The following is a 106,496-nucleotide window of genomic DNA, read 5'->3' as shown; positions in this document are numbered from 1 at the left end:
ACTCTCGGCAGTACCGCCGAGCCGTCCTGCCAGCCCCCACACCCCAGATCATCCAGGTACGCGCAGCTCACGGCCAGGGATCAAAAACACCTACTCAGCCAGCGGGCAGCGGACACCGACCAGGACCGCGTCTTGAGGGACGAGCAGGTCGAGGAGGTCGAGCAGCCGCCACCGGCGGCTGAGCGGATAGTCGACGACGAGGTTGTTGCCGCCTGCGGCCATGCCGGCGACAGCACGATGGAAGCCCTTTGCGGTGCGGTCGATCTCAGCCTGGAGATCTTCGTCCTGTATCTCGCGATTGCAGCGCATGGCATGGAAAGCGTCCACCGGGACGTGGAACCACGTCCCGTCCAGGATGTCGACGAGCTCCCGGGCAATGCTGGTCTTGCCGGAGCTGGACGTGCCGTTGAGGAGGATGACCGTGCCGCCGGCTGCGGTGTCGGGGATACGCGCGTGGGCCGGGTCCGCCGTTCCCACGGCCGCCTCGGTTGCCATAGTGCCGTCCTTCCGCCGCGCGACCTGCCAGCGGCGACGCTGAGCTGGGTGTGCTGCCGCCGTGATCATCGCAGGCGGGCTGAAGGGGCGCCTCCCCTTTCCCGTGCCCCCTGGATTTACATGCAGAGAGCTTCCAAATCAGGTTCTCAGGGGAGACATCCGGGAAACGGACGGCGCAATGTGGCAGGACTTCCCAGCCGTCCGCACCCTTACTGCTCGGAGGAGCGGTCCTTGAGGGCAGAGCGGGCCCACAGAGTTCCGCCGCCGGTCCCGAGGAGGAGACCGGTAGGGAGACCGACAGCCCAGGCCCCGAACACATCGTCGGGGGCGTAGCTGTGCACGATGCGGGAGAACGTGAAGAGCCACGGTCCCAGGGGCAGCACTAGGAGCCCGACCACCCACGGGACGATGATGCCCGGATGGTTGGGCAGGCCCTGTTCCCTGCGCAGGCGGGTGACGTAGACCAGTGCGGCCGCCACCGGGAAGGCGATCCCGGCGGCGCCCACGGGGCTGAATACGAGCGTCTCCATGCCGTCCGTCTCCTTCTCCCGGCTGCGTGCTCGGGAGAAAGTGTGGACGCCCCCACTGACAACCGGTCCGGGTGCGGACGTCCTCCAGCAGGCCGCCCGGCTGCGAGACCTCAAGGCGATGCGGCTTCCTCGCCCGTGACTCGCGTACGTGGCCGCAGGAACCTTCCAGCGGCCACGTACGATCCCGCGATCGCAGAGACGGTTCGCTCCGCTGTCATGCCGCACGACGCGAGCTCCACTGTGGCAAGGTGGAAGTGGTGCTGGCCCGTCGCTTTCCCCCGTAGCGGCGGGCCAGACCTCGACCAAGGCAAGGTTCTCGGCGACCAGATGCAGGACGTGCCGCTGGTCGACCGCATCTGGTTCAGCAAGCAGTGCGGGCCGTTCACATGCGGCTGTGACCAGGACCAACTGACGCCGTAGGCCACGGGGGCGCGTGGATCAGCCGGGAGGCGTCGCCCCGGGCAGCTCTTCGGTGAAGTCCAGCCACTGCTGGATGGTCCACACGGCGACGCTGGAGCGGTCTGTGGACATCCGCAGCCGTACCTCTTCACCGCCGGGCATGAGCGCCACCTCCAGGTGCGGCTCCTCCCACGTCCCCAGCGGATACATCCACTCGATGCCGTCAGGCCAGGTGCGCATTGCCACCGTGCGCACGCTCAGAGCCGCAGCCAGGGCGTCCAGGGCCACGCGCGGTATCCGCACCTCCGCCGGCTCACGCTCGAACGCTGTCACCGCACCCCCATCCTGCGGTGAGACCCAGCAGCTGTTTTCCCACACCGTGCACGCAAACGACGCGAGCCACACCGCCCCCTCAGCCCATGCGGACGCCATTGTCACACGGCTCTGCCCGCCACTTGTCGAGGTGAAGAGCCGCACGCCGACGGCCTGTTGCCGCCAGCTGGCATCGGCGGCCCGCCGCGGGTCAGGCCAGGGCTTCGGCGTCGACGTCTCGGATGCCGCTCAGATGGAAGGTGCTCACTTCGTCATCGTCATCGGTCCAGGCGTACAGGTACGGCGGATCAAGTTCCAGGGAATGGATGGTGTGGGTGAGGGGCTGGCCTTTGCCGGGTGTGTAGGTGATGGCGGTTTGAAGGGCGTTGTCGATGGCGTGGGCGAGGCGGCGCAGGGCGGGCGGATCCAGGTGCTGGGCGTCGCGGGCGAGGACCTGTTCGGTGGGGGAGAGCCGGGGCACCGTCTGGTCAGTGGCGGGTGAGAGGAGGACCTCGGCTAGGTGGGCGAGGTCGGGGGCATCTGGCGCCGGTTCCGCGGTCCGTGGCGCGGGAAGGAGGGGGTGGCGGTCGGGGGCGGGGCGCTCGAGCCGGATCGCACCGTCGTCCTGTTCGTGGACGGGCGTGTACCCGGCGTGACGGAGCGCGGTGAGTACCGAGTCACCGGGGAGCGGGCTGGTCAGCACGGTCGGGGCGAGCACCCGCAGGCTCAGCGGGGCCAGCCGGCGGCTGGCCGCGATCTCGGCGATCAGGGCGGTGTCTGCGCTGTGAAGAAGGCTGGCCGGGGTGGTGAGACGGACTCGCCCGTGCGCATCGGCGGTGTCCCTGACGAGGTCCGTCAGCTGTTCGGGGAGGACCGTGGTGCCGGCGATGCCGCGCAGCGTGTCGAGGAGTTCGTCGGTGGTGTGCCCGGCGTCGAGGGCGCGGCGCAGCGACGCCGCGGTGATGTGCCACAGGGACGCGGGGTGCCGTACGGCGCGGTCGGCCAACTGGTCCAGGAGGGCGGCCAGCCGGGCAGAGCACACGCCGTCGACGATGGCGGTCACGTCCGGACCGGTCTGGAACCGCGCTGTCTCGGCCGGCGGCGGCAGCACCTGCTGGGCGCATGCGGCGAGTTCGGCCTCCTGCAGGGCCGGCTCCGCATGATGGTGGCGCAGGGCCGGGGCCAGCGGGCTGAGCGCGCCCTCTACCAGCACGCCGAGGAGTTCGGCCTCGCGCACCAGCGGCGCGAGGGCGGCCTTCTCGTGGTCGCGATCCCGTTCTCCGAAGTACGAGTACCTCTCCGTGCAGGCGCAGAACCGGGCACGGGGCCGGTGCCAGGCGAGCAGGTCGGCGAAGGCACCGAGGAGATCGTCCGTGGTGTCGAGGGCCTGCTGCGGGTCGAGCGCAGCCGCGCTGTCCAGGAGGGCGATACGTGTCGCCAGGCATCCGTCGCACTCGACCCGGGAGGCGAGAGCCGGGGTCGGGCCGTCCGGCGCGTCGCGGTCGGCGCCGTAGCGGGTCGCGATCGGGGTGGTCCGGGTGGGGGTGAAGCGCATCGTGCACCAGGCCAGGGCGAGTTGCGCGTACTGCCCGGCCGGCTCGCGCGCCGTCCATGCGTCGTACGCCGTCGTCGCCAGGATCTGCCGCTGACCGTCGTGCGCGAGGAGACCGGCTGCGTGGGCGCATTCGAGGATGAGGCGGACCGCGGCCGGCGTACAGCCGGAGGCCTTGGTGAACCGGGTCAGTTCGCGGGTGCCGATGCCACCGTCCTTCAGCAAGGCCGGCGGCTGCCGGACACACGCGAGCAGGACCGTTGCGGCCTGGGCAAGGAAGGTGACGGCGGCGGCCGCGGTGGCCTCGGAGAGCTGCTGGCCGGTGACGGCCGTGAGCGGGATCTGGGGCGGGCGGGGGTGGAAGGGCGCGGCGGGCTCCGGTCCGCGCAGCGCGATCAGCACCTCGGCCGGCAGCTGCGGATCCCGTTCCCCGAAGAAGCTGAACGTACCTGAAGAAACGGGCCGGTCCTTCGACGAGAGCAGGGCTCGCTCGGCCGCCCAGTCCTGGCCTTCCCGGCCGGCGGAGGACAGGGAGAGCGAGCTGTATGACGTGGAGTTGTACCGGTGCAACTGTTTCAGCAGTTGCTGGGCGGAGGAGGGAGCCTGGGCGACGAGGTCACGCACCCGTTGACCGTCACGGTGCCAGCCCGAGGACACTGTGCCGGGCAGCCAGCCGTGAGGCGGCAGTGGATCCTTCCGTGCGGCATGATCGCCGCCATGGTGGTGCTCACGCCCACCGTGCTCCACACCCGCAGTGCGCCATGGACCATGGGATGGGTCACCATCCTCCTCGGAGCCCTCGTCGTGCAGATGTTGCTCGTACTGGTGGAGCATCTCGCCCCCGCGGCAGACAGGCCCGAGCCGGACGACCTTCCGCAAGCCTGAACCGCTGCATCCTGTCCGGCGGCGACCGAGGCGAAGCCGAGCGCACCCGCTCTCGGCCACGCCTGTCAGTGCCGGGCAAGTCCCCATGTGCGTGACATGACAGCTGTGAGTGCGGAGGCCGCTTGGCTGCTCCTGGTAGGTCTGGCGGTGGTCGGTGCGATGGTGGTGCTCGCCGACGGACGCCTACGTTGGTATCCGACCGGTCTGCTGCAGTGGTTCATGGTTGTGGCGCTGGCACAGGGGCTGTACGGAATGCTTCTGGGCAGCGGGCTGATCCCGCAGGCCGAGGCTCCGGCCGTCCGCGTCGTGATGCTGCCGACGTGGATCGCCGTCCGCGTGACCGGTGAGGGGCCGCTGGATCAGCTCGTCCAGGTCTTGATCTGAGCGGCGACCTCGCGCACCGGGAGCCCGTCCCGAGCAGCGCGGGCCAGCGGGAGCACGGTGTCCAGGCCGGGGCTCACCGGAAGGCCGCACGCCGACAGGTAGGCCGCGGTCACGGTTGCCGCGAAAAGGAGGTTCCGCATCTCCAGGCTCGGGTTTCTCGCCAGCTCGCACAGCAGCGCCGCGGCCTTGTGATGGGGCTCGGGATAGACCTCGTGGTCAAGGATCTCGGCCCGATGACGTGCTTCCGCCGCGACGGGGACGCCGTAGTCGACGACCTGGGGATCCCCCGGGATCTGCTGCGCCACCGCCAAGATCCAGGCGAGATCGATGCGGAGATTCACGCGGCGTCCCTCGGCGCGCGCTCGGCCAGCCCTTCCGGGAGTCCGGGGTACCGGTCTTCACCGGCCTCCGCCTCGAACGCGTCCGCGTACTGGGCCAGGAACGTCGCGGCGCCGGCCATGAAGGCGGCACGTGCCTGATTCACATCGGCCTCGATCAAGTCAGCCACGTACCCCTGCAAGGTCAGACCGCGGCGCTTGGCCCGGTCCTCGGCCGCCGCCTTGACGGCGTCGTCCAGTCGGATATTCGTCTGCTTTGCCATACCCACCACCATAGCTAGCCACTGATACCGTCGGCTAGCAGCCAGGCCTCGCAGGTTCTCGTTACCCACGCGCGCGAAGATCGTCTGTCGGGCGACCTGGTAGACCACCGGACGCTGGGAAAGCCGCCCACCGGCATGGTCGCCCTGGAATGATGAATCACCACATCGCACCAGATCGGCAAGGGGACGAATGGGCCTACACATTTCGCGGATCGAGATACGCAACTTCCGCAACTTCCGGCATCTGGTCATCGACGACTTCCCCGCCCACGCCGTGATCGTCGGCGAGAACGGCGTCGGTAAGTCGAACCTGCTGGAAGCGATCCGCCTGGTCCTTGACCCGTCTCTCTCGGACGCACGGCGCATGCTGCGCGAAGAGGACATCTGGGAAGGGCATCCCGCCGGCCTGGCGGGCGGAGCAGAAGTATCCATCGTGGTCGAGCTACGCGGCTTCGACGACGACGCTGACGCCAAGAGCGTCCTGTCCAGCGCCGCGGTGGACTTCGACCCCTACGTAGCCCGGCTGACCTACCGCTTCGCCCCTCGCACAGAGGTAGCAACCGGCGACGGATCCCAGGTGCAGCCCACCAGCCGGCCGCTGACCGCGAAGGACTACGACGTCATCGTCTTCGCCGGCGAGCGCGAGACCAACGACGTCCGCGCCATCCGCCGCGAAGTGGCCCTGCGCGTCCTGCCGGCCCTGCGCGATGCCGAATCAGACCTGCACAACTGGCGACGCAGCCCCATGCGGGACCTCCTCGAACGGCTTCCCCTGGACCCGGTGAACCTGGAAGCCACCGCCTCCGCGATCGCCACCGCTGTGGACCAGCTCACCAAGGACGGCAACGTCGCCAAGCTGGAAGGACACCTCACAGACCGGCTGCAGGCCATGTTCGGGCCGCGCCTGGCTGTCCAGCCCACCCTCGGCTTCGCCTCCTCCAAGCCCGACGAACTCATCCGCGCCGTACGGCTGTTCTTCGACGAGGCCCGACGCAGAAGCATCTCCGACACCAGCCTGGGCAGCGCCAACGTCATCTACCTCGGCCTGCTGCTGGAAGCCCTCAGCCAGCAGCGACTGGACGAGGAATTCATCGCCACCCTGGTAGCAGTAGAAGAGCCCGAGGCCCACCTTCACGTCACACTCCAGCGGCACCTCTTCCGGTATCTGCTGCGCACCGGGCCGTCGCTCATCCTGACCACCCACAGCCCGCACATCGCCGCCGTCGCCCCGGTCCGCTCCTTCATCGTGCTGCGCGCCACCGAGAGCGGCACGACCGGGGCCACCACAGCCGCCCTCCCCGTCAGCAACGAGGAAGCCGCGGACCTGGAGCGCTACCTCGACGTCAGCCGCGCCGAGGTCCTCTTCGCCTCCGCCGTCGTGCTGGTCGAAGGACTGGCCGAGCTGTACATCCTCCCCGCCCTGGCCGAAGCCGCCGGATTCGACCTCGACGCCTACGGCACCGTGGTGGCCAGCGTCCACGGCACCGACTTCAAGCCCTACCGGGCACTCCTCGGTACGAAGGGCCTCGACACCCCCCACGTGGTCATCACCGACGGAGACGCCGCACGCGACAAGCGCGGCCGCCGGGAAGCCGGCCTCAAACGAGGCGCCAACCTTCACCCCGATGAAGCCCGCCGCACAGCCTTCCTGGATCAGATCCGTGCCCTGCCGGAAACCCAGGAAGCCGACTACCAGACGGCGCGCGATCCTCTCGCCGCAGAGCTCCAGAACATCGGCGTCTACGTCGGCGCCCAGACCCTGGAGACCGACCTGTGCTCCATGTTCGGCGACGAGATCATCCGGGCGTTCAAGGAACTGAACGGCAACACCGGCGCGATCGACGACGTGAGCCGCGGGGTCGCCAACGAGCTGAACCCGATCATCGACCCCGACGTCCGGAAGAAGATGCTCAAACGGATCGGCGACCTCGGCAAGGGCCGCTTCGCACAGCGCCTCGCCGCGCACATCGTCCAGGTCGACCTGGGCGTCCGGATCCGGTCCCAAGCGCAGATCGCGGACGACGTCCCGCTGGACGAGCAAGCCCTGCGCCGCCTGGGCACGGCTTCCTACCTCTTCCTGGCCATGGAACGCATCAGCCAAGCGGCCCGCGGAACGTCACTACTCGTCGGCCACGCGGCGCCACCCGCCAACGGGCAGGGCAGCGATGCAGGTCAGTGACACCCTCCTCGCGGAGCTCGACAGTCTGCACCCTAGGCAACGGACCGCCGTCCTCCACGACGGCAACGTCGTTCTGCGAGCCGGTCCCGGAAGCGGGAAGACGCGCACCCTCGTCGCCCGGATCGCCTACGTGCTCCAGACACAGATCTCGCCCTTCCGCGGCGTGGCCTGCATCACCTATACCAACGCGGCGGCCGAGGAGATTCGCCGTCGCGTCCTCAGCAGCGGCGTGCGCGCCGAAGGGCGGATCACCTGCTCCACCGTGCACGCCTTCTGCCTGAACGAGATTCTGCGGGCCTTCGCCCCCCTGACCGGGCAGCCGGCACCCCAAGCCGGACAGGTCCTCAACAAGGCGGCCACCGAATCTCTCCTGCAGCGCTGCTTCGACCAGGTCGGCATCTCCGAGGTCCTCGCCCAGCACCGCATGCCCCAGAGCACCCGGATCCGCCGGGCCCTGGCCTGCAACGAGAGCCTGGACAGCTTCGACCCGCGGGAAGTACAGGCGGCACGCCTGTACGAGGAACAGCTGATCCTCCGAGGCGAGATCGACTTCGAGGCCATGGTGACGCGGGCCGTACGCACCGTGCGGGAGCACGAGCACGTCCGCGACCTTCTGCGAGCCCGCTTCCCCCACCTCGTTGTCGACGAGTACCAGGATCTCGGCGGAGTCCTCCACGAACTCGTCCTCGCCCTGCGCGACCTGGCCGGCATCACCGTCTTCGCCGTCGGGGACACCGACCAGTCCGTCTACGGATTCACCGGAGCCGACGCCAAGTACCTGACCGAGCTGGCCGCTCGACCAGACTTCCGCGACTTGGAGCTCGAGGTCAACTACCGCAGCGGCCAGGACATCATCACCGCCGCCGAAGCCGCCCTCGGGCTGCCCCGAGGGCGCCTCGCACGCGAGGGCGCACCACCGGGCGACGTCAACCTCAGACGAGTCAAAGGAGGGCTCGAAGACCATGCCCGACTGGCCTGCGATCTTGTCGAGGAAGCGCAGAACAGGCACGTCAGCCCGGAACGGATCGCCATCCTCTACCCCGCACGCGGGCCCCTTCTCGACGCCGTACGCAGCGAGCTCACCCGACGTGAGCTGGACTTCCGGCACGAAGGCGACGACAAGCTGCCCGCCGGAAGCCTCTCCCGCTTCGTCCAGAGGTGCGCGAGCCGCGCCGTCACCAACTACCAGATCCACACCGCACCGGGCGCCCAACGCGCGGACATGCTGCGCCGCGCGCAAACACCGTCCCTCGCCGCCCTGACCCGCGCCCTCACCACTCTGCGCACCGAGGCCCAGCTCACCCCGCCGCCCTCGCGATTGCATCTGCTCAGAGCTCTGCAGCTGTGCCTCGATCCCGACGAGCTCTACCCCGCCCACGCCCCGGCCCTCGACTGGCTGGACCGGCTGCGCGCCGGCCTGGCCCTCGACGAGGTAGCCGCGGAGCACCCTGACCAGGACAACACGAGCAGCCTCGACAAAATGGCCGACCTGTGCAGGTCCAAGAATCTCCTCCTTCAGGACCTGGCACGCGGTGAGGAGATCATCGGGAAGGTCCTACTGGCTACCTACCACGCGGCCAAGGGCCGCGAGTTCGACACCGTGATTCTCCCGGGCCTCCTCAAGGGCATCATCCCGCGGGACATTCCCGACCGAGGGAAGTGGCGCGAACCCACAGGGACGGAGCTAGCGGAACAAAGACGCGCTTTCTACGTCGCCCTCACCCGTGCTGAGTCGACGGTGACCATGATCGTCGGCCCCGGGTACCGGACCAGCGGCGGGTACCCGATTTCCCGTGGGCCCTCAGACTTTGTGATCGAAATGGTGCGGCGGCTCTCTCCGAAAGAACAAGCCTGACCACAGTCAGCATCCGCTGCACTCTGCGGGTGCCCGCTGTTCTGACCCCTCGGCGTAAGACACCGCCGTGGCCAGACCGGCCAGGAGCCCGCTGGGTGCACGTACGTGTTGATTCCCTGATATGTGCGATAAGCGGGCAGGTGGCGCGGTACGTTGGCAAGCAGTCCTCCCGGGCGCCGCGTCCCCCCGTGCGCGGCGTCCGGGGGCACACCCGCCGGATCCTGCCTGACCATCGGCCTCCGCCAGTCTGGTCACGGCGACCCGCCCGCCACGCGGGCACCGACATTCGGGCGTAGCGCGCTACTTGCTCTTCGGTAGCAGCGCACGCAGGCGTGGGTAGCGGGCGAGCAGCCGGGCCAGGTGGGTGCTGAGGCGGCACGGCTTGAGGGCGGCAGCGACGTGGGCGAGCCAGAAGTCCTCCACGGTGCGCCTGGCGTGCGTCAGGGCGTCCTGGGACGGCGTGGCCTCGTCGTGGTCGGGAAGGTGTCGGCCGTAGACGGGAATCACCTCGATGCCGGCGGCACGCAGCGCGCACAGGCGGTGCTGGCCGTTGGTCAAATTCTGCTGTCCGGTGTCCCACCAGATGTGGCCCCCTCCGATGAGGGAGCGGAACCAGGCGCGGTCGCGCTCGCTCAGGTGCGTGGCGCGGTGGAGCCGGTCCTGTTCGTCGCTGTCGGGTTCGGCGCGGGCAAAGGCGAGCACGGCCGCGGTGATCGCCGTCCAGTCGTCGGCCTGGTGGTAGGGGCAGGCGGCGAAGTCCTGATCGCCGAGCTGGGTGAACAGCTCGGCGTGGGCGGTTTTGCTGTGACCCTTGGGGTAGGTGGCGGCCAAGGCCTTCGCCCGCTCACCGTAGGGACACTTGAACAGCCCATGTGGCCAGGGAAGCTGGGAGGCCGCGACGGGGCGGATGCCGGTGACGCCGTCCAGGTGCAGAGCTCGCTGGGCGGGGCTGCTGAACCTGCTGGGGTACAGAGCGGCCTCCGAACCAGGCGGCTCCGGCCGTATGTGGGCATCGGCGTGGAGCTGCTCGGTGAGGTCGGGTTCGGTGACACCGGCGAGTTCGTAGAAGGGACCTTCGTGCCAGGCTTCGTCCTCGTCGGAGCGCCGACGCTCCGGGTTGGGCTGGATCAGGACGGTCACCGGGGCCTCGGGCAGCACGAGGATGCCGGACAGGCCATGGACCGAGGCGAGGGTAAGTCGACCGCGCGCCCAGGCAGGATCGTTCAGCACTGCGTCGAGGGCGTCACCGGCGAGGTGGCCGATCCATTCGACGCGGTGGAATCCTTCGTCGATGCGCATGGCCCACTTCGGGTGGCGCAGAGCATGGATCTGCAGGTAGTCACCAACCATGACCAGGTGGGCCGGCTTGTCGAACACGGCTGCCCGCTGCCGCGGCGGCTGTGGTTCGGTCTCGGCTGTCGGTGCCACGAGGTCGGGGCCCTGGATGGTGTTGCGAAAGGGGTGCGGTCCGGCAGCCAAGCGGCTTCCGGTGAAAAGGGGTTCTGGGGTCTGTGGCCACCAGGGGTGGGCGGAATCCCAGCGGGCCCGGCCGCTGTCGACCTCGCCGAGGGTCCACTGATCACCCTCGCGCAACATGACGGGGCCCGGCATGCCGTGACAGAACACGGCCGCGATCTGCCGGGCTGCGCGGGTACGCATGTGGGTGGAGCCCGGAGCCAGGAATCCGATGTCGGTGATGACCTCCACCCGCTCGATCCGGGCGAACCCCTCGCCGTCCGGTACGCCGTCGACGGCCATCCGTTCCGAAGCGATCTGGAGGTAGTCCCCCGGCCGAAGCGCGGTACTCACGTGCGGAACGGTCATTCCCTACCCCCGGTGCGCCGCCTCACCGTGCGGCGGTCTGTGATCTCCTCGTGTATACCGCACCGGACCGACAGCTTCTGTCCGGCCTCGCGAGAGGGACGGCGCCGGACGGCCTGCACTGGGACGGGACCTAACGACCGTGCGGTCCAGCTGAGTTCGGGATTCTGTACACGGTTGTGGTCGGGGCCGGAGGGAGGTCGGGGCGGATTCGGGTGCGGGGGACGAACCGGCGCTCACGAGTGAAGGTCGTGCCCTCCACGGCGCCGTTCTTGTAGACCGGCCCGACAAGTCGTCCGTCGCTGTCGCGGATTCCGATCCGCACCCCGGGTTTCCAGTGCGCTCGCCGCCACGTTCCGAACGCGAGCGGCCCCCGTGCCCCTGCCGGTGCCGTGCGTGCCTCGGGCGGCTCTTCTGGCGGAGGGGTGAAGTCCAGGAGACGGACTCCATGGAAGCCGCCGGAGATGCCGGCCTCGCTCGTGGCGATCCGTCGCAGGGCGCTGCGCGAGGTGGGCCGCGGCTCCGGGGCCGGGAGCTCAGGCGGGGGCGTCCACCGGGCGAACGCGAGCTGAGCGGCATATCCGTAGAGCACGCGTCCGCCGGCGTGTTCGTCGCCGTAGGTTGCCGGCTGCAGCGTCCAGGTCCGCTTGCCCGTGGCGTCGAGGGCGGAGATGAGCAGGAAGCCGGACGTCGTGTCGAGCCGGCCATCGGGCTGGGCGGCGAGGAGACCGCCGAGGATGACGGGATACGGTCCGATGCACACCCCGGCCTCGACGAGCGCGGCGAGTTCATCGTCATCGGCTTCCGCCGCGCGCAGAGGGACGGCGTCGTGCGTGATGAGCGACCAGGGGGCCGGCAGCCGCAGTGCGGCCCTGGTCTGGTCGTCGAGGGGGGCGGTGGTGACCACGTCCAGGGCGAGCGGGGCGGGGACCATGTGCGCGGCGGCGAGATAGGCCGCCGTCCCGGACAGGGCGCGTACCCACCGCACCACCCGCTCGCGCTCGAACTGGTAGGTGCTGGTGCGGAAGTCACGCTCCTCCAGCAGACCGGACCGCAGCGCGCCGACGTCCGCGGGCACGAGGTCCGACAGGTCCGCGGGCAGGCGACGGTGGATCCGGGCGAAGCGCCTCTCGAGTTCCCACCGCTCCCGCAGGGTTGCCAGGGAGGCCGCGGCGACATCCACGACGACGTTGTCCGGCCCGGCCAGCGCGAGGACGGCCTTCGACTCGTGCGGAGCCTGGTCCCAGTCGACGTCGTGTTCGGTCGCGAGCTGCTGAGCGACTCCGCACTGCGAGACCACGCGCTTCCACAGCATCGCCATCTGCCGGTCCCAGGAGTCCGTTCTGCCCGGCCCCGCGCCGGGGCCGAAGAGGAACTCCTTCCACGCCCCCGATTCCAGAGGGACGAAGTCGGTCCCACCGGCGCGTGTGCCAGGGACCCGCGGCTGGGCGAAGGCCGTGTCGAGGAGGCTTCGGACGCTCATGCCGGTCCAACGACTGGACCGGCAGAACGTCCCTCTGAGGTGGATCGACGTCACCACCTACAGGTCGGAAAGGTGATCGAAAGACGTTCCGTTTGTCGGTGTGTGGGGCTACTGTCCAAAGACGCAAGATCGCAAGGGGGGCACATGACCATCACCCACGCTGGACCGGGCCGGCCTCCGGGCATCCGCCGGGGTCCCGACGGGCTCACCGACCGGCAGCTTTTCGCCTTGAAACTGGAGCGCCGACGGGTTCGTTCCGCTATCCCGTGCGGGAGTTGTGGCTGTTCATACAGGTCGGAGCCGCGGGCAGACGCTTCACTCGATCGTGTGGGGATCTGACGATTACTCGCAGATTCCAGGAGTTCTCTCCGTAATTTGCTTCCTTGTGACGGATTCTGGGACACGTCGCCTCTCCCTCATCACGGGCGGCGACGTAGCTGTGAAGGACCGGCCTGGCGAACAAGCGCGGCCGGAGCCGGGCCTGGCTGACGTCCTGACGCTCCAGCGACAAGCCGCAACTACCACATCCGTGGAAGCCGAGCGGGCGCTCTTCCAAGACTCCCTCGCCGAGTACGTATGGGCCCGGGACGTCGCGGGCCTGTCACCGCGCACGCTGGAGTCATTGGTCCAGCCGGTGCTGGAGATCTGCTCGTACTACGACGTCATGCCGTGGCACCTGACCTCGCGGCAACTGGACAGATACTTCGCCGGCCCGGGCAAGCGACCGCGGCACACGACGGTCAGGTCGAAGATCAACCGGATCGACCTCTACTACGCCTTCCTGGAACAGCGCTACGCCGGCGAGATCCACCGCCGGTTCGGCGCGGTAGTCGAGTCACCCGTTGACGCGTTCAACCGGCCAGTCCACCGTGGGGACTTCGGGCTCCGGATCCCACCGTCGGCCCGGGCGACGAAGGAGTTCTTCGCCGCCTGGCGTGAGGCGCTGCCGCGGGCCCGGAAGTACCCGGTGGCGGTCCGCAACTATGTGATGTCCAAGCTCACGTACATCTCCGGGGTCCGAGCGGCGGAGCTCTGCCAGGTGCAGCTCGGAGACGTGCACTGGGAGAACGGGCAGTGGGGACGGTTCCTGGTTCACGGCAAGGGCGCCGGCGGCTCAGGCCCCCGTGACCGTGAAGCCTTCCTCTTCGAAGAGGGCCGCGCGCTCCTGTGGTGGTACATCGAGGAGGTGCGGGGCGAGTTTCCCGATGACCCCTCCGACCCACGGGCGCCGCTGTTCCCCTCCGAACGGCTGCCGAAGTCGCTGGCCGGCATGGACGGGCTGCTCGCACCGCCGGTGGTGCCCGACACGTTCCGGCGCGCGCTGAAGATGGCGTCGCACGAGTATTTGAGGGGCCCGGTCAGCGAGCTCTTTCCGCATCTCCTGCGGCACGCCTGCGCGACCCACAACTATGAGGCGGGGATGCCGTTGTGGGACGTGCAGGTCTTGCTCGGCCATGTCTGGGCATCCACCACGGTCGGCTATCTCGCGACCGCGAAGGGCGACCCGGAGCGGGCGAGCCTGGAGTCTTCCCGGCGAGCGGTTCGCCGGCTGAGCACGGAGGCGTGATCCCTTGAAGTGGAACCTGCGCTGGGCCGCGGCCAAGCGCGACATCTGGCGCCCGACCCAGTTGCAGGCAGCCTTCCGGGAGGTGGGGTTCACCCCGTCCCTGAGCAAGGTGGCCGCGCTGTGGTCGGGCACGCCGGTCACGGTCCGCCTGGAGGACCTGGACAAGATCTGCGCCGCCCTCCAGTGCACGGTGGCGGACCTGATGGAAGCCGAGCCGGTGGCGGCAGCTGAGGGACGCCCGGAATCCGAGCTGCGTGCCGTCGGCGAGAGCGGACCCGCGCGCCCGATTCCCAGGCCGGGCAGCGGCGGAGCCCGGCGCTCGCTGCCGCCGAACTGACCCGGGTATCCAGTGACCAGGGGGTTTGGGCTGCTCGGCTCGTGCGAGAAGTGTGCGAGCTGGGGAGGAGTGAACGGGAAGGCCATGTGCCCGCGGTGCGCGTGGGCGTGGACCCGCGTGTCCTCGGGCAGGGACGGCTGGAGCGAGGCTCCGTGCCGGCGCTGCGCGCGGACCGTGCCGGTGCCGCGGGCCGGGGTGTGCGCGCCCTGCCTGCTGGCCGTCCGCCTTGGGGAAGACGACGACTGGGCCTGGGGCGAGCTCCACGACGAAGCCCTCGCGCCAGGCCGGCCGCGTCAGCTCGTCCTGGACATCGAGGGGATCGCCCTGCCCGAGACCAGGCCCGTGCGGATGCCCCAGGCCAAGTCCGGGCGGCGAGCGGCAATCCCCCCGTGGCTACGGGCCAGGATTCCCGACCCGGTGCGGGACGATCCCCGGATCTGCCCTGTCCATGTTCCCGGGCAGTTGGGACTCTTCCCGACTCCGGCCCGCCAGTTCGCCCGCACCCACGCGGCCCGCATCGCAGACCGGAGCATCCCCGGTTTCGAGGCCGTCGCCGAGCAACTGCAGCAGATGGCGGACGAGCGCCGGGTACGCGCCCGGACCATGTGGATCTGGCGGCTCGAAGGCTTCGCCCGCCTGGCACTGGCCGCCCGCGACCCCGACCAGCACCAGGTTGCCACCGAAGCTCTGAAAGACCTCCTCTACAACGGCCCGATCCTCGGACAGGCCCTGGACCGTGCCGGTTTCCTCGCACCGCCCCCACCACGCCGGGTGATCCCGCCGCGCGGAACCGGGCCCACCCGCCAGGGCGGGCAGCGAGACCCTGAACTGCGAGGACAGTGCACGCACTGCCTGGCCTGGGCGAACGACCGCCGGGTCATGTGCGCGGCGTGCACCAGCTGGTGCCACGAGATCCGCAAACGCGGCGGCACCGACGCCGAGTGCGACCGCTGCCACCGCACCCTGATGCTCAGCGACGGGATGTGCCGCATGTGCCGGATCGTCATCGCCGAAACAGAAGTAGACACCGCCCAAATCGCGATGAAGAACGGCGACCAGCTGTGGTTCGCCCGCCCCCACGCCGCCGGACTGGCCGTCGGACGCCTGCTGCCCGGCACAGCGGCGCTCCAAGGCCGCTTCGCCCTCAAACGCCGCCGTGCCCGGGCCCGGGCCGCGTCCGCACCGCGACCGTCCGAGCATCTCCTTGACCCTGCTCAGCTGGAACTCTTTCCGGCTCCACCACGGGACTGGTCCCGTCTGGACACCACCAGGCCGCCCGCCCCCACCTCAGCGGCAGCCGCTCTCGTCGCCGACTTCACCTCGTACATGCGCGGCCGCGGATGGAGCACCCACTCCTTCAACGGCAGCACCCGAACCCTGCGCATCGTGACCGGCCACCTCGGCGCCGACGTTCCCATCCAGGAGAGCGATATCCGAGCCCTGGCCTCCACATACCCGAACCTCCACGGCGCCCGAGTCATCAACTATCTCCGCCTGCGCGGCCTGCTCGAAGCCCGCCCGCCCAGCGATCCGTGCACCGCGCGCGCCCGGCACCACGCCACCGCCGTCACACACCCGGCCTTCTCCACCGCCGTGCACACCTTCATCGACGTGCTCCTCGGCCAGGGCAGCACCTCCAGCCGAGCCCGCAGCCCCAAGACGATCGAGAACTACGTGGTCGCCATCCTGGACACGCTCAAAGCCTGGATCGCCGACGGCCTCACCGATCCCCGCGAGATCACCAAGAAGCACATCGAGGACGCCCTGGACCCGCTCCGCGGCGACAAGGCCCGCCGCCTGCACACCGCGCTGCGCTCCTTCTTCAGAGCCCTCAAGCGCGAACGCCTCGTCTTCCGCGATCCCGCCCGAGCCATCTCCCTCACCAGCACTCGATCCGTGCCGACCGCGCTGCCCTCGGACCGCATCGCCGGCCTCCTCGACCACCTCGACGACCCCCGCGACCGTCTCATGGTTGCCCTCGTTGCCATCTACGCCCTCCTCCCCGGACAACTCGTCCACCTCCGGAGAAGCGATCTCGACCGCAGCAGGGGCCGACTGCGCCTGCGCCGGGCGGGACGACTGGATCACGTCATCTACCTCGACGCCTTCACCCTGCGGCTTGTCACCGCGTGGGAACTCCAGCGCCACCGGCGGTGGCCCGACAGCTCCAACCCCCACTTCTTCGTCACCCGCAACACCGCCGTCGACGACTCCGGCCCGTCCATCAGCGCGAGCGTGATCCAGCACCTCTTCCAGCGCGTCGGCCTGCCCGCTGGCCGCCTCCGCGTGGACCGAATCGTCGACGAGGCGCGTCACAGCGCCGACCCGGTCCGGCTGATGGAGCTCTTCGGTCTGTCCAACCTCTCCGCAACCCGCTACGTCTTGTCGGCACACCCAGACAAGAGGCACGACCCCATCACCCCGTGATGTCAGCCCACGGCTGGTCACGGGTAGCGCTGACCAAGGGCTCACGAAGCGCTTGAAGATCACTTCCCGGTTGAGCCGGTGATCATTTCCCGGCCGGGGGATGGATCAGTCCCACCAGAAGTCCCAGCTGTGGGCTCCGGTGATCCGCTCGGCGTACGCGGTCAGCGTGTACGGCCTTCTGCCCTGCCAGACGTTGTCCGGGCAGAAGGCGAAGTGCTCCGCCGCGACCAGGAGAGCGTCTTCCTTGTTCATCGGCGGCGTGGCGACGCTGAGGTGCAGGGTGGAGAAGCCGACCGCGACAACCCGGACGCCGAACCGGTGCTCCCAGTCGCGGATGACCGCGGAGAACTTGGCGGCGTCGTTGTCGTAGTTGAGAGGGCCGCACCAGCCTGCGACAGCGAGGGCCTCGGCGCCGGACGCGGCCGCGACCAGTCCCAGCCGGGTCTGCGGACGGCCGGTGAGAAACACCTGCGCGTACTCGGCTGCCAGTTCGTCGGCGTCGGTCTCGGCCGACCGAGCAGGAGCAATGCCGGGCCAGTCCTGCCCGAAGGGGGCCGTGACGGCGAGGCGCCTCTTGGCGTCGAGCATGTCGTCGTCTTCATCGACGGCGGTGTACGTCGCCCACCACTCCTTGAGAAGACGAGCCGGGTCGTGGCTTGCCGGAGAAGACATCCGCTCGGGCAAGAGCTCTCCCGATCCCCACGGCCGGAACTCATCATCGCCCGGATCCAGCGCGTCAAGCAGCAACGGCCACAAGCCGGAGCGAGTGTGCTCGGCACGGATCTGAGCCCACAGTCCGGCCGCGGCCGGACGATCGCTGAGCCACAGGGGCTGCATGTCCCCATCGCCTTCATCGGATGTGATCATCCGCCCGGGCGGGAGTGGGGCCTCAAGGCTCAATCGGGGTTCAGGGTGCACGGGTGGATGCTGGTGGTGTGGCTCGGCGGAACCGGACACGCGGTCGCGGAACTGCTGGAACGCATGCCAGCCCGACGTCTGCCCTGCAGTGATCAAGTCTCCTTCGGCACAGTCGAGGACCTTGCTACCCAAGGCTTCGGCGAGGCGGAAGACGGGTGTGAGCACGTCGTCGCCGGTGCCCCGGATGTGAAGCATGATCGAGTCCACTGGGTCGTCATCGCCGATGTTGAGTTCTATGGACCAGGTGGGTCCGAGGAGCTCTCCCCAGGTCGGGTCAGAGAGATCGGCGTCCGGAGCGGCCTGGGCGACGGTCGCGAGCACGTCGTGGAGGCGGCCGAGCGGGGGCGAGGTGTGATCGCCTGCGATCTCTTGGACCGAAGTCACGTTGTCGGGTAGGCGGAGGAGAAGTACATCCCAGCTCATGGCGGCCTTCCGGATGGAGTCAGGTAGTGGTTGCGGTGCGGTCAGATAAGGCTGAGCTGCTCTCCGGGCGGCTGCGGCAGGAGCACGCCCCGCAGGCGGCGGATAGTCGCGCGCCAGGGGCCGCCATCCGATTCCGCCCATAGGTCCATCAGCTCGGACGGGTCGGTCATGACGCGGTCAAGGGCCTGAAGGGCGAGATCGCGCAAGCCGGTGAGATCAGGAAGCGGCTCTTCCGGCCCATACACGGGATCGGCAGGTTCGCCGCCAGAGCATTGCGCGGCGACGAGGGCGGCCGCAGCAACGGCTTGCTCAGATTCGGGTGCTTCCAGATCGCCCGCGGTGTCGATCACACGGGTGAGGATGCCGCGGACGATGCCCTCACGTTCGCCTGCGGCTGCCTCGTCGAGGTCGTCACAGAAGTCCGCTGCGGTGTCGTTATCGAAGGGGCCGACATCCCAAGTGCCCATGGTCTCTCCAGATCAATCTTGGTCTTGACCGAGGCAGCCTGACAGAGGCCACTGACAGGAGCAGCCGCGCAGTCCAAGGGATGCCTGCGACCTTCTCCCGTGATGCCTCATGCAGAGAGGCAGAGCACCCACCCTTATGCGGATCGTCCGCCTCATGGAATGATCGCGGGACCGGTCTGGATTGGGGGGCGTGATGGCAGACGGGGGAGAGCAGTACGAAGCGTCGGCGTCCGCTTTGGGCTACCTGTTCCAGTTCGCCAAAGCTCTGCACATGTGCATTGAGCAGTGGATGAGCACTGGCCCCGACTGGAGCATTGCAGTTGAGGCCGCCGACGATATCGAACAGCACATCGGCTCCGTGACTGACCTTCTTCAGCTCAAACAGCGCGCCGATGGCGTGCGGTTGACCGATACGTCTAAGGATCTCTGGAAGACCCTCCGGATCTGGGCAGAGGCAGCTACGGCAGGACGCATCGACCTGGAGGAGACGAACCTCTACCTGCTCACCACCGCTGAGCTGCCTGCGGACAGCGTTGGCTACCTCCTTCAGCATCGCACCACGGGGCACCGCGATGAGGAGCGAGCCCTGAAGCAGCTCTGTGCCGCGGCCAAAGCCTCAAAGACCAAGAGCCAAGACCTCCTGAAGTCATTCGCTGCGCTGACCGGCATGGCCAAGCCGCTGCAGAGCGCACTGCTCGCGCGAATCCAGGTCGTCGGGGGTACCGAGGACATCGCCGACGTCCGTACCGCAATGCTCCGCCTCGCCGCAGTGGCCGCCGGCCACGACGCGGCGAAAGCCTTCTTGAACCGGCTGGAGGGCTGGTTCTACGACCGCGTGATTGAGCAGATGCGCACGCCAGGCGGCAGCCCGGTCACCGGTGTCGAGTTCGACGAGGTGTTCAGCAGCCTCCAGCGGCAGTTTCAGCACGACAACCTGCCAATCGACGGCGACATCACTCGTATGACCGGCGACCCCACGGAACAGGCAGAGAAGATCTTCGTCCGACAACTGGGGCTCATCGGAGTGGGCTCCACACGCATCGGCTTCGCTGTCCGGGACTACGTGCGCGCCTTCGCACAGCGCTCGCGATGGACCAACGAGAACCTGCTACGCCCTGGCGAGATCGGCGAGTACGAGCGCCGGCTGGTGGAGGAGTGGGAAGCTCGCTTCGCCGTGATGGAGGAAGAACTCGGCCCCGAGGCCACCGAGGAGCAGAAGAAGGCCGAGGCCAAGCTGATCTACCGATGGGTCGACCAAGAGGCCCGCTTCCAGATTCGCACCGGATGCGACGAGGTCTTCGTGACCAAGGGCTCGTACCACATGCTCGCCGACGAGCGCCGAGTCGGTTGGCACCCCGATTTCGCCGCCCGCCTGATGCAGCTCCTTGAGCCCGTCGAGGTCCTTGGATGAACCTGAGCCGCGAAGAGCGCGCCCTGTACAACCCCGCCTTCACCGCGCTCCTGTGCACCCGTGCCGTCCAAGGCCACGAGCAGCAGTACAACACCCCCTGTCCGCTGCCCGTGGCCGTCGTGGCAGGGATCATGGCCCTTCAGCCCGCGATCAGGGCGGTACTCCCCAGCACCCTGAACAGCGGCATGATGAAGTGGCTCGACACGAATGACGCCGTGCGCGTGGCCATGACCCGCAACGCGGCCTCCCTCGCCGCCGTGGTGCGTCCCGGCGTCCTGTTTGCCCTCCAGACCAGGACTCTGCGGGCCACAGAAGAGGGACTCACCCTGGCCCTGGGCCCCACCACCAAGGGGATCAAGGGAGCAACCGATCAGACCATTGCGATCCAGCAGGCCGCCCAGTTCCTCGGGCGCTGGCTACCCAGCACGGGCAGCCTCAGCACAGTCCTGACCCTTCTCGGAGTCAAACCGTGACGTTCCAAATTAAAGCGGTCACCATCTACGGCAAGAAGCCCGGCCAGATGCGTACCGTCCCCTTCCAGCTCGGTGCCCTCAACATCGTCACGGGTGACTCCCGACGTGGCAAGAGCGCGCTGCTGACGATCATCGACTACTGCCTCGCCAGCTCCGACTACCCCGTCAAAGCGGGCAAGGTCCGTACCTACGTCAGCACCTACGCCATCACCCTCGTCAAGGCCGGCGAGCAGCTCTTCGTAGCTCGTCAGGCGCCCAAGGACAACGCCAAGACCAGCACGACGATGTGTGTGCTCACTCAGGCTCCCGGCAGCCCGCCGCCAGCCTTGGAGGATCTTCGCTTCACAACGCCCGAGGACACCGCCAAGGCCTACTTGAGCGACTTCTGCGGTATCGACAACACCGTCCGCGTGCCGGCCGTCGGCAAGAACACGCTCATAGCCCCGTCCATCCGCCACGCCCTCTTTTTCTGTTTCCAAGCTCAGAACGAAGTCGCCAACCCTGATGTTCTCTTCCACTCGCAGGGCGAGGAGTGGAGACCGAACACCATTCGCGGAGTTGTCCCGTACTTCCTCGGCGCGGTCGATCCCGAGCAGGCACTCCTTCACAACAAGCTCCGCAACCTTCGCCGGGACCTGGCCGACAACGAAGCCAAGCTCGCCGTATCCGCAGACCGAACTCCCGCCAGCGGCCAAGCTCAGGCTCTCCTGACCGAAGCCGTCGAAGTCGGCCTGCTGCCCCCGCAGACCGGCACGCAGACCGCAGAAGATGTTCTCCAGCTCCTCCGTCGTCTCCGCAATGAACTGGCTCACGGCGGCGCGCTGCGGCCTCACGAGCCCGGCGGCAACGACCCCCTTGCGACCCTCCACGCCCGTCGAGCGGACCTGCGCCGAGATTTCGCGCTGGCTCGGGCCCGGATCGCCGACCTCAAGGGTGCCCTCGCGGAGAACGACGAATTTAGCGACCAGGCCATCGAACAGCGCGCCCGCCTTACCTCCCTCGGCCTCCTCCGGCAGGACGCAGAAGCCGGGGATCTCGACCACTGCCCCGTCTGCGACAGCACCATTCCCTCGGCGAACGACACTATTGCCAGCCTCACACGGGACCTCGCCCTCCTCGACGGCGACCTCGGGGTCATCCGAAACGACACCCCCGCTATCCGTCGGCTCATCGCCAACCAGGAAGACCGCCTGCAAGAGCTCCGGTCAGAACTTGCCCGCAACCAGGAGCAGGTTCAAGAACTCACCACGGGCCTGCGCACGACCCAGCAGGAGCCCGACGACCTGCGCCGGGCCGCCATCGTCCAGGGACGCATCAGCCTCTACGTCGACACGATCGCCCAGCAGGCCGCGGCGCCTCGTGTCCTGGACCGCCGTAACGAACTGCGCGACCAAATCGCGGGGCTGGAGGAACAGCTCAGCGGGAGCACCCAGGACGAGCGTCTTGCCAGCTTCCTCTCCCTGATTAACCAAGACATCAGGGAGAAGGCCAGAAGACTGGACCTGGACTTCGCGGCCTCGCCCATCCGACTCGACCTCAACCGGCTCACGGTTATCGCCGACACCACCGACGGACCTGTCCAGCTCAAGGACATGGGGAGCGCCGAGAATCATCTGGGCTACCACGTTTCCACTCTGCTCAGCCTCCATGAGTGGTTCACCAGGCACCAGAGCCCGGTTCCCCGCATTTTGGTCCTCGACCAACCGTCGCAGGTGTACTTCCCAGCAGAACCGACCGGCGAGGAAGTCCTGCAGACCAACGACCGCACGCATCTGCTGAACACGTACGAGGCCATTCACCGCACGTTGCAGCAACTCGCCGGCAAGATGCAGGTCATCGTCATGGAACACGCCGACCTCGACGACCCAGCTTTCAGCCAGCACGTTGTCGAGCGCTGGCGGTACGGCAACGACTCAGGACTCGTGCCCTCGACCTGGATGGAGCCAGATACCCCAGAGAGCTGATCACCACCTCGCCCGCCGCTGCCGCGGCGGCGGTCATGAAGTGAATTAAGTGGCCGCTGACACGGTGTTCTCGCGAAAGATCTGAGTCCCCACTGCTGGACCAGTGCACATACCCGGACACGCGAACCTACGCCAGGCCGCACGCGATCGGGCGTAGTCTGCCATCGGTTCCCTTCCTGAGCCCTCCAAGATTCGGCGAACCCGTCGGATTCCCATCTCCGGCGATTCCATGATCGACGCAGCCATCTGCGACGGCGACATCGTCACCGTCAAACGGCAGGACAGCGCCGACCACGGAGACATCGTCGCCGCGCTCCTGGACGACGAGGCCACGGTGAAAGTGCTGCGCCGGCAGGACGGCCAGGTCTGGCTCATGCCACGCAACCCTGCCTACGCCCCGATCCCCGGCGACGACGCGCGGATCCTCGGCAAGGTCGTCGGCGTCCTGCGCGTGCTGTAGGCATCCGGCATCGCTTGTAGCAAAGGAAGCCCTGCGCGGCCGGGTCCGCCAGGCCGAAACAGCCGCGGGTCGGTAGCACTCCTGCGCTCGACAGGCCCGACCCTCATAGGGCACCGCGTTCGAGGGGCGCCAGGGTGCGCCGGTCACGGCGCGTGTGCGGGGCGGGCTGGTCGGGGCCTGTGCCGCTAGGCGGACTGAATGCTGTCGTCACAATGAGCTGGTGACGTGGCCTACCGGGGTCTGGCGGCGATCTCGTGGTGGCACGGGGATCGTGTTGGGGCCGACGGGAAGGTTGAAATCTACGGGCTCTCTGTCGCGGTACGCCTGCAGTGGCCTTCGGCGGAGACCTCGGCTGCGGTGACCTTCCTGCCTGCGTGGTCGGTTACGCGTGTCTCGTGGGGCGGCGGCGGGCTCCGCGCCGTCGAGGATCATGCAGGATAGTCGCCAGCAGCGAGGTCGTCGATCAGGCTTGGGCGCGTGGGTTGCCAGCCAAACCGTTCCCGGGTCAGGGCGCTCGACGATGGCATGTCAAGAGCGAATACGCGACCGATGACGCCGAAGCGCTCAGGCGGGACCGACTCGACCGGCACCGCGAGGACACCGGCAATGGTCTCGGCGAGCGACCTCATGGTGTCGCCTTCGTCGGCTACCGGGTGAAGGACCGTGCCCGGCGTAGCGTCCTCGAGTGCGATACGGAACAGCACGGCGGCGTCACGCCGGTTGACCGCCGGCCATCGCTGGGCGCCGTCTCCTACGTACGCTGACACGCCTGTTCTCTGCGCGGAGGCAATGAGCACTGAACAGAAGCCGTACTGCGCCCCGCGCTGGTGCACGGAGCGTGGCAGCCGTACGACGGAGGACCGGACGTCCTGGGTTGCCAGCGCCAGCACCGCGTCGGCGGTGCGACCGCGGCCACCGACAGGACCGACTGTGGTGTTGGGGTCCTCCTCGGTGGAGATGTGGCCTGGCATCATCGGTGTGAGGCCGGCATGCACGAACGGCTTGCCGCTGCCTGCGAGTGCGGCCGCAAGCGTCTGGACGGCGCGCGCTTCCTCGTCGATGCCCTGCTCCAAGTTGTTCCAGTCGTTGCTAAAAGCGAGGTTGATGACACCATCGGCCTGTGTGGCGCCGGAGCGGAGGCTGTCCAGGTCGGTGAGGTCGCCGCGGAGCGGTGTCCCGCCGGCGGCGGCGACGTCCGCCGCTGCGGCGTCGGAACGGACGAGGCCGAGGACTTCGTGACCTGCAGCGATGAGTTCGGGAACTACAACTGAGCCGATGCTGCCGCTGGCTCCGGTGACGAACACGCGCATGGAAAGCTCCAGATGTCTGCTGGGAACGCTGGGTCGCAGGAAAAGAATTGACGGTCGGGCCGCTCGGGCCGGCGGCGCTCGCCTTTGAAATTCCCCGACAAGGAGACTGCATCTCATCGATGCTGATCAGTATTCTAACAATGAGCTTCTTCGGAACGGCCACCGATCGGGCGGCTGACGTCCAGGGTCGCAGTTCAGGCCAGTGCGGCGGAAGTCGCCCCGCTCGCCGCCATCGCCTGCACCCAGCGGTTGCTCACCCGCGGGAGGGGCGGCCGAAGAACCTCAATGTACACATTCCGTTATTTTGCATCGCCTGTTGTGCAGGTGCTGCTCCGATGAGCGTAGGCATGCGCCGCATAGGGCCTTGACCTCGGGAGTTCCGAAGTGCTTCAGGAAAGAAGGAAGGGTAGGCTGATACTGAGCTGTGGCTGATGGTAGCCAATCATCGTTCACCTGCTGACACGTGGCGACTTACGCCTTTTGTGCAATTAATTCGACGGGTACGCATTCCCGCAGATCGAGAATCCACCGCGAGAAGGAAATCGAGCTTACGTAGATGGGGCAGGGCAGATGAATGAATTCAAGCCGTCTTCCGAGGATCTGGCAATCCTGGAGCAGTTGAACAACGACTACGTCCAGTCGGATCAGCACAACGACGTCAAGCGGTTCAGTGAGTTCCTCGCCGAGGATTTTATTGTGCAGACTCCGGGCGTCACACGGAACCGTGCCGAGTTCCTGGAGTACATAGCGAAGCCACGTCCTTTCAAGGACCTTTCGGTAGATGACGTCAAGATCCGGATCCTAAGTGACGTTGCGCTCATACATGGCCGCAGCACGTACACCGTGCTCGCTGATGGATCCGAGCAGGAGGCCCTCTACACGGACACCTATCAGAAGCGTGGGGGGACCTGGGTCTGCGTCTCAGCGTGCGCGATCGCGCCGGGCATCTGATCTGCACGCGGGTGGCTGTGCTCGTGCGGGTGCAGTGGAGGGCGCCGCGCGACAGGAACCTGCTGAAATGCGTCGCGTGAGGGCGCTAGCTGCACATGACACGGATCGACGGCCCGTTGGCGTTGACGGTGCTCCGGGACTGCGGCTTCACTGCACGCGGATGATCGTCTTTCCGTTGGCCTTCTGGGACGGGTTGAAGGCGGCGACGGCGTCGTCGAGGCTCGCGACCTGGGCGATGTGTGTCCGCAGACGTCCCTCCCGCACCCGCCGGGCGATCTCGCCCAGCTGGGCGCGGTCCGGGACGACTACGAAGTCGACCGCCAGGCCGTCGACCGGCCGCACCTCCGGCGGGCCGGTGACGGTCACGAATGTCCCTCCACCTCGCACCAGCCGGGCCGAGCGGGCGCCGATGTCGCCGCCGAACACGTCGAGAACGAAGTCGACTCCGCCGACGTCTTCCAGCGTGTCGTTGTCCAGGTCCACGAACTCGTGCACGCCGAAGGCGAGTGCGCTCTCGCGGTGGGCGGCACGTCCGGTGCCGATCACGTACGCACCGGCCTCTCGGGCGAGCTGAGCCGCCATTGATCCGACCGCTCCCGCGGCGCCGTGCACGAGCACGCTCTGCCCTACCGCGAGGTGCCCGTGCTCGAACAGTCCCTGCCAGGCCGTCAGGCCCGTCATCGCGACGCTCGCGCCGACCGTGAAGTCGATGTCCCCGGGCAGCGGCGCGAGGTTGCGCGCCTCGACGACGACGTACTGTGCCAGGGTGCCGTCACGGGTCCAGTCCGTGAGGCCGAACACGCGCTGGCCGACCGACAGTCCTGCCGTTCCGTAGCCGAGAGAGCTGACCACGCCTGCCACCTCGTGTCCGGGGATCGACGGCGTCCGATCCCGGCCGAGGCGATCGACCCAGGTCGAGGGCCACTCCAGTTCGTCCCCGGTGAATCCCGACGCGTGTACTTCGACGACGACGTCGCCGTAGTTCGCGCCGTCAAGGCCGGCAAGGCGCGCCGTGTCCGGTCTGGGCCGTTCCGTCAGCGTCATCCCCGCGGTTCCGGCGGCGGGGTCCGTGACCACGATCGCTTTCATCTGTGTTTCCTCCTTCTCGGCAAGCTCTGTGCGCCCCCGCCCCGCTGCAGGCAGTGGTGGGCAGGCCGCTCGCCTCGCCGGTCCGATGCGGTCTCGCCGCCCGTGTCCCGTGCACACTGCGGCCAGGCACCGGGATCGGCCGGCGCCTGGGCGCGTCATGCCGGAATGAGCACGACCTTCCTGCCTCCGGCCCGTCCGGCAACCACCCGTTCGAACGCGGCCGGTCCCTCGCTGAGCGGCAGGAGTTCCGGTGCGAGCTGCAGGGTTCCCGCCGCGGCTTGCTCGGCCAGCTGCGCGAGCTGCTCGCCGTTGGGCTCGATGTAGAGGTCCCAACTCGTGATGCCTCGTTCCTCCGGCGGCGCGTCGGAGGTCAGGGAGCACAGCCGGCCGCCGTCACGCACCAGGGGCAGGGCCTGGACCGCCGTACCGGCGGCGATGACGAGGGCGGCGTCGAACCCGCCGCGTACCTCGGTCGACCAGTGCGGGTCGTGGTAGTCGACGACGTGTTTGGCTCCGAGCCCGAGAAGGCGCTCCGCGGCGGCGGGAGACGCGGTCGCGGTCACCTCGATGCCCCGGGCCGCGGCAAGCTGGACGGCCAGGGCGCCGGTGCCGCCTCCTCCGTTGGTGATCAGGAGCCGCTGTCCTCGGCCGAGGTCGAGCTTCTCCAGAGCCTGCAGCGCGGTGAGCCCGTTGACCGGCAGTGCTGCGGCGTGTGCGGCGTCAAGGGCTGGTGGGCAGGCCGCCGCGTGATCCGCGTTGACCAGGACCAGCTCGGCCCAGAAGCCGCTCCCTCCGGGCAGCGGGGCTTCATGCGCGAGCACCCGGTCGCCTACCGCGAACCGGCTGACACCCGCGCCGACGGCCAGCACCTTGCCTGCGCCCTCCACTCCCAGCGCCGCCGGGAGGCGTAGCCCCACGTCCCAGCGGGCGTCGATTTCCAGTTCGTCCCACGGTCCGACCCCGGCGGCCTCGACCGCGACCAGGATCTGGCCCGGCTGGGGAGATGACGGTTCGGGCAGTTCCAGCAGGGCGACTTCCGTCTCCGCCCCGGAGACACCGCACGCCTTCATAGTGGATCGTTGTCCTTTCACTCGGTCCGGCCGACCAGAAAGTGGCCGCCGGAAACCCACATCCGACACCTGTGTCAAATATGGATGTTCCGTACGTCTTCACAGTAGATCTTTGTCGTCGTGCTCGGTTCGACCGACCTGTTCCATGTCCGTGGCTGCCCGCGGGCGGCCTGACGCTCGTCGGCGCCTGGCACCGCCGGCCCCGCGGGGCGACGGCCGGTCAGACGAACGTGAACAACCGGTCGGTTTCGAAGCGGGAGATCGGACTGTTGTAGACCTTCGCGGGGTCGGGGTAGCCGAGGGCCAGCAGCACGGTCGTGGTGTGCCCGGTCTCGCGGATCTTGAATGCCTTGTCGACGCTGGTGGGGTCGAATCCTTCGAGGGGCATGGCTTCGACGCCGAGCTCAGCAGCCGCCATCATGGTCAGCCCCATCCCGAGGTAGGTCTGCTTCTCCATCCAGTGGTTCAGGTCCTTGTAGCCGTAGTTCCGCAGGCTGAGGAAGTCGCGGGTCATGGATTCCCACCGCGCCTGCTTCGCCGGGTCGGGGAACCGGCCGTCGGACCGCTCCTTGTCGAACACGGCCTGGAGGTGGTCTTCGGGAAGGTCCGCCCTGGTGGTGAGGATGACGGTGTGCGAGGCGTTCAGGATCTTCTCGCTGTTGTCCTGGAACCGTTCGCCGAGGTTGGCCGCCAGCCGCTCCTTCCCCTCGGTCGTGGCGAGGACGTAGAAGTGGTTGGGCTGCACGTTCGTCGAGGACGGCGTCGAGCGCAGGAACCCGAGCAGTTCCTGGAGCGTCGCGTCGGGGATCGTCTTGCTGGGGTCGAAGTACCTGGTCAGGTGCTTGTTCCTGAGCTTGCCGAGGTCCATGTCATTCTGCCTTCGTGTTGTGTGATCACGAGACGAAGAGTCCGTGATTCGTACTGATCGGGTCAGTTCTTGCTGCGGGCGAGCAGTTCGCCGACGCGGGCGAAGTTCATGCCTGTCGTTGCCGAGGCGAGGTCGCCCGTGAGAAGGGCCTTCGCGGCTTCCTCGGCCGCCCCCATCGCGTGGGTGTAGAGCGACGGACCCAAGCTGATGCGCTTGACCCCGGCCTGCTGCAGTTCCGCGACGGTGAGCACCTTGTCCGACGGAGACACCAGGACGTTGACCGGAGTCGGGGCGACCGCGGTGACGATCGCGACGAGCGCGTCGAGGTCGGGCGGGAACGGCGCGTAGACCACATCTGCGCCCACCTCGGCGAAGGCCGTCAGACGGCGGATGGTGTCGTCGAGATCGGAGCGCCCCTGGATGAAGTTGTCGGTGCGGCCGGTGACGACGATGCGTCCCTTCGACGCGGCAACGGCGCTGCGCACCCGACGGACCGCTTCGTCGAAGTAACGGATCGGCACGGCGGGGTCGCCCGAGGTGTCCTCCACACCGATGCCGGCCAGGCCGGACGCCACGGCGGCCTCGACGGTCACGGCGACGTCTTCGGGCGTGTCGCCGTATCCGTCCTCGAAGTCTCCGTTGACGGGCAGTCCTGTGAGGCTGCCGAGCAGCCGCGCATGCGCAAGGTGCTCCTCGCGGGTGACCTCGTGCCGCCCGTCGGGGCGGCCAAGCGTGGCGGCGATCGCCGCGGACGAGGTCGCGACCGCCTCGAACCCGGCATCGGCCAGCATCAGCGCCGAGAGGCCGTCCCAGGCGTTGGGCATGACGAGGCCACCGTCGCGGGTGTGCAGCGCCATGAACGTCTCGTAGAGTTCGGAGCCCGGCATGTCGAGCCTTCCTGAATGATCGTTGACTCAGTGGGGGCCGGCGGCCGCACGGCGCTATCTGACGCCGCGCCGACTTCGACCGGCGGGATGAAGCGCGCCGCGGACGACTTCCGCGCAGGACCGGCGGCTCGGGGCGCGGGTTCACTGGCGCACGGTCGTACCGGCCGAGTCGGCGGCGGGGATGTCGAGGTCGGTCCGGTTGACGTTGTTGATGAAGTTGGTGAGCAGGAACTGCACCGCCGCAGCGACGACGGCCAGGATCTGGGCGTCGGTGTATCCGGCGCCCCGTACCTCCGCGAGGTCGGCGTCGCTGACCTGTCCACGGCTCTCGACCACCCGCTGCGCGAAGCGGGCGGCCGCGGCACGCCGGGGATCGATCGAGCTCCCGACACGGCCGAGCTCGATGTCGTCGCGGGACATGCCGCCGAATTCGGTGGCGACGTAGGTGTGCATCGCAAGGCAGTAGCCGCAGTCGTTGGCCTGCGAAACGGCCAGGGCGATGCTGTGCCGCGTCCTCGCGTCGAGCACCCGGCTCAAAATGCCCTGCAGAGTCGTGACGGCCTCGAGAACCGCCGGGTTTGACGAGAGGGCCTTGAACATGTTCGGGACGAAGCCCAGCTGCGCACCAACGGCGCCGAGTATCTGCTGCGCACCGGCAGACACATCCTCTGGAGCGGGAGCGTTCAGTCGTGACACGGCGAATCCACCTCGATCAGGGTGAGTGAAAGTCGTCGAGCCCGAGCCGGGCTCGCTGTGCTTCGGAGCTCCACCGCAGGCTCTCCTGCGCCCGCCACGACCTCGACGGTCGCGTCGGTTGCGCCCGGTGGCCTCCATTGAGGGCGGTGACTCCTCCGGTGCCGGATTCCGGATCTCTCCACCACCACGAGCACCTCACAGAAAGGACTATACAGACCAGAATCTGGTACGCAACCCCTCGCCGGGAGGGGACGCATCCGCCAGGTCGCCCCCGTCCGGGTCGGGCTAGGGGCAGATTCTTAAATATGCAGGCCAAAGCCGCAGATGAACTCCTGCGGTGGGCAACTTCGCCGATCGGGGTGCGAGGGTCCGGACGGTCTCGCATCGGCCTCGCCCAGTCCGCTCCGACCTCGTTGGTGGACTATTTAGTCCATCTCTGGGTAAGACTCGACAGGAACGACGGCAAGGCCCGCCGGCTCCGCACGCGCATCGATCCCGCATCCGTCCACGAGGAAGTACGGCCCCGGGCGCCGGGGCGCCGCAGCGGGCGGCCCTTGCGCACAGGCCGCGACACGATCGCCACCCGCGTGAAGAATCACAAGGGTGCCATCTCTCACCGGTGGGTCTTTATGGTCCTATTGGTGTCACAACCGATGCACCTGGAGAACGACGGCGCCACGCGTGCCGAACGGCCGAGCAGTACGAGTGAGTAACGTGCCTGAGGGAGACACCGTGTCCGCAACCAGCGATATCCGCCGCACGCCACGCGGCCTGGAGACCCGCTCACGCATCGTTGATTCGGCAGCCAAGCTGTTCTACGTGAGGGGCGTCACCGCCACCACGCTCGATGACGTCCGGCTGGCGAGCGGAACGAGCAAGTCGCAGCTGTACAACCACTTCGAGGACAAACGCGCGCTGATCCACGCCGTGATCGACGTGCAGTCGAAGTTCGTCCTCGCCCGCGAGGAGCAGCACCTGCGCGGCGTGAGAACCCTCGCCGGCCTGCGCCGCTGGCGCGACTCCCTGGTCCAGGCCAACTCGTTGCAGGACGGCTCGTACGGGTGCGCGCTGGGTGCGATGTCGATCGAGCTGTCCGACAACGACGAGCAGTCCCGGCAGGCGCTCAACGCGTCGTTCGACGCCTGGCAGCGGATGCTCGTCGAGACGCTGACCCGGCTTTGCACCCTTGGCGTACTCTCCGAGAACGCCGACCCGCAGCGCTTGGGCACCGGTCTGCTCGCCGCCCTGCAAGGGGGTTATGTGCTGGCGCAGAACGCTCACACCTCCGAGCCGATGGCCGTCGCTCTGGACATGGCACTGGACCACATCGCGTCCTTCGCTCGCGCCTGAACCCACGTGCGCGGTTCGAGGCGCGCCCCGTCTCTCGAGCGGCTACTGGCACGGCCTTGCCCGGCGCCCGGACACGTCGAGTCCCGTGCGCGCCAAACAACCAGCACGAGCCCGTCGTCCAGGCGGTCCACCACGGCTCCGCGTCGAGCCACCTCCCACAAAAAAGGACCTTGAGGTCCCTTTATGATCCTGCTAGCGTACGCGGCGGTAATCTGGCCCATGTGGCGGAACAGGCGCGCGACAGGAACGACTCCCGGCTGACCGAGCGCGGGCGGGTAACTCGGGAGCGCATTCTGAAGGCTGCCGCCGACATGATGTACGTCAGGGGCGTGTCTGCCACGACCCTCGACGAGGTCAGGGCAGCCAGCGGAACGAGCAAATCCCAGCTCTACCGCCACTATCCCGACAAGGATGCACTGGTGCGGGACGTCGTCGCATTGCAGGCCACTGAACTGCTCAAACGCCAGCACCAGCTACTCCAGCGGCTCAACTCCCTGCGCGGGCTGGAGCGCTGGCGGGACGTACTGATCGAACACAACGCGCTCCGAAACGGGGCGTACGGCTGCCCGCTCGGATCCCTTGCCGGCGAGCTGGCCGATCAGGACGAAGAGGCACGCGAGGCGCTCGCCGGGCACTTCGCCACCTGGGAGGAACTGCTCAAGGCCGGGCTCGATCGAATGAAGGACTCGGGAGTCCTCAGGGCCGACGCGGACGCCGGGGAGCTGGCCACCGGCATCATGGCCGCCCTGCAGGGGGGCTACCTCCTCGCTCAGACGGTCCAGGACGTCAAGCCCATGCGGATCGCCCTGGACATGGCGATCGGCCACGTCAAGGCGTACGCCGCGGCCGTCGAGGGCACTTCGCCGACCCGGGACCCTTCAGGGCGCTGAGCCGTCCACGGCAGGTGCCGCACCGAGACGTCCCGGTGCCGCCCTGCGGGCGGTCGCGGCACCGTTTCACTCCCTGCGAGAGGACTATTTAGTCCCTAAAATGGGTCACCTTGCGATACGTTTGGAGAGGGCGGCCTCCGACATCGAGGCCGCCGTGCGGGCACCGCTGTCCTTGCGGCGAGGAGGAAGACGCCGCCTTCGCCCCGGCCGGCCGGTCAGGGGTACTCGACGAACGAGGAGCTGACCACCATGGACGGACAGGAGCTGCAGAAGATCGCGGGCGCCGGCACCGCGGACCTGCCCGGCACCGACCTGGAGCACCGCATCGGCCCCGACTGGGACCTCTACAAGGTCGGCGGCAAGGTATTCATGCTGATGACCGACATGCCGGGGCATCCTGTCGTGATCCTCAAGGCTGCTCCGGAGGACGCCGCGGCCCTGCGGGAGCGCCACAAGGACATCACCCCCGGCTATCACATGAACAAGAGGCACTGGATCACGGTGGAGGGCGGGGGCACCGTGGACGAGGAGCTGGTGAAGGAGCTCGTGATCGACTCCTACCGTCTCGTGGTCCGCGGCCTGCCCAAGTCCGAGCAACCCGTGGATCCGCAGACCTTCGGCTGCCGGGCCTGACCGTCGTCATGCCCGTCGACCCTCCTGATGCCCGCAGTGCCGCCGCGCCGCTGCGACAGGCCATCGTGAGTGATGTGATCCGAGCCGAGGGGGGTGTGCGCCGCGCGCTTGCCGCCGCCGTACGCGAAGCTGTCCGCGCCGGCCGCCTGACCCCCGGGACGCGTCTGCCCTCCTCCCGTCGGCTCGCCGACGACCTCGGGCTGGCCCGCAACACCGTGGCCAACGCCTACGGCGACCTCGTCGCCGAGGGATGGCTCACCGCCCGCGGAGGCTCGGGCACACTCGTGACGGACTCGATGATCACTCGGCCGGCCCCGGGCCGATCGGCTGCCGAACCGTCCGCGGAAACGTGCTACGACCTGATCCCGGGCAGCCCCGACCTCACCGCGTTTCCTCGTGCTGCCTGGCTGAAGGCCACACGCCGGGCCGTGGCCGCGGCTCCCGACGACGCGTTCGGCTACGGCGACCCCCGCGGTCGGCCGGAGCTACGGGCAGCGCTCGCAGACCATCTCGCACGAGCCAGGGGCGTCTACGCGAGTCCTGAGCACATACTGATCTGCGCTGGTGTCTCCCACGGCCTGCAGATCCTGAGCGTAGTCCTGGCCGGTCGGGCGGCAAGGAGTGTCGCCGTAGAGTCCTACGGCCTGGGCGGGTACCGCGACCTGCTGGCGGCTGCCGGGCTGAAGACCCTCCCGCTTCCCCTGGATACTCACGGGACCGATCCGGTCCCGCCCGACGGCACCGATGCGGTCCTGCTCACGCCAGCTCACCAGTTCCCTGTGGGAACGACGCTGCAACGCGATCGCCGCACCGCCGTCGTTGACTGGGCCAGACGGACGGGCGCGCTAGTCCTGGAGGATGACTACGACGGTGAGTTCCAGTTCGACCACCGGTCTGTCGGAGCGCTCCAGGCACTCGCTCCAGACCGCGTGGTCTACCTGGGTACCGCCAGCCAAACCCTTGCTCCTGGCCTGCGGCTGGCCTGGATGGTGCTGCCTCCCACGCTCACCGAGCAAGCTGTGACGGCCAAGGGACGGATCGACTCATGCGAGGTATCGAGCCAGCTGACGATGGCGGAATTCATCACCTCCGGCGCGTACAGCCGTCACATACGCTCTGCCCGGCGGCGCTACCGCGATCGACGGAACTCACTCGTCACAGCCCTCGCCCAGCAAGCCCCGAAAGTGCGCGTCACAGGGACAGCGGCGGGTCTACATACCGTTCTCAGCCTGCCGCCCGGGACCGAGCAGCGCGTTCTTCAGTCGGCGACCCGGCAGGGACTCAAAGTCGTCGGCCTGTCCCGGTACCGCCACGAACGATCTCGGCACGTCACCGCCGATGCCCTCGTCGTTGGCTACGGGGCGCCCTCCGACGCCATGTGGCCTCAAGCGCTCTCCGCACTCATGCAGATCCTTTCCTGACGCGCCCCAATTGACCGGACACGCCGCGTCGCCGCAGGTCGTCAACAAGACGACGCGACCGCCGGCCGTGTCCCTGGTCGTGGCGGGCCGATACCGCGCGTACGCGGACGCCGCCCTCACCTCGGCTGCCGGCCCGGCCTTCTGCCGAAGTCACGTCCTTTCCAGGGGCACTTCGCCTGCTGTGCCCGCAACACGGGCCCGGTGTTGCAACGTGGACTCAGGCGGGTCCGTCACTCCCCACGTGGTGGCGGACCCGCCTCTCTGCGCGACCGGGTCATCCGGAGGACGCCTTCCGGTCGCGGCTGCTCGACGACCGGCCGGTCCCCGGTGCTGGGCATCCCGGTACGGGAGTTGATGGCGAGGGCGGCGGGGTAGAGCATCTGGCGGCCGTACCGTGCGCGGGCCCGGTCGGCGACGCTTTCGATCGCGAGGGGTTTGTCGTCGCCCGCGTCGAGGGTGAGCTGCCGAGTGGCTCGGTCGTCGGGCCGAAGAGCATCGGCGCGCAGCGCGATACCGCGGACCCGAGCTCGTTGAAGCCCGAGGGACGTGTAGATCGCGTACGCGGTGCGGGCCAGGAGCACGGTGTGCTGGGTGGCCTCCGGCAGGGTGCGGCTACGCCGGGTCGCGCTGTGGTCGGCGTAGTGAATGGTGCAGGTCAGTCCCGTGGCGATCTGGCCGGAGGTGCGCAGCCGGGTGCCGAGGTCTTCGGCCAGGGCGAGCAGGGCGCGCCGGTGCGCGGCCGGGGCGAGTTCGTCGCGGACGAAGCGGTGTTCCGTGCTGATGGTCGCCGGTGTCGGGGTGGGGTCGACGGCTGCGGTGTCGCGGCCGTGGGCGTGCTCGTGGAGGGCGCGGCCGGCGCGTGCCCCGAGGATGCGTTGCAGGGTGAGCTGGGGGACGTCGGCGACGTCGCCGACGGTGTGTAGGCCGTACTCGGCGAGCGCCGAGGCGGTCTTCGTGCCCACGCCGGGCAGTTCCCGTACGGGCCGGCGTGACAGGAACGCGGTGATCGCCTCGGGGGAGTCGTCGATGATGGTGTGCCGGTCCGGTGCGGTGAGGGCGCAGGCCATGGCGGCGAGCATCCGGTTGCCCGCGCATCCCGCGGCGGTGTGCAGGCCCAGGTGGGCGAGTGCGCGCATCTGGACCACCTCGGTCAGGGCCCGGGCGTCGCGCTTCCAGTACAGAAGCGAACCGGTGAGGTCGAGGACGGCCACGTCCGGTTCGACCATCTGCACGCGGGGCGTGATGTCTTCGAGGAGTCGGCGCAGCCGCTCGGGCAGCTCGGCGTCCGGTTCGGCAGGAAGCTCGGCGCGCAGGTGGAGGATGCGGCGGCCGCTCATGGTGATCAGCCCGCACTTCCGGGGCTGCGGTGGCCGAGCCGGCGCAGGTCGGCCGAGCGGGTGCCGGCGGGCTGGAGGTCGGCGTAGGGGTGCAGGCGGGCGCCCGCGGTGCCGTCGGTAAGGGTGCGCGGCGAAGGGGACGGCTGTGCGGGGGTGGGGGCCGGGTGGGCGCGGCCGAGGAGGTCGAGAGCGGCCTGGGGACCGTGGTCGCGGCGTGCGTCGGCCACCTCCTCCAGGTCCCAGGCCATCTCGCCGACGACCGTGCGGCGCGGGCCGCGGGCTTCGACGGTGCCGCGCACCAGCAGCAGCCCGGAATGGAACACGGTGTGAGCGACGTGCTCGTGGGAGTCCTCGAAGAAGGCGATGTCGACGAGTCCGGACCCGTCTTCGAGCGTGGTGAAGATGACGCGCTTGCCGGACGGGATCGGCGGCGTCTGCGTGGAGGCCCGCACGCCGGCGACGAGGACCTTCTGCCCGGGCACCATGGCGCGCAGGTGGGCGGCGTCGGTCGCGCCGAGCTCGCGCAGCAGGCGGTGGTGGTGCTCCATCAGGTGCTGGCTCACGTCGATGGAGAGGGTGTCGAGTTCGGCGCCGAGCCTGTCCCGGCTGGTCATCTCCGGCAGTCCGCTCGGTTCGGCGGTCACCAGTTCGCCGTTCAGCGGCAGCTGTCCGTCGGTTGTGGTGCGGTTGCGGGACTGCCGGTGCAGTTCGGTGGCCTGCAGGAGGAGGTCGCGGCGGGTCAGGCCGGGGGAGAGGGCGTCGAGGGCGCCGATCCGGATCAGGCGCTGGGCGAGCGGCAGGGACGGGCGGGCGCGCAGCCACAGATCCTGCAGGCCGGCGTAGGGCTGGCTGGCCACCAGACGCGTGGTCTCGGCTTCGCTGATGCCCTTGACCGTGGAGAATGCCAGGCGCACCCCCCACCCCTGGCCGGCCGGCTCCACGCTGTGCTGCCCGCGGGAGTGGTTGACGTCGACGGGCAGCACCGGAACGCCGTGGCGGCGGGCGTCGGCGACCAGGACCCGGCGCGGCCACATGCCCGGATCGTGCTCCAGCAGCCCCGCGTACAGGTACGCGGGGAAGTGCGCCTTCAGATACGCGGACTGCAGCGCGGGGACGGCGAAGGCGACGGCGTGGGCGCGGCAGAAGCCGTACGCGCCGAAGGAGGCGACGGTCTCCCACACCTCGTCGAGGACGTCCTTGGCGTAGCCGCGCTGGCCGGCCGTACGACGGAACCACGCCTCGACCCCGGCCAGCCGCTCGGGGTCGGCCAGGGCGCGGCGGGCGACGTCGCCGGCAGCACGGTCGCAGCCGGTCATCCGGGACAGGATCGCGATGATCTGCTCGTGCCAGATCACCACGCCGTAGGTGTCGTTGAGCACCGGCTCCAGGTCCGGGTGCGGGTACCTGGGGGCGGCGCCGTGCCGGGCCGCGATGAACAGAGCCGGCATCCCTCCTGACACGGGGCCGGGGCGGAAAAGGCTGATGTCCGCGACGACGTCCTGCATGTGCCGCGGCTGCAGACGGCCCACCAGGTCCTGCTGGCCCGGGCTCTCCAGCTGGAACAGGCCGACGGTGTCCGAGGCCCGGATGAGTTCGAAGGCCTTCTCATCGTCGAGGGGGACGTGGTCGGGGTTGTCGAGATCGAGGGCGCGGCCGGTCGTGCGGCGGATCTCGGCGACCGCGTACGCCATCGCGGACTGCATCCGCACGCCCAGGACGTCGAGCTTGAGGAGGCCGAGGTCTTCGACGTCCTCCTTGTCGGCCTGGACCATCAGGTAGCCGGCCGGGGTCGGCTGGACCGGAAGCCGGTCCAGCAGCGACACGTTCGACAGGATCACTCCGCATGGGTGCATGGCGTAGCCGCGGGGCAGCGCGTCCAGCCCCTCGGCGAGCTCCCACAGCGGTCCGAACTTCTCTGCCTGAGCAGCAAGGTGCCGCAGCTCAGGCAGTTCGGCCAGGGCGCCGCGGATGTCCCGGGCCCGCAGGTGTGGAAAGGCCTTGGCGATCTCCCCGATGACCTGCGGCGGGATCCCGAGGGCGAGGCCGGTATCGCGCAGGGCGTGCCGCGCCCGATAGGTCTCGGGCATACCGGTGACCGCGGTCCGCTCCGGCCCGAACCGCCGGATGATCGCGTCGTACACCTCCAGGCGCCGCTCGGACTCCACATCGAGGTCGATGTCCGGCAGACTCGTGCGCCGCTCGCTGAGGAAGCGTTCGAACAGCAGCCGATGTTCGAGCGGATTGGCGGTGGCGACGAACAGCGCGTGATTGACCATGGAGCCGGCGCCGGAGCCGCGCGCGGCGACCCGGATCCCCAGCGCCCGGGTGTCCGCGACCACCTGGGCCACGGCCAGGAAGTACCCCTCGAAGCCGAGCCGTCCGATGACGTCCAGCTCGTATCCGAGCTGCCGTACAGCCTGCTGGTCTGCGTCCAGGCCGCGGGCGGCCATCCCGGTCTCGCACCGCTGCCGCAGCAGCCGCATCGCCGAGCCGGACTCCTCGCCGGCGCCCACGACGGCGGGTTCGGGGAAGTGCGGCTGGCCGAGACCGAGATCGGCCGGGGTGAGCGTGCAGGACTCGCCCGTGGCGTCGGTCTCGGCCAGCAGACGCACGGCCCGGGCAGGATCGTCGCCGACGGCCCGGGCGATCTGCTCGGCGGCCGTGGCCATGGCGGCCGGCGCCTTCAGCCAGCGTTCGCCGCCGTCCAGGAACCGGCGGTCGACGGGCCGCAGGAGGCGGGCCGCGTCCAGGACGTCGGCCACCCGGTGCTGGCCGGGATCGGCGTAGCGGACCGCGTTGGTCAACACCGTACGCACCCCGACCTGGTCGCCCAGGCCCACCGTGCGGGCGGCCAGCCGCAGCGATCCCGGCCCGGTGCCCTGCCGCCCCAGGTACACGGCGTCCAGCCGCAGCCGCTCCCCGGCCAGCTCCCGCCACGGCGCGAGCAGTTGCTCGGCGACGTCGGGGCGGCCGGCGGACAGCGCGCGCAGCGGCTCGGAGGAAGGGCCGAGCAGCACCACCAGGTCCTGGTCGGCGTAGGTGTGCAGAGCGGCCCAGGATGCGACCGGTGCCGCGCCGTCGGCCTCGGCGTGCGCGGCGGACACCAGGCGGCACAGCCGTGCCCACCCGGCCGGGCTCTGCGCGAGCAGGGTGATCCGCAGCGGCGGCTCGACCACGTGCGCACCGCCGCGCACGGGCGTACGAGGACGGCCGGCTGCTGGGTCCGGCGCAGTGAGCGGGGCGACGGCGACGTCGACCCCGAAGACGGGACGGATCCCCGCGGCCGCGGCGGCCTTGGCGAAGCGGACCGTGCCCGCGACGGTGTCCCGGTCGGTCAGCGCGAGCGTCGTCATCCCGCGCTCGACGGCGCGCTGCACGAGGGCGCCGGGGAGAGAGGCGCCGTAGCGGGCGCTGTAGCCGGAGGCGACGCGCAGATGAGTAAATCCACGGCCTGTACCTCCTGTCTGTCGCGCCCCTCCCTGACCTGCGTCCTCTCCAGGTATCCACCATAACTCTAAATCGCACAAGTGTGCGAACGACTGGGGTGATGGTGTCCCACGCCGTACGCGGACCGCTGTGACTGGGTGCTCCAGTTGGCCATTAAGCGCTCCAGTTGGCCCCTTTGGCGCTCAGCGTCGACCTGCTCGGGTGAGCCGGGACACGTTAGTTGGAACCTGGTCATGCATGATGGAACCGGAGGACATCGGTTCCGGTGTCGATCTCCTGGACGAGACGTTCGGCATGCTGGAGTAGAAGCTCGCGCAGTGCCGCGTAGTGGGGCATTGGATCTGAGCGGGTGAGTTTGGACCAGGTGCTGCTGCGGCGGCGGAGCCAGGTCTCGCGAACCTCCTCGGGCTGCTCGTCCTCGATCGGGCGTGGGGCGAACATGGGCTCGCCCTGAGTGACCTTTGCCCAGACGATTGCTGACGCCTCCTGCCGTTTCCGGTCGTCCAGGTTCGGCTGAAAGGGGCCGGGGACAGGCGGCAGGCGGTTGATGATTTCTTGCCAGGCGCTGGGGTCCAGCGCCCAACCTCGTAGTGCTTCACGGCGCCGCCTGTAGTTGACCGGACAGGTGGCGGCGTCGAGGTTCTGGGCCACGCCCTGCAGGGCGGCGGTGAAGCGAGCCAGGCCATCGTCGCTGAGCCATTGGTAAACCCCGCTTGTGGTGGCGTACTGGCCTCCTCCGGGGTTGATTCCCAGGAAGTCGGCTGCATCGCCCATTGAGCCGCCCGCAGCCCACTGGACCAGGAGGACGGCCCCGAGGCGGCGCATGGACTTGGTGTACGACCTGAGCTGAAGAGGAGCGAGGTGCTTTCGGTACCAGTCCTGTTCCAGGAAGGCGGGGATGTGCTCGGGGCGGTAGCCGTCGGCGCGGGCGGGTGCCTTGGTTCCGCGGAGGCCGGTGCGCCGGTAGGCGTGTGTGACGGGTGCGGCGGCCTGCCTCATGGCTTCTGAGCATGACGACTCGTGCCGGGCGAAGACCCGGGTCCAGGGTGCTCTGCTGGGGCGCCCTTCCCAGGTGGCTCGGGTGTGCTGGGCCAGGACGCTGTGGAGGTCAGGGGTATCGAGGAGAGTCGCGGCTGCGGTCAGCAACGCTGCCGTTGCGATCGAATCCCTCGGCGGCCGGTCGAGAAGCTGGCGGGCGCCTGACCCGAGTGTGCGGATGTGCTCGCCGACTGCGCCGCAGGTCTCGGGGGCGATCAGTTCCCGGCCGAGAGGCCAGGACGCGCAGAGCAGTGCGGTAACCACGCGGAGGTCGGTGAAGTAGGAGACGGACTCTTCGGCGGGTCGGCCGGGTTCGAGGAGGTCGAGCAGATGTTGCTGGGTCCTCAGCGTGCTCGTGCCCGGGCGGGGTGATTCGGCGCTCTCCGGTTGGTCCAGGCGGGCTCCGCAGGAGGGCCCTTTCCGTCCCTGGCCAGCGGGTTGGTCCGGGTCCGGGTGTCGGCATTGGGCCGGGTGCAACGTGTTGTCCGCAGGTTGAGTGATCAGTTCAGTGATCGTCCGCCCAGTCGGGTGGGGCAGGGGGCATCCGTGTTGCAGGAACACTCGGTGGTCCGTGCAGACGAAGGCAATCGGCAGGTGCCATGCCTTCTTCCAGGGGCCGCCGTACTGCTGCTGGATGGGGCTGCCATCGCCGGCGAGGCACTGCGGGCAGTAGCGAGGGAAATCGTTGAACAGCCAGTCCTCACGTGGTGAACGGGGAGCGGCATCGAGCTGCGATTGGGCGATCGGCGGATAGCGGTCCGCCCAGGGGATGAGCGTCAATGCGGTGGCTTCGGCCTGGCTCAGCCGTGCGGAGTGAGCGAAACGATGGACGTCGAGGTCGAGTAGAAGCCGGCGGCCGAGATGGGTGGTTGCGGGTCGCCTGGTGCAGCCGGTCAGGCGGGTCAGGTGGATGGGTGAGAGGTGGAGGCGGTGGGCGAGCCGCAGCAGGTAGCCGCCCAGGGATTCCCCGGCGAGCGGGTCCAGGCTTCGTGTCAGCGGCCGGAGTCCCGTGGTGGCGAGCGCTTCATCCATCGGCGGCCGGCCTGTCGCCGCGGTCGTCGAAGACCGTGTTTCGCGGCCTTTTGCTCTTCTTCTGCGGCTGCTGGGGAGGTTTGATGTCCTGCGGGATTTCCGGGATCTCGCCGGCATCCGGGTCGAGGTCGGCGAGGTTGCCCAGGCGGATGGAAGTCCGGGCCAGCAGTTCCGGCGTGAGCCGTTCCTCGCCGCTGGTGATCGCTTCCGTGCAGCCGTCCTCGACCAGCCGCCGCAGCAGGCCCACGATGCCGTGCGTGCGCCGGAACAGGTACTCGGGCATCTCGCCCGTGGTGAGCATGCCGTCGAAGGAGCGGAACAGCCGCAACTGTTCCTCGATCCCGGCGAGGTGGTCCAGAAAGGCGCTGATCCCCGCCGGGGTGGTGTAGCCGAACGGGTCGAGGTCGACCATGTCGAAGCGGCGTTCGGTCTGGGTGGAGGCCGCCTCGTTGTGGCTCTTGCCTCGTTTGACGTCGGGGAAGACCCACTGCTTGGTGCGCGGGTCGATGTAGGCGCCGCGCAGGAGTCCGGAGTGAGGGATGTCGACGCCGATCAGCACCAACGTCACGTTCAGGTCCATCAGTTCGCGGATCAGGTCCAAAGTGTCCTGGTCATCGCCACGATGGAGCCGGAGCCTGGTCACGTCGTCGATGAGCAAGGCGGTGGTCTCGTGGTCCCTGACCGCGTCCCGGACCGAGCGGATCAGACCGTCCAGGTTGTTGGGGTGGGGGTCTCCGTAGACGTCCAGGATGGTCTTGCACAACGCCTTCGGCGTCGCCCGTACTGGCAGTCGGCAGTAGGCGACCGGCACGAACACGTCACGGGTCCCCGGATCCTGCGGCTGCTCCGGGAGACGTTGCCGCTGGACCGCCCGCCACAGGTCTTCGAAGGCCGCGGCTGCAGAACACGCCGTCTCCGTCTTGCCCTGAAAGCCGCCACCGTTGACCATCAGGCCGTCACGGGTGCCGGGCTCGACCTTGAGCGCGTTGTTCTGCAGGCGCCCGCGCATCAGGCCGGAGACCCTCATGCTCATCGGCGTCTCCTGCAGCCGCATGTTCACATGCGTGGCGGTGCGGTGCAGGTCGTGCAGGCCGCGGCGCCGGGGACTGAGATCCGTGTATTGCCGCAGCGAGAGCCTCGGGGCGGGGATGAACGTGTCGCGGATGCGGCGCCATTGCTGCCAGCCCTCCCATCTGGTGCGGTCCGGTGGCGGCCCGATCCGCAGGAACGGGACGATCGGACCCTCATTCTCGGCCGGCTGGTCCGTCATCGTGCTCCGCTTCGTCGGTCGGGTCATCCTCGGGCAGGAGAAACACGTTGCGATCCCGGAAACTCGACCCCAGCGGGGGCGGGATCTTCGGGTTGCCGGGGACAGCGGCCTCCCGCCGTCGGCGGCGTTCGGCGTCGAGACTGCCCTGGGCCTGCCGTGCCCGCTGCGGCCACTGCAGCAAGGTCACCGCCGCCTCCTGTCCCTGCGCATCGTCGGACTCGGCGGCCGTCGTTGCCGGGCGGTCGGCCTCGGCCGCTTTGGCCTGGGCGACCTCCCGGGCGTGCTCGGTGCGCTGGGACTTGTTCATCTGGGTGGGCCACTGGCTGACCGGGATCTTGGAGCCGATCAACTCCAGCAGTACCGGCAGCAGTTCGGTGTCGGACTTCGGCTTCATCCCGCAGGATGCGGCCTTCTTCAGCAGGTCGCGGACGCGGGCGTCGCCGAAGGCCGGCATCTGTCCCACCGCCGGCAATCCCGTCCAGGCCAGGGGGTGCCAGGCGTGAGTGATCGGGTCCTGGAAGAAGGCCGTCCGCCGGTCGCGGGGGTCGCGCCGGATCAGCCACTGGCCCTTGTGCTTGCCACCGCGTGTCGAGCGCTGGCCTCGGTAGTCGCGCAGGATCTTCTCGTCGTCGTACCAAAGTCCGCGGATCTTCACTCCGCGCCGGGCATCGATGCGCACGTAGTGGGCCGGCAGCAGTTCGTAGAACAGTTCCGGGGAGGGGATCTCCATCGCGAGGCCGGCCTGCGCGAACGAGGCTGCGAACAGGGAGTTCGGGCTGTGGACCCCGTCCGGGTCCCAACTGGGGGCGTACTCGCCCAATTGGCGCGTTTGCCAGACCGAGACGATCCAGGTGGCGATCAGATGTTCCATCTCGTCCACGGTCAGCACGGCGTCGGCCGCCGGATCGGCCCCGCGGTCGGCGATGTCGACACCGGTGTAGCCCGTCAGCAGCTCGAACAGCAGCTGCCTGCAGGTGGCGAACGCCCGCTCGCAGGCGGCCTTGTCCTGCGGGCGAAGAACGCGGGAGGGAAGGATGTTGCAGCCGAGAACTCGCTGCACTTCGACCAAGTGGTGGTTCCGGTAGACGGACCCGTGGTCGGTGGTCACCGTCTCCGGGGTGAAGAACGGCAGGCCGGCGACCTTGTGCCCGGCGAACTCCGAGACGACGGCCGCGGGCAGGCCCGGGTAAGGCCATTCCAGCTCCTCGCCCCAGTCCGCGCGCATCGGCAACGGCATCATCACGTCCCGCAGCAGCATCGCGACGTCCACCGCCGTGTCGGAGACCAGCGTGAGCCGGAACGCGACCAGCGAATGCGTGTAGGTGTCGAGGGCGATCGTCAGATGCGGCTTGACCGGGTCGCCGAAGACGCCGTCGCGGACCATGACCGGCAGGACCGTGGTGTCCAGCGCGACGACCTGGCCCGGCCGGTGGACCACCACGTGCCCGTTCTTCACCGGCAGTTCGGCCGACCGCGCATAACGCTGACGTGCACCACCCGGACCGAACCATTCTCTCCAGACCCGGCAGAGCGTCCGATAACTCGGCACCTTCGTCGCAGGCTGAGGCGTCTCGTCGGACTCCGACTCCTTCGAGTCGAACGTCTCACGGACGTACTGCCGGACCATGCGGTCCTTCGTGCGCATCGACACCTTCGCCCCGTGCAGGGTTTCCTCACGAACCGCGAGGATCGCCTCCCGCACCTCCTCCGTCACCGTCGGGTGGCCGCCGCTCTCCCGCAGCCAACGGTCATCCGCGCAGCCGATCAACCCGAACTGCCGTCGCCCGGTCTCCCACCGGATCAGCGTGTGCAGGCTGACCGCGTCCAGTCCCAGCAGCTTCGCCTGCTGCCGGTCCATCGCCCGCAGTTCGGCCACCTTCGCCCGGCGGCGGCCCGTCAGCGTCGTGGCGTCCGGGTCGTATTCAGGCTTCGGCTCACCCGGCCCCGGCCGCAGCGGATCGCCGCTGCGGAACCCCGTCGCCACCTCCAGGAGGTGGGCCATCCTCAGCTCGACGAGTTCCCGTCGCCCCTTCTTCAAGTCCTCGACCGTCTTGGACTGGCGCCCCCGGTCAGCACCGGTTGACGCCGTTCGCGAGGACGGCCGACAGCCCGACTGGTTGGCCAGGAACCGGAAGCTGACCCGCTGGCGGACACCATCAGAGGCAACCAGCTGAACCCGCCCCAGATGCGGCTCCCGCCGCTCGACCGTCCACTGCGTGCCGTCCAGCACCACCCCTGCACCGGGCGACAGGTCCAGCACTGTCCCCGCCGACCTCATGCCACCACCACGGGTGAACGGTCACCCAGAGGCTCGGCGAGATCCACCCCGAGCCTGCGATGCCAGAGCAGGTGCAGCAACTGGGCCCGGGCCAGAGGCTCGTAGGCAGCCGTCGCGGCGAGCTCGCCGAACGTCAGACCCTGCCGCGCTGATGCCATAAGCCCCGGCCGCAGGCCCAGCGGATCGGACAACGGCCGCCGCCGCGAGGAGAGAGCATCCAAGACCGACAAGACGTGATCACGCCAGCGGGCCACCACCACGTAATGCCATCCGCAGGCAAGCGCGACCTCGGCCGCCGCGGCGAAGGACTCCCGGTCCTCCTCCTTGATCAACGGCTCCGGACGCACGTCGATCAGCCAGACTCCCGACCTCGTCACCGCGAGGAAGTCCGGTGTGTGGCTCCGGCGCTTCTCCGCAGTGCCGAACCGCAGCCTCAGCGGCTGCGAGACGACGTCGACCAGATCCCCGGCGAAGTCCAGGGCCAGCAGCAGCCGGGCCTCCTCCAGACTCTCGGCGCCATGGTGACGGCCGGTACTGACCAGGAACTGCAGCCCCGGGCGATGACCTTGCTCCCGCCGCCAGGAGAAATGGCGGATCGGGTCACCATCCACCATCGGCGTCCGGATGAGGTCCCGCACCGGACAGGACACCTGGCCACTGCCCGACTTCCACGTCACCGTCCACCGGCTGGGCCAGTCTTCGCCCAGGTCAAGGCCGGCCTTGCCCGCCTCGACGGACACCGGGACGAGGAATTCACCCCAGGCCGCACGGTGCGACCACACCTGCCCAGCCGGTACCCCTGCTGCCGTACGCCCCGCTGTACGCAGGCTCTCGACTGACTCCATGCTCTCCAGGAAAGCGCCCGCCGGCCCTCAGCGCGCCGGTTGCCCGGAACTGGTTCCAACAAGGATGACAATTCAGCGAAGGTTGCAAGAAGCGTGACCATTTGCTTCCAACATGCGTGTCCCGCGCGGGGTGAACCACCAGGTCATCGCGACCTCTCGGTTCCAACTACCGCGTCCCGGCACATCGGGTACATCGCTGGATTTGAGACCACTCGTCAGCAGCCGCGGACCGACCACAACTGATGATGCGCTGACGGACTGCCAGGCCCTCGTTGCCGAACAGGCGGGCCAGAGTCGCTGGACCATCCTTGGAGCTGGCATCGGCGACCACGTCGATCAGTTGGTCGTAGTCGGGTCCGATCTCGCCCTCGTACGCCTCGGTCGGCACCAGCGTCATCGTGCACGCCGGGCGCGGTGAGATCGCCGACGCAATCAGCACGCATCACTGCAACCCCGGCCGCTTCCCGGACCCCGAGCTGACCGCCCTGACCGCGACGACGGACCCGGCCACCGTGCTGGGCGGCGCGGGCTTCGTGATGCTGTCCATCCCCGCGCACAGACCGTGCGGACCAACCTCGCCACATGGGCGCCACACATCGGACCCGACACCGGCCGCACTGTCGATGTGATCTCCGCAGATGGCGGGTTTGTCCAGCTACCTGCCGCTGTCCCGCGCGGCACACCGGCCTACCTGCCCATCGGACAAGAGCTACCCACTGCCGGCCTTGGCCGTGGAGGACCGCGCCTTCGCTGATCGGGCTGGGCCGATACGGCAACTCTGATTCACACTGCAGCAATCATGACGTCTCGTCAGCTTCAAGAGTGCTTTGCCCGCATCCCTACCGCAGGCAAGTTGCCGGGAAAATGCGGTTTGCCCTTCGGCTGGAAAATGCCGCTACTCGACAGCTCTATCGCGCGGTCACACCCCTGTTCCGATGCGTTGAGGCAGCTCCTGCGGCTCAAAGCTCTGCCGTACGGTGATGCGATCAAGCCATTTACACAACCAGGAATACATTCACAGGGAAAGCGGTTGCCCTGGGGGGCTACATCAACTTAGGGTCATCGGCGTACTGCTGAGCGTATCTGTCAAAGGCAGGATGTTTCATGTCGCAGGTTGCCAAGTCCTATGCGTCGCCCATCGAGAACAATGATGGCGAGAGCACCGTCGCATTCTTAAGCCAGTCATGACGGGGCAGAACCAAGCGGATGCAGACGGGCCGGGCGCCAGCGAACTCCGGGGTGCCCGGGGGCGCTTAGGCGGGCTGTTGGCCGCGCTTCCGCCGCGCGGACCGCAGCGGCTTTTCGCCTGGGTGCTTCTGGTGAACTGGTTCGGTATTGCCCTCCTACTCACCTCCTCCGTCCTGTACTTCACGCGAGTTGCGCACCTGTCGGCCGCCCAGGTGGGTGTGGGTCTGACGGTGGCAGGGCTCATCGGAATGACCGCCGGCATCCCCGTGGGTGACTTGGCTGATCGGCGGGACCCGGGAACGGTGCTGCGGGCCACGATGTTGGTGCAGGCCGTCGCCACCTTCGCCTACCTGTTCGTGCACAACTTCATCGCGTTCATAGTGATCTCAGTGGTGGACTTGCTCGCGATGAGCGCATCGCTGGCAACCGCAGGGGCGCTGACGCGGCGGGTAGGCGGGCATGATCTCGCTGAGGCCACCCGATACCGCGCGATCACTCGGGTGATCATGAATGTCGCAGTCTCCTTCGGCTCGGTGGTCTCCGCGATCGCTATCGGCCTGGATACCCCGGACGCCTACCGGGCGCTGCTGCTCGGCAACGCGCTCAGTTATGTACTGGCTTTGGTGATCGCCAGGCGGCTCCCGCGCTACGCGCCGCTGCCCAAGCCAGCGAAGAGTAAGCGCTGGACAGCCATTCGTGACGTGCCGTTCCTCGCAGCCACCACCCTCAACGGTGCCATGACCCTGCAGATGTCGGTGCTGATGCTGCCTCTGCCGCTCTGGGTGGTCGACCATACGCACGCGCCTCGGTGGACCGCCTCCGTTGCGCTGGTGATCAACGCGATCATCGTCGCGTTGCTGCAGGTGCACATCGGCAAGAAGGTCCCGACTCTGCGTCAGGGCGGGCGCGCGCTGCGCCGGGCCGGACTGTACTTCCTGGTGAGCTGCTCTGCGATTGGGCTGGCGGCGGGGCTGCCGAAGTGGGCAGCATTCGCGGTGCTGTGCGGAGCCGTCATCGTGCACTCGGTCGGTGAGCTGTGGCACGCCTCCGCCACCTTCACCCTGGAGTTCGGCCTGCCCCCGGCGCATGCGCAGGGCCAATACCAGGGACTGGCCGGCATCGGCAGGGACGCGGCCCGAGCCGCAGCGCCAGCAATCCTGGTCGGCGCCGTACTGAGCGCGGGGCGCGGGGGTTGGATTTGGCTGGGCATCTTTCTCGCGCTCGCTGGCCTGCTGGGTCCGGCCGTCACGCGTTGGGGCGAGCGCACCCGGCCGCCCGATGCAGAAATGTCCAGTGCGGACGTGACCCCAGGGCGTGCGCCGGAAATGAAAAGCTAATCAGGGACAGAGCGGTCGCGAGGCGGTGTTCTCGCCGACGTTCGTTGTGCCCCACCCTTACCTACGGCTCGGCAAGCAACTGGTGCCGATATAAGACGACTTTGGTGTGCGCTGAGTTCCGGATTTGAGTCAACGCGCCCATCGTTGGACCTGCCGGAACCGGATCAACTACGAGGTGGGGTTGGCCAAGCCGACTCCGAACCCGGGATGCCTCGCTATCAACGCGTGCACACGATATCCCCGAATGCGATGGGGATGAACTCTATTTCCTTTTTAGGATACCTGCAGCCACCCCATCCTCCGATTCCGTCTGCGCGGTTCCCTTTCAAGTAAAGGAATGCATACACGTGTCCATAGAATGGCCCGACGTTCACCCGACGGGGTTCAGGGCGTCTACGAGCAGATAACCGACACTGCGGCGTGTCATTCCGCCGAACTCGCTGTCGTACACGGCGATATTGCGGTGACCTACGAGGAACTCATGGGCCGCGTCCGCGAGCTGCAACACCGCTTCGAGTCGCTCGATCTCCCGCCGAACTCGGCCATCGTCGTTCAGCTGCCGCGTGGCATCGAATACATCGTCGCGGTGCTTGCGACTCTGGCACACGACTGTCACTTCGTGCCGGTCGCGGAGGGCGAGCCGGAGGCGCGGGTCGCGGAGATCGTCGGTCGGGTTCATGCCGTGGCCCGCGTGAGGCTCTCGCCCTCGGGGCAGTCCGTCGTCTCGCGCCTGAGCGACGCGGGTCCGCTTCAGCGAGAAGCGCCGGGGTTCGCGTACATCCTGCACACGTCGGGAAGCACCGGCCGGCCCAAGGGGGCGGCCCTCTCGATGACCGCGCTCACCAATCTCCTGAGCTGGTACGGCGAGCAGCTGTCCCTCACTCCCGATGCCCGCTTCGCGCAGCTCTCGCGCCCGTCCTTCGACTTCTCCATCCCCGAGATCTTCCTGCCTCTCGTACACGGCGCTCGGATGATCATTCCTCAGCGCTCTATCGACAGCGGCCTGATTCAGGTCACGGAGTACCTGATCGAGCAGGGCGTGACGACGCTTCAGCTCGTGCCCACACTGCTGCGGCCGTTTGTGAACCTGCTGAACGCGGTTCCGCCCATGGCGGACCGACTGAAGTCCATCTCGACCATCGTCTGCAACGGCGAAGCCCTTCCTGATCCACTCCGGCAGGACGTGTCGCGGGTGCTCCCGACTGCGACCCTCGTGAACTCCTATGGGCCCACCGAGGCATGTGTCGCGGTCACCTGGCACCGCTGCTCCAAGCGGCAGGAGACTCTGCCGAACATCATCGGAGCCCCGATGCCCAACGTGGACTTGTACGTCGTGTCCGCAGACCTCGAACCGGTTCCCACCGGAACCATCGGCGAGCTGTGGATCGGGGGCGCCCAGGTCGCGGACGGCTACGTCGGCGCCCCGGCCGAGACGCAGCGTTCGTTCTACGTATGCCCAGGAGACGGAGGAAAGCAGCCCGCGGACCGTGTGTATCGCACCGGTGACCTCGTACGTGCGCTGGACGACGGGAACCTGGAGTTCATTGGGCGCCGCGATCGGCAGGTGCAATTGCGGGGCGTACGGGTCGAGATCGGCGAGATCGAGGCCGCGGTCAAGGCAACGGGTCTGTGTGACGAGTGCCGGGTCACCGCAGTCCCCGGGCTGGCAGATTCGACTGCGGACGCACTGGAATGTTTCGTCACCCCCGCCACGGTCGACACCGACGAGTTGGAGCGGCAGGTTCAGTCGCGCCTCCCGAAGGACCGATGGCCTCGTCGCTTCCATGCCTTAGCCACCCTGCCGGCCACCGCGAACGGAAAGGTCAACGAAGCGGCACTGCTGGCCTTGGCACAGCGCTCGGGGCCGGGAGCGGACCCGGCTGTCGGTGCTCACGAGCACGGCACGCGGGAGGCACATCACACAGCCGCAGCCGAAACTGCGGAGGACGTACTCAAGGGGACTCTCGCAGGGCTGATCGGCCGCCTGCCGGCCGCGGACGAGACCCTGGCGAGCCTCGGCCTCGACTCGCTGGGACGTCTCGAACTGCAGGTCGCCACGGCCGACCGTGGTTACGTCCTGCCCGCGGAGCTCTGCAGCATGGAGTCGGCCGCTATCGGTGAAGTCGCCGCCGCCATGAGGCGGACCGAGCGCACGCCTGGGGCTCCCGGGACAGTCGGCCGCACCGGCGCCGATCTGGTGGCGCTCAAAAGCGAGTTGAGGCAAGTCTTTGACCAGGCATGCGAAGGCGATACCGAGTTCCTCGTCGTACAGAGTTCGCTGCCGGACTTCAAGAACGTCTCTCCGCACGATGCGCTCTCCATGCTGTTGTCCGAGATCGACCGCGTATCCCAGCGGATCACCGTGGCCCTGCCGGCCTACACCCTGTCCTTCATCGGCACCCGGACGGTGGATCTCACCCGTGATCCCTCCGAATCCGGCATGGCCTCCACGCATGTGATGAAGGCCATCGGGGGCCGCCGGACCCGGCACCCGGTGTACTCGTTCGTGGTCGTCGGCCCTGACGCCCAGGCGATCGCGGACATCGACTGGAGCGAGCGGTCGACCTTCGGGGATGACTCGGTCTTCGGGTGGTTCTCGGCAAGAAATACGAAATACATCCTCCTCGCCACGCACGCGTACGCACAGGTGCACAGGTCCGAGCACATGGCCGAGGTCCCGTACCAGTCCCACGTGTACGTGGAGGGCACGATCACCGACGCCGCAGGCTCGAGGCAGGGCGGCGCCTACGTGTATGCGAGAGATGTTCCGAACAGCCGCGATGCCCAGGTCTTCGGGGTGAACACGGACAGCATCTTCGACCTGGGCGGCGCCGCGGTTTCCCGACGGAATCTGGGCATGTGCGAGGCCGCCGTCATCGACGTGCGGGCATTCGAGGAGACCGCCGTACCGGCGCTCCGGAGCAACCCATACGCGCTGCTGCAGCCAGAACTGCTCGTCCCCGCCCAGGCGCTGGTCGCGGAACGCGCACTCGAGGAGAAGACCGGTCGACAGGCCGGCCGCCACCAGGACGCAACCAAGGAGGAAGTATGAATCCGACATCCAACGGCGAATTCGACGTGCTGAACGGCGCGCCGTACGGGGTCGTTGACGCGTGTGTCTCCGGCAGCCTGCAGGGCAACCCGGCCGCGGTCGTACAACTGGACCGCGACCTGCCGGATTCGACCCTGCTGCGAATCGCGCAGCTGCTGGACGAGCCTGTCACCGCGTTCCTGACTCAGCGAGCCGACTTAGGTAGCTACGACCTCCGGTGGTTCACCCGGAACTGCGAATTACGCATCTGCGGCCACGCCACACTGGCTGCCAGTGCGTGGCTGCTGGGGCGGCTGGGCGACGGCCAGCCCGTGGAATGGCACACCAAGGCCGGCGTACTGACAGCCGATCAGGCCGAGGGCAAGGTGCGGGTGAGCCTCCCCGAGACGACGCTGCACTCCATGGACTCCGAGACGACGCAGCAGCTGGCGGCTGCCCTGGGGGCGGACCCCAAAGAGTGCTACGTCGCGGGGGACGACTATCTCGCCGTACTGGACGCGGGCGAGAAGGTGATGGAATTCAAGCCGGACATAGCCGCCATCGAGCGCCTGGCATGCCGCGGGGTGATCGTGACGGCGGAATACCCGTCGATGACTGGGGAGGAGCTGGACTACGACATCGTTTCCCGGATGTTTGCGCCGAGGATTGCGATACCCGAGGACGAGGTCTGCGTTTCGGCGCACTTGGCGTTATATCCGTTCTGGACCCATCGGTTAGGGCGTCAGAGGCTGAAGGCTCTGCAGCCCTCTCCTCGTGGCGGCGCGCTGGAGCTCGAATCTCGCACTCGGGGGCGCGTTTCCGTCACCAGCGAGTGCCGCGTGAACACGAATGAGATATGGGGCACCGAAGGGGGCCGCTCTGTACGGGCGACCGTCTGATCGAATCTCGAACCATGGAATAGACACCGATTCCAACACGACGCTTGACGCTCACGAGAGCGCACCCACTGCTTCAATCCACGTGGAGGTAGAAAACCCATGAAGATTCTCATGGTTGGCTGGTACTCGGAACTCGGCCGTGACCTGATGGAAGATCCCGAAGTGTCCGTCACGGTACTCGAAGAACCGAGCCTTCTTTCCGATATCCCCTCCACGGTCTCCCGCGTCGAGGCCAGGTACCAGCAGGACTCCGATTACCAGGAGGTAGTCTCCCGGCTTTGGGAGACCACCCCATTCGACCTGGTTATCGCTGGACGCGAATATGGGGCATCGCCAGCACAGTGGCTGTGCGACAAGTACGCGCTCCCTAGCGCAGGGAATCTCGCCACCCAGGCGAGCACCGACAAGTCAATCCTGCGTCGCGTACTCGAGGAGGGCGGACTTCCGACCGTTCGAAGCGAACTCGTCCACACTTCAGCCGACGTGAAGCGCTTCTGGAACGGCAACCCTGTCGTCCTCAAGCCTGCCAACCGCCACGCCTCCATCGGAGTGGTCCAGATCTCTCATCAGGAAGAAATCGACCACGCCTGGCATGCTGCCACGAGCGCAGGAGAAGGCAGCGGAAGCATCGATCGCAACCTTGACTGGACATACATAATAGAAGACTGGGTCCCGGGCAAGGAGTATTCCGTTGAGTCGGTCTTCTCAGACGGGGAAACATTCCACAACATCACCGAGAAGACCGTGGTGGGTGGCGGGCGATTCACCCCGGTACGCCACGTCGTGCCTGCCCCATTGTCAACCACGGAATCTCAGGAGTTGATTGAAGCCCAGGTACTCCTGGCGGAAGTAGTCGGCATCAAGCGCGGTCTGATGCACGCGGAGTGGAAGAAGGACAGCTCCCAGTGCTGGCCGATCGAGTTTGCCGTGCGGTATCCGGGAGACTCGATTTCTCTGCTCATCCGAAAAGCGACAGGTATCAACCTGGCCCGCGCCTGGGTGGATGGTCTGCAAGGGAAGCTCCACCTCCCGGCGAAGAGGAGCACGAGATCAGCTGGGATAGCGTTCATTCAGCACCCGACTGGACGATACGTGAAGATTGACGGAATGCCGTCCCTGGATTCACCTGGCGTTATCGAAGTCGCCTGGACCGCAAATCCTGGCGAGCTCCTTCTCCCTCTGGACGATTCGAAGGCACGGGTGGGATCCATTACGGTCCAGGCAAACGATTACGCGAGGGTTGCCGCCCTCCTTGACGAGTATGAAGCCGGCGTCACTATCTCGGTTGAGCACCCATAATGGTCCGAGGCAACTGGGACAGATGCCTTACTTGTGCAAGGCGGTGTCAAAGTCCCCGCGCTCATTGACCTGCGCAGGTCACGGCCGCGTGATGGTATGTCGGTGACCTTCACGTGCTCATTCGAAGCTCCAGTTGACGGGTGGCGTTGCCCCAAGTCGACCTGTCCAACCGGAGCTTCGGTGTTGCCCGTGGCGGTGGCCCAGAGGTGACAGAGAGGGAGCGGACGGATGCAGTCGGATGATCCATCCCGGGGGTTACGGGTTGATCCCTGGTTCGGCCACTACGCGAAGCGGGCGGCTGGGATGGTCGCGAGTGAGGTGCGGGCGCTGTTCGCGGTGGCCTCGCGCCCGGAGATCGTGTCCCTGGCGGGTGGGATGCCGAATGTGTCCGCTCTTCCCATGGACGCCATGGCAGCGCTGATGGCCGACCTCGTGACGGAGCGCGGGCCGGTCGCGCTTCAGTACGGATCCGCTCAGGGGGATCCGAGCCTGCGCGAGACGATCTGCACGGTGATGGCCGAAGAGGGCATCGACGCGCACCCGGACGACGTGGTGGTCACCGTCGGCTCGCAGCAGGCGCTGGACCTCGTTGCCAGGGTGTTCCTCGACCCGGGCGACACGGTGGTCACCGAGGGCCCGACGTATGTCACCGCGCTGGGTACGTTCGCCGCGTACCAAGCCCGTGCCGTTCACGTCGACATGGACGAACGAGGCGTGCTGCCCGAGGCGCTGGCGGAGACGTTCGCCCGGCTGGAGCGCGCCGGACGCAAGGCGAAGCTGTTCTACACCGTCCCCACCTTCCAGAATCCCGCCGGGGTCACACTGGCCGCCGAGCGGAGGGCAAGCGTCCTGGAGGTGTGCCGCCGGGCCGGCGTGCTGGTTCTGGAGGACAACCCCTACGGCTTGCTGTACTTGGAGGGGGAGGCGATGCGGGCCCTGCGCGCAGACGCCCCCGCAGACGTCATCTACCTGGGGTCGTTCTCCAAGACCCTGGCGCCAGGGCTGCGGGTGGGCTGGGCGCTGGCCCCGCCCGCGGTACGGGACAAGCTGGTGCTCGCCGCGGAAAGCGCGATGCTGTCGCACTCCGCGTTCGCCCAGCTCGCCGTGGACCGGTACCTGCGTACCCAGCCGTGGCAGGAGCAGCTGAAAGCCTTTCGGGAGATGTACCGGGAACGGCGCGACGCGATGATCAGCGCCCTGGAGCAGTACATGCCGCCAGGGGTGTCGTGGACGCGCCCGGACGGTGGCTTCTTCGTGTGGCTGACACTTCCCGAGGGGCTGGACTCGAAGGCCATGCTGCCCCGGGCGGTCCAGAGCAGGGTCGCCTATGTGCCGGGTACCGGCTTCTACGCCGATGGCGCCGGCCAGCGGGCTATGCGCTTGTCGTACTGCTTTCCCCCGCCGGAGCGCATCGTCGAGGGCGTGCGGACCCTGGCCGAGGTGATCGGCACCGAGCTGGAGCTGTGGGAGACCTTTGGCGCTACCGTGCACCCGCACGGCCCAGGGCTGCAGACGCCGGGCCCGGACCACTCCTGACGCCCCCTGATTTCAGAGGAACGGATGAGCATGAGCGATATGGACTGGGTCGTCGTCATCGCCGGGGGTCTGTCACCGGAGCGGGAGGTGTCGCTTCGCTCCGGAGCGAGGGTGGCCGACGGGCTGCGCCGGGCCGGAGTCGAGGTGGAGCTCCGCGACGTCGGTAAGGACCTGCTGCCTGCCTTGGTGCAGGACCCGCCGGGCTCGGTCTTCTCCGTGCTGCACGGCATCGCCGGGGAGGACGGGACCATCAAGGAGATCCTGGAGCTGGCGGGCACCGCCTATGTTGGGGCCGGGCCGCGGGCGTGCAGAACCGCATTCGACAAGACCGCTGCCAAGGCGATCCTGGAGCAGGCAGGGCTGCGGACCCCGGAGTCGGTGACGCTGCCACGGCAGGCGTTCCACGACCTCGGTGCGGCGGCGCTGACCGCCCGGATCCTCGACCGACTGGGGCCCGATCTGTTCGTCAAACCCCGTGCGGGCGGCAGCGCGTTCGGGGTGAGCCGGGTGGAGTCCGCCGAGGACCTGCCCGAGGCCCTCATGGCGTGCTTCGCCTACCACGACGAGGCGTTGATCGAGCGGCGCGTGATGGGCACGGAGATCGCCGTGGGGGTGGCTGATTTCGGCGACGGGCCGCGCGCGCTGCCGGCGGTGGAGATCGTCACGGACGGCTTGTACGACTACACCGCCCGGTACACCCCCGGGGCGGTGACCTTCCACTGTCCTGCCCGTCTCCCGGACCAGGTGGCGCAGGAATGCGCCCGGGTGGCAGTCGCCGCCCACCAGGCGCTGGGGCTGCTGGACCTCTCGCGCACGGACGCGATCGTCACCCCGGCCGGGGAGGTCGTCGTCCTGGAGACGAACGTCGCCCCGGGGATGACGGAGACCAGCACCTACCCCGTGGCGCTGTCGGAGGCGGGCTACGACTTCGGCGTGTTCTGCCGCGATCTCGCGGCCCAAGCCGCCCGCCGGCACGGCCGATCTGGCTGACGACACGCGGCAGCCGCCGCGTCCCCTCAACTGTGGGCGCGGCGGCCGACGTGCATGCCACTGGTCCCGTCCGGCGAGCCTGTACAGCGTCACCAACGCCTCACGAGTCTCGCAACTCCTCGGGAATCTCGCGGCCCATGCCCCCGCGAAACCGGCGCCGCCTCATGGCACAAGCAGCCGCACACCAAGATCCACGACAGCGTCACGCTGTAGAGTTCGCCGAGTGCCACTTGAACATTTATCGACCGACCCCGCCCCGGTCCCTCTCGGCGCCAAGGTGGCGGTGATCGCACCCGCTGGACCGGTCCGCCCCGAACGCCTCGAACGTGGCCTTGAACTACTGCGCGGGCTGGGCCTGGAGCCCGTGCTCGGCCGACACATCCTGGGGCCAGTGCGCGGATACCTGGCTGCCGGAGACGCACAGCGCGCCAGCGACCTAGAAGAGGCATGGGCCGACCCGGACATCCGGGCCGTACTCTGCGCGCACGGCGGATACGGATCCGTACGCCTGCTCGACATCCTCGACTGGGAGCAGCTTGCAAAGGTCGCTGCCGACAGTCCCCCGAAGCCATTCGTGGGCTCCAGCGACATCACCGCCCTGCACAGGGCATTGGCGCTGCATCTTGGCGTGCGTACCTACTACGGCCCGGTCGTCGCCGGGCCGATTCTCGGCGAGCCAAGGCCATGCCCGCAGACCGTCCGCAGCTTCGCCGACAGCCTGTTCTCTCCCAGCAAGTCCTCCCAGCTATCCGGCGGCACCTGCATCGTGCCCGGCAAGGCTGAGGGGGGGACCACCGGTGGCACCCTCACTCTGATCTGTTCACTCGCCGGGGCCCCCGAGTTCCGCTCGGCCGCGGGCTCGATCGTCCTGTTGGAGGATGTGAAGGAAAGCCCTTACCGGATCGACCGGATGCTCACGCAACTCGTCCGAGGCGGCTGGTTCGACGAGGCTCGAGGCATCGCCTGCGGTTCCTGGGAGGACTGCCGACCCGCCGAGCAGATCGACGAGATCCTGTTCGACCGCCTGGGTGAGTTGGGCATCCCCGTCGTCACCGGCTTGCCGTTCGGCCATGGACCGACCCAGATGACCGTGCCTTTGGGAGCACACGCTGAACTTGACGCGACATCCGGCGTGCTGAGCTTGCGTGCCTAGTGCTCTGGCTACGTAGGTTCACCGAGTTGATCAGGCCGCGGGGGTGAGTGAGGGGGCGTCCGCCCCAGCAGATGCCCTTCTCGCCGCGGACGCGGGCCAGTTTGTGGAGGATCACCTAGATCGGGGCGCACCGTCGGGCCGTGCGGCGCGGATCGACTTCAGCGCGGCCAATTGCCCCCTTGACCGGCATCTAGGGAACCCGCCCCCGCCTGGGCTTCAGCGGCGTGGTCGGGGTCCGCAGGGGCAGGGGCGTGAAGGGCCCGGGCTGCGCGTAGTTGAGCACGTCATCGGTCAAGACCGGCATGGAGGAGGCCCGGCCTGACATCTGGATCTGCCCAGCCGGACGATCGCTGGTGGCTGCGATTCACCGACCCTCTTGCCGACGATGACCTCAAGGATGCCCGGGATTCGGCTTCACGCGCTGCTGCCTGCCGCCAAGACGGTCAATCTGCTCGGCGAGCCTGTTGGCGTGCTCGTGGAGTGCGCCGTGCAGGAGTCGGGCAAGACGGTCGGGCTCCCTGCTCGCGATGACGGGAAGCATGAGCTCAGAGGTGTCGAATCGGGCCCTTTTGATCTCGAAGGGGCGGACGTCCGGCCGGTTCTGGAGCATGGGGGCCCATTGCCATTCGCCCTGGGTGACCTGGGCCCAGATGATGGCCGATGCTGCCGTGTGACGTGCCCGGTCCCATCGGATGAGGTGGCTGCGGGTCGGCTTCATTTGCCGAGCGACCGTCTCGGTGATCTTCTTCCAGTCGTCGGGTGGGAGGGTCCAGTCGTGCAGACGGTCTCGGCGGTGCCGGTAGTCGATGCGTGTGCCGACTGCCGCGAGTTGGTCGGCGAGGCGGTCGAGGGCGTGTGCGTACTTTCGTGCGTTGTCGCCAGCTGACTGCCATGAGCGGAGTTGAGCACTCGTATTCATGCCCACGGAGGCGGGGAATCCGAGGTGGAGAGTCGCTTCTCGGCGGGTGCCGCCGTGTGCCATCTGCACCAGTCGGATGGCGGCGTCGCGGCGGAGAGGGCGGATGGGGGCACTGAGAGCTTGCAGGGGTTCCATCCAGGCATCGGGAGGACGTTGAGGGATCGCTGCGGCGTCCAGTTTCCCTTGGTGGCTGGCGGTCTGAGGGAAGAAGGCCAGGTAGTCGATGGTGACCGGGCGGAGGCCATCGAGGCGGGGCTTGAAGGCGGTGCGGAGACCGTCTGAGCAGTGTGGTTCCAGCCGAAGAAGCTTGCCCCGTCCCGGCCACTGCCTGGTGCAGTGGGAGATGAGGGCGTCGATGTGCTCGGCCCGGTCGGGACTTTCGAGGACCTGCCTGGCCAGCCGCATCAGGGCAGCACAGGCGATGGATTCAGGAGGGGGCGTGTCGAGTGTGCGAGCGACGTGGGTGACCTTCTTGTTTCGCGCGGTGAGACGTCGTAGCCGCTGATCGATGTCGGTATCGATGACATCCAGGTGAGCGGCTCGCGGAAGGAGTTGGCCGGCGGCGGGCCAGGTGCCGCAGATCAGCAGCATGGCCGCACGGAGGTCGGCGAACTGCTCGTGGGCGCTCACGGCCTGGTGTGGGCCGGTCGGAACTGTGACGAGGTCCAGCAGCTCCTGCTGTAGGTGCAGGACGTCGGGGGACGGGCGGATGGCCGGGCTGAGGTGGTGGTCGAGCCGGTAGCCGCAGGCGGGTGGCGGCCGGTTGATGTGATCACGATCGTAGATGCGGCTGCGACATTGTGCCGGGTGTAGGACCGTGGTCGGGTTGGGGATCAGTTGAGCTGGCCGCCAACGGCCCGCGGCCGTGATGCCGGCCGAGAATGCGGGATTGCCGCAGTCAGGACAGCGCCAGTCGAGATAGCGGTGGTGCAGCGGGCAGGCAAAGGCGATCGGAAGGCGCCAGATGCCCGGCCAGCAGGTGGTCATACTGCCGTGCTCTGGGTCACTGAGGCACTGGGGGCAGTACCGGCTGAAGCGGGTGAAGGACCAGCCCTCGGCCACGATCGTCTCGAACGTGCGCTTTCTTCCCAGGTAGTTGAGACGAAGAGGCGGGAATCCAGGAGCCTGCCGGTCCAGTGTCAGATCGTGTACTTCGGCGACGCTCAGGCGGCAGCTGCGTGCGAGAGCTTCGGCGGTTTCGGGGGCGAGTTGAATCAGGTGCCGACTGGGGAAGGTGACGCGGGAGGCTCCGAGCAGGCCGCAGTGCTCGGCCAGATCGAGCGGTTTGACGCTGAGCCGGTAGGACAGCCGCAGTAAGTAGCTGGGCAGGACCTCGCCGGGCATGGGGTTCAGGCTGCGCGGAAGGGGCCGGTGCCGCATGCTTCATCTACCGCTCTCGGCGGCGGGGCCGTGGTCGTCGAAGACCGTGGAGGGCCTGGGACGGGCGCCCTTCGTCGGCCGTCGTCTGCGGGCGACCGCGGTGGCCACTGGAGGAACGGCAGGGATCTCACCGGCGCCGGCATCACGTCCAGGAGCGTGGGACACGTTGATGTCGATGCCGTCGAGGAAGGATTCACTCAGGCACTCCTCTCCGCTGTCCATGGCCTCCTGGCAGCCGTCCTCGATCAGCCGTTCCAGCAGGCCGACCACCCCCTTGGTGCGGTCGAACAGATACTCCGGCATGCGCCCGTCGGTGAGCATGCCGCGCTCGGCCTTCAGCAGACGAAGCTGGTCTTCCAAGCCGGCCAGGTGCTGGACCCAGGCAGTGATCTGGGGTGGGGAGTCGTAGCGGAAGCGGTCGAGTTCCACCAGGTCGAACCGGCGCTCGGTCTGTGTCGGTTCCAGGCCGTGGGCCTTGGCCGTCTGGGAGGCGGGCAGATGCCACTGGCCGGTGCGCGGGTCCGGGCTTCCTTCCTGCAGCAGCCCCGAGGCGGGGATGTCGACTCCGATCAGGACGAGCGTGACGTGCATGCTCATGAAGGCACGGATGAGATCGAGAGTGTCCTGGTCATCCGCGCGGTGCATGCGAAGCCGGGTGATGTCGTCGAGGACCAGTGCCTTGGTGCCGTGATCGTGCAGGGAGGCGGCGACCTGATGGACCAGATCGGGCAGGTCCAGGTTCTTCGTCGGGGCACCGTAGAAGTTGAGGATGGCCTTGCACGTGCTTTTCGGCTTCGCGGTTACCGGCGTCTGGACGTAGGCGACCGGCGCGTAGAGATCACGTGCTCCAGGCACCGCGTCCGGGTTGAGGTGCTGGTGCAGCTCGCGCCACGAATCCTCGAAAGAGGCCGCGATCTCGCAGGCCGTTTCCGTCTTCCCCTGGTAACCACCGCCGGTGATCATCACTCCCGCCCGGGTGGACGGCTTCACCTTCAACGCATTGGACCGGATGCGCCCGTTCAGCAGCTTGGCGACCTTCCGGCTCATCGGGGTGTGCAGCAGGGGAAGATTGGCGTGAGTGGCCGCGCGGTGCAGGTCGTGGATCCCGCGCTCCCGGGCATTCAAGGCCCGCCAGGTGGCAAGATCGAGTCGCGGGGCGGGCACGAAGTCGCGCCGCGTGCGTCGCCACAGATCCCAGTCCTCGATCGTCTCGCGCATCGGCGGGCCCTCGGGCGGCAGGAACGGATAGCGGCCCACGGGCCTGTCCGGCATTGTCACGAGGAGCCTCCTGACGGCCCGATGCCGCCTGCGGAGTCCTCCTCGGCGGGCAGCAGAAACAGGTGCCGGTCCCGCAGGGCGTCGCCCAGCAGCGGCGGCGGCTCGGGCCGACGGGTGACCGCTGCCTCGCGGCGCCGGCGCCGGTCCTCCCGGACGGCCTTTTTCACCTGCTGGGACACCTCCGCAAGCCCGCCCACCGGGGCAGGCGGCCCAGCAGGCGGGCGATCGCTCCGAGCTGCCCGGGCGCGGGCCAACTCGCGTGCCCGCTCGGTTCGCTGGGCCCGGCTCATCTGGCTGGGCCAGGCATCGACCGGGGTGCGCGCGGACACCAAGTCCAGCAGCACCGGCAGGAGTTCGCGGTCGTCCTGGGGGACGAGCCCGGTCTGTGCCGCCTGGCGCAGGACTTCGCGTACCCGTGCGTCGGAGAAGGCTGGGACGTCCTCGTCGGCCGGAAGGCCGTTCCAGCGCAGGGCGTGCCACTGTCCGTCGGCGGGGTCCTCGAAAAACACGTCCCGGCAGTCCCGTGGATCGCGGCTGATCGCCCACTTACCGCGGTGCCGGCCACTGCGGCCCGAGGCGCGTCCCCGGTAGGGGCACAGAACCGGGGCGCGGGCGCCGTACCAAAGCCCGCCGATCTTCACGCCCCGGCGGGCGTCGATGTTCACGAAGTGCGCGGGCAGCAACTCGTAATACAGCTCCGGCTTCGGGATCTCCAGGCAGATCCCGTCCCGTGCGGCCGCGGCGGCGAACAGGGTGTTCGGGCTGTGCCGGCCGCCCGGGTCCCAGGCCGGGGCGTACTGGTCTAGGCGCCGGTTCTGCCACACCTTCACGATCCAGGTGGCGAGCAGGTGCTCCATTTCCTGGACCGTCCAGACCGCATCCCCCTCCGGGTCGACGCCCCGGTCCGCGACATCAACTCCCCGGTAGCCGAGCAGCAGTTCCAGCAGCAGCGACTGGATTCCGGCGAAGGCGCGCTCGCAGGCCGCTTTGTCGCTCGGCCGCATCATGCGGGCAGGCAGCAGATCGATCCCCAATGTCCGGGCGACCCGCACCAGGTGATGGTTCTTGTAGACGCTTCCGTGATCACTGGTGATGGTCTCCGGTGCGAAGAACGGCCGCCCGGCCACCGGATGTCCGGCGAACTCGGCCACCAGGGCAGCCGGTACACCGGGATAGGGCCACTCCATCTCGGGGCCCCAGCCCGGCCGCATCGGCAGCGGCAGCAGCACATCCCGCAACAGCATGGCCACCTCCACCGACGAGTCCGACACGGGAGTCAGCCGGAAGGCGACCAGGGAATGCGTATGGGCGTCCAGGGCGATGGTCAGATCCACCGAGATCGGGGCGGCGAACACGTCATCGAGCACCTTCACCGGCAGCGGAGTGGTGTCCAGCACCACGACCTGCCCGGGACGGCTGATCGTCACCCTCGCCTTGCCGGTCTCCAGCGCCGCCGAGCGGACATATCGCTGCCGAGCTCCCTGCGGCCCGAACCACTCCTTCCAGACCCCGGACAGCGTCGTGTAGTGCGGAACCGTCACCGCAGAACCGAACTTCTCCCGCACGTACTGGTGGATCATCCGCTCTTTGGTTTTCATGCTCAGCCGCGAGCGGTGCAGCGACTCGGCGTGGACAGCGTGAATGGCCTCGGCGACCTGAGGAGTGATCGACTTGTGGCCTCGTCGCGGCGCTGTCCACCGCCCGTCGGCCAGGCCCATCAGGCCGTGCTCCCGCTGCTCGACGGCCATCCGCCGCAAGGTCCGCTCGCTGACCGCCTCCAGCCCCAGCAGCTTGGCGTCCCTGCGGTCCAGGGCCCGTAGCTCGGCCACCTTGGCCCGTCGGCGCTCGCCCACCGTGGTGCGGGACGGGTCATACTCGGGGCGAGGCTCCCCCGGCAGCGGCCAAGACGGGCTCCCGCTGCGAAACCCGGTCTCCACCTCCAACAGGTGGGCCAACCGGATCTCGGCCCGCTCCAGGTCGTGACCATCAAGATCCTCGTGCCGCGGGCGCTGCCGGTCCGGGTCCATCACACCCTCCCGCAGGGATAGATCCACGAGCCGTCTCCCAACGGCGCGGCGAGATCCACCGCCAGCCGTCGATGCCAGAGCAGATGAACCACGTGCACCCGGGCGACTGCCGGGACCACGGTGGCCTCGACAAGTTCGCCCAGGCGCCGGGGACGCTCCGCGACCAGCTCCCGCAACCGGTCATGCAGCCCCAGCGGGTCCGTCAACGGACGCCGCCGGGCGGCCAACGTCTCCAGGCCCGTCATCACCTCACGGCGCCAGCCGGTCACCACCGAATACCGCCAGCCCGCCGCCTCCGCGGCCTGCCGGGCGGCAGCGAACCGGAGCACGTCCCGTTCCTTGACCAGTTGGGCGGGACGGACGTCCAGCAGCCAGCCGTCCCCGCCACTGACCAGCAGGAAGTCCGGGATGTGCTCCCCCTTGCCGTCCTTCGAGGAAAACCGCAGACGAAACGGCTGAGACAGCACCTCGTCCGCAGCGGCCACGAAGTCGACGGCCAGCAGCAGCCGGCGCTCGGCCAGGCTCTCGAAGCCATGCATCCGACCCGTGGCCTGCATGTACTTCAGCCCAGGCCGGTGACGCTGATCAGCCCGCCACGCGAACCGGCGTACCGGCACCGTGACGCTTGCCGGAACAGCAGCCAGCTCGCGTACCGCACAAACGACATCGGCGTCCGACGACTTCCACACGGCACTCCACTGCCGTGACCAGCCCTCGCCGACCTCCAACCGCCCAGCAACCTGCTCATCCAGCACGTACGGCGCGATCAGCTCATCCAGCCCGCACACGTGCGACCACACCGGCCCGCAGGGCCCCGACGAAACCTTCACTAGTCCAGCACACCCGCTGAACTCGGTATCACGGTCGATTTCACCGAAACCGACATCAGATGTACGAACTGATCGTTATTCTCCGGCCAACTGTGACGCTCAAAGTGGCCAACTGGAGCGCTCAGTCACAACCGCAAGGAGCGGGACGGCCCTGATTCAGCGGCCGGGAATCACGAGCGTGACCTGCGTCTCACTTTGCATTTCGATCCTGTACCGGCGGCTGCTTCTCGGCGGAAGGAGTGAGGCCGGAGACCGTCCGGCCCGGAGAGGCAGTCATGCCACACCCGTTCCACCTCGTGCTGCTCGCGGCGATCGTCGTCCTCGCGGCGATCGCCCTCGCTTCGCTTGCCGTCGATGCCGGTGACGATCTCACCGAGCACCAGGCCCGCGTTCTGTGCGCCACGTTGAAGGCGATCGAGCACGTCGCGATCGCCTACGGCACCGCCCTGGCCGCCCAGGACACGCCACTCACGGTGATCATGAAGACGGTGATGCCCCTGCTGCGGTAGGGCTTCTCCACGTGCATGCAGCCCGTCGTGGTCGGAGTCTGAGGCTGTGGACTTCCCCGTCGATGTCGCGCTCGCCGAGTTCGTCCCGACGCTGCCGGTCGGGACGGGCTGGCGGTACGAGATGAAGTTCGACGGTTCTCCAGACACTTGAAGTTGTCTCATCCGAGTGACATCGCGGCATCTCCCAGCACACCTCCGACTGGCACCGAAAGACTGCACGTTGCCAGAGTGGTGACGCTCGCCTGTGGGGTTACGTGCATCTGTTCTTCACCGACCAGCGGAAGGTCTGGAAGGTCGGCCAGGTCGCTGGATTGAGTCAGGCAGAGTTGTCAGCTCTGTTCGCCCGGCGTCTGGTGCCTTCGGGTACGCCGATCCTGCTGGATGAAGCGATGCGCCCGGTCGAGCCGGTGTCGTCGTGGTTCCGGTCGCTGGCGCTGGAACGCAAGGACGCGAAGACGATGCGGTCGTACGCGTACTCCGTGCTGATGCTGCTGCACTTCCTGCTGGCCCGTGAGAGGGATCTGCAGTCGGTCACGGAGACAGACCTTCGGGAGTTTCGTCTGTGGCGGCAGGACGAGGCGGAGGAGGTGGTCGGTGACGCCGCCTGGGACCGGGACTGGGCTGCCATCGAGTCTCTTTACCGGTATCTGATCCGGATCGGTGTCGTCACCCGGCAGCCCTGGCGGGCGACACCGCAGCGTGACAACCTCGCCAGCAGAATCCGCCCTGACCTGCGCGTCCGGCATATGGAGCTTGACCAGTACCTCTTCCTGAGGGACGTCGGATTCGGAGGACTGACTCCGGGCGCCGGACTGGATGTCTCGTTCCGGGGCTGGCGGCCCCACCGAAACCGCGCCGCCTGCGAGCTGGCGCTGATGACGGGGATGCGGATCCAAGAGTGGTCCACCTTGCTCCTGCCCGAGCTCGGTCTGGTGGATGGCCGGCGGCCGGCGTTCGCGGACGTCGAACTGAAGGCTTGCGCCAAGTTCGGACGGCCGCGCTCGGTCTATGTCGCACCGGACCCGATGGAACTGCTCGATCCCTACCTGCTGCTCGAACGTCCGGAGATCGTGGCGAAGGCCCAACGCTCACTTCGACGGCGGCACCGAGAGCTGTTCGTGATCCAGAGCCTGGAGGCCGACGGCACGAGGGTCCGCGGGGTACTCGACGGCCGGACGATCACGCGCACGGTCAAGAACATGAAGCCGGACCTTCGGCGTCTGGCGGTGGTAGAGACCGGTGACGGCCTCGATCCGCTTGCGCTGTTCATCGGTCAGGGCGGCAGGATGCTCACCTTCTCGGCTTGGGACAAGATCCGCTGGAGGGCCTGGGACCGGATGAAGGCGTGGGCCGGCGACCGGCACGCGCCGGTGCTGCCCAGGCGGTGCTGGGTCTACCACGACCTTCGACACACCTTCGCCTTGCGACTTTTGATCTTCCTGACGCGCGAGGCCCTGAACGACGCCGAGGACCAGGGACTGCCGATGTCCACGCTGCTGGACCACATGACCGGCAATCCGCTGCTGGTGGTCCAGCGCCGCCTTGGCCACGCACACCCGTCGACCACCTACCGCTACATCCGCTACCTGAAGGACCCGATGCGGGAGGTCGATGACGCCTTCCGCGAGTGGACGGCCGCCGGCGGCGCCTCCTACATCACGATCGCCCGCACCCTGATGGACTTGGAGGACGCTGGCCATGCCCCGACGCGGACACTACACCCGTGATTTCCCCGCTCCTGTTCCTCGCCCTGCGGCCCCGGCCCGGGTCGGCGTCCGCGAGGTGTCGACGGTCGACGGTCAGGGCCGCCCCCGGACGGTGACGTTCGATCCGGCACGCTTCGCCTGCGCGACGCTGGCCGGGGAACTCGCGAACGAGTGGGTGGAGTTGGTGGAGGACGCCCGTTACGGTCCGACCTCGGCGACGCACTACCGGCAGACGATCGAGGCGTTCTGCAAGCATGTCGATGCCACTGTTCCCCAGCCGCATCGGGCGAGTCTGGCGGGCACCGAGCCGGACCTGCATCACGCGGTGACGGAATGGGTCCGTCTGCTGCCCTCCCGGCACAGGCCCGGCTCGCGAAGTCCGTCCTGGCACGCGGGTCGGCTGAGGACGCTGATCGGGCGGCGGTCGCTCCACGCCGAGCGTGTGGTCGCCGGGCACATGCACGGCTGGCTCGAAGGGGCCCTGGGACTTCGCCGGGGGGAGACCACTGAGCTGGACGAGTTCTCCCGGGCCGACAGGAAGAAGATTGTCCAGGCCGCCTGGGCCGCCCGCTTGGACGTCGAGAGACGCCTCGCTCGCGGCTGGGAACTCTCAGCCCGCGGCCGTGATCCGCGCGAGGGCGGCTGGGCCGAGGAGGCCAACCTCCTGTGGGCGATCGCCCACGATGCCCTGAACTGCACGGAGATCAGCAAGGCCCTGCCGTCCTGGCGGGACATGCCGCCGAGCCTGCGGCAACTGGCACCGGCCGGCACCCAGCCGGTCGCCGCCAAGGTTGCTGTCGTCAGGGGCCTGGTGAGGCAGCTGTTCCTGCACAACTCCGATCTGCAGGCTTACCGGATCTTGCTGATAGCAGCCACGGGCCGGGCCCCGGAGGAAGTGGCCGCGCTCACCGAGCACGACATCGAGTTCGGCTCCTCCAGCGTGACCATCGACTTCAACAAGGGCCGGGCCCGCGCCCGAATGCGCCAGGCGTTCAGCACACCGGCACCGACGAGCCCAGCTCTGCTGCACCCGGCCCGGCCGCGGCTCGACGCCGGGGAGATCTGCCGTCGGCTGCTGGAACTGAACAGGCCGTTGGCCGAAAGGTTCGGTATCTCGCCTGTCCCGCTGTTCCTGCGGGCGGCAATGTTCTGGCCACAGGTCACACCCGCCAGGCTCGACCGGACGTCGACCTTCGCCGGCTGGCTGCAAGAGCGAGGGCTGTCCGTCGACGGACAGCCGGACATCCGGCGCCTGCGCAAGTCCAGCAAGGTCGAGAAGGCCATCACCTTCAAGGGCCGCGTCAGCGACATCGCCGACGACCATTCGGTCCAGACCTTCCACCGCCACTACGCGCACGGCACGACCTTGAAGGTGATCGCCGGCAGCGTGATCACCGCAGCACAGACGCGCTGGCTCGACAAAGCGGTGGCCGGTCCCGTCGTGCTGGGCGAGGAAGCCGAGCGGTCGCTGGGCCAGCCGGGTTCTGCCGCCGCCCTGGGGCTGTCGGAGGAAGAAGTGGAACAGCTGCGCACCGGGCAGCTCGACATGGGAGTCTCCAGCTGCAGGGACCCCTTCGCGTCTCCCTACGGACGCGCCGGCCAGCTCTGCCCGGTCGCTCCCACCCGCTGCCTCGAATGCCGCAACGCGTTCGTACTGCCCTCGAACCTGCCCCAGCTTCTGCTCTTCTCCGACCATCTCGAACGCCTGCGGCTGCGGCTGTCGCCTCAGCTCTTCCACACGCTCTGGGGACAGAGCCGCGTCAACGTCACCGAAGCGGTCAAGGTCCGCACCGACGCAGAGATCGCTCAGGCCCGCCGCCAGATCGCCGACGGCACGGCGGCACTGCCTCTCCCCCTCTCGGCACACGTGGAGTTCGACGCATGACCAGCCGCCTGCCGCTCGCCCTGCCCGTCTCAATCTTCCGGGACGACGAACCCGTCATCCAGTCCCACCCCGTCCTGGAAGGCGCCTGTCCGCCATTGTTCGGCAACACCGGCTGCTGGGACCTGAACGGCATCGTCCGCAGGGCCCCGAACCTGGCTGCCGCCGGCTTCCGCGTGATCTTCCGCGAGCTGGACCCGCAGTGGAATCTGCTGGCCCGGGAGATGGCCATGATCTGGTTCAACCCGCGCCACCCAGCCGTACTCGCCCGCGGGCTGCATCTGCCACCCGACCCAGTGGCACCGCACACGGTCTCCCAGCGCATCGGACACCTGCGAGCCCTGCACGCCTACGGCATCTCCCAGCAGCTTCCCCCATGGGTCGGCGACTGGCGCGACGACGACTTCAAGACCTACATCGAGCACCGCTGCCAGCAGGGCGAAGCGGCCAGCGCCACCGGACACGTCCACGTGATCAAGACCCTGCACCGTTTCCGGGGAACACTGGCCAGCAGCGGGCTGGCACGTGATCCCTGGCCCGGCACCAGCACGAACGCCGTCGTCAACCACCCCACCGTCCCCGAACTGAAAACCCCTGTGATCCGGCCGGAGACATGGTTCCCGCTCGTCCGCGCTGCATGGGCGTACATCAACGACTTCGGCCCCGACATCCTGCGCGCACTCGATCACTGGAGCGGTCTCCAGGACGAAGCCCTCCCACTGTCCACGGCCGAGGCGGACACCCGCTTCACCGCGTGGGTCGCCGACCCCGGCAACAGGGTCCCCGTGCACCAGCTCGCAGGGAAACCGACGGTGAACTGGCAGCTGCTGACCTTCCTGATGGGGTTCGAGTCCCGCAAGATGGCCTTCTTCACCAAGCAGAAGCGCATCGGCCTGGCCCGCCGGGCAGTCGCCGAACGGCTCGTTGCCGAGGGCCGCATCCGTACCAGTCTGATCGACGGACTGTGCGAGGTGACCAGGCCGGATGGCAGCCGCGGCGCCTGGCACGACAGTCTCCAGCCCCGCGAACTCGCGGTGGAGTGCCTGGCCCTGCGCAATGCCTGCTATGTCTTCGTCGCCGCGCTGTCGATGATGCGTGACTGCGAGATCCGCGAGATCACCAAAGACGCTCTCACCGAGTACTTCGGCACCCCGGCAGTGAAGTCGGTCAAACGCAAGCTCGATCCCGACCTGCCCACCGCCCACTGGTGGATCATCGCACCGGTTGCCCAGGCCATCGAAACGGCCGTGCACCTGTCGATGAGCGACACCCTCGCCTTCGCGGCGGTCACCCCGCGCTTCCACGGCAGCGGCTTCACCAGCCAGACCGCCATCAGGTGCTTCATCCAGCACGTCAACCGTCACCGGAGCGTCACCGGTCTCGCCGAGATCCCTTCCAGCAAGGTCACCCCGCACATGTTCCGCCGGACCATGGCCATGCTCACCCGCGACTATCCCGGATCGGAAATCGCTGTCGGCATGCAGCTCAAGCACGCAGCCACCCGAGCCCTGGCCAACCGCTGGACCCAGGGCTACATGGATCACGACCCCTCCTGGGCCCGTCTCCTCACCACCGCCATCGCCGAACGCCGCCTCCAACGGCTGAGGGACCTCTTCGACGCCGACAGCCGCGGCGAGGCCATCGGCTTCGGGCCCGGCGCTGACCAGATGCGTTCGGCCTTCGCTGCCGTCAGGGAGAAGGCCGAAGCCCTCCGAGCGAACGGAAAGGCCCAGCGAGGGGACGTTCGCGTCGAACACGGCCTGCTCAAGCGCACGCACCTGTCGATCCGGTTCGGAAAGCTCAACCACTGCACCCTGGACGAGAACAACCCCGTCGGCGCGAAGTGCCTGGAAGACACCATCGTGCCCCCGGGACACCGAGGGCCGCTCATCGATCGTTGCCAGCCCGCACGCTGCAGCAACAGCATCATCGCCCCCGAACACCTACCGATCTGGAAGGCCGAGCACGATTCGCTGAGCCGGCTCCGTGACCAGCCACGGCTGCCCCCGAACCGCCGAGCTGCCATCGACGAACAGATCCGTGACGTCGAACTCGCCATCAGGAAGGCAGACGGCGCATGAGCGAGGCCCCTCGGCCCAAGGTCTCCGCGCGGGCTGAGAAGGCACTGCGAGAAGCTATGGAACGACTTCTCACCGGCCGACCGTCCCGCACCGACGGCAAGCTGACGAAGAACAACCTCTGGCGGGAGGCCGGCATCAGCCGAGCCACCATGAACCGCGCCACCGACGTGCTCGCTGACTGGGACGACCACATCGGCCAGAGCCCGGCAAGTCTCCACGACCAACGGCAAACGCAGGAGATCGCTGACCTTCGCCGCCAGCTCAAGAACAACCGGCAAGAGCGGCAGAAACTCCAGGACCAGGTCGACGCAGCCGCTACCGTCATCGCCGTCTTGCTCGCGGAGAACGCAGCCCTGCGCGAGCAAGCCACCAAACAATCAGCCGTCATCATCCCCCTCGACCGCACTCACTTCATTACGGAGTGAAGACCCCTTGGCCCTACAGGTTGTGCGCGCCCTTTTGTCAGCCATTAACGACACCTCAACGCGCGAACTCGGGGGCCTTCTCCGTAGGCAACGTGCGCATTGTTCGAAGCGGTGACAGAAAGTTGGGAAGGACACTCAGCGTCATACCCGCTGCACCAATCCACAAAGTGCCTGCCGCTCCGAACACGGAGCCCGAGGCTCCACCCAAAAGCCCACCGAGAGGTATGCCACCCCAGGAAACAAATCGAGCTGTTGCGCTCATCCGGCCCAGAAGCCGATCCGGCGTCAGGACCTGCTGGAGGCTTGACTGAGTCACCACTCGGACGACTCCCCCCATTGAAAGAGTCGCGAGTCCGATCGCAGCCACATACAGGCTCCAACCCGTTCGCGCCAACGGCATGAGCATGGTCAACGGACAGGTAACCAGCGACGCGAGCCAGATGACCGGACCTTGCCCGACCCACTTGGAGACCCTGGTTGCCAACAGTGCGCCCAGCAAGGCACCACAACCCATTCCGGAAAAAATGAGGCCGATGCCAAAGGACTGGAGACCTATCTCCCGCTCCAAAAAGACCAGCAACATGGTCTGATACATGACGAGGAAGAGGTTGAATATCGCATCCCCCAGCATGATCGCACGGAGGGTAGGGGACTTAATGACGAACTTCAGCCCCTCCTTGATCTCTCGGGCCAATTGAGGGTGATCACTCGGCTCAGGCTTCTGTTCGCGTTTCCGGATAGTGATCGCGAGCAGTCCTGACATAGCCATCCCTGCTGAACTCGCCAAAAGCGTTGCAGGAGCTCCGACCAGGCCGACCAGCGGCCCTGCCACCGTCGGCCCGCTGATACTGGTCACCGAGCGTATCGCCGACAGTTTTGAGTTTCCTTCCACGAGATTGCGGCGTCCCACCAAGTGCGGGAGATAGCTGACGTATGCAACATCGAAGAAGACAGTCAACACTCCGTGAATCAAGGCGACTGCATAGAGCCACCAGATGGTGAGAAGGCCCGCCCACCACGCCATCGGAACCGTCAAGAGGGACAGCGCGCGAGCGAGATCAGTGCTGACCATCACCGATCGCTTCCGCATCCGGTCCACCCATGCACCTGCCGGCAACCCGACCAGGAGCGACCCTGCCGAAGTCGTCGCGGCCAGTAAGCCCACTTGGAACTCGTCGACATGCAATGCCGCGATGGCAACCAGAGGCAAGGCCAAAAAGATGATGCGGTCGCCCAACTGACCGAGCGCAGTGGCAGCAAACAATCGTCCGAAGTCCTGATTACGTAAAAGGCCGAGCCGGGAGGATTTTGGCATGGCATACCCTACTGTCGAATTTCCGATGCATGTCTCATGGCTCCAACGGCTAAGGACGGCCGACTCCGAACTCGTAGACCACTTCCCGGCGCACGTCCGGAATGACCATGTCGGCCGTTTCCACCGGGCGTCCGTCCGTGTCGAAGATGGTCCGCTCGATCTGAAGCACGAGGTCCCCCACGCTGATCCCCAAGAGGTTCGCCTGCACCTGGGTGGCGCGAGCCGGGCGCGGCACCTCAACCACAGTCGCGATGACCACGCCAATCGAACGCATACGTTCTACCACCCCCTTTCCTGCAAAGGGCCCCATCTCGGGCAGCACAATCGGCGTTCCATCCGTGATAGCCATCGGCTCCCAGGATTCGGAAAGCTGGACGGGTTGCCCGTCGGCGAGGAACTCGTAATGCGTATTGACACAGAGGTCCCCAGGGCTGATGGCGAGTCGCTCGGCGATTGGCTCGGGGGCGGGGACGCGCACCTGACTGTGTGAATCCCAGGCGTCGGCCCTGCCCCGCTCCCTCCTATCGGGCCAAGGCCGGGAGCCCTCCCGGCGTTCGCGGTGCCGCGAGCGAACCAGCCGCAGGCGCTCTCGCGGCGTGCGGACGTAGGTGCCCGATCCGGCGCGTCCTTCGAGAAGACCGTCGATGATCAGACGGTCCATGGCCCTCTGCATGACGTTGCGTCCGACCCCGTACTCCACGGCGAGTCGTGCCCGCGACGGCAGGCGCTCCCCGATCTCCCACTCTCCCGAGAGGATCCGTGCGCGCAGCACGTCGGCTACTGCGAGGTACGGCGCCTCTCGGGGCATGGATGATCCTCCGGCTGTCCTGCCCTGCGGCAGCTGATCGTTCCCAGGGGGCGTTGGCAAGTTACTGCACCAGGAAAAAGCTGCTGGAGTAGAAATACGCTCCGAGTTCATGCGCCTACCGAGGTGGTCGGCAAGCAAACCACCTCGACCTGCTGATCGGCCGCCGGCCACCAAGGCGTGGACCCGGCATGCTGGTGCTGGGAAAACAGTCCGGTGGGACGACCAGCTTCTGCGGACACAGCGGATGCACGGGGCTGGAGGAACCCGAGAACTCCTGGCAGTCGAGCGCAGGCGGATAGGGAACCGTTACGGCGCGTCGTACCTGCTCGTGGCGCTCTGCACGGGGCGGATAACCGCCTTGCCGGAGTCAAGGTCTACAGAACTGGGAGGTGCACCGGATTCGGCGTCGTCCCGGAGAACAAGTTGGCGTTCCCGCTCCTGTTGCACGTGTCGCTGTGACGGATGGAAGAGCTCGCCCCACGCCTCAGCAGTGGATGCTCCGCCACCGCCATGCCTGCGCCGCCGCCAGCCGACCCACGTAAAGAGGAACAGCCATAGGCAAATGACGACACTGCCAGTCGCAAGGAGCAAGGGTTCTCGCCTTCCGGGCGCCGATGGTTCGTGCTGACAGTCTGCTGACCAGCGGGGTACGACCGCCAGTGCAAGCCGAGCCAATGACTTGGCGGTAAGAGAGGCAGCTCAGCCGCCGGTGTCTCATGAGACACCTCGCAGTCTGGAGAACGACGGCCACCGGACCGTCGTCTGGCGGGAGAGGGACACCGTCCGGCTGCAGGCCCGCTCCGGGCGCGACGTCACCGCGGTGTGGATGGACCTGGCCCTGGCGGCCTTCGACATGCTCCCGCCGGGCACGGTTCTCGACGGCGAGGCCGTGATCTACGCCCACGGGAGGATCGACTTCGGGGCGGCGCAGTCGCGTGCCCTTTCCACTCCGGCCCGGGCGCGCCGTCTCGCCGAGGAACTGCCTGCCCACTACACGACCTGGGACATCCTGCTCCACCCTGACCACGGAGATGTCCGGGCCCGGCCGTACGACGACCGTCGTGCTCTGCTCGCGGCTCTACTGCGCGACCACGACGTTCAGCCGCCGATCCAGTTGGTGCCGATGACCGACGACCCGACGGTGGCCATGACCTGGTACCAGCAACTCCCGGAACAGGGCATCGAAGGCATCGTCGCCAAGCGGGCCAACTCCGTCTACCGATCCGGCCGGATCTGGAGGAAGATCCGTCACGCTGAGACCGTGGACGCCGATGTTGTCGGCTACACCGGCCCTGCCGCCCGGCCGCGGGCACTCGCCGTCCAGCTTCCCAACGGACGTATCGCGCTCACCCAGTCGCTCACGGCACCGCTCGCCGCCCAGATCGCGGTGCACCTGGCCGCGAGCGGCCCGCCCCGACGTGCGCGCACCCCATCGGGCGAGACCTACGCGTCCATCTCGCCCTTCGGCTTGATGGCGGAGGTCTTGGCGGGCACGACCCGTCAGGCCGTCGTCACGGTCACCCGGCTGCGAACTACGTGAGCCGGGCCGAGCAATTCGGTGGCGAACATCTGGGTCGGCTTCGTGTCGTGCCGGACGTCCTTCTGGCCGGGGCCGACGGTCGAGCGACCGCCGGCCCCGGCAACTGGAGAGTGCCTTTCAACACCCGGGGGAGATGGAGGAAGACGAACACGTGGGGACGGCGCCGCCGGTGGCGGGACCGGCCGTGTTCGTCGGCACGGCTGCCCACCCGATCGTCACGAGGAGCATCGCCACGGCCGCGCCGGCCCCGATCGCGGCGCCCAGGTCTCCCGTGGCCGGGAGCGTGGCGCTGTTCTTCTTCGAGTTCTGGAGGACGAGGTACCCGACCACGAACGCCACCATCGCGATGAGCAGCAGGCCGGGGGTGATCACGAGCGAGGTCATCGGACGGCGGGCATCCCCGTGCTCTCGACATCGCCGGCGCGAGGCGGTCCGTACGGGCCGGTGACTCCGGCCGCTGCCGTTTCCCCAGGTCGGGGGCGATGTCCGAGGCGTCGTGTAGCTTCAGCAGTGTCAGTCAAGGGTTTCTCCTTCTACCGGTACGAGGGGGTCGGGGGACCCGGGACACACCGGGAGCCCTGGGGGTGCGGCCAGCCGCCAAGCAAAGTCCGCACTTCCAGGGCCCCTTGGTCATGTACGGAGTCCTGACACCCCCGACGCTACCGCCGGGGTCTGACAACGCCGCGTCCGTGCTCGGCACGAAACCGGCGAACAGCCCGGTGCCGCCCTCCGCGGCCTCGCCGAACGCGTCGTCGTCACGTTTGGCGAGGAGCGAGAAGTCGAAGGAGACGCCGACGGTGCCACCCCATGGATCCGCTGCCAGAACTATGGCAAACGTGATCATTCATTGGCGACTTGGCATTTTCCGACGCCGCCCATGCCGTAGAGCGCTTCGGGTAAACGGGCGGTGACCTCCGGTACCGGACGGTGCGGAGATCCCGGGGAGGGGGCGCTCGGCCGGTGAAATTCACATCCCGGATTCGGGCATCCCGACACATCTGTGTCCCGATTGTCTTGAATTAGATGAGACCGTCCGAAAATCCCCATACTGGAATCACAGGCGCCGACATGCGCTCGCCGGTGGAGTCAGGCAGCCGGCTCGACGTCGTCCGGACCGAGCGCGGGTTCGTCACCTTTGGGGGAAGGGATGGCGCCCTTGGCGTTCTTGAGGTCCTGCCGCACAGCGACCAGGGCGGCGCCCTCGACGCCGTTCTGCTTGCACAGCGCCCAGTGCTCGTGGCCCTGCACGATCGCGGCCGCCTTGCGAAGCTCTGCCCACAGTTCGTCGTACGTCTCGGCGTCGGCCTCTTCCCAACCGGACGTCTCCGGGCGCCCGCGACGGTGCCACCGCTCCGGCTCCGCCGGCCATCCGCCATCCGCCTCACGCGACCAGGGAAGGCGGGCCTGGTGAGCGTGGAGCGCGGCGTACAGCTCGGCGAGCTTGCGCTGGGCGGCAAGCAGTTCCCCGGGAAATTCCTTCGGGTTGAACGGTTTATCCTCATTTGCGGGGGCGGGAGTGCTCATGCCCAGGATGTTAGTTCGACCCGCTGACAGCGGTGCGTACCCGGTTCTGCGTGACGGCCCGCACTTCGGCACCGTCGGGCGGACGGGGGATCCCGCGAGGAACAGGCGGTAGGCGTGGTCCCCTCGAACGGACGGATCTGACGGGAATTCGCTGCCTCTGTCAGTCCGCGCAGGTACCGTCTTTCGTACGGCCACGCACAGGCCCAAGCCAGCCTCTAGCCCATGACTGGGGCGATCTGAGGATGAAGGTGCCAGGACTCCGGTCCCAGCGCATCAGTGCGGAGAGTGCCACCAGCGTCGCCACCGACGCCTTGCCGAATGTCCGCGTCTGTCCCCAGTTCCCTCGCGTGCATCGGGTCATGGGTAACCGCTGCACCTCTGATGGGAGAACTGCTGTGGTCCAGAATCACGGGAAGAAGAAGCGCGCCAAACAGAGGGCGCAGCGCGCGGGGGCGGGCCACCAGCCCTCGGTCACCAACACCCTGCACACGCACGAGCCGCTGCCGGACATGGCTGTCCTGTCCCTGGTGCCGCACGGCGCCGGCCGGGCGCTCGATGTCGACCTTGCCGCGCGGCTCGTCGCCGCGTGCCGTGCCCGATGCGGGCCGTGCCAGAAGTCGCTGGCAACGAAGGTGCGGCAGAACCGGCCGACGCTGGCGGCACTCGCTGGGGTCGTCTTCGGGCTGCTGCCGACCGTGGGGGTGCTCGCCTCCGCCGCCACGCGTGAATGGGCTCCGTTGGCCCGCGACGCGAAGGCCAGGAATTCCGGCGCCGAGGCGCTCGCCGCAGTCGAAGCGATGACGGACGAACAGGTCTCGGAACTTCTGGAGGACGCGCTCGACCACTGGGCGGCGGGCGGTGTGCCCGAGGAGCAGATCGCCGGTTTGATCAAGTTCGTCGGGACGGACGGGCCGGCTGGTGCTCACGTCCATGCCGAGCCCGACACCGGGCTGATGGAGGGGATGCTGCCGTACGTCGACGGCTGGCAGATCAACCACACCTTGGCGACCAAGGTGGTCAGCGCGGTCTGGGCCGGTTGCGATTCGTGTCAGGAGAAACTCACCCCGCAGGTCGTCGCCGACCGGGCCACCCTCGCGGGGCTCGCCGGCGCGGTCTTCCTGACTCCCGCGCACGCGCCGCGCCAGGAGACGCCCGCCGCCGGTCCGGTCGCCCGGGCGTGGATCGAGCAGGCGCACGGCAAGTCCCGCACCAGCGGCGCAGAGACCGTCCTGCGGGCCGTCGCCGAGCTCGACGAGGACGACGCCGAGGACCTGCTGGAGGAGGCGCTCGACGTCTGGGACGACTCCGGGGCCGCCCAGGCCGGGATCGGACTCGGCTCCATCCGGCAGGTGCCCCCGCGCCAGCGCCCGGCCGATCCCATGGACACCTTCCGTGCGGCCGGGATCGAGGTAATCACTCTGGACGACCTCGACGTGGACCTGGACGGCATCGACACCTACCACCTGGCGGAGAACTACGGGGTGTTCATCGGTCAGACAGCGACACTCGAGGGCCGTCCGATGCCGATGCTCACGCTGTACCCGGAGACCGAAGGCGCCGGGATCCAGGACCTGGAGCACCGCACCGACTGGGCGCACTGGGGACTGCACGGGGTGCCGGACATGGACCCGCACTGGCGGCTGCGCGCGAACATCGCCGACCGGGCGCTGCAGGGACTGGTCCACGTCGGCCCGGACGGCGAGGACGACATCGAGCTGTGGCGGGCCGCGGAGAAGGTGAGCCTGCCGGCGGAATGGTGGGACCTGCTCGACCAGGTCCAGCATGTCCTGGTCGCCGGTCCAGTCAAGGAGGGCAGCCACCAGGCGCTGCAGGCGGCGGGCGACGCGGGTGAGTTGCTGGCCGTCGTCGCACGGGTGACGTTCACCTGATGGCCCGCCGTGAAGGCAGCCCGCACCGGCACCTGCCCGGAGCCGCCGGCATCTGCGTCGGGGCCGAGGACGCCACCGTCGCCCTGGTCGACGACGTTCCGGGCCGGGAATTCGACATCACCGAGCCGGACGGCGACTGATACCGCCTCGTTTCCGGTCGTAGAACAGGAACTTGCCCAGGCCAGACGCTACGGCCCTGATGCCGTCCGTCCGGTGCGCACGCACCCGCATCACGGGGGCGCCGCCCGCGCCGGTCGGTGCCGGGGGAGCGGGGCCCTGGGGCCGTGAAGGCCCCAGCAGCCACCCGGCCCGGCCACCCCAACCCTTTCGAGCAGGAGGAGAACCGTGCTCAGCACCGAGAACGTGAACCTCGCCCAGATCGCCCGCATGGCCGGGGTCGGCCGCGCGGCGGTCGTCAACTGGCGCCGCCGCCACGGCGGTCTGAACGCCACCGGTGGCACCGAGGAGTCGCCGGCCTTCCCCCGCGAGGCCGCTGAGCAGTGGCTGCGCGCCCTCGGCAGGCTCCCGCAGACCGATCCGGCCGAGCCCGCCACCCTCGTCTTCGAGGGCGGGCAGACGGTCGCCGCGTACGTCCCGGACCTGCGCTTGCCCGGCCCCGGGGACCGGTACGACCGGTATGAAGAGTTCGGCGGCTACATCGCCGCCGAAGGCCGCGACGGAATCCCGTGGCCCCGGGCTTCGGTGCGGATCGACGTCCCCGGACAGACGCCGTACGCGGTGACCGACGCGAACGTCGACATCAGCTACGCGGGCGGCAACTGGCAGTACCTGAGCCTGATCTGGCCCGCCCCGCGCCGCCGGCTGCTGGCCACCACCCTCACCACCTCAGCGCAGTCGAAGGAGCGTTGATGACCGAGGCGACCACGCAGACCACGGCTGCGAAGACGCCGGAACCGCCGGAGGAGCTGGGGGGCTGGCGGATCGCGGGTCTGCTGTCCGAACGTCTCGGTGTCGAGGTGACGATGGCCGACATCGACGACCTCGTGGCCCAGGAGCACCTGGTCGTGACGGGGTGGTTCAAGCGGAGGCCGATGTACGGGACGGCGGCCGCGCTCGCCCTCGATGAGGACCTGGTGCGCGGCGTGGTCACCGAGCGTCTCGCGTGGGAGGCGGCGAGCGTCCGGAGGGACGCGGCGGCCGAGCGGATCGGCTGGCACTGGCGGGACATCGAGCGCATGGGTGAGGAAGGGCGCATCACCCTGGGCAAGGGCCGCCGCTACCTGATCGCCGACCTGGAGACGCTGGCCGCCGAGGCGGACGGCGAGCAGTACATCACCGCGCAGGCCGCCGCCGACGTCCTGGAGATCCGGTACCCGTCGGACTGGCGGTACGTGGAGGCCGCCGGGTGGATCACCCCGGCCGACACCTACGACCGGGAGGTCGGCCGGCACCGCACCGTCACCGTCGCGCTGTACCGGCTCGGCGACGTCCGCGCCGTGCGGGACATGCCCGGCGTCGACTGGGAGTCCGTGCGCGGCCTGCCCAAGGGCGCGGTCTCGCCGCTGCGCGAGTACGCGGCCCTCGCCCCCACCCGGGCCGCTGTCATCAGGGGGTTCGCGCAGGCCCTGGCCGACCGGCACCACATCACCGTGTGGGCGTGGAACTCCCCGTACTCCGGCTGCTGGGAACTGGACTGGGAACGTGTCGACGGCGGGCCGGCCGAGCACCAGGTTCTGCGGGAGCTGTGCGACGACCCAGCTGCCGCACCGTACGCCGGCGAGATCACCCTGTGCCCGGAGTGGGGGGAGGTGACCCGCGCCGCGCGCGAGCTCCTGCAGCCGGACGCCGCGGTCATCCTCGACACGGAGACCACGGACCTGGACGGGCAGACGATCGAGGTCGCCGTGATCGACGCGGCCACCGGCAAGAAGCTGATGGACACCTTGGTCAGGCCGGCCGAGTCGATCAGCGACGGCGCCCGCTGGGTCCACGGCATCACCGACGAGATGGTGGCCACGGCCAAACCCTTCGAGAAGATCCTCCCGAGGCTCCGCCAGGTCACCAAGGGGAAGATCATCTGTGCCTACAACGTCGTCTTCGACAGGGGAATCCTGCTCGGTGACATCGCCCGAGTGGGGAAGAAGCCGATGCACCTGGAGCCCCGGGACTCCTGGTTCTGCCTCATGGAGGCGTACAAGGACTGGACCGGCGCCTTCCGGTGGCTCCGGCTCGGCGGCCGTCACCGTGCCCTCGGCGACTGCGAATCCGCGAGGAAGGTGTTGATCAGGATGTCCGAGGGGCGGGGCACCACGTTCACGCCGACCCCGCCCGCGCCGGGCGACCCGATGGCCGGTCCGTCCGTCGGCAGCGTCATCGCAGCGATTGCCGCGTCCGATGTCTGACAGACCCGTCGACAGATCCAGCTCAGCCACTCTGACAGATCCGACAAAGTGGCAGACGGGCCCCCTTGTAAGACCTGTCAGCCTCAACAGGTCAACGGCCGCTGTCCTGCCCCTCGGGGACAGCGCACCGCAGCTGTGCTCCCCAGCGCCACGCTCGCGGGCCGCCACTTGTCCGGAGAATTTTGCAGTCCCTGGCTCACACTCCTGCGACTGCGCCACTGATGGGTGGGTGGAGGTCTCGCACGGCGGGATCGCCACCCCCGTCCTATCTCGATCATGCGAGAGGCCAGGAATGAGCGACAGCAACGACGAGGGCCGGATCCCGCGCCAGCGCGGAACGGCCCCCGAGGTCGCGCACCTCGTCGAAGAGTTGAGCCCGGAGGCCCAAAGGCAGTGGGAATTCCTCTACGCGAACGCGCTCTCCGTGCGCAGGATCGCGTACCAGAACACGAAGCTGCCGGTGTGGGCGTGCGAGGACATCGAGTCGCGAGTATGGCTCGCCATCTACACCCGGCTCAAGAACGGCGGCCCGCTCGACCCATTGATCGGCAGGGCCGAGTCCTACCTGTGGACGGTGGCCCGCCGTGAGGCATTCGCGTACCTCACGGAGGTGAAGCAGCGCGCTGAGTGCTACGTCGGCGACGACCTGTACCTCCTGGACAACCAGGCCAACGCCCATCCCAGCGCTGAGGAGCGGGCACTGGCCGATCTCGCCCCGGCGACGGCGGTGCTGCGCCAGGAGTTCAGCGACTTCCAGCTGAAGGTGTTCGTACTCGCGGAGGCGTACCACTTGAAGGCGCCGGCGATCGCCGAGTTGCTGGGCGGGACCGCGACGAAGGACTCCGTACGGGACGCGCTGCGTCACGCGCGGCGCAAGCTCCGCTCCGAGAGGGTCGGTCTTCGGCTCGGCCTCCTTGCCGACGAGTAGCCGCTTCCAGGATCCACGGGCTGTCCGCATCGACGACGGCGCGGCCCGCGACTCCGCGTGGGGGCTGCTCCGCCCGCCTTCCGATCAGCAGGAGGTGAAAGGTAGTTGTGATCCGCCCGCCGGGACCCGCCACCCGGACCGGGCAGCTGCATCGGGACCAACCACCCCGGACCGGGACCGCCAACCCGGACGCAGCGCTCGTACCACTCGGACTTGGCCGGTCCGAGTGGTACGCAACGGCCAAGGTCACGGCCATTTGAGAAGGAGAAGGACGAAAGTGAAGACCACCTACCGAGTTCGCGTCTACACGCTCACGCTGATCACGATCCTGCTGTCCGCCATCACCAGGGTCCGGTGCGCGATCGAGGACCTGCTCGTGCTGCTGCCCGGCCGCCCGCCCGCCCGGCCGGGCAGCCGTTCCCGGGTGGACCGGCTCTCCGTCGGGACGAGGGACACCCGGCTGACCACTGACTAAGCCGCCCCCGCGTACTTTCGGGCCGGGCTCCGCTCACACCGGAGGCCCGGCCCGACTGTTGTGTTCGTACCGGCGTACAACGCGCCCGGGGCCCGCCGCCTCCATGCTTTCCAACCCAGGCTGCGGGCAGGTGGTACTGGCACTCCCTGAGGAACACACGATGACCACGATGCACTCCGACGGCGGCCGGGACGAGGACGTCCCGGCGCCGCTGAGCAGCATGCCGGAGGACGTCCTTGCGCGGATCGAGCGCGAGTCCAGCCGCGTACGACGCGAGGCCCGTTCCCTGCGGCGCCGGTTGCGCCGTCAGCGCCGCAGGGAACAGCCCTGGTACGTACGCGTCGTCCGGTACGCGGTGAAGGCCGGTGCCGTGGTGCTCGCGGTGGCCGGGACGATGGTGTTCGTCGTGGCCACCGCAGACCTCGCCCTCGGACACATGGCCGAAGCGATGGAGCTGTACGTCATCGCGACCGCGGCCTGGGCGGGCGTGGCCGCAGCGCAGTTCTTCCGCGCCTGACCCCAAAGGACCGACGTCGCGCCTGCGGTCACGGCTGCGTCCGGGGCGGGCCGGTGATCTGCAGGTTGGTTCTCCCGAGCTGCCACTTGCCGGGGGCGGGCTGGTGGAAGGCCGGGAAGCGGTGCAGAAGCCGTCCGAGTCCGTCCATTTGCCGGCGGTGGGGTTGCTGCACGGCGGCGGGGAGGAGGGAGAGGATGTCGGTGCGCGTCATCGGCTCGGGTGCGCGGGCGAGCAGCCGGGCGACGCGGCAGAGCACGTCGCCTTCTGCGCCGCCGCGTTCGGCGTCCTTCCAGGCCCGCGTGTGCAGTTCGTGCCGGGCGAAGGGTTCACCGAGTGCCGTCACGACGTCCATGCCGACCCGGGAGAGCGTCTGGCGGACCTGCGGGAGCCGGGTGCGGTGGCGGTACGCGTAGATCCCGACGGCGGCCAGCAGAGCGCCGGCGGCCAGCGGGTGGGCGCGCGCCATGCGTACGGTTGCGACCAGGGAACGGCCGGACAGGTCCACCGCGGTGGCGGCGTCCCGTACGGCCTCTTCGGCCGCGCCGATCCTCCCCAGTACCGCTCGCAGGGCCGGCCAGTCCCGTACGGCGACGTCGTGGCGGATCAGGTCATGGTCGGCGGCGAGGAGGACGACGGGGGAGAGGATTCTGGCGAGTTGCACGATGCCGACGTCGCTGGGGTCTTCCTGGCCGAGCTGGGTGGCGGCCGCCGACATGGGCAGCCCGTCTACGCAGACGACGTGGAGCAGCGGGATGTACTGCCGCCACCAGAGCCGTTCCGCCACGGCGAGGTCGAAGTCCCCGCCCTCGTTCTTCCGGTCGGCGAGCACGCGGGGGACCTCGGCCCACACGTAGTGGGGGATGAAGCCGCGCAGTGTCCCGTGGCGCATCCCGGCCAGGATCGAGGACGGCTGGCCCCGCCTGAGCGCGGCGGTGATGTCCGAAGTGAGCACCGAGGTGTCGAAGACCCCGAGCCGGAAACCGCCGCTCAGTGGTCGCGGACGGCCGTAGACGCTGCTGTACATGGCCGGAGCGTAGGCCCCCGCCCGGAAGGCCGGGCACGTATTTTCCGCACGCTGTCCCTCGTGACCCGCTCAAGCCGTGCAGCACCAACGGCGTAGGCCGGTCGCAGCAGGCGTTGCCGGTCCGGGACGGGCAGTTTTGACCATCGGTTCCACGAGCCGGTTGTGGGCCGGTAGGCTGCGGGCAGTGGCCGTCGCATCGGCCCAAGCCAGCGGCCTGGCCCATGACCGGGGCGCACCATGGCGAAGGTGCCCGCGGTCCCTCATAGGAGGGTCCGGTCTGTGCAGCATCAGTGCGAGGTGAACGTCAACTTCCGGCGGTTGTAGGGCCGTTGGGGCTTCCGCATGCTGCTCTTCGTCGCGCGCATCGGATCATGGGGCCGGGCGCGGGAAATGTGAGAGCCATGTCCAAGAGCCACGGTCGCAAGAGCCGGGCACGGAACACGAGCCGGTCCCGGGGGGCCGCGTACGCCGCCGCCAACGCCGGCACCCTCCACCAGCACGACAGCGGTCCGTCGAACAAGGATCTCCAGCCTGCCAACCCCGGCGGCTGGGGAGTGGAGGCCGCGCCGGACATGCGGACCGCGTCCGCGCTGATCGGCGCGTGCCTCGAGCGGTGCGGACCGTGTCAGCAGTCCCTGGCGGCAAAGCTCCTCGACGAGGATCCGATCGTGCTCGCGGTGACGGCCGGTTCCGTCTACAGCCTGCTCGCCGCCGACTCGCCGGATGCGGGTTCCCTCGGCTCCCAAGCCGCCCAGATCTTCTTCCGGGCCCTGAAGTCCTCGCCGCCGGGTGACGGCCGCGGCATGGTCCGCTGCGTCGAGACGCTGAACCGCGAGGACCGCTCGGACCTCCTGGAAGACGCGCTGAACCTGTGGACGTTCTTCGGGCACAAGCACGCCGGACTCATGCGCGCCCAGAACACCGGTCAGAGGAGCACGTCGCCGTTCACGTTCACCGTCCCGGGCGGCGATCCCGCGGAGGCCGACTCGGGTACGGTGCTCGACCTCTCGGGTCTCGCGCACCCCGCCCGGTACGGCGTCCGGGCTGACATGACGTTGACCGGGGCCGGCCGCGTCGCCTCGGTCGCGCTGGTCCCGGATCCGGAGAGTCCCGAGGCGGGCTACGACGACCTGCACGAGCGCCTGGCCTGGGAGCCGTACATTCCCGACGGACTGCCGGAACAAGATCCGGCGTGGGTGCTGACGGTCCACGAGACGCACGGGACCCTGCTCGGCATCGTCCGGCTGCTGGACGCCACCCTCCTGCCCGACAATCCGCGGCACTGGCGCCCCGACGCGTACGACGTCATCCTCTGGAGCGCCGCAGAACGGCAGCCGGTGTCCGCGGCGTGGCTGGAGACCGCCCGCCGACGCGGGTCCGCTCTGCTGTACGGGCCGCTCGACGTGACTTCTGCGGCGCCCTCTTCCCCTTCCCGCCTGCTCTCCGTGCACGCGCGCTGCGTGTTCGCCGACCGGCTGTGACCAGGACTGGAGAAGAGCTATGACGCAGAGGTTCGAGAATGCCGGCCTGGTGCTGGGGCCGGTCGACGGCCGGTCGGCGGCGCTGTGCCGGTTCGCCGGCTGGCCCGGCGCCGAGCGGAACCCGGTCGCCCTCGCCGTCGTCGACGCGGCCCTGGCCATCGGCGAGCAGGTAGAGGGCGTGGACGACGTCCGGGTGCTGCTGAGGCTGTGGAAGGCAGCCCACATGTGGGGGTATCCGGCAGTTCCCGGTATCGAGCGGCCTTCGCTGGGCAAGGCGAACACGGTGGTGGCCGCCCGCCTGCAGAATCTGCTGGAGCAGTTGGCGCCGGAGCAGCTGCGGGAGTTGGGGATCGCCCTGTCGGTGAGCCGTGAAATGGTCGGCCTGGCACTGGAACTGGTAGAGGAGGCAGCAGCCGGGGGCCGTGAATTCGAGGTGGGGTCGATCGCGGAGTTCGAGCTTGAGGAACGGCTGACGGAAGAACGTATCGGTGACGCCGTGGACGTACTGCTGCTGGACGCCCCCGGTGGCTGGCCGCCGCCGCAACGTGCCGCGCTGACGCTGGCTCTGGTGTGGGACCTCGCCGACCTGATCGCGCACACGGCACACCTGTCGGTGGAGGACACGCTGCCCGCGGCCTTGTTGTGGCAGGCCGCCGGAGCCGACCATGTCTGTGCCAGCGCGCGGGTCCCCGTGCCGGGGACCGACCTGCTGGTGTGGGCCACGATCGATTCCGAGCCGTTCGACGGGCGCCCGTTGTGGAGCCAGGCCGCAGCCGTCGGCCAGTGGCGGTGGTCGCTCGGCTGGGAACGCGAGGACGGCTCGAAGGTGCACTACAAGGCCGGCCGTTGCCCGAGCCAAGCGGCAGCACGCTGGGAAGCGCAGTGGGCGACGCAGAACCTGCTCGACGACCCGCATCTGGCCAGGAGCCCCGCGACGGGCGATCCACTGATCACTCCACACTGAACAGCAGCCCGGTGATCGGCCGGCCCGTCGGGCACTAGGCGCCATGCCCCACCGGTCCCCTGATCCGTCCCGGAGCGCACGTCGCCGAGCCGCCGCCGGGCTTCTCCCGACGGCGCCAACTTTCCCGTTTCCGTCATGGTTCCCTGACGATATCGATATCGTCAGGGAACCATGACGACAGATGGGTCGAGGAGGGGCGAATGGGCTGGTTGCATACGGACGACGACGGCACCCATGAGGCATGGGTCGTTGCGGTGCTCTCGGGCGGGGAGGAGGCGCCGCACGACGCCTTCGAGGACTCGGAAGAGACCTGGAAACGGCGCGTGTCCTGGGCGTGGTCCTTCAAGTACGACGGCAATGAAGGGCGACGGCGCGCCCAGGCGCTCCGGGTTGTCTGCGCTTGCGGCTGGCGCGGGCCCCGTCGCCCGGTGGACTTCGCAGACCCCGACGCCTGCGATGAGGGACTTCAGCGCGAGTGGATCCGGCACGCCGAGGTCAGCATGTCCCGCACGCTGCCGGAGCGGCTCCGGCGATTGCTCGATGAGGTGGAGGAGACGGTCCAGGCGCTCAGCGTCCCCGTGCGGGAGGGCGGGGAACTTGACGAGCAGCGGCCCCTCCTCGCCATCTACGCGGCTACCCGGCTCCAGATGAATGCCAGGGAATGGCAGAAGGAGGCCGTGCGTGCGGCTCGGGCGGCGGACTACTCCTGGGACGAAATCGCGCAGCCGCTCATGACGAGCAAGCAGTCCGCACACGAGAGGTTCCGGAAACACGTGCCTGACAGCCCGTGAGGTACTCCGCTTCTCTCCTCGCTGTCAGCGCCTTCGGATACCGTGATCCCATAGGCGAACTGAACGCCCATCCCGCAGTCGCGCGCCCACGCCGCGTGAGTTCCGGGAGAAGGTCCTTCGGGATCCAGATCACCAGAACAGGCCGATCCTCTTCTCCACCGGCCGACGGCGTGGGCGCAAAGGCCGGTCTCATGGAGACGATCGTGACCAAGCGCAACACTGCCCAGCAGCGGGCACGGGAGCTGCAGCAGGCCGGGGGAATCGGCTACCACGAGGCTTTGACCCGGGTACTGGAAGGCACGCTCCCTCGCCAGGAGAGCGTTCCGAGCGTCACCCTGACCGAGTCGACTCTCATCGTCATCGAGTCGGCCGGCGGCCTGTCCTGCAACGCCTGCTACACATCCATGGACTGGGACCAATGGGCCCTGTACCTGCATGACGTGAGCACGTACGGCTACAGCGGAACCTTCGCTCTCTGCGCTGACTGCGCGAAGGCGATCGGCAGGGCAGTCGGCCGCATTCCGGACGGGCCCGCACCGGACCCGGAGGACCCGGGAGTGTGGCCCCCCTTGCCGGCAGGATCTGCCGACAACCGGATCGTGGCCTACCGCCGTCTGGACCGTGTCCACCTGCTGTGCCGACGTCACAAGCCCGAGCCGCTCACTGACGATTACGAACCCGTCACCAGCGACGACCTGGAACGCGGGGGGATTTGCACTGTCTGTCATGTCGACGTGCTCATCGACTGACCCGTGTAGCTGAGTGAACTCGGCGGCAGGCCCGCCGTCGAGTTCACTCCCCTCCCGAGGGTCCGTCCCCCCGGCCGCCGGCTGACAGGCCGACAAGTGGGACAGCACCGTCAACGCCTGCGTCAGCACACCACTTAAATGAGCGAGATCAATCGGAATTTGTATGACTTTCACCATCATCCCGTGTGTAAATCGCTACACTGGTGGTGAGTCATCGCGCTTTGGAGGGTGAGTGAGTCAGTCGAAACAGGGGGAAGCCCCGGTCAGCGCGACCGTGGCGCGCAACAGCCTGTACTCGCTGGTGCGGCTCGTCGAAGAGGAGGGGCGCACCACGGTGATCACCAAGCAGAAGATGTGTGCTCTGCTGGCGCCGCTGGACCGGTTCCCGGCAGCACGGCAGACCGACGCCTTCCCGGCCCATGTGCTGAGCGCCGCGCAGAAGGACTTCGGTGACCTCGTCACGCTGGCCGCGCAGGGCGAACCACAGGTCCTCCTCCGCAACACCACGCCGGTCGCCGTCCTGCTCCCCGCCGACCCTGCCTCAAGTACCCCCTCGACCGACACGGCCGCGCACCCCATCGCGGCGACCACAGGAGGTGCGGTGAACAGCCAAGGCAGCCAGGACCGAGGCAGTACGCCCCGCAGGCTCGCCACGCTCGGCGATGCCATGTCCGTCCTCACCGGCGGGCCGGTCAGCGGCCCCACGTTCGGGTTGCCTGGTCTGGACGCGGTGACGGGCGGTCTGCAGGCAGGCCGGCTGACACTGGTGGCGGCCCCGCCGAGCGTCGGCGGAAGCCTGCTGGGCCTTGCCGCCGCCAGGCGGACCGCGCTCGTCGACCGTCGAACGGTGCTGTACGCGGCCTCGGGACCGAACCGGGAGGACATCTTCCGCCGGATCCTCTCCGCCGAGACCGGGGGCGACTACCCGCGCCTGAAGCAGGGCCGCCTGACCGAGGGCGAGCAGCAGGTCGCCCATCAGCTCGTCCGGGCAGGCGTGGGTGACCTGCTACTCATCGATGACGGCAGCAACCTGAGGGCCCAGGACATCGCGGAAACCGCACCGCACATGCAGGGCCTGGCCCTCGTGGTCGTGGACCGCCTCCAGACCGCACACAGTCCCCGTCTGCCACTGTCCGGGGACCGTCTCCCAGATGCCTCCCAGATCCTGGCCGGCCTTGCCCGCGACCTGCGTGTGCCCGTGCTGGCCGTCGTGGACAGCGACGACCCTGCGCTCCTGGGACTCCTGGACGCCGACATCATGGTGACGCTCGCTGTGACCGCGGACCCGGGGAAGGTCGAAGTCACCGTCACGGAACGCGACTTCGGCACGATCGGCTCGGCGTACCTTGAGCCCGACCTGATCCACGCCCGTTTCCTCGACGCCGAAGCCGCCCCCCTCGACCGCGCCGGCAGCCCGGCGGGCCCGGGGCTCCCAGTGGCCGTCGGCGGAACGGCGGCGCTGGAGCTGGCCGAGGCCGCCCTTCCCTACACATCCGGCGGACACCAGGGGATCCCCGCCGCCCTCACTCACGAACTGGCGGCATGGCGGACCGCGGTCGCGGGCGGCGACCAGGCAGCCCTGAAGGAGATCCTGCCGTCCCTGCTCCAGGCCGCCGCAGCGGTGGCGAAGATGCCGGACACGCATGAGGGGCACCGCCTCGCCACCGCGCTGCGGCCCTACAGCGAGCCCCAGTCTGCCGACAGCGCTGAAGGCACCGCGCAGCCCGCCGCTCCCGCTGTTCACGCCCGGGCGGACAGCGGGCAGGTCCAGGCCGACGTCGCCAAGGACGAGGAAGACGGCGAGGACGGCCTGAAACCCGGGGACGAAGAGGATGAGCCCGAAGGCCATGTCTTCCCTGCCCTGACGAAACTCAAGGACGCGGTCGGCCGCTCGAAGATGCACCCGGTCTGGGTCATCCGCAAGGAGGAGCGCGACAGCGGCCCGTGGCCGCTGATCAGCGAACACATGGACGGTGAGCCCCGCTGGGTCCACCCCGACGTCACCGCCACCCGCGTCCCCCACATCCGGGCGAACGGCACGCGTGTGCGACGCGACCAGCTCGACGTGCCCGGCTCCTTCGGCGAGGGCGTGCTGTGCCTGATCGACCGCAACGGCAGCTTCCCCTCAGCCTGTTCGGCCGTTCCCCTCGCCCCGAACGTGCTGAAGCACACCGGCCCGCTCAAGGCGTACGACAAGACCCAGGCCGGCATCTACCTCATCGACATCCCGCCGTGGAACCGTACCGACATGCCGCACCCGCTCGGGCGGATCATCGACCGTCCGGACGAGGACGGCCGGGTATGGGTCACCACCCCCCACATCAAGCAGTTGGAGAAGCTCGTCCGGGACGGTCACCTCGGCGCGATGCCGGCCATTCACGACTCCTGGACCGGGAAGTACAACGAATCCCTCTTCAAGCCCTTCTACGAGGCCACCCGCACGGCACGGACCGAGCTCGTCCAGGCCGGCGGCGCCCCCTACAAGGCGTACAAGACCCGGCTGTCGATCGCGCTGCGCCTGCTGTGGCCCAAGCGCCCCACCCAGAAGTCCCCCTTCTGGCGGCCGGACTGGCGCATGAGCATGGTCGCCGAGGCCTCCGTCCGCCACTGGACCGTCGCGTTCAAGGCCGTCCAGGAAGGCCACCAGCTCATCGCGTTGCGCAACGTCGACGCGGCCGTCTTCTGGGTACCCGACACCACCGCGCCCGCCACGTACCGGGTGGGGACTGGCTTCGGCGAAGTGAAGGCCAAGTTTGTCCAGGCCGGCGAGATCATCCCCGAAGGTGATGACTGATGGCCGGCCCCACAGGACGCGGCCGCTCCCTGGGCGCAGCTCTCAACGACCTCCTGTGCTCCCAGGTCACCCCCCGCCACCGGCTGTCGTCGTACCACGCCCAGCACTGGCACGCCCAGCTCTCCCAGCTGACCGGTACGCGCCGCGGCTACCAGGCCCTGGAAGCTGCCGGCCTCGGCGTGACGGCCCAGACCCTGTTCAACTGGCTGTCGGATCCCGAGTACAACGTCCGTCGCAGCTACCGCGACATCATCCACACCGCCTACGAGAACGTCGCCATCGTCCCCGCCGACCCGATCCCCGACCACATCACCGACGGCCAGTACGAGATCAGCGGCGTCGTCAAGACCGGGGACGACGTGCGCACGCGCGGCACCGTGGACGCCGCCCCTCTGCGGATCGACGGCAGCCGGGGCAACTGGGACGCGATCAAGGAACTCTGGATGGCCGGCGAACTCACCGACGACGAGTTCGAGGACCACTTCATCGACGACGTCATCGTGGAGGACATCGGCGAAGGTACCGACGGCTGGGAGTTCACGGGCGCCTCCTACTCCGTCGAAGTCCGGTAGCAGCACCCACGAGCAGCCGAACCGTCCGCCGTAGCAAGGGAGTCCACCTCATGAGCCACCACCGGGAACGCCGGAAGTTACCGCTGATCGCCGTGTGCGGACAGTCGGCCGCGAACACTGAGCACCGTCCCGACCTCGGTCGGCTTGAGGTCGGCTTGGGGGAGGGGACGCGGGCATGGCGCAGTTGAAGATCCGGGAGCTGCACGAGTTCCTGCGCCAGGCCCCCCGGCGGGGAGACCTTGAGCAGGACGGGATCCGGCTGGTGTACGACGGCACCGCGTTGCACATGTCCACTGCCGACGCCCCGGACACCGTGCTGGCCCGAGCCAGCACCTACGGGTTCATCACCGAGCCGTGGGAGGTGACCGCGTACCGCGCCAGCATCACCACCACGGAGGTGTGGTTGCGCATCAACAGCGCGTGCGGCGACCACCTCATCGACGTCGCCCCCTTCTGGGCCGAGCGCCCCGCCGCGATCACGTTCACCGCGGGCGGACACACGGCGGCGTTCCCGGTGATCGCCTGCCCGACGGCACCAGCCGACCGGCGCCCGTAGCGCGCCCGCCATCGAGGAAGGACCCAGAGGTGAACGGACGCTGCCCACGCTGTACGGAGACGCACAATGTCCGTATCCGCCGGGGCGACAAGATCAGCAATCATGACTGCCCCGCGTGCGGCGTCCCTCTACAGGGGGTCGCGTCAGGTGCGAGCCGCGGCCGGTACCTCTGTCCCATCGACGGCTACGTCGTCACCCTCGGCCAGAGCGCGGTCCAACTCGACCGGCCCCTGCGCCTGATATGGCGGCCCGGCGAGTCCGGGCGCTCGCACATCACCGAGCCCGGCCCAAGCGACTCGCGGCGCCTGGAGCGCATCGCCGGACGCATCCTGGGGACCGGCTGCGTGGTGTCCGACCACTACGACCCCGATCGTGACCGCTCGCCGTGGTGGCACCGGCAGGCAGGCCTGCTCCTGGTCGACGCCGACGACCGGGAGATCCGATCGCCTGGGTGGTCAACGAGCCGCTGACGTACCGCAAGTGCGCGGCCTGCTCCAGCCGTATCCCCGACCTCCCCGAGCATCACGTCCCAACCGAGTGGACACCGCGCCGGACCTGGACCACCAAGGGCCGCGGCCGGACCCGACGCACCCACGTCCCCGTCAACCAGGGGCCGCACCCCGTCGGCAGCCTCGCCTGCCCTGACTGCGACCCCCGCGCCACATCCACGCACCCGTGAGGAAACTGAACAACCCCCAAGAGCCGCTCCCTTCGCGTCCTACAACGCCGCAGGAACCGGCTACCACCAGCAAGGCCCGAGCCGAAGGAGCGAACACGGTGGCGAACGCAGAGGGACAGCGCCGGGAGACGCTCGCTCGGCAGCGCCGGCACTGGGAGACCGAGAAGGCGCTGAACGCCCTGATGTCGGACCCCGAGATTCAGCGCCTCAAGCAGGAGATCGAAGAGCTGGAGGACTCCATGGCGCGGGAGCTCAGCCCCATGATCCGGCGCTTCCAGGAACGGCGTGACCAAGCGGTCCGGGACGCCGACCTCGACCTTCTGCGCCGGTCGTGTCCGGGCAAGCACGGCCGGTGGGGGAGGATCTGCGTCCTGGACGCCGGGCACGAAGCGCAGTACCCGCACCTGGGGACTGACCCCGAAGGCCAGCCTGTGGCATGGGTGGGGACCACTCCGGACGATGACTGACTGGCCAGACCTGTAACGCGACGTACGCCGCCGCGAGCGACGGGCGGTCACCCCATATTATGTCCACCATTGGACATGTACAGTAGTGGACATGTTGAAGACCTATGCGGTGATGATCACCCCGCAGGACTATCCCCCGGCCTTCATCGGTCCGTTCATCGCCGAGACCAACGCTGAGCGCTACGCAGAGCGGATCGGGTCGTTCGAGAGCGGACGCATGAAGAGCAAGGTCGACGCCTTCGTCGTAGCCGCTCACCCGCGCGGCGAATACCTGGACCCGCGGCTGCCCACCGACCCCTGGACCCTGGGCAGACTCATCGCCGAGGAGGAGGACCGGGATGTCTTCCCCTGCCTGTACGCCCGCCTGTACGCACAGTTGGGAGGCGACATGGGCGTCACGCAAGAGGTCTGGTTGCGGGCTACCGGGTGGGAAGGAAACGAGGGCTCCGGCCGCGAGGATCTCCTTGCCTCGGCCGAGGACTGGCGCACCCAGCGCCTGGGAGCCACTCGCGCCCTCAAGAGCATCGCGGTCGAGCTCTGGAACGGCGGCATGGAGAACGTCCAAGACATCCGACGCGTGACCGGTCTTTCGCGAACCACCGTCTACGAAGTCCTCCGCGCCGCCGACATTGATCCCGCCGCGCGCGATTCCGAGCAGTGAGGGCCTAGCCGTTACAACCACCGACATGTCATGGTGGCCTCAGGGACAAACTCTAGCCCCCTATCTCGCTCCGCCTCTTTGGTGGTCGCGGCCGGACGCCGGCGTCGAGGATTCCCCTGTGTGGGTGATGTCCTCGCCACGGACTCCCAGGGCCTGCTGCAGTCGTCGTTGGTGTGGGAGTTGCAGTTCGTGGTGGGCTGCCAGCCGGGCCGCGTCGTGGGCGGGGTCGGTGGGCATCGTGCGCGCCGAGTCCTTCGCCCTGAAGCCGGGCGAGGTCAGAGTGTTCAGCAAGGCGTGCGCGCGGTGGGCGGTGTCGACGGCGATCAGATGCAGCGCGGTGATGTCGATGCCGGGGAGAGCGACGGGCTCGGGTTCGCGCGCTGTGGAGGGCGGCACAAGGCGTGACGGCACGGGCGCCTGGTAGTGCGCCCATTGGTCGTAGGCGACCGCAGCCAGGTCGACGGGAGGCTGGGCCGGTGTAGGCCAGTAGTGGGGCTGGAGGCTTCGGTGGCCGGGGTCGTGGAGGCCGGCGAAGAAGTCCATCGCGCTCCGGCCGCGCAGCACGAGAAGCGCGAGCGGCTGGACGTCCAGGATGCGCGCGACCTGGACCAGGGCGGTGGCGGCGTGCTTGCACAGGGCGGTCTTGCTGGTGGGGCACGAGCAGGAGGCCGCGCACGCGTCGAGGGTCGGAAGGAGCCGGATTCCGTTGTGGTCGCCGGCGGCGGCCAGTTCGACGAGGACGTCGTCGGCGGGCATGGCGGACCAGCGGTCGGCCAGGTGTCGGGTGATGAGGGTCAGGTCCCTCCACTGCGAGGTGTCCAGCGTGGGGATGCGGATCGTGGGGTTGGGCTGGGGGAGGTAGGCGGGGACGGTGCCGTTGGAGCGGGGTTTCTCGTTGATCCAGCAGCGCACGGTGCCGGGTTCGAGCACGAGCTGGGTGACCGGGGCGGTGCGCGCGTAGCCACGGGCGCGGAAGAGTTGGTCGGCTCCGGCCTGCCCGCGGGACGTGAGCGCGGCCAGCCAGGCGCGGCCGGCCGGGCGTTCGGCCATGTCGTCGCCCGCCAGGGGTGCCGCGGGGGTGTACCGCACCAGGTAGGGGCCCTTGTCGGGCAGGGGCATCACAGGCTCCGCAGGGCGACGAGTTCGGCGAGTTGCTGGTCGGACAGTTCCGTCAGGGCTTCGCTGGTGGCGTCCAGCACGGAGTCGGCGAGGTCCTTCTTGGCGGTGAGGAGTTCGGCGATGCGTTCCTCGAGGGTGCCTTCGCTGATCATGCGGTGGACCTGGACGGGGTGGGTGGTGCCGATCCGGTAGGCGCGGTCGGCGGCCTGGCCCATGACGGCAGGGTTCCACCACTGGTCGAGGAAGATCACGTGACTGGCGCGGGTGAGGGTCAGGCCGGTTCCGGCTGCTCGCAGGGAGAGCAGGAAGACGGGGTAGTCGCCTTGCTGGAAGGCGTCGACGAGCCGGTGGCGCTGGGCGACGGGGGTCTTGCCGTGCAGCAGGCGGTGTTCCACGGTCCGCTGGGTCAGGCGGGTGGCGACGAGGTCGGCCATACGCACGTACTGGGAGAAGACCAGGACGGACTGCTGCTCGGCAAGGATGACGTCGAGAAGGTCGTCGAGAAGGTCGAGCTTGCCGGAACGGCCGGTCAGCTGCTGGGGGTTGGCTTCCTTGCGGTACAGGGCCGGGTGGTTGCAGATCTGGCGGAGCGAGGTGAGGAGTTTCAGGACGAGGCCGCGCCGGGCGATGCCCTCGGTGGAGCGGATCTGGTGCATCGTCTCGCGGACCACCGCCTCGTACAGGACGGCCTGTTCCTCGGTCAGCGGGGTGTACTCGTCGGTTTCCGTCTTGGGCGGCAGCTCGGGGGCGATGCCGGGGTCGGTCTTGCGGCGGCGCAGGACGAACGGCTTGATGAGGGCGGCGAGCTGGGCGGTGGCGGCCGGGTCGCGGCGGGTCTCGATCGGTGTGGCGAAGCGGGTCCGGAACGTGGGCAGGGTGCCCAGGAGACCGGGGACCGCGAAGTCGAGGATGGCCCACAGTTCGGACAGGTTGTTCTCGACGGGTGTGCCGGTGAGCGCGACCCGGGCGCGGGAGGGGATCGTGCGCAGCGCGCGGGCGGTCGCGGACGTGGCGTTCTTGATGTGCTGGGCTTCGTCGAGGGTGATCAGCGACCAGGGCACGCCGGCGAGGTGGTCGGCACTGAGCCGGGCGGTGCCGTAGGTGGTCAGGACGATCGTGTCGTCGGCGAGGTCGTCCAGGGAGCGGCCGCGTCCATGGAAGCGGCGTACGCGGGTTCCCGGGGCGAAGCGGCGGATCTCGCGTTCCCAGGTGCCGAGCAGACTGGCGGGGCAGGTCACGAGCGTCGGCCCGCGGGAGTCGGCTTCGTCCTGGCGGGCGAGGTGGAGGGCGATCAGGGTGATGGTCTTGCCCAGACCCATGTCGTCGGCGAGGCAGCAGCCCAGGCCGAGCGAGGTGAGCCGGCGCATCCAGGTCAGGGCCTGGTGCTGGTAGTGCCGCAGGGTGCCGGCCAGCCGCCCGGGGACCGGGAGGCCGACGGCTTCGGTGGTGAGCATGGAGTGCAGCTGTGCGAGCCATCCGGTGAGCTCCACCGTCATCGTCTCGCCGTGGACCTCGGCGGTGCCGGTCAGGGCCGCGGCGACGGCGTCGATGCCGGACACCTCCGCGATGCGCCGCCGGCGTGCCTTGCGCAGCAGGTCCGCGTCGACCAGGACCCAGCGGTCTCGCAGCCGCACGAAGGGGCGTTTTGCCTCGGCGAGCCGGTCCATCTCGGCGTCCGTGAGGTCCACGCCGTCGGCGAGGGCGGCCCGCCAGGAGAAACTGAGCAGGGCGTCCGGCCCGAGCCGCCCCGAGGGGAGACCGGCCTGGTGGGGAGCGAGTACCGCCCGGACGTTCAGGGAGCGGACCAGGTCGCGGGGCCAGTGCACCTCACAGCCTGCCTCGGCCAGGAGGGGCACCGCGTCGCCCAGGAGGTCCTCGACGTCCTCCACGTCGAGGTCCAGGGCGTCGGGCACCGTCGTCTCGTCGAGCAGCCGCACCAGGGGCGGCCAGGCGCGGGCGGCGCTGCGCAGCGCGACCATCATCCCCATCTGCCGGGCGGCGTCCGAGGATCCCGGCACCGGGGGTTCGCGCCACAGGTGGGCCGCCTCGACCACATCGTGCGGGGGAGCGGTGTCGTGGACCATCACGACGGCCCGCACCCCGCTCGTCCCGGCCTCGCTGATGTCCAGGCGCAGAGAGATCCGCACGCTGACCGGCGGCCCGCTCGCGGCGCCGCGGCGCGCACCTGGCACCAGGTGGGGGATGTGCTGGGGCGGCCGGGCGGTGAACGCCTTCGTGCCGGCGAGAGCCGGGGCGGCGGGGGTCCGCGGCAGGGTGTCGGCGACAGCGTCGAGGAACTCCGCCAGCAGGAACTTCGGCGCCGGGAGGTACATCAGGTTGACGTTGCTCGGCAGGGCGTGGGCGTGCGGGGGCATCGCGGCGGCGAGCTGGTCGAAGTGCTCGCGTTCCTCGCCGGGCTGCGGAGCGGTGCGCCAGGCGTCGAATCCCATGGAGGTCACCGTCGGCTTCAGACGGCCCTGCGCGAGCAGTTGGAGGGCGAACAGGGCAGCGGCGCCCCAGTACCGGCAGGCCGCATCGCCCTCCCCTTCGATGTGGCTGCGGGCGAGTACGGGCAGCGCCGCTTCCACCGGCATCCACCAGTACGGCACCCGGGCGGTGCGGACACCGGCGCCCTGCAGACGGATGACAGAGGTCTGCCGCTCCCCGAGGAACGCGCTGCCGGGCGCTGTCACCTTGTCCGCCGGTCCCATCACGGCCGTGGGGCGCCAGAACACCAGCCGTCCCTCCCGAGGCGGGTCCGCGGGATCAAAGGCGGCTGGGTAGTCGATCAGACGAACCACGGAAGAATCCAACACCCCTTCACCGACGTGCCCTTCCCCACAGGAGCACACGGCGTCAGTCTGTCGGCCAGTGCCTTCCCGTCGCGCCGCCTACGGCAGATACACCCCGATCGAGCGACGCGGAGCGTATATGCACGCGGCGTTTCACGTACGGCAATCACTTCGGTCACGCAGGCCCCCGGGACAGCTTCTGATGCTGTCGGAGAGACAACCGATGTGCTGCCGCTCACGGGCAGTGCAAGGCCGGATGGGGGCGCGGCCGATGAACGGGCCCGTCAAGGTCGCAGCGCAGCGCGGGCAGCGGCGGCGGACGACCGGCACCTTCACCTTGACCATGCGGCGCAGACTAGCGACGGCAACGCCCACCCTTACTGACCGTCGGCCCTTCGTCCCCGGAGTTCGTCATGCTCCGGGGAGTGCGAGGCAGTCCCGCTGCACGTGTGGCGTCTCTCGACCGGATGACGAGCCTGGCCGGACGGGACTTCTTTCTCCCGCAGACTGACACGTCGCCCCTCTGAGCCACCGGGAGCCACCCCGGGCGGGTACCGCACGCTGTGCTGGCTGGCACTGTCACCTGCTTGACCACACCGTATCGCCGGTACCGGATGACGCGGCGCCTAGCCGACGGCGCGTCGGCGCTCAACGTCCGTGTTGCGCAGCGGGTGGTGGCACTGAGCAGCGCGCCGTGGTGGCTGGCTGCCACCGCGTTCGACTGCCTCGCCCTCGGCCTGCAGTCGGCCTCGACCGCCGCCGCTGGCAGTGCAAGAGCCGCAGCTCCCGCTCGTCGACCGTAGCGTCCGCCGCCGGCGGCGATGGTGCCCGCGCGATCGCGCCGCACCCCGCGATCAGGGTGAGGACGGCGCCGGGAGGCATGCCCGCTCAGGGACGTGTGCTCACGAACCGGACACCGGGACCCCAGCGCTCCTGCACCGGGTCCATGCACCACTGGCACAGCGAACTGCCTCCACTGCCGTACCGGTGCGTCCTGCGCTGGCAGCCGGCGCAGAGACCGACCCGGTCACCAGGGCAGATCAGCGCGGACGGATCGGGCTCCGAGATCGGGGGCACGGGCGTAGCAGTCATCGCAGGTCCTTCCGGGCGGCACATTTCGGCCACACCACTCACAGGATATCGGCCCCAATGGCACGACCGTTCGAGCCGCACCCGCCGACCAGCACTCGCCTGGTGGGGTCAGCGTCCAGTTCCGCTGGTCGTGGTACTCGCAGTCGTCGGTCTGGCAGTCGTGACAGTGGTGGACCTCGTTGAGGTCCTCGGGGCTCGGACGCGGTGAAGCGTCTTCGGCCTATGCCCTCCCGAGTCGCCTCCGGTCCCGGTCAGGTGTCGAGGTCGTCGTCCATGCCCGTGCTCAGCCGTCGAGGCGGAAGTCCCCGCGGCCGTGCCGGCTCCCCAGCGTCTCCAGATCCGCGATCGTGTGCTCGCGGGCCGCCGCCCGGACGTCGACGAAGTCGCGGGGCGCCGCGCGGTCGGCCAGCGCCCGGACTTTGGTGCCGATCACGTCGTCGAGGCCCAGGACGGGGCCATACGGTGTGAGGGCGGGCCGGGCCCACAGGTTCTCCTTGAGGACGTCGACCTCGCACTGCTCCCCGTCGGCGCTGGCCGCCATCAGGCGGGCGGCCAGGGGGTCCACGCTGATGATGGCGACGTGCCAGCCGCGCTCAGTTCGTCGGAACAACCAACTTGGACGTGGCAGTGCGAGTAAGCCCTAGCCTACTTCCGTGAGGAACACCAAAGCTTTCAAGGATGCGGTCGCGCAAACGCTGGCCGAACTCGCCCGCCTTGGGGTGACGATGCGGCCCGGGACCGTCGAGGACACCATCGAGGCCAACATGAGCAGGGTCGCCACCCAGCTGGGCATCCAACAACGGTCCGCATGGCGGTACTTCGACGCGGCAGAGCTGGCCAAGTCCCTCGCCCGGCAGCAGAAGGATTTCGAGGCATCCAGCGAGAGCGCCGGCGTGGGCGTGGCCCCCATGCCGCCGGTCAACAATCCAGAATTGGCCCTGGTGCTGGGTGGCGTCCCCGACTCGCTCGTGCAGACCGGCGGGGACCTCTACGCAGTGATCATCAACGTTGCCGTGAACGCGTGGATGGCCGGCCACATCCACGGTGAGGACGGTTGCGAGGGGTGCGAGGGCAGCCGTGGACCGTCCGGCCACGACTGGGACGACCGGATGAAGCAGATCACTGCCTTGTCCCCGGACATCACCAAGTGGTTCGACCGGGACCGGTGGACTGCCGCTCTGCACGACAGCGGTTTCAGCATCGAGCGTCGCTGATCCGAGGAGCTGTCCCGATTCCCGGAGGCGGCCGCCGGTCGGCGGCCGCCTCCGGCACGTCTGGTAACAGCTGTTATCATCAGGGTATGGCGAAGACACAGCTGGGCGCACGCGTCGATCGCGAGGTCAAAGCGTTGGCTGAAGCCCGTGCCGCTGACCGCGGCCTGAGCCTCGGCGACTACATCGCTGCCCTCGTACGGGAGGACACCGAAGGGCTGAAGCAGCGAGGCCTGGACGCCGCTCGACGGTTCCTCGACGAGCACCAGTCGGTGTTCGACGACGTCGATGAGCAGGTCCATCACGCAACGGGAGCGCACGCCGCGTAATGGACCTGCTCATCGACGTCCCCTGGATCTTGCAGGTCGCTGAGCTGGCCGGCGCCGGAGATCCCGCACCCGACGACTACGGCGTCCCGGTGGCGGCCGTCGTCTGCCACCGAGCCGAACTGCTGGAGACACCCGTCTACGACGGTCCCTATGCCCGGGCCGCCGCCCTGGTGCACATCCTCGGCCGCTGCCGCTGGCTGGAACGATCCAACATGGCCGTGGCCGCCGCGACCGGCGTGATGTACCTGGAAGCCTCCGGTATCCCGGTCAAGCCCGGCCGCGAAGACGCTGTTGCCCTGCGCGACCTGCTGCGTGATCCCACATGCACCGCCAAGAGGATCGCCGCCCTGTTGCGTGCCTGGCCGCAGGCCACCTGAACCACACCTCAGGAGCACTCAAGAGTTCGACGCGCGTGCGGGAGATCTCTCCGACGGCACGGTCGTGAGTGGGCGCCGTGCCGGTCACCTCAACGCTCGCAACGAGCAGACTCCCGGACGGTGAGACGAAGCCGTTGACGAACTGGGCGAGAACTTCCGCGCGATGGTCCCGGGCGGGAAGAACGACGGCCTGATCGCCCGGGCTGCTTCTGGAACGGACACGCGACGCACTGCTCGCGTCGCCGTACCGAGGGCGCTTTCGGTGAACTTACCCACACCGTCTTTGAGCGGGCGCTGGCTGCTCAAGGTGACGATCCGGTCGGCACCGCCCGATCGCTGGCCATGAGGATCGGCGCAGCACAAGGTCTCCCGTCGGACGATCACCCGGTCAGCTTCCGGGCTGCGACGACCCGAACAACCACGCGCCCAGGCCGTCCGCCGTCTGACCGCCGCCGTTGCCGTGGCCGCCGCCGCTGCCCTGGCGCCACACCGGCACCTGCGACTTCGGCTTCGCCGCGCCCTGGGGCGCCGGCTTCGGTCGTAGCGCTGGGCATCGCCATTCCTTCCGCTGGGGAGACCGAGTCTCCCACTTCAACCGCGCCCTCACCCGATCCAGGGCCCAGCGGCCCCACACTCCTCCTGCAGGAACGAGGGCGCCGGCCCGCAAAGGAGACGGTCCCGGCGGCCACCCGGAGGGGGTCGGCAGCACGTCTGTCCGTCGCATCGCTGCCGTGCAGCGGCGTCCGCACGCTGCTGAACGGCCTCACGGTGCCGCCGCTCCGCGCCCGGATCCTCCTCTGCGCCGGCCCGGGCACAGGAGCGGCAGGGGCGCCCGGACAGCCGCCGCCTGGGGTCCTGTTCATGGACGGGGAGCGCTTCGCAGGCCCCCCGCCCGCGCCCGGACGACTCCTGGCGGACGTCGTGATCGACACGGCCCCCGTGGACCCGCGCCCTCCCAGGCGGAGCCTCCGGGCCGCGGGTGGTCATGAGATCGCCCGCCCGGTGGCGTCCCCGAGGCCGAGGGCCTCGTAGGCGGCGCGGGCGTAGTCAAGCGGGGTGGCGGCCGGGCCGTGCACGGCGGCCATCGCGGCCAGCAGCCGGGTGTAGCGCGGGTCCGCAGCGATGGTGTCGGCATCCTTCAGCAGCTCGAACTTGCGGGGGTTGCCGAGGTTGTCGGTGTGGATGCGCACGGTGCGTCCGACGAGCTTGCCGTCCAGGTGGAGGTCGTGCTCGACGACGCACGCAGCCTTCCCGTCGGGCCCGATGGAGTCCACGCGCAGCTGTCGGTCCCGGCCGGCCATGTAGCGGTCGAGGTCGCGGTACAGCTGCCGCTCCGTGACCGTGCGGCCTGTGCCCTGCGGACTTTTCCCCGGCATCTTCACTCCCTGGGCTCAGCTCTCGGCGTCGCCGGGCGGATCGCGTACGCCGTTCTGAAGACCCCACGGCCCTGGGCGACCCGCACATCCTATGGGCGGGGGCCGTGTCCGGTGATGACGGGACGACGGCGGCGGTCCGGCTGCGCCAGACGTTCGCCGCCCGCGCCGCGCTCGCCGCCGGCGACGCTCTGCCCGCTGCGACGGCCCCGGAAAACGAGTTGACCGCCGTGCAGCGTGCCGCGCTCGCGGCGGATCTGCCCATCGGAGCCCTGGCCTCCCGACCGGGTCCTGGCCTGCCTTCTCGGCGAGCACACCCCGTCCCCGGTCCTCTCGGGACGGTCGTGCGCGCTGTCTACGGACACGAGGGTGAGCGGGCCGCCGAGGAGTTCGTGCGGCGGCCGGGCTGTCGGAGCTCGCGCTCGCCGGGAGGGTGCCGGCGCCCGTGAAGCACAGGTCAGCTGGTCGGGCGGCAGTGATGCAGGCCGACCGTCACGGCTACAGCACACCGTGCTTTCTCGCCCAGCGTTCCATGGCACCGGAATTGCGATCGGTAAACCTGCCACGCCGAAGCTGGCCGGTGCGGCTGATGACCATGTTCTCCGGATACCCGAAGGCCTGGAGGAGTTCGTCGGCGAGGACGGCGGTCGCTTCCAGCAGGCCTCGGCCGCGGTCCGCGATCTCGTCGAGGAGAACGGTGGCGTCGGCGTGGGCGTACTGGCAGGCCAGTGCCCAGGCCTGGAAGCGTTGTCCGGAGGGGTCCAGGGGGTCGACCCGGAACGGGAGCGTCGTCCGGGCGTGCCTGGAGGGCTTCGTGTGCGCAGGGTGGTCGGCCATGTCGCCTACGAGGACGGCCTTGACGAGTGCGGTGCCGGAGGCCGCGGCGCGGTCGCGCGCGTGGTCGGCGAGGAAGGGCAGCGCACACAGCAACTGGTAGACGACTTCGCCGGGCTCGGCGACCTGGAGATCCACGAAGTCACCGGCGAGTGATTCGTGCGTGTGGAGGGCCAGGCCGATGGCACCGCTGCCGTCCCGGTGGAGTTCTGCACGTGCTGCCCGGTCTCCGGTCCCTTCGGTCGCGATCAGTCGCCGGGGCCCGACCGACGGCCGTCCGAACATGGTGTGTCCTTGGCCGAGGTAGAGCTCGGTGGTTTCGATCTCGCGGCTGTACTGGGTGAAGCGGTCGGAGTCGATGACCATGTCGCCGGGGACCTCGGGTGCCAGGGCGACGACGAGGTGCGGTGTGGTGCGCTCGGCCAGGGCGTCGACGAGGTCTTCCTCGACGCTGACCAGACGCTGGTCGCGTTCGGCGGTGGCCGCGAACCGGGCGCGGTAGGCGGTCGCCACGTCCGTCTCGGTGAGCCACTCGGTGTCGCTGCCGGCGCGCCGGGGATAGCGCAGCGTGCCCTGGGAGGCTCTGGCCGGCATGGTCACGGCGTGCGGGCCGTAAGGGCTGCGGGGGACGGCCAGCAGCAGGAAGCCGGTGCCCGGAGCCTGGGGGTTGGGAACGGGGATGGCCTCGTAAGGAACCTGCGGTGCGGTGTTGCTCGCGATGGCCTGCCGGATGCGTCGCAGGTGCTGGTCGTCCAGGTCGATGTCGAACACCTTGCTGGGAACGCCCCTGTTGTCCGCCATGCCCAGGATGATCAGGCCGCCCGTGTGGTTGGCGAAGGCGGCCAGGTCCTTGGCCAGTTCGCCGGTGCCCTTGTCGTCGGTGCTGTAGTGCGTGCGCTTGTAGTCGAGGTCCTCGTGTTCTGCGGCCGAGGGGTTGTCGACGAGGTCGGCGATGCTGCTGTGGTCCAGCATGTCGAGCCGCCGGCCCAGCAGATCCTCGATCCTGCGCAGTCGGGTGACCATGGGCCGACCCTACTGCCGCCGTCAGCGACGGGGCTGGCGAAGCGATCGGCCCGTCGACGGCGGCGTTGCCCAGCGGCGCTCCCTGTGGCCGGCGCCCTACGCTCCGCCTCGCCCCTCGTCAACAGCGCCGTCACCCGGCGGAGTTACCGCCCGACAGGCTTCCCATGCGGTTGACGTACGGTCTGTGCATCCCCCGTGGTACGGGGGCAGGGGAGAACAGCACAGCATGGTCACGGGCGAGGAAGAGTGGCAGGCGCGGGCGAAGTGCCGTACCGCCGACCCCGACGAGCTCTTCGTCGAGGGGGCAGCCCAGAACCGGGCGAAGGCCGTCTGCAACGGCTGCCCGGCGCGCACCGAATGCCTGGCCTACGCCCTGGACAACCGTATCGAGCACGGCATCTGGGGAGGAATGTTCTTCGCGCTCGATGCGTCTCATGAGACATGCGGGGTGAGGAACGATGGACACTTGAGCAGGGCGCTAGCGTCGTTGGGGGGGGGCCGCGAGGCCGGATGGGCGTGACGGAGGCTGAGACGTCCCGGTTCAGCTGCTGCCGAAGCGCTTCGTTGTCGTGGTAAAGGGCGGCGATGGCGGTGACTGCGGCCTTCAGCTTGTTCTCCAGGAGCGTGCACTCCTGGGTCTTCTTGGTGAGGCGTCGTTTGAGTTCCGTGATCGCCGCGTCGCGTTGTGCTTCACCCGCAGTCTTCTTTCCGTGGGTGGCGACGTAGGCGTCCCACTCGGCCAGGACGACGTGCGCGCGGTTCATCGTCGCGCGGCTGACCTGGGCTTCTTTGTAGAGGTTCTCTTTGGTGAGACGGCCGTCTGTGCGCTGGGGGCGTCCTTCGAAGAGACGGGTCATGGCTGCCCGTAATGCTGCGGCGGTCTGGGGGCTGACCTCGTCTCGGAGGGTGCCTGCTGTGTCAGTCACTGGGCTTCCTCCGCCATCGCGAGGACGTTGCGGGCGATGTCGAGCTCGCGCTCGGCGAGGTCTCGGCGGACAACCGGGATCACCGGATTGTTGATGATCTCCAGTTGTTTGCGCTGGTGGGAGTCATAGATCGGGAGGTGCTCGGGGCCGATCATGCTGTTGGCGCATCGGTCGGGCCGGCATCGCCAGTCGAGTGGGCCGACGTGGCCGTCGGGGATGATCGCGTTTTCGAGGCAGACGGCTCCGACGGGGTTGGTGTGGTCGGCGGTGCAGTTGTTGAGCATGCCGAAGCGGATGTGGATTCGGGTGGTTCGCAGGAGACTGTCGGTGGTGCGGGCGTCGCCGTTGCGGGCTCTGACCGTCGCTGTGATCTGGTCGAATGCGTCCTTGACCCGCTCGGCGCCTGGGCCGAATCCGATCTCCTCGCCTGCGGTGTGCTGCTGGTAGAGGTCTTTGATCTTGCGGAACTTGACGTTGTCGAGGGCGTCTTCGAGGTATTTGGCCCAGTTGTCGTCGGAGGCCGCGTAGCTGCGGGTGCTGGCGTTGGCCAGGGCCCGGGCCGCCATGTGCTTGAGCTGGATGCCCGTGGCGATCTCGGAGCCGGGGAACTGGTCCGTGAGCATCGCCATGGTGTGGCGGAACATATGAGGGCGGATGTAGGTGGTGGGGATCTCGTCGAGGCCCGACCAGGACCGGCCCGCGTTCACGCACTGCACGAACGAGGCGAGCATGTCGACGCTGTCTGGGCTGCCGTCGTCCTGCCGGGTGGAGTGAACGGAGGCGAAGACGCGTTCGGGGTGGAGGGATACCTCTTCTGCGACCGCGACGGCCTCGACGATGGGGTCGGCGATCCACCAGTGCTTTCCTGGCCGGTTGGAGGTTCCTTTGATCTTCGTGGAGGAGACCGCTGGAGCGTTGTAGTGCTCGACGACGGATCCTCGCAAGATCTCGTGGATTACTGGTGAAGAGGCGGTATTCCGAACCTGCAGTATTCCCCACCTGAAGTGGCTTCTGGGCCTGATGGGCCGACAGGACGAACGTGCTCGACGGCCGTGCCCCTCCGCCTGTGCAGCGTCGAACGTGTTTGGAGTCGGCGGATCGAGTCCTCGGCACCTTCCCGGTAGACCGCAGCAGCAACGACCGTGGTGTCGCGGGCTGGGAAACGGCGCCGCAGGGCTCTCACCTGGGAGCTAGCGCCGTTCGCCCTCGAAACTGACCACACCCGACGGGGACAGGGGCGCGTACTGGCTCGTGGAAAGTGCGCCGGCGCAAATATCTCACCTCGCTCGCGCTTCAGCTGTCCTGGGCCCAGCCGGGTGACAAGTCCTGGTGAACGGTGCGTCTGGTGGAAGAGGTACATATGCCAGATGAAATTCCGTCCGGCAGTTTGCTGGACCAGTTCCGAGAAATGTCCCGGGCCTGCGCGGCTGCGGCCCGAACGCCGTGGGGCGGGTTGTGCGTGACGGCCTGCCCGCCGGGCCTTGTCCTTACGCCGCGCCCTCTGAAGGGCCCAGTCCTTCTTGCAGGCGCTGTCCTTATCGTGCGCTCGGCGATGTACGGGCGGTCAGGAGCACGGTTATGCGAAGACGCTCGCATGGTGCCCGTAGGCGGGCATCTGCCGGCGGCAGGGCAGGGCGCCGGATCGTCGCGCTGATCCCGGCGCACAACGAGGCCGGCCGTATCGGCGCGGCCATCGCGGCTCTGCGGGCGCAGAGCCGGGAGCCGGAACTCATTGTCGTGGTGGCCGACAACTGCACCGACGCCACCGGGGAGAACGCCCGGCGTGCCGGGGCGACGGTGGTGGAGTCCGCGGGCAACCGCCACAAGAAGGCCGGGGCGCTCAATGGGGCTCTGGAGCAGGTTCTGCACGGGCTGGCGGGCGAGGACCTCGTCCTGGTCCAGGACGCCGACACCACCTTGGTCCCCTCGTTCGTGGGCAGTGCTGTCGAGGCGATGGGCTCGGATGTGGGGGCGGTCGGCGGGATCTTCTACGGCGAGCCGGGCGGCGGACTGCTGGGTGTGCTGCAGCGGATCGAGTTCCAGCGCTACGCGAGGGAGATCGCCCGGCGCGGCTACCGGGCCGATGTGCTCACCGGGACCGCGACCGTGTTCAGGGTCTCCACCCTGCGGCAGGTCCGGCAGGCACGCCTGGACGGCATCATCGGCGGCGGAACGTCGTACTACTCCCTTGCCTCGCTTACCGAGGACGACGAGATCACCAAGGCCGTGCGCACCCTCGGCTACCGCACTGTCTCGCCCGCCGGCTGCCGGGTGGTCACCGAGGTGATGGCCAGCGTGCCCAAGCTGTGGCACCAGCGGATGCGCTGGCAGCGCGGGGCTCTGGAGAACCTGCGGGACTACGGCTGGACCAGAGTCACTGCCCCGTACTTCGTGCGCCAGGCGCTCATGGGCCTGTCCGTACTGGCCCTGGCGCTGTATCTCGTTTTCACCGCCTGGATGCTGGCCCGTGGCCGCCCGGAGTTCTCGCCGTTCTGGGTCGCCGTCGGTCTGGTCTTCATCGTGGAGAAGGTCGTCACCGCCCACGGCACGGGTCTGAAGTCCCAGCTGCTCGCGGGCACCCTCGCCGTCGAGCTGGTCTACGACCTGTTCCAGCACGCGGTGTACGTCCGCTCCCTGTGGGATATGGCCCGGCGGCGCGAGGAGCGCTGGTGCGCGACCTGAGGAGATCTGCGCTGCCCACGCCGCCGTCCCGGATAGCCGCCCGAGCGGTGGCAGCGGGGAGGCGGGGACCACAGGCGGGGAGAGGAGGCGGAAGATCCGTGTACACGGGCGTGCCACTGGCCGCTGTCCTGGGAGCCGGCGGAGCGTCCACGCTCGCCTGTCGGCGCCGCTCGGGCTTCGACACCCTCGCCACCGTGGTGGCCGCCACGACCCTGCTCATGGCCGGGGTGTCCGTGTGCAAGCTGCTGCCCCGGCGCCACACCGAGGCAGTCCATGCCGACCGGCCGCTGCACATGGCGCCGGGCAGGCCCGCTCTGCGGCCGTCGGGGGAACGGAGGGTGATGGGCGCCTGGGCGGAGGTTCCCTGACTCCCGTGCCGCTGGGACGGTACCGCGCCGAACGCCACAACGGTGACCTCCCGCGCGTTGCCGTGTCCTTCGAGCTCCGCGCGCCGGACCCAGCCCGAGCTCGCGGTCGTATCAGCCCGGGGCCCGTCTTCACCGTAACACCGGCCGGCGCCCCACATCACACCAGGAGGAAGAACGATGACAACCAGCGCAGTGGCCGCCACCGCGGCCTACCCGGACGGGACGATCGTCACGGCGGCGGGCAACGGGGAGGCCGGGTTTGTCTCCGACGGCGGCCCGGCTGCCGGCACCAAACTGCACAGCCCTCTGGACGTGGCGGTGGACGGGGCGGGCAACCTCTACATCGCCGACATGGACAATCACCGCGTGCGCAAGGTGACGCCGAACGGGATCATCACCACCGTCGCCGGCACCGGCCAGGCCGGGTTCGTCTCCGACGGCGGCCCCG

General features: G+C 68.6%; 88 protein-coding genes and 5 pseudogenes. 54 read left to right on the top strand and 39 right to left on the bottom strand.

Going from position 1 to position 106,496, the window contains the following annotated elements; genetic code table 11:
* Positions 1-93: 93 nt before the first annotated feature.
* The 4 genes and pseudogenes from ACGF5O_RS45300 to ACGF5O_RS45285 form a co-directional block, all read right to left on the bottom strand.
* Positions 94-495: pseudogene (locus ACGF5O_RS45300) on the bottom strand (AAA family ATPase); the annotation flags it as partial.
* Between the two features lie 209 nt (positions 496-704).
* The gene (locus ACGF5O_RS45295; RefSeq protein ID WP_393815776.1) at positions 705-1,025 is read right to left on the bottom strand and encodes a hypothetical protein; all 321 of its coding nucleotides are present in this window, start codon (positions 1,023-1,025) and stop codon (positions 705-707) included.
* Positions 1,026-1,463: 438 nt separating this feature from the next.
* Positions 1,464-1,757 carry a hypothetical protein gene (locus ACGF5O_RS45290; protein ID WP_393815775.1) on the bottom strand — a complete coding sequence of 98 codons (294 nt, stop codon included), beginning with the start codon at positions 1,755-1,757 and terminating at the stop codon, positions 1,464-1,466.
* Between the two features lie 190 nt (positions 1,758-1,947).
* Entirely contained in the window at positions 1,948-3,912 is a 1,965-nt protein-coding gene (locus ACGF5O_RS45285; protein WP_393815774.1) for a helicase-associated domain-containing protein, read from the bottom strand.
* An 81-nt stretch (positions 3,913-3,993) separates the two neighbouring features.
* Here ACGF5O_RS45285 and ACGF5O_RS45280 point away from each other — a divergent pair, with 81 nt between their 5' ends.
* Positions 3,994-4,173: a hypothetical protein gene (locus tag ACGF5O_RS45280; protein WP_393815773.1), complete on the top strand. Its 180-nt coding sequence runs from the start codon at positions 3,994-3,996 to the stop codon at positions 4,171-4,173.
* A gap of 105 nt (positions 4,174-4,278) precedes the next feature.
* On the top strand, positions 4,279-4,557 hold the full coding sequence (locus tag ACGF5O_RS45275; RefSeq protein WP_393815772.1) for a hypothetical protein: 279 nt from the start codon (positions 4,279-4,281) through the stop codon (positions 4,555-4,557).
* Here the strand turns inward: ACGF5O_RS45275 and ACGF5O_RS45270 are convergent.
* Positions 4,533-4,898, bottom strand: a complete 366-nt coding sequence (locus ACGF5O_RS45270; protein WP_166634730.1) for a hypothetical protein — start codon at positions 4,896-4,898, stop codon at positions 4,533-4,535. The two genes, ACGF5O_RS45275 and ACGF5O_RS45270, sit on opposite strands and share 25 nt — an antisense overlap.
* A complete protein-coding gene (locus ACGF5O_RS45265) occupies positions 4,895-5,158 on the bottom strand; it encodes a hypothetical protein (RefSeq protein ID WP_234476624.1) in 264 nt (87 codons plus the stop codon). Before ACGF5O_RS45265 ends, ACGF5O_RS45270 begins: the two co-directional genes overlap by 4 nt.
* 190 nt (positions 5,159-5,348) lie before the next feature.
* Between ACGF5O_RS45265 and ACGF5O_RS45260 the strand changes: the two genes are divergently transcribed.
* Positions 5,349-7,337, top strand: a complete 1,989-nt coding sequence (locus ACGF5O_RS45260; RefSeq protein WP_393815771.1) for an ATP-dependent endonuclease — start codon at positions 5,349-5,351, stop codon at positions 7,335-7,337.
* Positions 7,324-9,192 carry an ATP-dependent helicase gene (locus ACGF5O_RS45255; RefSeq protein ID WP_393815770.1) on the top strand — a complete coding sequence of 623 codons (1,869 nt, stop codon included), beginning with the start codon at positions 7,324-7,326 and terminating at the stop codon, positions 9,190-9,192. Before ACGF5O_RS45260 ends, ACGF5O_RS45255 begins: the two co-directional genes overlap by 14 nt.
* Before the next feature lie 300 nt (positions 9,193-9,492).
* Here ACGF5O_RS45255 and ACGF5O_RS45250 read toward each other — a convergent pair whose 3' ends face one another.
* On the bottom strand, positions 9,493-11,001 hold the full coding sequence (locus tag ACGF5O_RS45250; RefSeq protein WP_393815769.1) for a hypothetical protein: 1,509 nt from the start codon (positions 10,999-11,001) through the stop codon (positions 9,493-9,495).
* 145 nt (positions 11,002-11,146) lie between these two features.
* The gene (locus tag ACGF5O_RS45245; RefSeq protein WP_393815768.1) at positions 11,147-12,496 is read right to left on the bottom strand and encodes a hypothetical protein; all 1,350 of its coding nucleotides are present in this window, start codon (positions 12,494-12,496) and stop codon (positions 11,147-11,149) included.
* A gap of 529 nt (positions 12,497-13,025) precedes the next feature.
* On the opposite strand from ACGF5O_RS45245, the gene ACGF5O_RS45240 reads away from it, so the two are divergent.
* The 3 genes from ACGF5O_RS45240 (at position 13,026) to xerC (ending at position 16,827) form a co-directional block, all read left to right on the top strand.
* Positions 13,026-14,063 carry a tyrosine-type recombinase/integrase gene (locus ACGF5O_RS45240; RefSeq protein ID WP_393815767.1) on the top strand — a complete coding sequence of 346 codons (1,038 nt, stop codon included), beginning with the start codon at positions 13,026-13,028 and terminating at the stop codon, positions 14,061-14,063.
* Positions 14,064-14,067: 4 nt separating this feature from the next.
* Complete coding sequence (locus ACGF5O_RS45235) at positions 14,068-14,400, top strand: helix-turn-helix transcriptional regulator (protein WP_351816470.1); 333 nt, start codon at positions 14,068-14,070, stop codon at positions 14,398-14,400.
* A 117-nt stretch (positions 14,401-14,517) separates the two neighbouring features.
* Positions 14,518-16,827 carry a tyrosine recombinase XerC gene (gene xerC, locus ACGF5O_RS45230; RefSeq protein WP_393815766.1) on the top strand — a complete coding sequence of 770 codons (2,310 nt, stop codon included), beginning with the start codon at positions 14,518-14,520 and terminating at the stop codon, positions 16,825-16,827.
* Positions 16,828-16,932: 105 nt separating this feature from the next.
* Here xerC and ACGF5O_RS45225 read toward each other — a convergent pair whose 3' ends face one another.
* Both ACGF5O_RS45225 and ACGF5O_RS45220 read right to left on the bottom strand, forming a co-directional pair.
* Positions 16,933-18,168, bottom strand: coding sequence for a DUF4253 domain-containing protein (locus ACGF5O_RS45225; RefSeq protein ID WP_393815765.1), 1,236 nt, complete (start codon positions 18,166-18,168; stop codon positions 16,933-16,935).
* 41 nt (positions 18,169-18,209) lie between these two features.
* Positions 18,210-18,635 (bottom strand): DUF4259 domain-containing protein, encoded by a 426-nt coding sequence (locus ACGF5O_RS45220; protein WP_393815764.1) that lies wholly within the window; start codon positions 18,633-18,635, stop codon positions 18,210-18,212.
* A 193-nt stretch (positions 18,636-18,828) separates the two neighbouring features.
* Between ACGF5O_RS45220 and ACGF5O_RS45215 the strand changes: the two genes are divergently transcribed.
* From ACGF5O_RS45215 to ACGF5O_RS45200, 4 genes and pseudogenes are all read left to right on the top strand, one after another.
* Positions 18,829-20,046 (top strand): ABC-three component system protein, encoded by a 1,218-nt coding sequence (locus ACGF5O_RS45215; RefSeq protein ID WP_393815783.1) that lies wholly within the window; start codon positions 18,829-18,831, stop codon positions 20,044-20,046.
* Positions 20,043-20,519 carry a three component ABC system middle component gene (locus tag ACGF5O_RS45210; protein WP_393815763.1) on the top strand — a complete coding sequence of 159 codons (477 nt, stop codon included), beginning with the start codon at positions 20,043-20,045 and terminating at the stop codon, positions 20,517-20,519. Before ACGF5O_RS45215 ends, ACGF5O_RS45210 begins: the two co-directional genes overlap by 4 nt.
* The gene (locus ACGF5O_RS45205; protein WP_393815762.1) at positions 20,516-22,483 is read left to right on the top strand and encodes a DUF3732 domain-containing protein; all 1,968 of its coding nucleotides are present in this window, start codon (positions 20,516-20,518) and stop codon (positions 22,481-22,483) included. The genes ACGF5O_RS45210 and ACGF5O_RS45205 overlap by 4 nt, the downstream gene beginning before the upstream one ends.
* A gap of 208 nt (positions 22,484-22,691) precedes the next feature.
* A pseudogene (locus ACGF5O_RS45200) lies at positions 22,692-22,943 on the top strand (LexA family protein); the annotation flags it as partial.
* 428 nt (positions 22,944-23,371) lie between these two features.
* On the opposite strand, the gene ACGF5O_RS45195 reads toward ACGF5O_RS45200, so the two are convergent.
* Positions 23,372-24,253: an SDR family oxidoreductase gene (locus tag ACGF5O_RS45195; protein WP_362647715.1), complete on the bottom strand. Its 882-nt coding sequence runs from the start codon at positions 24,251-24,253 to the stop codon at positions 23,372-23,374.
* Between the two features lie 570 nt (positions 24,254-24,823).
* Between ACGF5O_RS45195 and ACGF5O_RS45190 the strand changes: the two genes are divergently transcribed.
* Positions 24,824-25,204: a nuclear transport factor 2 family protein gene (locus tag ACGF5O_RS45190; RefSeq protein WP_393815761.1), complete on the top strand. Its 381-nt coding sequence runs from the start codon at positions 24,824-24,826 to the stop codon at positions 25,202-25,204.
* A gap of 147 nt (positions 25,205-25,351) precedes the next feature.
* Here the strand turns inward: ACGF5O_RS45190 and ACGF5O_RS45185 are convergent, their stop codons facing one another.
* The 5 genes from ACGF5O_RS45185 to ACGF5O_RS45165 form a co-directional block, all read right to left on the bottom strand.
* Positions 25,352-26,293: an NADP-dependent oxidoreductase gene (locus ACGF5O_RS45185; protein ID WP_393815760.1), complete on the bottom strand. Its 942-nt coding sequence runs from the start codon at positions 26,291-26,293 to the stop codon at positions 25,352-25,354.
* A 155-nt stretch (positions 26,294-26,448) separates the two neighbouring features.
* Positions 26,449-27,363 (bottom strand): NADP-dependent oxidoreductase, encoded by a 915-nt coding sequence (locus ACGF5O_RS45180; RefSeq protein WP_393815759.1) that lies wholly within the window; start codon positions 27,361-27,363, stop codon positions 26,449-26,451.
* Positions 27,364-27,583: 220 nt separating this feature from the next.
* A complete protein-coding gene (locus ACGF5O_RS45175; RefSeq protein WP_393815758.1) occupies positions 27,584-28,231 on the bottom strand; it encodes a nitroreductase family protein in 648 nt (215 codons plus the stop codon).
* 62 nt (positions 28,232-28,293) lie between these two features.
* Entirely contained in the window at positions 28,294-29,088 is a 795-nt protein-coding gene (locus ACGF5O_RS45170; RefSeq protein ID WP_393815757.1) for an isocitrate lyase/phosphoenolpyruvate mutase family protein, read from the bottom strand.
* 171 nt (positions 29,089-29,259) lie between these two features.
* On the bottom strand, positions 29,260-29,814 hold the full coding sequence (locus ACGF5O_RS45165; RefSeq protein WP_393815756.1) for a carboxymuconolactone decarboxylase family protein: 555 nt from the start codon (positions 29,812-29,814) through the stop codon (positions 29,260-29,262).
* Positions 29,815-30,546: 732 nt separating this feature from the next.
* Here ACGF5O_RS45165 and ACGF5O_RS45160 point away from each other — a divergent pair.
* From ACGF5O_RS45160 to ACGF5O_RS45145, 4 genes are all read left to right on the top strand, one after another.
* Complete coding sequence (locus ACGF5O_RS45160; RefSeq protein ID WP_362647697.1) at positions 30,547-31,164, top strand: TetR/AcrR family transcriptional regulator; 618 nt, start codon at positions 30,547-30,549, stop codon at positions 31,162-31,164.
* A 221-nt stretch (positions 31,165-31,385) separates the two neighbouring features.
* Positions 31,386-32,054 (top strand): TetR/AcrR family transcriptional regulator, encoded by a 669-nt coding sequence (locus tag ACGF5O_RS45155; RefSeq protein ID WP_393815755.1) that lies wholly within the window; start codon positions 31,386-31,388, stop codon positions 32,052-32,054.
* Positions 32,055-32,303: 249 nt separating this feature from the next.
* Positions 32,304-32,687, top strand: coding sequence for an MmcQ/YjbR family DNA-binding protein (locus ACGF5O_RS45150; RefSeq protein ID WP_393815754.1), 384 nt, complete (start codon positions 32,304-32,306; stop codon positions 32,685-32,687).
* Positions 32,688-32,761: 74 nt separating this feature from the next.
* A complete protein-coding gene (locus tag ACGF5O_RS45145; protein ID WP_393815753.1) occupies positions 32,762-34,108 on the top strand; it encodes a PLP-dependent aminotransferase family protein in 1,347 nt (448 codons plus the stop codon).
* A gap of 230 nt (positions 34,109-34,338) precedes the next feature.
* On the opposite strand, the gene ACGF5O_RS45140 is transcribed toward ACGF5O_RS45145, so the two are convergent.
* The 6 genes from ACGF5O_RS45140 to ACGF5O_RS45115 form a co-directional block, all read right to left on the bottom strand.
* Positions 34,339-35,445 (bottom strand): hypothetical protein, encoded by a 1,107-nt coding sequence (locus ACGF5O_RS45140; protein ID WP_393815752.1) that lies wholly within the window; start codon positions 35,443-35,445, stop codon positions 34,339-34,341.
* 5 nt (positions 35,446-35,450) lie between these two features.
* Positions 35,451-38,879 (bottom strand): DNA polymerase III subunit alpha, encoded by a 3,429-nt coding sequence (locus ACGF5O_RS45135; RefSeq protein WP_393815782.1) that lies wholly within the window; start codon positions 38,877-38,879, stop codon positions 35,451-35,453.
* 244 nt (positions 38,880-39,123) lie between these two features.
* Positions 39,124-40,962 (bottom strand): TniQ family protein, encoded by a 1,839-nt coding sequence (locus ACGF5O_RS45130; RefSeq protein WP_393815751.1) that lies wholly within the window; start codon positions 40,960-40,962, stop codon positions 39,124-39,126.
* Positions 40,955-42,232 carry an AAA family ATPase gene (locus tag ACGF5O_RS45125; RefSeq protein WP_393815750.1) on the bottom strand — a complete coding sequence of 426 codons (1,278 nt, stop codon included), beginning with the start codon at positions 42,230-42,232 and terminating at the stop codon, positions 40,955-40,957. Before ACGF5O_RS45125 ends, ACGF5O_RS45130 begins: the two co-directional genes overlap by 8 nt.
* Positions 42,207-44,510, bottom strand: coding sequence for a transposase (locus tag ACGF5O_RS45120; RefSeq protein ID WP_393815749.1), 2,304 nt, complete (start codon positions 44,508-44,510; stop codon positions 42,207-42,209). The genes ACGF5O_RS45125 and ACGF5O_RS45120 overlap by 26 nt, the downstream gene beginning before the upstream one ends.
* Positions 44,507-45,250, bottom strand: a complete 744-nt coding sequence (locus tag ACGF5O_RS45115; RefSeq protein ID WP_393815748.1) for a TnsA-like heteromeric transposase endonuclease subunit — start codon at positions 45,248-45,250, stop codon at positions 44,507-44,509. The genes ACGF5O_RS45120 and ACGF5O_RS45115 overlap by 4 nt, the downstream gene beginning before the upstream one ends.
* A gap of 503 nt (positions 45,251-45,753) precedes the next feature.
* Between ACGF5O_RS45115 and ACGF5O_RS45110 the strand changes: the two genes are divergently transcribed.
* The 8 genes from ACGF5O_RS45110 to ACGF5O_RS45075 all read left to right on the top strand — a co-directional run bounded on the left by ACGF5O_RS45110 (position 45,754) and on the right by ACGF5O_RS45075 (position 56,788).
* On the top strand, positions 45,754-45,984 hold the full coding sequence (locus ACGF5O_RS45110) for a hypothetical protein (protein WP_393815747.1): 231 nt from the start codon (positions 45,754-45,756) through the stop codon (positions 45,982-45,984).
* A 555-nt stretch (positions 45,985-46,539) separates the two neighbouring features.
* Positions 46,540-47,880: an MFS transporter gene (locus tag ACGF5O_RS45105; RefSeq protein WP_393815746.1), complete on the top strand. Its 1,341-nt coding sequence runs from the start codon at positions 46,540-46,542 to the stop codon at positions 47,878-47,880.
* A 337-nt stretch (positions 47,881-48,217) separates the two neighbouring features.
* On the top strand, positions 48,218-50,932 hold the full coding sequence (locus ACGF5O_RS45100) for an AMP-binding protein (protein ID WP_393815745.1): 2,715 nt from the start codon (positions 48,218-48,220) through the stop codon (positions 50,930-50,932).
* Positions 50,929-51,810, top strand: a complete 882-nt coding sequence (locus tag ACGF5O_RS45095) for a PhzF family phenazine biosynthesis protein (RefSeq protein ID WP_393815744.1) — start codon at positions 50,929-50,931, stop codon at positions 51,808-51,810. Before ACGF5O_RS45100 ends, ACGF5O_RS45095 begins: the two co-directional genes overlap by 4 nt.
* A 99-nt stretch (positions 51,811-51,909) precedes the next feature.
* Complete coding sequence (locus ACGF5O_RS45090) at positions 51,910-53,109, top strand: ATP-grasp domain-containing protein (RefSeq protein WP_393815743.1); 1,200 nt, start codon at positions 51,910-51,912, stop codon at positions 53,107-53,109.
* A 228-nt stretch (positions 53,110-53,337) separates the two neighbouring features.
* A complete protein-coding gene (locus ACGF5O_RS45085) occupies positions 53,338-54,645 on the top strand; it encodes a PLP-dependent aminotransferase family protein (RefSeq protein ID WP_393815742.1) in 1,308 nt (435 codons plus the stop codon).
* A gap of 30 nt (positions 54,646-54,675) precedes the next feature.
* Positions 54,676-55,635, top strand: a complete 960-nt coding sequence (locus ACGF5O_RS45080; RefSeq protein WP_393815741.1) for a D-alanine--D-alanine ligase — start codon at positions 54,676-54,678, stop codon at positions 55,633-55,635.
* Between the two features lie 223 nt (positions 55,636-55,858).
* Entirely contained in the window at positions 55,859-56,788 is a 930-nt protein-coding gene (locus ACGF5O_RS45075; RefSeq protein WP_393815740.1) for an LD-carboxypeptidase, read from the top strand.
* 391 nt (positions 56,789-57,179) lie between these two features.
* Here ACGF5O_RS45075 and ACGF5O_RS45070 read toward each other — a convergent pair whose 3' ends face one another.
* The 4 genes from ACGF5O_RS45070 to ACGF5O_RS45055 are packed head-to-tail and all read right to left on the bottom strand — an operon-like array spanning position 57,180 to position 63,222.
* The gene (locus ACGF5O_RS45070) at positions 57,180-59,087 is read right to left on the bottom strand and encodes a TniQ family protein (protein ID WP_393815739.1); all 1,908 of its coding nucleotides are present in this window, start codon (positions 59,085-59,087) and stop codon (positions 57,180-57,182) included.
* Between the two features lie 3 nt (positions 59,088-59,090).
* Positions 59,091-60,359: an AAA family ATPase gene (locus ACGF5O_RS45065; RefSeq protein WP_393815781.1), complete on the bottom strand. Its 1,269-nt coding sequence runs from the start codon at positions 60,357-60,359 to the stop codon at positions 59,091-59,093.
* Between the two features lie 2 nt (positions 60,360-60,361).
* The gene (locus ACGF5O_RS45060; RefSeq protein WP_393815738.1) at positions 60,362-62,419 is read right to left on the bottom strand and encodes a transposase; all 2,058 of its coding nucleotides are present in this window, start codon (positions 62,417-62,419) and stop codon (positions 60,362-60,364) included.
* The gene (locus tag ACGF5O_RS45055) at positions 62,392-63,222 is read right to left on the bottom strand and encodes a TnsA-like heteromeric transposase endonuclease subunit (protein ID WP_393815737.1); all 831 of its coding nucleotides are present in this window, start codon (positions 63,220-63,222) and stop codon (positions 62,392-62,394) included. Before ACGF5O_RS45055 ends, ACGF5O_RS45060 begins: the two co-directional genes overlap by 28 nt.
* A gap of 275 nt (positions 63,223-63,497) precedes the next feature.
* Between ACGF5O_RS45055 and ACGF5O_RS45050 the strand changes: the two genes are divergently transcribed.
* The 5 genes from ACGF5O_RS45050 to ACGF5O_RS45030 all read left to right on the top strand — a co-directional run bounded on the left by ACGF5O_RS45050 (position 63,498) and on the right by ACGF5O_RS45030 (position 69,825).
* The gene (locus tag ACGF5O_RS45050; RefSeq protein WP_393815736.1) at positions 63,498-63,731 is read left to right on the top strand and encodes a hypothetical protein; all 234 of its coding nucleotides are present in this window, start codon (positions 63,498-63,500) and stop codon (positions 63,729-63,731) included.
* A 254-nt stretch (positions 63,732-63,985) separates the two neighbouring features.
* Complete coding sequence (locus tag ACGF5O_RS45045; protein WP_393815735.1) at positions 63,986-65,458, top strand: tyrosine-type recombinase/integrase; 1,473 nt, start codon at positions 63,986-63,988, stop codon at positions 65,456-65,458.
* Positions 65,459-65,618: 160 nt separating this feature from the next.
* Complete coding sequence (locus ACGF5O_RS45040) at positions 65,619-67,322, top strand: hypothetical protein (protein WP_393815734.1); 1,704 nt, start codon at positions 65,619-65,621, stop codon at positions 67,320-67,322.
* Positions 67,319-69,400, top strand: coding sequence for a hypothetical protein (locus ACGF5O_RS45035; protein ID WP_393815733.1), 2,082 nt, complete (start codon positions 67,319-67,321; stop codon positions 69,398-69,400). The genes ACGF5O_RS45040 and ACGF5O_RS45035 overlap by 4 nt, the downstream gene beginning before the upstream one ends.
* A gap of 56 nt (positions 69,401-69,456) precedes the next feature.
* On the top strand, positions 69,457-69,825 hold the full coding sequence (locus tag ACGF5O_RS45030) for a hypothetical protein (RefSeq protein WP_393668042.1): 369 nt from the start codon (positions 69,457-69,459) through the stop codon (positions 69,823-69,825).
* A gap of 55 nt (positions 69,826-69,880) precedes the next feature.
* On the opposite strand, the gene ACGF5O_RS45025 is transcribed toward ACGF5O_RS45030, so the two are convergent.
* The 3 genes from ACGF5O_RS45025 to ACGF5O_RS45015 all read right to left on the bottom strand — a co-directional run bounded on the left by ACGF5O_RS45025 (position 69,881) and on the right by ACGF5O_RS45015 (position 72,539).
* On the bottom strand, positions 69,881-71,140 hold the full coding sequence (locus ACGF5O_RS45025) for an MFS transporter (RefSeq protein ID WP_393668043.1): 1,260 nt from the start codon (positions 71,138-71,140) through the stop codon (positions 69,881-69,883).
* A 49-nt stretch (positions 71,141-71,189) separates the two neighbouring features.
* Complete coding sequence (locus ACGF5O_RS45020; RefSeq protein ID WP_393668046.1) at positions 71,190-71,948, bottom strand: GntR family transcriptional regulator; 759 nt, start codon at positions 71,946-71,948, stop codon at positions 71,190-71,192.
* A 306-nt stretch (positions 71,949-72,254) separates the two neighbouring features.
* The gene (locus ACGF5O_RS45015; RefSeq protein ID WP_393815732.1) at positions 72,255-72,539 is read right to left on the bottom strand and encodes a DUF6191 domain-containing protein; all 285 of its coding nucleotides are present in this window, start codon (positions 72,537-72,539) and stop codon (positions 72,255-72,257) included.
* Between the two features lie 118 nt (positions 72,540-72,657).
* Here ACGF5O_RS45015 and ACGF5O_RS45010 point away from each other — a divergent pair, with 118 nt between their 5' ends.
* Positions 72,658-73,488 (top strand): DNA ligase, encoded by an 831-nt coding sequence (locus ACGF5O_RS45010; RefSeq protein ID WP_393815731.1) that lies wholly within the window; start codon positions 72,658-72,660, stop codon positions 73,486-73,488.
* A gap of 117 nt (positions 73,489-73,605) precedes the next feature.
* Here the strand turns inward: ACGF5O_RS45010 and ACGF5O_RS45005 are convergent, their stop codons facing one another.
* The 3 genes and pseudogenes from ACGF5O_RS45005 to ACGF5O_RS44995 all read right to left on the bottom strand — a co-directional run bounded on the left by ACGF5O_RS45005 (position 73,606) and on the right by ACGF5O_RS44995 (position 75,012).
* On the bottom strand, positions 73,606-73,872 hold the full coding sequence (locus ACGF5O_RS45005) for a hypothetical protein (RefSeq protein ID WP_393815730.1): 267 nt from the start codon (positions 73,870-73,872) through the stop codon (positions 73,606-73,608).
* Positions 73,873-74,110: 238 nt separating this feature from the next.
* Positions 74,111-74,290: pseudogene (locus tag ACGF5O_RS45000) on the bottom strand (methionine synthase); the annotation flags it as partial.
* A 284-nt stretch (positions 74,291-74,574) separates the two neighbouring features.
* Entirely contained in the window at positions 74,575-75,012 is a 438-nt protein-coding gene (locus ACGF5O_RS44995; protein ID WP_393815729.1) for a hypothetical protein, read from the bottom strand.
* 395 nt (positions 75,013-75,407) lie between these two features.
* On the opposite strand from ACGF5O_RS44995, the gene ACGF5O_RS44990 reads away from it, so the two are divergent.
* From ACGF5O_RS44990 to ACGF5O_RS44960, 7 genes are all read left to right on the top strand, one after another.
* Complete coding sequence (locus ACGF5O_RS44990) at positions 75,408-76,901, top strand: hypothetical protein (protein ID WP_393815728.1); 1,494 nt, start codon at positions 75,408-75,410, stop codon at positions 76,899-76,901.
* Positions 76,901-77,041 carry a hypothetical protein gene (locus ACGF5O_RS44985; RefSeq protein WP_393815727.1) on the top strand — a complete coding sequence of 47 codons (141 nt, stop codon included), beginning with the start codon at positions 76,901-76,903 and terminating at the stop codon, positions 77,039-77,041. Before ACGF5O_RS44990 ends, ACGF5O_RS44985 begins: the two co-directional genes overlap by 1 nt.
* Before the next feature lie 205 nt (positions 77,042-77,246).
* Positions 77,247-77,771: a hypothetical protein gene (locus ACGF5O_RS44980; RefSeq protein WP_393815726.1), complete on the top strand. Its 525-nt coding sequence runs from the start codon at positions 77,247-77,249 to the stop codon at positions 77,769-77,771.
* A complete protein-coding gene (locus ACGF5O_RS44975; protein ID WP_393815725.1) occupies positions 77,771-79,264 on the top strand; it encodes a 3'-5' exonuclease in 1,494 nt (497 codons plus the stop codon). The genes ACGF5O_RS44980 and ACGF5O_RS44975 overlap by 1 nt, the downstream gene beginning before the upstream one ends.
* Before the next feature lie 292 nt (positions 79,265-79,556).
* Positions 79,557-80,192 carry an RNA polymerase sigma factor gene (locus ACGF5O_RS44970; protein ID WP_393815724.1) on the top strand — a complete coding sequence of 212 codons (636 nt, stop codon included), beginning with the start codon at positions 79,557-79,559 and terminating at the stop codon, positions 80,190-80,192.
* Positions 80,193-80,469: 277 nt separating this feature from the next.
* A complete protein-coding gene (locus ACGF5O_RS44965; RefSeq protein WP_393815723.1) occupies positions 80,470-80,667 on the top strand; it encodes a hypothetical protein in 198 nt (65 codons plus the stop codon).
* A 160-nt stretch (positions 80,668-80,827) separates the two neighbouring features.
* On the top strand, positions 80,828-81,184 hold the full coding sequence (locus tag ACGF5O_RS44960; RefSeq protein WP_393815722.1) for a hypothetical protein: 357 nt from the start codon (positions 80,828-80,830) through the stop codon (positions 81,182-81,184).
* Positions 81,185-81,212: 28 nt separating this feature from the next.
* Here the strand turns inward: ACGF5O_RS44960 and ACGF5O_RS44955 are convergent, their stop codons facing one another.
* Positions 81,213-82,208 carry a PIN domain-containing protein gene (locus ACGF5O_RS44955; protein ID WP_393815721.1) on the bottom strand — a complete coding sequence of 332 codons (996 nt, stop codon included), beginning with the start codon at positions 82,206-82,208 and terminating at the stop codon, positions 81,213-81,215.
* Between the two features lie 401 nt (positions 82,209-82,609).
* Here ACGF5O_RS44955 and ACGF5O_RS44950 point away from each other — a divergent pair, with 401 nt between their 5' ends.
* From ACGF5O_RS44950 to ACGF5O_RS44905, 10 genes are all read left to right on the top strand, one after another.
* Positions 82,610-83,689, top strand: a complete 1,080-nt coding sequence (locus tag ACGF5O_RS44950; RefSeq protein ID WP_393815720.1) for a hypothetical protein — start codon at positions 82,610-82,612, stop codon at positions 83,687-83,689.
* Positions 83,690-83,708: 19 nt separating this feature from the next.
* Positions 83,709-84,653, top strand: coding sequence for a hypothetical protein (locus ACGF5O_RS44945; RefSeq protein ID WP_393815719.1), 945 nt, complete (start codon positions 83,709-83,711; stop codon positions 84,651-84,653).
* Positions 84,654-84,853: 200 nt separating this feature from the next.
* Positions 84,854-85,444: a hypothetical protein gene (locus ACGF5O_RS44940; protein ID WP_362646980.1), complete on the top strand. Its 591-nt coding sequence runs from the start codon at positions 84,854-84,856 to the stop codon at positions 85,442-85,444.
* A gap of 203 nt (positions 85,445-85,647) precedes the next feature.
* Positions 85,648-86,193: a hypothetical protein gene (locus ACGF5O_RS44935; RefSeq protein ID WP_362646977.1), complete on the top strand. Its 546-nt coding sequence runs from the start codon at positions 85,648-85,650 to the stop codon at positions 86,191-86,193.
* Positions 86,194-86,425: 232 nt separating this feature from the next.
* On the top strand, positions 86,426-88,987 hold the full coding sequence (locus ACGF5O_RS44930) for a DnaB-like helicase C-terminal domain-containing protein (RefSeq protein ID WP_362646974.1): 2,562 nt from the start codon (positions 86,426-86,428) through the stop codon (positions 88,985-88,987).
* Complete coding sequence (locus ACGF5O_RS44925) at positions 88,987-89,559, top strand: hypothetical protein (protein WP_362646971.1); 573 nt, start codon at positions 88,987-88,989, stop codon at positions 89,557-89,559. Before ACGF5O_RS44930 ends, ACGF5O_RS44925 begins: the two co-directional genes overlap by 1 nt.
* 175 nt (positions 89,560-89,734) lie before the next feature.
* Positions 89,735-90,115 carry a hypothetical protein gene (locus ACGF5O_RS44920; protein ID WP_362646968.1) on the top strand — a complete coding sequence of 127 codons (381 nt, stop codon included), beginning with the start codon at positions 89,735-89,737 and terminating at the stop codon, positions 90,113-90,115.
* A gap of 29 nt (positions 90,116-90,144) precedes the next feature.
* On the top strand, positions 90,145-90,585 hold the full coding sequence (locus ACGF5O_RS44915; RefSeq protein ID WP_393815718.1) for a hypothetical protein: 441 nt from the start codon (positions 90,145-90,147) through the stop codon (positions 90,583-90,585).
* 307 nt (positions 90,586-90,892) lie between these two features.
* Complete coding sequence (locus tag ACGF5O_RS44910; protein WP_362646962.1) at positions 90,893-91,261, top strand: hypothetical protein; 369 nt, start codon at positions 90,893-90,895, stop codon at positions 91,259-91,261.
* A 91-nt stretch (positions 91,262-91,352) separates the two neighbouring features.
* Positions 91,353-91,922, top strand: coding sequence for a hypothetical protein (locus ACGF5O_RS44905; RefSeq protein WP_362646959.1), 570 nt, complete (start codon positions 91,353-91,355; stop codon positions 91,920-91,922).
* 60 nt (positions 91,923-91,982) lie between these two features.
* Here ACGF5O_RS44905 and ACGF5O_RS44900 read toward each other — a convergent pair whose 3' ends face one another.
* The 3 genes from ACGF5O_RS44900 to ACGF5O_RS44890 form a co-directional block, all read right to left on the bottom strand.
* Positions 91,983-93,041: a hypothetical protein gene (locus tag ACGF5O_RS44900; RefSeq protein ID WP_362646956.1), complete on the bottom strand. Its 1,059-nt coding sequence runs from the start codon at positions 93,039-93,041 to the stop codon at positions 91,983-91,985.
* A complete protein-coding gene (locus ACGF5O_RS44895; protein WP_362646953.1) occupies positions 93,041-95,776 on the bottom strand; it encodes a DEAD/DEAH box helicase in 2,736 nt (911 codons plus the stop codon). The genes ACGF5O_RS44900 and ACGF5O_RS44895 overlap by 1 nt, the downstream gene beginning before the upstream one ends.
* 1,432 nt (positions 95,777-97,208) lie before the next feature.
* The gene (locus ACGF5O_RS44890; protein WP_393815717.1) at positions 97,209-97,535 is read right to left on the bottom strand and encodes a nucleotidyl transferase AbiEii/AbiGii toxin family protein; all 327 of its coding nucleotides are present in this window, start codon (positions 97,533-97,535) and stop codon (positions 97,209-97,211) included.
* A 43-nt stretch (positions 97,536-97,578) separates the two neighbouring features.
* Between ACGF5O_RS44890 and ACGF5O_RS44885 the strand changes: the two genes are divergently transcribed.
* From ACGF5O_RS44885 to ACGF5O_RS44875, 3 genes are all read left to right on the top strand, one after another.
* On the top strand, positions 97,579-98,139 hold the full coding sequence (locus tag ACGF5O_RS44885; protein ID WP_362646947.1) for a hypothetical protein: 561 nt from the start codon (positions 97,579-97,581) through the stop codon (positions 98,137-98,139).
* An 86-nt stretch (positions 98,140-98,225) separates the two neighbouring features.
* A complete protein-coding gene (locus tag ACGF5O_RS44880) occupies positions 98,226-98,465 on the top strand; it encodes a hypothetical protein (RefSeq protein WP_362646944.1) in 240 nt (79 codons plus the stop codon).
* A complete protein-coding gene (locus tag ACGF5O_RS44875) occupies positions 98,465-98,842 on the top strand; it encodes a fic family toxin-antitoxin system, toxin component (RefSeq protein ID WP_362646941.1) in 378 nt (125 codons plus the stop codon). The genes ACGF5O_RS44880 and ACGF5O_RS44875 overlap by 1 nt, the downstream gene beginning before the upstream one ends.
* A gap of 983 nt (positions 98,843-99,825) precedes the next feature.
* Here ACGF5O_RS44875 and ACGF5O_RS44870 read toward each other — a convergent pair.
* Positions 99,826-100,218 (bottom strand): DUF6354 family protein, encoded by a 393-nt coding sequence (locus ACGF5O_RS44870; RefSeq protein WP_393815716.1) that lies wholly within the window; start codon positions 100,216-100,218, stop codon positions 99,826-99,828.
* A 495-nt stretch (positions 100,219-100,713) separates the two neighbouring features.
* Entirely contained in the window at positions 100,714-102,072 is a 1,359-nt protein-coding gene (locus ACGF5O_RS44865) for a helix-turn-helix domain-containing protein (protein WP_393815715.1), read from the bottom strand.
* 226 nt (positions 102,073-102,298) lie between these two features.
* Here ACGF5O_RS44865 and ACGF5O_RS44860 point away from each other — a divergent pair.
* A pseudogene (locus ACGF5O_RS44860) lies at positions 102,299-102,484 on the top strand (WhiB family transcriptional regulator); the annotation flags it as partial.
* A 510-nt stretch (positions 102,485-102,994) separates the two neighbouring features.
* On the opposite strand, the gene ACGF5O_RS44855 reads toward ACGF5O_RS44860, so the two are convergent.
* Entirely contained in the window at positions 102,995-103,942 is a 948-nt protein-coding gene (locus ACGF5O_RS44855) for a hypothetical protein (RefSeq protein ID WP_362658086.1), read from the bottom strand.
* A gap of 634 nt (positions 103,943-104,576) precedes the next feature.
* On the opposite strand from ACGF5O_RS44855, the gene ACGF5O_RS44850 reads away from it, so the two are divergent.
* The 3 genes and pseudogenes from ACGF5O_RS44850 to ACGF5O_RS44840 form a co-directional block, all read left to right on the top strand.
* Entirely contained in the window at positions 104,577-105,680 is a 1,104-nt protein-coding gene (locus ACGF5O_RS44850) for a glycosyltransferase family 2 protein (RefSeq protein ID WP_362658083.1), read from the top strand.
* 98 nt (positions 105,681-105,778) lie between these two features.
* A complete protein-coding gene (locus tag ACGF5O_RS44845) occupies positions 105,779-106,048 on the top strand; it encodes a hypothetical protein (RefSeq protein WP_362658080.1) in 270 nt (89 codons plus the stop codon).
* Positions 106,049-106,225: 177 nt separating this feature from the next.
* Positions 106,226-106,496 (top strand): annotated as a pseudogene (locus tag ACGF5O_RS44840) (Teneurin-2); the annotation flags it as partial.

The sequence above is a fragment of the Streptomyces sp. NPDC048291 genome (assembly GCF_043201715.1).
Lineage (GTDB): Bacteria > Actinomycetota > Actinomycetes > Streptomycetales > Streptomycetaceae > Streptomyces.
The sequence above is the reverse complement of the archived record's forward strand: the minus strand, read 5'-3'. Positions and strand labels throughout refer to the sequence as shown.

Excerpts from the sequence above, each read along its gene's own strand:
- ACGF5O_RS45295 (WP_393815776.1), bottom strand. The coding sequence starts at position 1,025 with ATGGAGACGCTCGTATTCAGCCCCGTGGGCGCCGCCGGGATCGCCTTC.
- ACGF5O_RS45280 (WP_393815773.1), top strand. The coding sequence starts at position 3,994 with ATGATCGCCGCCATGGTGGTGCTCACGCCCACCGTGCTCCACACCCGC.
- ACGF5O_RS45265 (WP_234476624.1), bottom strand. The coding sequence starts at position 5,158 with ATGGCAAAGCAGACGAATATCCGACTGGACGACGCCGTCAAGGCGGCG.
- ACGF5O_RS45260 (WP_393815771.1), top strand. The coding sequence starts at position 5,349 with ATGGGCCTACACATTTCGCGGATCGAGATACGCAACTTCCGCAACTTC.
- ACGF5O_RS45255 (WP_393815770.1), top strand. The coding sequence starts at position 7,324 with ATGCAGGTCAGTGACACCCTCCTCGCGGAGCTCGACAGTCTGCACCCT.
- ACGF5O_RS45245 (WP_393815768.1), bottom strand. The coding sequence starts at position 12,496 with ATGAGCGTCCGAAGCCTCCTCGACACGGCCTTCGCCCAGCCGCGGGTC.
- ACGF5O_RS45225 (WP_393815765.1), bottom strand. The coding sequence starts at position 18,168 with ATGAGCTGGGATGTACTTCTCCTCCGCCTACCCGACAACGTGACTTCG.
- ACGF5O_RS45220 (WP_393815764.1), bottom strand. The coding sequence starts at position 18,635 with ATGGGCACTTGGGATGTCGGCCCCTTCGATAACGACACCGCAGCGGAC.
- ACGF5O_RS45215 (WP_393815783.1), top strand. The coding sequence starts at position 18,829 with ATGGCAGACGGGGGAGAGCAGTACGAAGCGTCGGCGTCCGCTTTGGGC.
- ACGF5O_RS45210 (WP_393815763.1), top strand. The coding sequence starts at position 20,043 with ATGAACCTGAGCCGCGAAGAGCGCGCCCTGTACAACCCCGCCTTCACC.
- ACGF5O_RS45195 (WP_362647715.1), bottom strand. The coding sequence starts at position 24,253 with ATGCGCGTGTTCGTCACCGGAGCCAGCGGCAGCATCGGCTCAGTTGTA.
- ACGF5O_RS45190 (WP_393815761.1), top strand. The coding sequence starts at position 24,824 with ATGAATGAATTCAAGCCGTCTTCCGAGGATCTGGCAATCCTGGAGCAG.
- ACGF5O_RS45185 (WP_393815760.1), bottom strand. The coding sequence starts at position 26,293 with ATGAAAGCGATCGTGGTCACGGACCCCGCCGCCGGAACCGCGGGGATG.
- ACGF5O_RS45180 (WP_393815759.1), bottom strand. The coding sequence starts at position 27,363 with ATGAAGGCGTGCGGTGTCTCCGGGGCGGAGACGGAAGTCGCCCTGCTG.
- ACGF5O_RS45175 (WP_393815758.1), bottom strand. The coding sequence starts at position 28,231 with ATGGACCTCGGCAAGCTCAGGAACAAGCACCTGACCAGGTACTTCGAC.
- ACGF5O_RS45170 (WP_393815757.1), bottom strand. The coding sequence starts at position 29,088 with ATGGCGCTGCACACCCGCGACGGTGGCCTCGTCATGCCCAACGCCTGG.
- ACGF5O_RS45150 (WP_393815754.1), top strand. The coding sequence starts at position 32,304 with ATGGACGGACAGGAGCTGCAGAAGATCGCGGGCGCCGGCACCGCGGAC.
- ACGF5O_RS45140 (WP_393815752.1), bottom strand. The coding sequence starts at position 35,445 with ATGAGCGGCCGCCGCATCCTCCACCTGCGCGCCGAGCTTCCTGCCGAA.
- ACGF5O_RS45130 (WP_393815751.1), bottom strand. The coding sequence starts at position 40,962 with ATGGATGAAGCGCTCGCCACCACGGGACTCCGGCCGCTGACACGAAGC.
- ACGF5O_RS45125 (WP_393815750.1), bottom strand. The coding sequence starts at position 42,232 with ATGACGGACCAGCCGGCCGAGAATGAGGGTCCGATCGTCCCGTTCCTG.
- ACGF5O_RS45120 (WP_393815749.1), bottom strand. The coding sequence starts at position 44,510 with ATGAGGTCGGCGGGGACAGTGCTGGACCTGTCGCCCGGTGCAGGGGTG.
- ACGF5O_RS45105 (WP_393815746.1), top strand. The coding sequence starts at position 46,540 with ATGACGGGGCAGAACCAAGCGGATGCAGACGGGCCGGGCGCCAGCGAA.
- ACGF5O_RS45100 (WP_393815745.1), top strand. The coding sequence starts at position 48,218 with ATGCATACACGTGTCCATAGAATGGCCCGACGTTCACCCGACGGGGTT.
- ACGF5O_RS45095 (WP_393815744.1), top strand. The coding sequence starts at position 50,929 with ATGAATCCGACATCCAACGGCGAATTCGACGTGCTGAACGGCGCGCCG.
- ACGF5O_RS45090 (WP_393815743.1), top strand. The coding sequence starts at position 51,910 with ATGAAGATTCTCATGGTTGGCTGGTACTCGGAACTCGGCCGTGACCTG.
- ACGF5O_RS45085 (WP_393815742.1), top strand. The coding sequence starts at position 53,338 with ATGCAGTCGGATGATCCATCCCGGGGGTTACGGGTTGATCCCTGGTTC.
- ACGF5O_RS45080 (WP_393815741.1), top strand. The coding sequence starts at position 54,676 with ATGAGCGATATGGACTGGGTCGTCGTCATCGCCGGGGGTCTGTCACCG.
- ACGF5O_RS45070 (WP_393815739.1), bottom strand. The coding sequence starts at position 59,087 with ATGCGGCACCGGCCCCTTCCGCGCAGCCTGAACCCCATGCCCGGCGAG.
- ACGF5O_RS45065 (WP_393815781.1), bottom strand. The coding sequence starts at position 60,359 with ATGCCGGACAGGCCCGTGGGCCGCTATCCGTTCCTGCCGCCCGAGGGC.
- ACGF5O_RS45050 (WP_393815736.1), top strand. The coding sequence starts at position 63,498 with ATGCCACACCCGTTCCACCTCGTGCTGCTCGCGGCGATCGTCGTCCTC.
- ACGF5O_RS45035 (WP_393815733.1), top strand. The coding sequence starts at position 67,319 with ATGACCAGCCGCCTGCCGCTCGCCCTGCCCGTCTCAATCTTCCGGGAC.
- ACGF5O_RS45030 (WP_393668042.1), top strand. The coding sequence starts at position 69,457 with ATGGAACGACTTCTCACCGGCCGACCGTCCCGCACCGACGGCAAGCTG.
- ACGF5O_RS45025 (WP_393668043.1), bottom strand. The coding sequence starts at position 71,140 with ATGCCAAAATCCTCCCGGCTCGGCCTTTTACGTAATCAGGACTTCGGA.
- ACGF5O_RS45020 (WP_393668046.1), bottom strand. The coding sequence starts at position 71,948 with ATGCCCCGAGAGGCGCCGTACCTCGCAGTAGCCGACGTGCTGCGCGCA.
- ACGF5O_RS45005 (WP_393815730.1), bottom strand. The coding sequence starts at position 73,872 with ATGACCTCGCTCGTGATCACCCCCGGCCTGCTGCTCATCGCGATGGTG.
- ACGF5O_RS44995 (WP_393815729.1), bottom strand. The coding sequence starts at position 75,012 with ATGAGCACTCCCGCCCCCGCAAATGAGGATAAACCGTTCAACCCGAAG.
- ACGF5O_RS44985 (WP_393815727.1), top strand. The coding sequence starts at position 76,901 with ATGGCCCGCCGTGAAGGCAGCCCGCACCGGCACCTGCCCGGAGCCGCC.
- ACGF5O_RS44975 (WP_393815725.1), top strand. The coding sequence starts at position 77,771 with ATGACCGAGGCGACCACGCAGACCACGGCTGCGAAGACGCCGGAACCG.
- ACGF5O_RS44970 (WP_393815724.1), top strand. The coding sequence starts at position 79,557 with ATGAGCGACAGCAACGACGAGGGCCGGATCCCGCGCCAGCGCGGAACG.
- ACGF5O_RS44960 (WP_393815722.1), top strand. The coding sequence starts at position 80,828 with ATGACCACGATGCACTCCGACGGCGGCCGGGACGAGGACGTCCCGGCG.
- ACGF5O_RS44955 (WP_393815721.1), bottom strand. The coding sequence starts at position 82,208 with ATGTACAGCAGCGTCTACGGCCGTCCGCGACCACTGAGCGGCGGTTTC.
- ACGF5O_RS44950 (WP_393815720.1), top strand. The coding sequence starts at position 82,610 with ATGTCCAAGAGCCACGGTCGCAAGAGCCGGGCACGGAACACGAGCCGG.
- ACGF5O_RS44945 (WP_393815719.1), top strand. The coding sequence starts at position 83,709 with ATGACGCAGAGGTTCGAGAATGCCGGCCTGGTGCTGGGGCCGGTCGAC.
- ACGF5O_RS44940 (WP_362646980.1), top strand. The coding sequence starts at position 84,854 with ATGGGCTGGTTGCATACGGACGACGACGGCACCCATGAGGCATGGGTC.
- ACGF5O_RS44925 (WP_362646971.1), top strand. The coding sequence starts at position 88,987 with ATGGCCGGCCCCACAGGACGCGGCCGCTCCCTGGGCGCAGCTCTCAAC.
- ACGF5O_RS44920 (WP_362646968.1), top strand. The coding sequence starts at position 89,735 with ATGGCGCAGTTGAAGATCCGGGAGCTGCACGAGTTCCTGCGCCAGGCC.
- ACGF5O_RS44905 (WP_362646959.1), top strand. The coding sequence starts at position 91,353 with ATGTTGAAGACCTATGCGGTGATGATCACCCCGCAGGACTATCCCCCG.
- ACGF5O_RS44900 (WP_362646956.1), bottom strand. The coding sequence starts at position 93,041 with ATGCCCCTGCCCGACAAGGGCCCCTACCTGGTGCGGTACACCCCCGCG.
- ACGF5O_RS44880 (WP_362646944.1), top strand. The coding sequence starts at position 98,226 with ATGGCGAAGACACAGCTGGGCGCACGCGTCGATCGCGAGGTCAAAGCG.
- ACGF5O_RS44875 (WP_362646941.1), top strand. The coding sequence starts at position 98,465 with ATGGACCTGCTCATCGACGTCCCCTGGATCTTGCAGGTCGCTGAGCTG.
- ACGF5O_RS44870 (WP_393815716.1), bottom strand. The coding sequence starts at position 100,218 with ATGCCGGGGAAAAGTCCGCAGGGCACAGGCCGCACGGTCACGGAGCGG.
- ACGF5O_RS44865 (WP_393815715.1), bottom strand. The coding sequence starts at position 102,072 with ATGGTCACCCGACTGCGCAGGATCGAGGATCTGCTGGGCCGGCGGCTC.
- ACGF5O_RS44850 (WP_362658083.1), top strand. The coding sequence starts at position 104,577 with ATGCGAAGACGCTCGCATGGTGCCCGTAGGCGGGCATCTGCCGGCGGC.